This window comes from Amycolatopsis sp. NPDC049252, from assembly GCF_043197175.1.
GTDB lineage: Bacteria > Actinomycetota > Actinomycetes > Mycobacteriales > Pseudonocardiaceae > Amycolatopsis.
Genome location: NZ_JBICSQ010000001.1, coordinates 447,781 through 544,057, shown reverse-complemented (window position 1 = coordinate 544,057; position 96,277 = coordinate 447,781). Strand labels below are relative to the sequence as shown.

Genomic DNA, 96,277 nt, shown 5'->3' with positions numbered 1-96,277 from the left:
GTGCAGCCCCAGCCCGTCCCACGTTGCCGTCATGTCGTTCCCATTCCCGGGCCAGGTCGGCGAACCCCTCGGCCGCCGACTCCAGCGCCGCCACACACCACCACGGCAACCCGCGCGACTGCGCCAGCTCGTGCCACGCCCGCGACACCCGCCGAGCAGCGTTCGCCGTGTTCGTCGCACTCACCGGCGACAGCACCGCACGGCCGTGCGCCCACGCAGCCATGTAGTCCCGATACGCCTGCTCCCACGCCTCGACCCGCTCGCGGAAGCCCATGCCTGTCACGCCGCCTTCGGCGTCTCACCGGCCCCGCCGGACTGAGACGGCTTCGTGTTGCTAGTGGCCTGCTTGAAGCCGGTCGCGCGGAACACGTAGGACTGGCTTGAACTCGCCCTGTCCCGCCACGCGCGGTTCGGCCGTCAGGCCGTCCAGCTCGATCGGCCGCATCCCGGGCAGCGCCTCCGAGGTGGTCGACACCGGCTGCACGTCGGCGAGAAGGGTGATCTCGAAGGAGGCCCGCTTCGCGCGGGTCTCGGCTGGGTCGGTGACCATCACCTTCCACTGCCGCTTGCCCGTGATCTCGTCGACCCGCTGCCGCACCGGGCGATTCGCGGCCCGGTCCTCACGCGACTGGTACTCATTATCGGGCGACACCTCGCCCACCATCACTAGGCCCCGCGGAAACGCGTCGTCGAAGTCGATGCTGAACCGGTGTCCCTTGTCGATAGCCATGCTGAATCCCTTGTGCCGTCTGCTAGTTGGTAGCTTCCGGCGGCTCTCCGCCTCGTGCCGTTGCGGCGTCCAGTGCCGCACTCACCTTGTCCAGCTCCCGCCGCAGTACGGCGATGGCGTCCGAGTCCACGAGCAGGACCACTGGGAACGCCTTGCCGAACCGGATTTCCGCGCGGTTTGCGTATGTCAGCGCTCGGGCACGAATCGGCAGATCAGCCGTGACGTGGATCTGAACCGTGTCGCGCATGCCACGCCGCGCCTACGCCGCACGTCGGCAAGGGACCGCCTGCTTGTCCGAGCCAGCCGGCCGAACGGCGGTTTCAGTAGTCACGCCTACCTCCTCGGTGTCCTGGCACCGGGCCTGCCCCGGCAACCTGACACCCAATCTCCGCCAAAACGCGGGACGTGATCACCACGTGGCGGGACATCTCGGGACGTCCCTGGTACCGTCAAAGACGTCCCTACACGTCCCGAGGGGTGCCGATGCCGAACGAACGCCTGCGTGACGCGCTGCTGCGCAATGGCCTGACGTTGGAGCAGGTCGCGAAGGCGGTCGGCGTCGATCAGAAGACCGTCGAGCGCTGGATCACCAAGAACCGGACGCCCTACCCCAAGCACCGACACAAGATCGCCGCCATGGCGCGCGAGTCTGAGACCTACCTGTGGCCGGACTCGGTAGCTCCGGAGCGCAAGGCCGAGACGGCAGCCGCCGAGCTGGTGCAGGTCTTCCCGCACCGCAACGCCGTCCCTGTCGAGCTGTGGGATCGGCTGATCAAGGAGGCGTCGGAGACCGTCGAGATCCTGGTACACGCGGCGTTGTTCCTGGTGGAACGCCCGCGGTTCATCAAGGACCTAACAGCCAAGGCAGCGGCCGGCGCTCGAATCCGCCTCGTGTTCGGAGACCCCGAGGGTGACAGCGTCGCCCTGCGCGGCGAGGAGGAGCAGCTGGGCGATGGGACGCTCGCGGCACGCATCCGCAACGCGCTGGCGTCCTACCGACCGCTGGTTGGAGTCGACGGCGTCGAGATGCGGTTCCACAACACGACGCTCTACAACTCGATCTTCCGGTTCGACGACGAGATGATCATCAACACGCACGTGTACGGGTTCCAGGGAGCCCACGCCCCCTCGCTCCACCTGCGGAGACTCTCCGCCGGGGACCTCTTCGAGACGTACTCGGAGAGCTTCGAGTCAGTCTGGAACCTCGCTAAGCCGGCCACCTTCTAGGAGGCAGCATGACCCGAGTCGACTACTACAACGACCCGAACGCCCCGAAGGCCAACAGCATCGCAGTAGCGGTGTCGGCGTTCATCCAGGACGTCGAAGGTCGGATCCTGATGATCAGGCGTACGGATAACGACCTGTACTCCATCCCAGGCGGCCAGTTGGAACTCGGTGAGACCTTGACTCAGGCCGCAGTCCGAGAGGTCCACGAGGAGACTGGCATCAAATGCGAGGTCACCGGGATAGTCGGCCTATATTCAGACCCCAAACACGTCATAGCCTACGACGACGGCGAAGTGCGGCAGGAATTTTCCATATGCTTCCGCGCCCGACCGACCGGAGGCGAAGTTACGACTAGCAGCGAAAGCAAAGAAGTGATCTGGACTTCGAAATCTGCTCTAAGTGAGATCCAAGTCCATCCATCGATCAGGCTGCGAATCCAGCAAGCTCTCTTAAGCGATCAATCCATTTACTACACTTAACTACAGTGATTTCCGCTCAAGCCCGAAACCTTGAATCGCTGCATTATGCAGTGTAATAGTCCCGTTAAGTTCAATTTTAGACCTCGGATTGTGGTATATGAAGTTATGGACAGACTGACGCCCTCTGACTGAAACAAGATTACCAACCACGCCCAACCTATGCAGAGAGTTCATCAACTCAATAAGATCCAGCTCTCGGTAACGTAAATCCTCGTAAAGAAACTTCTTCAGCGCACTAAGTTTAAAGCTACTGCCAGGAAGCACGCTAAGGGCGTCCATAATTATATTCGACACCCTTCGGCCAAATACTGGAATAATGCCAGAGCGAATTTCTTCTATGAAATACGATTGAGCATAGTCCTTCGCGCCGTCGATAACAGCATTCATTCCAGGCAAGCCATTGGTTGGGCTATGCTTCGCTATGTACGTCAGCAATTGAAGAAAGTCGCGCGGCAAAAACCGCGTATGCTGTAGCAGATAGTCGCGAATCTCCCAGCGATTGCCGCCGATCCTGATCTCGGCCGGAAGGTAATCCTGCACTATGTCACCAATGGGCCTCGAATGTACGGCCGCCTTTCTCTCGGCAAGATCGAAAAGTTCAGTATCTTCTGGTCTCCTGCTTTCAGGAAACCAATTAATCGTCTCAGCGCTCCCTCCGAGAATCTTATTCGAATCAGCGTAGCCGATTCTATAGAATAAATCGTCGCGACAAAGGAGAGCCAATCGCACGGGAGTATTGTTCTCACGAAATAGCCTTGAAAGCTTGTCGCAGGCTTTAACAAGCGCGGTCAGAACCTGCCACTTTGTCTCTTCATCTTCGCCGACCGAGAGAGTGTCGAGGCCGTCAATTAGGATGAAATGAAGAGCATCAACGTCGACTTTAGCGATAGCAGACTTCAGGCTATCGACAGCCTGATAAAAGGCGCCATCGCCGGCAGCAAAATCGCCTTCGACTCCAAATTCGGCCCACGGAGGCTTCGCCTTCACGCTAGCACTCTTCAATCTAAACAAGAGTCCTTTGGGTTCCGGATCTGGAATCAGTTGCGCTCTGCGCAAGATCTTCACGAGCTTGTGAATATCATCGTTGGAAGCTTGATTAAAGCCCTCGTCCTCCTCAAGGGATGCCAAGATCTGCACGCATAGCAAATAGGTCCATACGGCAGGAAGTCGCGAACCGCGAGTGGCGCCACCTACGTTAATCTGGTCAAGATCAACGAAAGGAAAGTCTTCCAACTCTAGCTTGCGCGCATACCAATCATCTCGCTCGGCCGCCAGAAGTCTTATTCTCTCGCTAATTGCAGATTTACCGGCACCTTTCGGGCCAAGAATTAGCCATTTGTCTCCCCGTTCGACCTGATCGACAGCATGGTGTTGATCATAAAACCCATCAATCAGAAAACTTGGGTCGTCGGCATACTCCTGCTCAGACGAGATGAAACCGAATTGCAGCGAGGAGAAGCTGGGCTTGCCGGAACCTCCGGAAGACCTTCGCGAAGCCACCAGATCACCCTCCTCAGAGTCAGATGCATCATCATACTGCCGAATTTGGCTCTATGAGATCAAGGCGTGCCGCCGGCGGCGGCACGCTGGTCACCTTGCGTTGGAGGGCTCCGGCCCCGTGCGACACGGACGGCCTGCCGCTCCGCTCCGGCCACCGGTCGCGGGCCGAGCCCGCCAAGCGCAGCCGGGCACAGCGCGCCGCCGAGAGGTCTACCTCAGCTCCAAGGGGCCAGCTCGGGCAGATGGCCGGCTACTCGACGTCCGTCACCAGCCCTACTGACCCGAGCGCCGGATCGTCCAACGGCCGCCGCACCGCGTCAAGGCTGGGAAGCGTGCCTTGACCCGGCGCGACGGCCGCTGAGGATGGCTGCTTATCGGGACGATGGGGGAGGAGTGGTCGCGGCCCGCTCAGGCCGTCTCCAGGCCGTCTGACGACGGGCACCGGCGAGAAGTGCGGAGAACTCGCGAGACCTGAAACCGCAGGTAGAAGGCGGTTTAGGTCGCTAAAGATCCACCCGTCCAGGAGTGCCCGCTAGAACTGGTAGTACAAGAAGGGGCTGAATGTTCCTGTTGCGATCAGGATCGCCGCGTAGATCAGGCCTACCGTCATCACGCCGATGCGCAGGGCCGTTGCCGGGCGGCTTCGGGAGGACTCCAGCAGCGGGCCCGTCACCGGGTGGGCCGGCAGCAGGAACACCGCCAGGCCGGCCAGCAGGATGACCAGGCGCTGGTTGGTGAACGCCTCCTCGACGCTGGTGCCCAGGCCGTCGAAGTCCGGGATCAGCATGTGGCCGATCATCGACAGGGCGTGGGGGATGTCCGCCGAGCGGAAGAACACCCAGCCGAACACCACCAGCAGCATCGTCAGGGCGCGCCTCATGAGCCTGCGGCGGGGGTCGGCCGGGTCCAGGTCCAGGGCGAAACGGCGTTCGATCACCAGGAGGGCTCCGTGGTAGCAGCCCCACACCAGGAACGTCCACTGCGCGCCGTGCCAGAAGCCGGTCAGGACGAACACGATGCACAGGTTGCGGTACGTCTTGCCCGCTCCGTGCCGGTTGCCGCCCAGGGGGATGTAGACGTAGTCGCGGAACCAGCGGGAGAGGCTCATGTGCCAGCGGCGCCAAAACTCCGTGATCGTCACCGACGAGTACGGCCGGGCGAAGTTCTCCGGCAGCCGGAAGCCCAGCATGCGGCCCAGGCCGATCGCCATGTCCGAATAGCCCGAGAAGTCGAAGAACAGCTGCAATGTGTAGCCGATCGCGCCGAGCCACGCCGTCGCGAACGTCATCTGGTCCGGCGGGACCTTGAAGCACGCGTCGACCAGCGGGCTCAGGGAGTCCGCGATGATCGTCTTCTTGCACAGGCCGAGCGCGAAGCGCGGGAAGCCGGCCGCGATGTCGTCGAGGCGGTGTGAGCGCAGTTGGGGCAGCTGGTCGGCGATCTCGCGGTAGCGCACGATCGGGCCGGCGACCAGTTGCGGGAACATCGCGATGTACGCGGCGAACGACACCGGGTTCCGCAGCGCTTTCCGTTCGCCGCGGTAGATGTCGACCACGTACGAAATGTGGTGGAACGTGTAGAACGAGATGCCGATCGGCACGACCAGGCTCGCGACGGGCAGGTTCCCGCCGAACCAGTGCGAGACGGCGGCGATCTGCTGCGTCGCGAACCCGGCGTACTTCCAGATCACCAGGACGGTGACGTCCAGCGCGACCACGCCGATGAGGATCCGGCGCCGCCGGACGCCCTGGAGGTCCCACGGGCTCGGCTCCAGCAGCGGGCCCGTGAAGAAGTTGACCACCATGCAGCCGAGCAGCAGGAACACGAACGGGCCGGCGCCGATCGTGTAGAACAGCAGGCTGCCGACGGCGATGATGCCGTTTCGCCAGGTCCGTGGGCACACCAGCACGGCGATGAGCACCGCCGGCATGAAATACCACAGGAACAGTGGCGAAACGAATGACATCGGTGGTCGGGTCCCCTCGGTTTATCCGATGGTGACCTTAACCCGAGTGGGTGGTTCGTTGTCGTGAAGGTGGGGCTCAGACCCGCCCGGCGAGACGACGACGCCGCGCCACCTCGGCCAGCAGCACACCGGCCGCCACCGAAGCGTTCAACGACTCCACACCCGCCGCCATCGGGATCGACACCGTCGCGTCGCACGTCTCGCGGACGAGACGGGACAGGCCGCGGCCCTCCGAACCCAGGACGATGACCAGCGGGTCCGCCGCCAGCGCCAGCTCGTCGATGTCGACCGAGCCGTCCGCGTCCAGGCCGACCAGCATCAAACCGTCGTTCGCCCACGACTTCAGCTGGCGGGTCAGGTTGGTCGCGACCGCGATCGGCAGCTTCGCCGCCGTGCCCGCGCTCGTGCGCCACGCCACCGCCGTCATGCCCGCGCTGCGCCGCTCCGGCAGCAGCACGCCGTGCGCGCCGAACGCGGCCGCCGAGCGGATCACCGCGCCGAGGTTGCGCGGGTCGGTGACGCCGTCGAGCGCGACGAACAGGGGGACCTCGCCCGAGTTGCGGGCCGCCGCCATCAGGTCGTCCGGGTGGGCGTACTCGAACGGCGGGACCTGCAGGCCGAGGCCCTGGTGCACGGCCCGGTTCGTCTTGCGGTCCAGCTCCTCGCGCGGGATCTCCAGGATCGAGATGCCCTTGTCGCCGGCCAGCCGGACGGCGTCGTTCACGCGGTCGTCGATCTCGATGTTCAGCGCGACGTACAGCGCGGTCGCCGGGACGCCGGCGCGCAGCGCCTCGACCACCGGGTTGCGCCCGGCGATCAGCTCCGGCTTGTCGGCCTTCTTCTGCCGCGCCTGGTCGCGCTTGGTCTGGGCGTTGTTCTGGCGGTACGCCTTGTGCCCGGGACGGTCCTCCGCCTTCGGGGTCGGGCCCTTGCCTTCGAGGGCCTTGCGGCGCTGACCGCCCGAGCCGACGACGGCACCCTTCTTGGTGCCCGTCTTGCGGATGGCGCCTTGACGCCGGGAGTTGCCTGCCATGCTGAAAAGTCCTTGCGGTTATGGAGAACGGCTCAGTCGGACTTGACTGTCCACTGTGGACCGTTAGGGGTGTCCTCCACCACGATCCCGGCCTGCTGGAGGCGGTCACGGGCGGCGTCCGCGCGGGCGAAGTCCTTCTCGGCCCGGGCCTGCTGGCGCTCGGCCAGCAGCCCTTCGACGAGTTCGGCCAGCGCCTGTTTGGTGGGCGTTTCGGAACCGCCCGCCTCGGACCAGCGCGCGGACAGCGGGTCGAGGCCGAGCACGTCGGTCATCGCGCGGACGGCCGCGGCGAATTCGAGTGCCTTGGAGGTGTCGCCCGCGTCGAGGGCGGCGTTACCGTCCCGCACCGTGGTGTGGACCACGGCGAACGCCTGCGGGGTGGCCAGGTCGTCGTCGAGCGCGGCGGCGAACTCCGCCGGGATCGTGCCCAGCGTCACCTCGCCCGACTGCGCGGCCCGGCGCAGGAACGTCTCGATCCGCCGGTAGCCCTGCGCGGCCTCGGAGACCGCGGCGTCGGAGTACTCGATGGTGGACCGGTAGTGCGGCTGCATCAGGTAGTAGCGCAGCTCGGCCGCCCGGTAGCGCTCCAGCATCGCGGGGATCGTCACGGTGTTGCCCAGCGACTTCGACATCTTGTCGCCGGACATGGTCACCCAGGCGTTGTGCAGCCAGTAGCGGGCGAACGGGTCGCCGGCGGCGTTCGACTGCGCGCGCTCGTTCTCGTGGTGCGGGAAGGCGAGGTCGATCCCGCCGCCGTGGATGTCGAACTCCGCGCCGAGGTAGGCCGTGGCCATCGCCGAGCACTCGAGGTGCCAGCCCGGCCGGCCGTCGCCCCACGGCGTCGGCCACGACGGCTCGCCCGGCTTGGCGCTCTTCCAGAGCGTGAAGTCGCGCGGGTCCCGCTTGCCGCGGGTCGGCGCCTCACCGTCCTGGACGTCGTCGAGGACCTGGCCGGACAGCTTGCCGTAGTCGTCGAACGACTTCACCGAGAAGTAGACGTCACCGTCCGCGGCGTAGGCGTGGCCCCGGTCGATCAGCCGCTGCATCAGCTCGACCATCTGGGTGACGTGCCCGGTCGCGCGCGGGTTGATCGACGGCGGCAGGCAGCCGAGCTGCTCGTAGGCCTGCTCGAAGGCGCGCTCGTGCGTCGCCGCCCACTCCCACCAGGGCCGGTCCGCTTCGGCGGCCTTGGTCAGGATCTTGTCGTCGATGTCCGTGACGTTGCGGACCAGGAGCACGTCCAGTCCATTGTGGACGAGCCAGCGGCGCAGGACGTCGTAGTTCACGGCGCCGCGGATGTGCCCGATGTGGGGGACGCCCTGCACGGTGGCCCCACACACGTAGATCGACGCCGTTCCGCTACGGACGGGGTGGAACTCCCGCACGCTCCGGGTCGCCGTGTCGAAAAGGTGAAGGGTCACCCTCAAAGGGTACGGGGTCGGGCGTGAGCGATCTCGCAGCCCCTTCAGGCGACGCCGTGGGTGCGCAGTGCCGTGAGCAGGGCGTCCGGCCGATCGGCTGTGGGCAGCGGGTCGACCAGCGCGAACTCGCAGCCGAGCGCGCGGGCCCCGCCGTCGGCCTCCTCGCTGTCGCCGACCATCAGCGTCTCGGTGGCCGGCACGCCGAGGGCCTGCACCGCCCGGCGGAAGATCTCCAGCTCCGGCTTGATCGCCCCGACCTCGAAGGACAGGACGAACTCGTCGACGTAGGCGTCCCAGCCGCGGGCCGTGAACGCGGGCCGGATGTCGAAGGCGATGTTGCTGAGGACGCCGACCTTGAGCCCCCGCTCGGAAGCGGCCTTCAGCGCGGCCTCGGTGTCCGGGTAGGGCGTCCACTGGCTGGGATCGATGAGCCGGTCGTAGAGCGCGACGGCCTGCTCGGGCCGCGGGACACCGGACTTCTTGAGGACCTCCAGGCACACCTTCCGGTGCAGCTGCGGGTCGCGGTCGCGGTGGTTCCAGGCGTGCACGTGCTCGGCGTCCAGCTCGACGACCTGGCCGACCGGGGCCGTCATCCGGCGCATCAGCTCGGCCTGCGCCTCGATGTCGAGCGGCGTGCCGTCGTGGTCGGTCAGTTCGGTGAGCCAGGACTCGTCCTGCTCGAGCCGGAAGAGCGTGCCGGAGTAGTCGAACAACACCGCCCTGATCGTCATGTCGGTCAGCCTAACGGGAGCTTCAGGCCGAATGCCCTGTGATGTGTTCGGGAACAACGCGCACGAGCACGCGCACGACGTCGGCCGGCTCGGCCGGGAAGTCCTCGCCGGTGTACTTGCGGGCCAGCTCGTCGTTCAGCTCGGGGCCGCCCTCGGCGGTGACCTCGGCGCGCCCGCGGATCTCGACGTAGTTCTCCGGATCGGCCAGGTCGAAGACGGAGAGCGAGACGCGGGGATCGCGCCGGATGTTGCGTTCCTTGCGACGCCCCTGGACGGTCACGAAGACCACGGTGTCGCCGTCGCGGCGGGCCCAGACGACCGAGCTCTGCGGCGAGCCGTCGGCGTTGGTGGTGGCGACGACCGGGTAGTTCTTCCCGTCGAGGAGCGCCTTGGTCGCGTCGTTGAATGTCACACCCATGGTCTGGACCCTATTGGACGTTGCCCGCGATCTTCTCGACGCGCAGCCGGACGATCACCCGCTTCCGGGGGACCGGCCCCGCTTCCAGCGTATCGGGACCCTCCGACGAAAAGCGGGAAACGTCACAGGTGGGGCCGGGTTGTCCACATCTCGGCCCGGCTGTGGACAACCCGGTCGGCGAGGCTAGTCCGCCGCCAGCAGCAGCGCCGTCGCGAAGGCCGCGATGCCCTCGCCTCGGCCCGTCAGGCCCAGGCCGTCGGATGTCGTGCCCGAGACGCTCACCGGGCCGCCGACGGCCTCCGACAGCACCTTCTGCGCCTCCTCGCGCCGCTTCCCGACGCGGGGTGCGTTGCCGACGATCTGGACCGTCGCGTTCGCGACCCGCCAGCCCTCGGCTTCGACCAGGCCGCGGACCTCCGCGAGCATGTCGGCGCCGTGCGCGCCGTCCATCCGGGGGTCGCCGGTGCCGAACACCGCGCCGAGGTCGCCCAGGCCGGCCGCGGACAGCAGCGCGTCGCAGAGGGCGTGCGCGGCGACGTCACCGTCGGAGTGGCCGGCGCAGCCGTCGACGCCCGGCCAGCTCAGCCCGGCGATCCAGCACTCACGGCCCGCCTCGATCGGGTGGACGTCCACCCCGTTGCCGATCCTCACAGCGTCTCCTCCGTGCTCGGTGCCGCCGCGATCGCCTCGGCGAGGGAAAGTTCGAAGCCGGTCGTGACGCGCATCGCGTCCGGGTGCCCCGGCACGGTCGCCGCGCCCGCGTGGACCGGCGCCGAGAGGTCCGCCGCGCGGAACGCCTCGAGCGTGAAGCCGATCGGGGTCTGGGTGGTGCGCAGCCGGGTGCGGTCCTCCGTGCCGACGATCAGCTCGGCCGCGTCGGTCACCTTCACCGTGTCGGCCATCGGGAGCACCGGGACGACGATCGGGGTCGCGTCACCGACCGCGTCGATCACGTCACGCACCGTTTGCGCAGGAATGAAGGCCCGCAAGGCGTCGTGGAGGAGTAGAACGGAACCACGGGGAAGTTCGGGCTCGACGGCGGCGAAGGCCTGCCGGAGCGTGCCGGGCACGACCCGGCACGAGAGATCCTCGAGGACCTGTGAATAGACTTGCGCACACCGCTGGGGGGCCGCCACGAGAACCAGATCGATCTCCGGTACTGCGAGCAGCCCCCGCACGGTGTGCGTGAGTAGCGGTTCACCACGGACCGGCGTGAGAGCGAGCTCTCCGTCGGAGGCATGGTGTGCGACGGTCACGATCACGACGACGTTCATCGGTTCGCGATCGTAGAGGCACCTGCTCGCCCGTCGAGCAGGATGCCCGGGGTTCAAACCGTCGCGGTTTCCAGAACTTCGTCGAGGAGGACTTCAGCCTTGTCCTCGTCGGTGCCCTCCGCGAGCGCGAGCTCGCTGACCAGAATTTGCCGAGCCTTCGCCAGCATGCGCTTTTCGCCGGCTGAAAGTCCTCGGTCCTTCTCTCGCCGCCAGAGGTCGCGCACCACTTCGGCCACCTTGTTCACATCGCCGGAGGCGAGCTTCTCGAGGTTGGCCTTGTACCGACGAGACCAGTTCGTGGGCTCTTCGGTGTGCGGAGCACGCAGTACGTCGAAAACCTTGTCCAGTCCTTCTTGCCCGACGACGTCTCGCACGCCTACGATCTCGGCGTTGTCAGCGGGCACGCGAACCGTGAGATCCCCTTGCGCGACTTTGAGGACGAGGTACTTCTTTTCCTCGCCCTTGATCACGCGGGTCTCGATGGCTTCGATGAGTGCGGCACCGTGGTGCGGGTAGACGACGGTCTCTCCGACCTTGAAAACCATGTGTCCTCTGCCCCTTTCGCTGACCCCATCCTATCACGTGCCGCCGGTGCCCACCTAGCGGGCCGGACTCGTCCTCGCAGGTCAGCGGCCTGAGCGGGGGTTGACAAACGTCGGACCCCCGTGCTCACGCAGGTGGCCGGGACGGGTGTCAACGGGCACAACGAATTCCTTTGTGGACGGTTGATCTTGAGCGCAACGCGGACCGGTTCCGCGCGGGAGATCGCTCCCGGCTAGTCTTCGCGGGGACGAGGCCGTGAAAAGGGAAGGACTGCGACGTGAGGCTGCAGAATCGTCGCGTGCTCGGCGCGGGCGTGCTGGCGCTCGGTGCCGCGCTCGCGCTCGCCGGGTGCGGGGCAGGCCAGATCACCCAGACCGACACGCAGCAGCCCGCCGTCAACGGCACGCACGCCCAGGTCAAGACCATCGCCCTGCGCGACGTCGCGGTGCAGTACCCGCCGACCGGCGCGGGCTACCCGGCCGGTGCGACCCCGGCGCTGAACCTGACGATCGTCAACCAGGGCATGCAGGACGACACGCTCGTGTCCGTGACGACCGAGGACGGCAGCCAGGCGACCATCGGCGGCTCCAAGGACGTCGTCGCCGGGCACTCCCTGGTGATCGGCCCGGACGACGCGGTCGAGTCCACCAACGAGGTGCAGCCCACGTCTTCGGGCGCGCCGACCTCCTCCTCGGGAGCTCCGGCGACCGGCACCAGCTCCACCGGCACCAGCACCAGCTCCACGGGCGCCACCGGGACCAGCTCGACCGGCACGGCGACCTCTTCTTCGGAGACCCCGTCGGCCGGCGTGACGCCGACCGCGGCCCCCGCGACCGTCGGCAAGGGCACGGTGACCCTCCCCGCGCTGAAGCAGCCCCTCTGGCCCGGTCAGGTCGTCAAGGTCACATTCGTCTTCAAGAACGCCGGACCGGTCGTCGTCGACGTGCCGGTGGCGGCGCCGGCGCACGTCAAGGACTAGGTCCCCGATTTTGTCGGTGGGCGCCGATAGCCTCACGGGGTGAAGAAAGGCGTCACCTACCGCTGCGCGAGCTGCGGGTACGAAGCGGCCAAGTGGCTGGGCCGGTGTCCGGAGTGCCAGGAATGGGGCTCCTTCGCCGAGCGCGGAGCCCTCAAACCGGCGATCCAGCGCGTCGCGGCCGGCGCGCCGAGCGCGCCGGCCCGCCCGATCGGCGAAGTCGACGTCGAGGCGGCCCGGGCCCGCCAGACCGGCGTCTCGGAGCTGGACCGTGTGCTGGGCGGCGGCCTGGTGCCGGGCGCGGTCGTCCTGCTCGCGGGTGAACCCGGCGTCGGCAAGTCGACCCTGCTGCTCGAGGTCGCCTACCAGTGGGCGAAGACCGTCGACCGGTCCCTGTACGTCACGGGCGAAGAGTCCGCGGGCCAGGTCCGGTTGCGTGCGGAGCGAACCGGCAACATCCACGACCGGATGTACCTCGCCGCCGAGAGCGACCTCGCGGCCATCCTCGGGCACGTCGACGACGTGAAGCCGGGTGTCCTGATCGTCGACTCGGTCCAGACCATGGCCTCCCCGAACGTCGAAGGCTCACCCGGCGGCGTGACGCAGGTCCGCGCGGTGACGTCCGGGCTCGTCGCGCTGGCCAAGGAACGCGGGCTGCCGGTGGTGCTCGTGGGGCACGTCACGAAGGACGGTTCGGTGGCCGGCCCGCGCGTGCTGGAGCACCTGGTGGACGTCGTGCTGCAGTTCGAGGGCGACAAGCACTCGACGCTGCGCATGGTCCGCGGCATCAAGAACCGGTTCGGCGCGGCCGACGAGATCGGCTGCTTCGAGCTGGTGGAAGAGGGCATCGTCGGGGTGCCCGACCCGTCGGGGCTGTTCATCAGCCAGACGGCGGAGCCGGTCCCCGGCACGGCGATCACGGTCGCGATGGAGGGCAAGAGGCCGCTGCTGGGCGAGGTGCAGGCCCTGGTGTCGGCGACGTCGGCGCCGCAGCCGCGGCGCGCGGTCAGCGGCCTCGACTCGGCCCGGGTGGCGATGGTGCTGGCGGTGCTGGAGAAGCGCGGTGGCTTGAAGCTCGGCGACAAGGACGTCTACGTCGCCACGGTCGGCGGCATGAAGATCACCGAACCGGGCATCGACCTGGCCCTGGTCCTGGCGCTGACGTCGTCGTTCGGTGACGTCGCGCTGTCACCCCGGCTGGTGTCGGTGGGCGAGGTCGGGCTGGCGGGCGAGATCCGCCGGGTGCCGAGCGTCGGCCGGCGGCTCGCGGAGGCGGCCCGGCTGGGGTTCACGCACGCGCTCGTGCCGCCGGACTCGGGCAAGCCGCCGGCGGGGATCCGGGTGCTGGAGGTGGCGAACGTCGCGGACGCGTTGAACGCGGCCAGCCACGCCCGCTGAGGAGGCGGCCGAAGCCGCCCCCTCGGCGTTACGACGAGCTGCGTGTGATCGAGAAGAAGTACAACGTCGGCGGTTCCATCGGCCGCTGCCGGCCCGGTGACGGGCTCAGCGGTCGCGATGTGGCCACCGGCGCGTTCAGCGGGGTCGTCGTCGTGGTCGACGCGGGAGCGCGCGGCGGCAGCGTCTGGGTTGTGCCACCCACCACCGAAGTCGGGGTGGGGCCACCTTCCGGGAACTGGAGCAGCGACGGCGGGTAGGACGTCGTTGCGACGGTCAGGAAGGTCGTGGGGTCGACGTAGAGCGTGTCGTGCGACCCGGTCGCCAGGAACGCGAGCGCCTGCCGTCCGTCCGGAGCCCGGACCTTGTCCGGCAGCGCGGTGATGCCGTCGAGCTTCGAAAGGGCCGTGCACAGGGCGGCGCGGACGTCCTTCGCGGGGAGACCGGGGGTCAGCGCGCTCGCCACCTGCATGAGCTGTTCGCCTGGGATGCGCCCGGTTCCGACGAGGAGCTTGCGCAGGGCGACTTCGTCGGGCGTCAGCGCCTGCAGGAACTTCGCCTCCGGTTCCGGCCACGGCATGGGGTGCGGCCCAGCCTGGAAGCTGGGGAACGCGCCACCGGGGCCGTACTCGTCGTCGGTGGGGCCGTCCGGCGGTGCGATCTTGGTGCGGTCGATGTCGGCGACGTACCCGACGACCCGGCCGGTCACGGTCGCCCGCCGGTGCCACCGCCCGGCCGGATCGGCCGGGACCCACAGCTCGACCTGCTGCTGGACGTAGGCGAGGTCGTCGTGCGAGCCGTAGAACGGCAGCCAGTACTCCCGTCGCGAGTAGCGGTACTCGCCAGGGGCCAGCGTCCGATCGAGGTCGGGCGGCGTCGCGGCCGGGTGGACGGGTGCCGGGGCGCTCGGGCTCAGCAGGTCCGCGGTGACCACGACCCCGCCGGCCAGCGTGACGACGGCGGCGGCCACGGCGATCCACCGCCACGAACCGGATCGCCGGGGCTTCGGCGCTTCCTCGGGCTCGGCGCCGGCCGCCGCGAGCAGGGACGAGCGGGCGAACGCCAAGCCGTCGTCGTCGCCGACGTCGCGGTGCAGCTCGGTGAGCGCCGCGTCCAGCTCGGCGTCGGACCAGATCTGCCGGACGTTGTCGTCGGTCATGGGTCTACGCCTCCTTCGCGGTGGGGGTGGTCACGGGCGCGGCCGTTCTCAGCCAGCGCCGGATCCGGTGCAGCCGGGAGCGGACGGTGCCCGGCGGGATGCCCAGCGCCTCCGCGACCTCGGCCGGTTCGAGCCCGGCCCACGAGACCAGGAGCAGGGTGTCTCGGTCGGCCGGGCTGAGCTTCGCCAGCGCGCCGGCCAGCTGGGCCGCGCGGGTCTGGGCGTCGACGCGCTCGGCGACGCGGCCGTCGTGCCCGGCGTGGCTGAGCTCGCCGGTGTGCGCCAGCCGCGCGCTCGCCTGCAGGCCGCGCAGCTCCGAGCGCACGTGGTGGCGCAGCAGGTTGGTCGCGATGCCGTAGAGCCACGCCCGGGCCGTACCCAGGTCACGCCGGTAGCTCTCCCGGCGTCGCAGCGCCACCAGGAACGTCTCGGCCACGAGGTCGTTCGCCGCCTCGGCACCCGCCCGCCGCGCGAGGTAACGGCGCAGCGGCGCGGCGTGCGCGTCGAAGAGCTGGGCGAACACCGGCGCCGGGTCGGCGCCGCCCAGGTCCGGACGGTCGTGCCCCCAGACGTCGGCACCTTCTCGGATCACCTGCATGCCCCCTGTTGCCCGCAGGCCCCGTCCGCGTTCACGGCGAACCTACCTTCGTCGTGATCCGGTCGGGGGACACCTGCGGCAAGGGCCGGCTTCGGTGATCAGGGCTGGGCGATGCCTTGCCGCGCAACGGTTTCCGGAACAGCGAGTGCCGATGATCACCAGATCGGGTGGTCGCTGAACTTTCGCAGGGTCTGCATCGACGGCCTTACGTAGAACATGCCCGCCAGGAAACCCGTGGTGGCGAAGGCGAGTGTCACGGCCGTCGTGAGCAGGTCGGGGGCGCGGGAGTCCGGGGCGTCGTGCCACACGCGGAACACCATCGGCACCGCGCACGCGCCGGCGATCAGGATCAGGGTCAGCACGTACGTGAAGACGAACGCGTTGCGCGCGGACTGGGCGCTCGCGATCACGAGGTAGTCGCCGCGGAGGCAGCGGCGGCACGTCAGCACGAGCACCGCCATCGCCAGCACAGCCAGCGGGGGCAGGATCGTCGCGGCCTTGCCCAGCAGCGCGTCCGGGAAGGCGTGGCCGTGGACGATGCCCTGCAGGAAGGTCGTCAGCCCGAACAGCAGGACCACGCCGGCGATCATCGAGCAGCCGACGACCACCGAACCCCAGCGCACCCGCTCGGCGAAGCGGGGTGGCAGCGGCACGAACTCGACCTGTCCGAACGTCCCCTGCACCGCTTCACCTCCGAACGCCGTCAAGGCCACCTTACGGGCGTGAAGCGCCGGTAAGGTGGCCTTGACGGCAGTTCGGACCGAAAGGGCTAACTGGCCGCCAGCAAGTTGGCGCACCGGATGAGCCCGATGTGCGAATACGCCTGCGGATGATTACCGAGCGACCGCTCGGCGATCGGGTCGTACTGCTCCGGCAGCAGGCCCGTCGGGCCGGCTGCCGCGACGATCTGGTCGAACAGCTCCTGCGCCTCGGTGCGCCGCCCGGTGAGCAGGTACGCCTCGATCAGCCACGCCGCGCAGATGTGGAACCCGCCCTCGCCGCCGGGGAGGCCGTCGTCGCGGCGGTAACGGTACACAGTGGACCCACTGCGCAGCTCCGCCTCGATCGCGGTCACCGTCTGCTGGAAGCGCTCGTCGGCCGGGTCGATCAGGCCGGTGAGCCCGACGAACAGCGACGCCGCGTCCAGGTCCGTGCCGTCGTAGGCCGTGGTGAACGCCTGGACCTCGTCGTTCCAGCCGTGCTCCAGGACGTCCGCGGCGATCGCGTCGCGCAGGGACGGCCACTGGCTCGGCACGTCACGGCCGTACTGGGCGCCGAGCTTGACCGCGCGGTCGATCGTCACCCAGCACATGACCCGCGAGTAGACCCGGTGGCGCGGCACGTGCCGCTCCTCCCAGATCCCGTGGTCCGGCTCGTTCCAGCGCCGCGTGACGGCTTCCGCCATCGCGCGCACCATCTGCCAGTCCTCGTCGCGCAGGTCACCGCGCGCCGCGGCGAGCGTGCCGACCAGCTCGACGACCGGGCCGAAGACGTCCAGCTGCACCTGGTGGTTCGCCAGGTTGCCGACGCGCACCGGCCGCGAACCCGCGTACCCGGGCAGCGACTCGATGACGGCTTCGGCGCCGATGACGCTGCCCGAAAGCGTGTACAGCGGGTGGAGCCGCTCCGGGCCGGCCAGCGTCGCGAGCACGCCGTGGAGCCACTTGAGGTAGCCCTCGGCCTCCTCGATCGAGCCCAGGTGCACGAGCTCCCGCACGGTCATCGCGGCGTCGCGGATCCAGCAGTAGCGGTAGTCCCAGTTGCGGACGCCGCCGATCTCCTCCGGCAGCGACGACGTCGCCGCGGCCAGCACCCCACCGGTGTCGGTGTTGACCAGCCCGCGCAGCGTCAGCGCCGAGCGCAGGACCAGGTCGGTCTGCACCTTCGGGAGCTGCAGCTTCGACGTCCACTCGCTCCAGTAGCGGCCCGCGCGGTCCCGTCGTTCCACTTCGGACAGTTCGTGCGCGCCGAGGTCCGTGGTGCCGCAGCGCAGTTCCAGCACCACCGGCTGGTCGGGCTTCGGCTGCACCAGCGCGGTGGCCGTGTCGTTCAGGCCGTCCGAGGTGACGTCCCACTCGACGCCCGGCGAGTAGAGCACGAACGGCTCCGACGTGCCGAGCACCTTCAGGCCGCCCTCGGTGATCTCCAGCTTGACCGGCACACCGCCGAACTCGGGACGCGGCGCGAACTTGACGGCGGCGACCGCCTCGCCCGAGATGACGCGGACCAGGTCCGTCCGGTGCGGCGCGCTTTCCGGCTCGAGGTAGTCGGTGACGAGCAGGCGCGACCAGCGCGTCTCGACGGTCATCGTGTTCGGCAGGTAGCGCTGGCCGAGCGGGAGGCCGTTGCGGTGCGGCTTGATGGAGAAGTGGCCGGCCCCCTCGCCGCCGAGCAGGTCGGCGAACACCGCGGGCGCGTCCGGGCCCGGGTGGCACAGCCAGGTCAGCTTCGCGTCCGGCGTGAGGAGCGCGACCGAGCGCTCGTTGGCCAGCATCGACAGCCGCTCGATCGGGGGCGCGGACTCGCCGTAGAGCCAGTTGCGCCGCTCTTCCAGCAGGAAGCCGAGCACCAGCGCGACGTCCACGGTGTCCGGCACGCGGAACCCGGCGAGCGTCTCGCCGTCGCCGACCTTGATGCCCAGGTCAGGACCGGAGAGCCGGGCGAACGCCTTCTCGTCGGTGACGTCGTCGCCGAGGAAGATCGCCGCGGTGGCGCCCACCTGGTGGCGGAGGATGTCGAGCGCCCGGCCCTTGTCCGTCTGGACGACCGCGAGCTCCACCACCTCCTTGCCGTCGGTGGTCGACACCCCCTCCCAGCGGGACGGTCCGTTGTGGACGGCCGAGAGCACGCGGCGGCCGGCCTCGTGCTCGGCGCGGCGCACGTGCACCGCGATGCTGGCCGGCTTGACCTCGAGCGACACCCCCGGCACGTCCAGCACCAGCTGTTCGAGCTCGGCCTCGAGCCGGCGGTGCAGCTCACGGGCCTTCTCGTCCAGCGCGTGGATGAAGCCGATGTCGAACTCCGACCCGTGGCTGCCGACGAGGTTCACCTCGGACGGCAGCCGCGACAGCGTGGCGAGGTCGCGCAGGGCCCGGCCCGAGATGACCGCGGTGGTCGTCTCGTGCAGACCGGCGAGCGATCTGAGGGCGCCCACGGACTCCGGCAGCGGCCGGGCCTCGTCGGGGTTGAGGGTGATGGGAGCCAGCGTGCCGTCGTAGTCGCAGGCGACCAGCAGTCGCGGAGTACGGGCGATCTGCACGATCGCGCGCCGTAGCTCGGCGGGCAGGGCCTCGGCAGTCAACACTCCTCCTCAGGAGCTCGTGCTTGGTCGTGTGGTCAATCGACCGCTTCGGCACCCAACGCCTGGAGAAACGAGCGCGCCCAACGGTCGACATCGTGAGTGAGAACCTGGCGACGCATGGCGCGCATCCGGCGACGGCCCTCAGCCGGGTCGAGCGTAATGGCAGCCACCAGAGCGTCCTTCACCCCGTCCAAGTCGTGGGGGTTCACGAGGAATGCGCTAGAGAGCTCGGAGGCCGCGCCGGCGAACTCGCTGAGCACCAGGGCACCGCCCAGGTCGTGCCGGGTGGCGACGTACTCCTTGCAGACGAGGTTCATCCCGTCACGCAACGGCGTCACGACCATGACGTCCGCGGCGGAGAAGAAGGCGGCCAGCTCAGTGCGATCGACCGATTGGTGCAGGTAGTGCACGACCGGGTGACCGACGCGGGAGAACTCGCCGTTGATCCGCCCGACCATCTGCTCGATCTCGCCGCGCATCCGCTGGTAGTGCTCGACGCGCTCGCGGCTCGGGGTGGCCAGCTGCACGAACGTGACGTCGTCCGGCTGGAGCCGACCCTCGTGCAGCAGCTCGTGCAGCGCCTGCAGCCGCAGGTCGATGCCCTTGGTGTAGTCGAGCCGGTCGACCCCGAGCAGCACGGTCTTCGGGTTGCCGAGGTCGCGCCGCAGCTGCGCGGCCCGCTCCTGGACGCCCTTCGTGCGGGACAGCTGGTCGAGCCCGGCGGCGTCGATGGAGATCGGGAAGGCGCCGACCCGCACGGTCCGGTCGCCGACTTGCATGGTGCCCGGCCGCGACCGGACGCCGACCGCGCCGCGCGTCGACTCGAGGCCGATCAGCTGGCGGCACAGCCAGAGGAAGTTCTGCGCCCCGCCGGGGCGGTGGAAGCCGACGAGGTCCGCGCCGGTGAGGCCGCGGATGATCGCGGCGCGCCACGGCATCTGCATGAACAGCTCGACCGGCGGGAACGGGATGTGGAGGAAGAAGCCGATGCGCAGGTCCGGTCGCAGCTCGCGCAGCATCGCCGGCACCAGCTGCAGCTGGTAGTCCTGAATCCAGACCGTGGCGCCCGGGGCGGCGACCTCGGCGCTGGCCTGCGCGAACCGCTGGTTGACCTGCACGTAGCTGTTCCACCACGCCCGGTCGAACACCGGGCGCTCGACGACGTCGTGGTAGAGCGGCCAGAGCGTCGCGTTGGAGAAGCCCTCGTAGTAGTCGCGGACCTCGTCGGCGCTGAGCGAGACGGGGTGCAGCACGAGGCCGTCGTCGTCGAACTCCTCGACGTCGACGTCCGGTATGCCCGGCCAGCCGACCCAGGCGCCCTTCCGGGACCGGAGGAACGGCTCGAGCGCCGACACCAGCCCGCCGGGGCTGGCCGTCCAGCGGCGCTGGCCGTCGGTCGTGCGCTCGAGGTCGACCGGTAGCCGGTTCGCCACCACGACGAAATCGGCCTGGTTCGAGTTCTCCTTCGTCGGCGTCTCAGTCACGTGCTCGCTCCTCGCGTCCCGGGTCGCGGCCCCAGAGTGAAACCCTATCGCGTGAGCGATGAACAGCCGGTGACCGTCGGGTTACTCCAAGCGCCGATCGGCCGGTTCGAGCGGACCGGCCATGCGTGGTCCGGCGAACCGGCGTTCGAGCCTGCCCAGGCCGGTGCGGACCGGCTGGGCGAGCCATTCGCCGAGTACCACGCCCGCTGCCAGCGCAAGCCCGATCGCGACGGCCGTCATAAGCGTCGAGATGTTGCCGCTCGGCTCGACCCCCATTTGGTATAGACCACGATAGGTGGACAGGCCCGGGAGCAGGGGAGTGATCCCGGACACGGCGACGACGAGTGGAGTAACGCCCAGTCGCCGCGCGAGCACGCCACCGCAGAAGCCGACCAGCGTCGCGGCGACCGCGGACGAGCTGACGCCGTCGAGCTCGGCCACCGTCAGCCCGCCGTAGACCAGGGCGCCGATCGCGCCGGCGGCCATCGCGACCAGCATGGCGCGCATCTTCGAGTAGGACGCGAGCGCGAAGCAGGCCGAGGCACCAGCGCCGCCGATGACGACCAGCGGCAGGTCCTGCGGCGTCGAGCCGCTGACCTCCGGCAACGGGGTGAGCGGCAGCTTCATCAGCACGGCGATCCGCAGCGCGAGCACGACCCCGGAGATCAGGCCGGCCGACATCAGCACCGTCTCCATGGTGCGGCCGGCCGCGGTGACGTTGTAGCCGGTGATGGCGTCCTGCACCGCCGAGACGGTGGAGAGCCCGGACAGCAGCACGGTGACGGCGGCCGCGACGACGAGCGTCGGCCGGTCGGTGGTGAGCAGGCCGCTGCTCACGATGGCCATCGCGGACAGCGTCGCGACCAAGCCGCCGATCACCTGCTGGAAGAAGAACGGCAGCGAGTACCGGTTGACGAACCGGCCGATCCGGTCGATCACCCCGCTGATCACGAACGCGACGAGCGCGATGTCGGGGCCGCCGCCGAGCAGGATGGTGATGAACGCGGCGACCCCGCCCCAGGCGAGCGTCGCGACCCAGCGCGGGTACGGGTGCGGCGCCGACGTGATCCGCTCCAGCTCGGTCTGCGCCTGCTCGGCGCCGAGGTGCCCGCGGACGATCCGGCGGATGAGCTTCTCGGTCTCGGTCAGCCGCGTGTAGTCGAGGCTGCGGCTGCGCACGACGCGCAGCGCGGTCACCGGCGCGAGGTCGGTGCCGCGGTGGCAGGTCACGGTGATCGACGTGAAGATGACGTCGACCTCGCAGTGCGGCAGCCCGAGGGCGGCGGTGATGGCGATGATCGTCGCGCTGACGTCCGAGGCGCCGGCGCCGCTGGCCATCTGGACCTCGCCGATGCGCAGGCTCAGGTCGAGGACGAAGTTGACGGTGGCGTCGTCGGGCAGCTGCGGCCCCATCGCCTCCTCGGCGTCGACCGCCGGGAACTCACCGGTGGGCGCCTCGAGGACGTGCCACGGACGGCGGCGCAGCACGTTCGGGCGGTGGGTGCGTGGCCGTTGCGCGGGAGGTTCGAGCAGCGGCCATCTGGTCGCCATGCCCCCGTTGGTGCGCTCGTTGATCTTCATGATCCATCCACCTCCTCGCTCGTTCCCGAGGACCATCGACGCCCGTGCCCCGACCGTTGCACGGATCATGGAGTGGCGTCCACCACGTTCTGATCATCTTGGCCTGACCAGCCGATTTCAGCAGGATCGGGCGTGTTCGGCCGGGTGTCCGGGACGGCACCGTCACCAGGGGCCCGTGGCCCGTCGCGCGGGCCGATACACTGTGGGCGGCGCTTGCGCGCCAGGCCGCTATAGCTCAGCTGGTAGAGCATCTGTCTTGTAAACAGAAGGTCAGGGGTTCGAGCCCCCTTGGCGGCTCCGGGAAGTGCTCCCGGCCTGCGGATGAGAGCACCGGCCGCGCCTTGCGCGCGGCAGCACGGGTGCCCGCCTCGGCGGCCGCCGAGGCGGCGACTTCCTTCCTTTTCGCCGAAATCGTTTGACATCACCTTCCGGGACGCCGGTTTTATATCGCCGAGGCGACATTCACCCGCAAGATCAGTCGTGTGCTTCGACGTTCTCCGGTGCCGTCCGGATCCTTGTTTCCTGCCGTCGACCTGGGGATCGCCGCGGCACCGGGTGGACCTTGCGTCCGCTTCCCGTTCAGCTGGTGGCTCTGTCCGTGTCATCCGGTGTTAAAAGACCACTGATTGACTTCAACGGCTCCCCACCTTTTCTCCCGACGAGGACAAATTGACCCAGTCAGTGCCTCCCGACGGCGATCCGTTGGCCGCGTTCAGCGCCGAGCTCGAAGGAATCCAGGCCAAGGCGGCGGCCGCCCAGGAACGGCTCCGGGCCGCCACCGCGACCGTGCAGTCAGCGGACGGGGCGGTCTCGGTGACCGTCGGCCCGAGCGGGGTGTTGCAGGAACTGCGGTTCGGCCCCCGCGCGTACGACCGTCCACCGCAAGCGCTTTCCGGCGCGGTGATGCAGCTGATCGGCCGCGCGCAGCAGAAGGTCTCGGCCGAGGTCGCCGACGCGTTCAGCGGCATGGTCGGCGAGAGCTCGGCCGCCCGTGAGCTGCTGGACGAGTTCCTGCCCGCGCCGCCCGAACCGGACGAGGGCCCGCCCCCGGGCAACGGCGGCAAGTTCATGCCGGAGGCGGACGACCGCCCGCCGGTCCCGCCGCCGCCCCCGCACCGGCCGCCACCGCAGCAAGGTCCGCCGCCGCGCCGACGTCCCCGGCCCGCGCCGGACGAGGACGACGGCGAGAGCAACCCCTGGTAGTACGGAGGAGATCCAGTGGTTTCCGGAGCAGGTTTCTCGGTCGACCCGGCCGAGCTGCAGAAGTTCAGCCAGTTCCTGTCGGGCACCACCCAGCCCGCGGTGCAGGACGCCGCGAACCGGATGCAGGCCGCCAACGGGTTCGACAACGCCGCGTTCGGCATCCTGCTCGCGCAGGTGCTGGCCGTGCCCTCGCGGATCACGATGGGGGTGATCACCGGGGAGATCACCAAGCTCGTCGGTGACATCGGCAAGTCCGCCGACGACGTGAAGAAGGCCGCCGACGTGTATTCGACCCACGACGCGAACACGGCGAAGGGCTTGAGCACCTTCGAAACGGAGCTGGGCAAGTGACCGTTCCCATCACGGCGTCGAACTCCACGACCGGGGCCGGCGTCTTCGACAGCTGGAAGCAGGTCGGCGACTCGATCGGCAAGGTCCAGACCGAGCACGGCGGTGACCTCGCGGCCGTCAGCGTCGAGCTGGGCATCAACGTCATCAGCGCCGCGCTCGACACGGTCGCGTTCGTCATGGACCCGCTGGCGAAGCTGATCGCGGCGGGCCTGGGCTGGCTGATCGAGCACGTCTCGTTCCTGAAGTGGCCGCTGGACCAGGTCGCGGGCAACCCCGCGGAGGTCACGAAGGTCGCCAACGAGCTGCACAAGATCGGCGAGTCGCTGCGCCACGCCGGCACCGAGCTGGACGACACCCTCAAGGCGACCATCACGCGGTGGGAGGGCAAGGGCTACGACAGCTTCCTGAAGTCGATCAACGACCGGAAGGGCTGGATCGACGCGAACGCCAAGGCGTCCGACGTCGCCGGCTACATGGTCGAGACCACCGGAGCGCTGATCGGCGCGGTCCGCTCGCTGCTGCGCGACATCATCACGACGATCCTCGGCGACATCATCTCCACGATGCTGATCGCGCTGGCGCTGGCCATCCCCACCTTCGGCGCGTCGATCGCGGTCGGGGTGACCAAGTGCGTCGCGACCGTCTCGGTGCAGGTCGCGGCGATGATGGCGAAGCTCGCCAAGGTCGTCGCCTACGCCGGGCGCACGCTGGCCCGGCTCACCGGCCTGTCGAAGCTGGTCAAGGGGAAGCCGGGCGCCTCGAACGCGGGCCACGAGCTGAGCAACCTGCCGCCGAACGGTGGCGGCGTGCCGAACTTCTCGCGGCCGCTGCCGAAGCCGCCGGGCACCGCGGTCACCCACGACGGCCCGCCGACCACCGGCGGCGCGACGCCCAGCACCCGGCCCCCGGGTGACGGCACGACCCCCAACTTCTCGCGGCCGCTGCCCCCGCCGGGCACCGCCGTCACCCACGACGGCCCGCCCGGAGGCGGCGCCACGCCGAGCACCCGGCCCCCGGGTGACGGCACCACGCCGAACTTCTCGCGCCCGCTACCTCCGCCCGCGGCGCCGCCGAAGCCGACGCCGCCGAAGTCGCACCTGAGCGACCACGACGTCTCGACGATCAAGAAGCACGAGGACTGGCTGAAGACGAAGTTCGGGGACAGCTACAAGAAGATGAAGTTCGTCGACGACTGGCTGAAGGCCAAGGCACCGGACTACTACCCGATGCTGAAGGCGCTCTCGGACGCCAAGAGCTCGAAGAACTTCGTGGGCTGGGCGGGCAAGGACATCGTCCAGGTCGACCGCGGCCTGACCGACATCCAGATGCAGGCGGAGGCCGCCTGGGCCGAGGAAGACAAGAAGGAGCAGCAACAGCACTAGAACCGCGAAAGGCCGGGGTGCTCGACATCCCGGCCTTTCGCGGTCAGCGGGTCCGGGCGGGTTGATGGCTTAAGCTCCCGTATGGCCACGACCCACATCCTCGAGACGCCCGAGGCGGACATCGCCTACGACGTGCACGGGCCCGCTCCCGCCGACAGCGGCCGCGCGCCGCTGCTCATGGTCGGGCAGCCCATGGAAGCCGGCGGCTTCACCACCCTCGCCTCGTACTTTCCCGAGCGGCCCGTGATCACCTACGACCCTCGCGGGCTCGGCCGCAGCGTCCGGAAGGACGGCGACGTCACCAACGTGCCCGCCGTCCAGGCCCGGGACCTGCACGCGCTCGTCCAGGCGCTCGGCGCCGGGCCCGTCGACGTCTTCGGCAGCAGCGGGGGCGCCGTCGCCGGGCTGGCGTTGGTCACCGCGTACCCGGAGGACGTGACCACGCTCGTCGCGCACGAGCCGCCGCTCATCCCGGTGCTGCCCGACGCCGCCGCGGCCGAACGAGCTCGCAACGCCGTGACCGAGGCCTACCAGGCCAAGGGATTCGGCGCCGGGATGGCGGCGTTCATGCTGCTGTCGTCGTGGCAGGGCGAGTACACCGACGACTACTTCGCGCAGCCCGCGCCCGACCCCGCCCAGTTCGGCATGCCCGCCGAGGACGACGGCCAGCGCGACGACCCGCTGCTGTCCGACCGGTCGTGGGCGGTTTCCAGCTACGAACTCGACGTCGAGGCCCTGCGGAAGGCGCCGACGCGGGTCGTGATCGCGGTCGCCGAGGAGTCGGGCCAGTCCTTCACCGGCCGCACGACCCTGGCGGCGGCTGAGCTGCTCGGCCAGGAGGCGGTCGTGTTCCCGAGCCACCACGGCGGCTTCCTGAGCGGCGAGTTCGGCTACGCGGGCCAGCCCGAAGCCTTCGCCGCGCGGCTGCACGAGGTGCTCGGCTAGTTCCGCGCGTCTGAAGGGCGTGGCCGCGAGGGCTCGATGGCGGATTTGGGACGCCGAGTGGCCAGAATCCTCCATCGAGCAACCCCCCAGGCGGAGCCGAACCCGCGCGGGGCGGGGCAGGCTCAGCCTCGAGAGGGAGGCCGGACGCGGGGCGCGCGCCGAAGATCGGGCGCATGACAACCACGATGCAGACTTCGGGCTGGTGGCGTTCTCCTACCCGGCGGGGCACGTCCTGCTGGCCGTTTGGGCGCCCCTGTCGGTGGCCGGTCACGTGGGGCTATTGGCGGCGGCGGGGCCGTTGACCGGCTGCGGGGCGCCGGCCGTGCCATCATTCGGGCATGGCCACCCTTCGCGAAGCCCGCGAGCCGGAGCTCAACAGCGGGATTCTGCCCGGGAACGTGCGTGCCGACGACTGGGTCATGCTCGTGCTGGCCGCCGGTTCGGTCGGCTTGCTGGGGTTCATGATCCTGAGCCCGCCCGCGCGGGACGCCGGGCTGGTGATCTTCTACGTCGACTGCGGGATCTGCGCGATCTTCCTCGGCGAGTTCCTGTGGCGGTGGCGGAAACGCAGGTGGGCCAAGAAGTTCCTCGTGCGCAACTGGTACGAGCTGTTCGCCATGGTCCCGTTCGCGCACCCGGTCGCGGCCGGGCACAAGTTCATCGCCGTTGTGCTGCTGCTCATCCGGGTGGGGCGGGCCGCGGACCGGGCCGTCGGGGAGCAGTTCACTTATCGGCTTGTCGACAAATTGTCGGAACCGATCGTGAAGGCCATCAAGAAGCCGGTGACCATCGCCGTGCTCGACGAGGTCGTCAAGGTGCTCGAGACCGGCAACTACCCGGAGAACCTCGCCAAGTCGCTCGGGGCCAACAAGGACGAGCTGCGCACGATCATCGCCGAGAAGATCGCCGCCGACCCGCAGCTCGGCAAGCTCAAGCGGCTGCCGTTCCACGACGAGATCGTGCGGACGGTCGTCGACACGTCCTTCCGCGTCCTCCTCGAAGTGCTGCTCGACCCGCGGATCGACGACTTCTTCTCCACCGTCGTCCGCGACAACCGCGAGCAGATCCGCCAGGCCGTCCAGCTGGGACTCAACGAGATCGACGCCGAAGACGAGCAGCACGCGCTGCCCACCCGGACCCAGCGCGAAGCGGCGCACGAATACGACACGCTGCACCGCAAGCGTTGAGCACGACCAAGACATGGCGAAGGCCGCCTCGCCGGGGTCGGGTCCGGTGAGGCGGCCTTCGTTGTTTCACCCGGTTACGGGTAGCTCACCACGTTGACCGGCACGGTGCCCGTGGGCGTGACACCGCCCGTGTCGTTGATGACGTGGGTGATCGTGCCGCGGTAGTTGAGCGACACCGTCAGCAGGCTGTGGAACCGGACGCCGCTGTTGTTCGGCACCTCGAACGCGTGGTAACTGGACACCGCCGGGTTCGTGTCGAAGAAGCAGTAGCTCCCGAGACCCCAGGCCTCATGGGACGTCACGTTCGCCCCGACCTTGTAGGCCGCGTACCCGGCGACACCCGATGGTGCGTTCCACGACGCCTGGTTCGGCACGTCGTAGGGCATCTCGTTCTGGAAGAAGATCGTCTTCCCGCCCTGGCCGTTCCAGATCACCTGGTACTTCTGGTAGTGCTCGACGAACAGGCCGGTCGCCAGCACGTTCGCGCCGTTCACCACCAGGCCCGTGTCGGCCGTGTTCGTGGTCCAGCCGACCGTGCCCGCGTTGCCGTGGTCGGCCCGCCAGGCCCAGATGTGGTCGATGATCGTGTTGGCGCTGTTGACGATCAGGCTGTTGGTCGCCTTGCCGGCGATCGCGCCGCCGATCCGGAAGAACACGTCCTGGACCGTCGTCGGGTTCGCCGCGTGGGACGCCGACGAGCCGGACTGACCGACCGTCAGCAGCGCCTGCGAGTTCGTCGTGCCGGCGTCGAACAGCAGGCCCTTGAGCCGCACGCCGTCCACATCGGACACCTGCATCGCGTTGACGCCGTTGTCCGGCACCAGTGTCGGGTAGCCGATGCCGAGGATCGTCGTGTTCGCCTTGGTCACGTTGAGCGTCTGGTTGAGGTGGTAGACGCCCGGCGTGAAGAACAGGTTGCAGCCCGCGGCGAGCGCGTTGTTGATCGACGAGGCCGTGTCACCGGCTTTGACGACGTAGAACTGGCTCATCGGCGCCGACGTGCCCGGGGTGCTGCCGTTCGCCCAGCTCGGGCCGGACGCGTTGGTGCGCAGCGAAGGCAGGAACACGCGGTACTTGCCGGTGCCGTCGACGTACAGGTACGGCACGTCGCGGGAGACCGGGGTGGTCGCCAGCGTCGTCTCCGGCGGGTTCGGGAACGTGGTCGCCGGCGCGCCGCTGGTGCCGGAGAAGACCATGTTCCAGACGCCGCCGTTCCAGCTGCCGAGCTGCGAGTCGCGGGTGTACCACTGCTGCTGCGAGATCGACGCGGCCTGGCCGGCCACCTTCGTGTCGGCGATGTAGCCGCCACTCGCGTAGCCGTAGCTCGCCGGGTACAGCTGCAGCCCGCCGCGGACGTCCATCCGGCGGAACGGCGCGGCCTGCGCGACCGCCCAGCGCTCCTGGCCACCGGACGGGTTGACCGCCATGTTCTCCGCCGAGCGCCAGAAGTTCTGCAGTGCGACGCCGTTGTCGGAGGCGTTGAACGCGTCCACCGTGACGTCACCGTTGATCAGGACGTCGCCCGGGTTCTGCCCGAGGCCGGCCACCGAGGTGTAGAAGCCGACGTTGTCGTGCACTCCTGTGTACGTGCCGGGCTTGAACAGGTGGGCGACGCGCCGGTCCGCGAACTGCGCGGTGAGCGTGTCCTTCTGGTTGTTGAAGTCGGTGTCCAGCTGCGCCTGGATCGTCGCCGCGGACATGCTCGGGTCGAAGATCCGCACGTTGGAACCGAAGTTCGGGGTGTCCGACTGCGTCGGGCAGCCCGCCTGGGTGCCGATCGTGTAGGTCGCGCTCGACACCGCGGACGTCGTCGAACCGGACTTGAGTGCGATCGCGTTGACCGTCTGCGACGCCGGGACGCTGATCGGCGCGGTGTACTGGGGCGACGACGCGGTCGGCGTCGAACCGTCCACTGTGTACCGGATGGTCGCGCCCGAGGTGGCGCTGCTGATCGTCACCGTCTGCGCGCTCGAGTAGGTCCCGCCGGGTGGGCTGAACGTCGGCGCCGCGACGGTCGTCGTGCCGCCGCCACCCACGGTGTAGGTGAAGTGCGGGGTGTCGTACTGCGGCCCGCTCTTCTCGTAGGTGAACCAGTAGTCGAGCGTGTTGCCGGTACTCAGGCCGTTGACGGTGGAGTGCCACGTGCCGGAGGCGTTGGTCATCCGGACGTTCTGCTGTCCGACGCCCGGCACGCCGGTGTAGTGGACGTCCACGTAGACGGCCGGGGTGGTCGGGGTGAAGTTGAGCTGCAGCTGCGTCGAACTGAGCTGCGTCACGCTCTGTGTGTAGTCGTCCGCGGCCAGCGCGGACGGGGCGTTCAGGCCCGCGCCGAGCAGCAGGGCCGCCGCGGTGAGGGCGACGGCGCCGCGCCGGCGCCGTCGAAGCTTGCCAAAGGTCCGGTTCACGCCGTGACACCTCCGCCGTTGGGGATCCACGAGCATTTGTTGCGAGTCACAACAAAGTAGCTCTCGCTCAGCGGGGCCATGGTCACGAATCGGTAACAGTTGTCTGGACCAATCATCCGCAAGGGTGAGGCGTTCTGTGATTGATGACCCGATTTGCCCGGCGGTGGGCGAATGGCTGAACCGAGAAACCCACTTCGGTCGGGTGACCGCGATCGTGTGACGTGCGACCATCGCGTGCCACACCGTGGTCCCCTACCGAGGAGTAGGAATGACTGTTTCGCGTGGCAGAACCCTCGTCCGGGCCCTTGTGGCCTTCGCTCTCGTCGCGGCCCCGGTGGCCGCCGCCGTCCCCGCCGGCGCCACACCGCTGCAGAGCGGCGGCGTGATCAACTTCGGCTGCGCCACGTCGGGGACGCCCGGGAAAATGCACTGCCTCGGCAAGGCCATCCGGTCGCCGAAGGGGTCCGGCCCGCTGGTGACGTCGACTCCGGTCGGTTACGGCCCGGCCGAGATCCAGGCCGCGTACAACCTCGGCGGCCTGCACTCCGGCGGCCGCACCGTGGCCGTCGTCGACGCCATGGACGCGCCGACCGCGGAGGCCGACCTGGCGAAGTTCCGGGCCGCGCGCGGGCTTTCGCCGTGCACGACGGCCAACGGCTGCTTCAAGAAGGTCAACCAGAACGGTGCCGCGAGCCCGTTGCCGGCGGGCGACTACGGCTGGGCCGAGGAGATCAGCCTCGATCTCGACGCGGTGTCGGCGACCTGCCCCGACTGCCACATCCTGTTGGTGGAAGCCAGTTCCCCGGACACCGACCCGCTGATGACGGCGGTCGACACGGCCGCGGCGACGCCGGGTGTGGTGGCCATTTCCAACAGCTACGGCGGCCCCGAGGACTCGACGATCCTCGCCGCGGACGCGCACCTGAACCACCCGGGCATCGCGGTGACGGCGTCGTCGGGTGACTCCGGCTACGGCGTGAGCTGGCCGGCGTCCTCGCCGTACGTCACGGCGGTCGGCGGCACGACGCTGAAGAAGTCGACGAGCACTCCGCGCGGCTGGACGGAAACGACGTGGAACGGCAGCGGCAGCGGGTGTTCGACGCTGGAGGCCAAGCCGTCGTGGCAGCACGACACGGGCTGCGCCAAGCGGACCGTCGCCGACGTCTCCGCGGTCGCCGACCCGGCCACCGGGCTGGGCGTCTACGACACGTACAACAGTTGCGGCAGCTCGTCGTTCTGCGATCTGCTGCTGGCCCTGGGCCTGGCCCAGGGGGCCGACGGCTGGGTCCAGGTCGGCGGCACGAGCCTGTCGTCGCCGGTGATCGCGAGCGTGTACGCGCTGGCGGGCAACGCGGTGACGTCCGGGTCGTACCCGTACGCCCACACCGGCAGCCTGAACGACGTGACCTCCGGGTCGAACGGCAGCTGCGGCGGGACCTACCTCTGCACGGCGGGCCCCGGGTACGACGGCCCGACCGGGCTGGGCACGCCGAACGGCACCGGCGGGTTCTGACTCGTTTCCCGCCACCCGGCGGCGTACTCGTGCGGAGTCCGCTGTGGACGATCTCGTGTGGACCGTCCACAGCGGACTCTTCGGCGAACTCCGCGGCGACCGGGGGCACCGAGCTCTCCGGGCGGGCGCGCGGGCAGTCCGGGATGGCCCGATCCTCCACGGACGGGTGACGTTCGCGCAGTGCATTTTCGCGTCACCCCGGCCGGGGTGAGGATGACTGCATGCTGGACACCGACGTGCTGTCGACGACCCGGCCGCGGGCGCTCGGCATCGACACACCGCTGGGCGCCGTGCGGTTCGCCGTGCGCGTCGGCGGGTGGGACGTGCCGGCGCGGCCGGAGCTGACCTGGGGCCTGGACTCCGGGGCGTGGCTGTGCCGGTGGCGGCACCGGTCCGTGCGGCTCGACGTGCTGTCCGGGCCGAGCGCGCCGCACCTGCCCGACGGCTGTCCGGTGGTCACCCGGCAGGCCACCGTCTTCCGCGTGCTGGCGCGGGAACCGCTGAGCGAGTTCGTCGTCCAGGTCGGGCTGAGCGGGCCGGACGAGGTCAGCGCGAGCGGTGCCACCGTCACGGCCGAGACCGCCGAAGCCGTGGTGACCGTCGGCGGCCCGGACGTCGAGGCGCTGCGCGCGTGCGCGCGAGCCGGGCAGCACGTGCCGCCGTACTGGTCCGGCGCCCTTGCCGACGACGCCGTCGGCCTCGACGGCGAGCGGCTCACCTGGCAGCTGCCCGCGATCGAGCGGGGCGACTACGCCGACCTGTGGGTGGCGGCCGCGTGGAGCGAGCCGAGCGAGCACCCGGGCACGGTGCTCGCCGTGGACGTCGACCCGGCGCGGGTGCTGCGGGAGCTCACGCACTGAGCTGTCGCGTCCGGGCTGTCACATCTCGCTCGCGGGATCCGTCAACGTGGGGACAGCACCTAGACGGAGGACGAGACCGTGACCGACGCCGACTGGCTGGCGCACCGCTTCGAGACACACCGCGACCACCTGCGGGCCGTCGCCTACCGGATGCTCGGTTCGCTGAGCGAAGCCGACGACGCCGTGCAGGAGTCGTGGCTGCGGCTCGGCCGGAGCGACACCTCCGACGTCGAGAACCTGGCCGGCTGGCTCACCACGGTCGTCGGACGTGTCTGCCTCGACATGCTGCGCTCGCGCAAGGCCCGGCGTGAGGAGTTCGTGCCGGACCCGATCATCAGCCGGGAAGACGACGGTCCCGAAGAGTCGGCGCTGCTGGCCGATTCCGTCGGCCTCGCGCTGCTGGTCGTGCTCGACACGCTCACGCCGGGCGAGCGGCTGGCGTTCGTGCTGCGCGACATGTTCGCGATGCCGTTCGACGAGATCGCGCCGATCGTCGGCCGCTCCGAGGCCGCGACCCGCCAGCTCGCGAGCCGCGCGCGCCGGCGTGTCCAGGGCGCGCCGGTCGCCCCCGACCCGGACGTGGCCCGGCAGCGCGAAGTCGTCGACGCGTTCCTGGCCGCCGCGCGCGGCGGTGACTTCGAAGCGCTGGTCACGGTTCTCGACCCGGACGTCGTCCTGCGCGCGGACCGCGGCGCGGCCCAGGGCGGCCCGATCGAGGTCACCGGCGCGGCGGCGGTGGCCAACGAGGCCCTGACGTTCTCCCGCCTCGGCGCGGGCGGCGGTACGGTCCGGCGCGCCCTGGTCAACGGCGCGGCCGGCGTGGTCTCGACCCGGGACGGGCGCCCGTTCTCGGTGCTCGGCTTCACGGTGTCGGGCGGCCGGATCGTGGAGATCGACATCCTGGCCGACCCGGCCCGCCTCGACCGGCTGGATCTGGCCGTGCTGGATTGATGTCCGCGACCACATGGAGTTGACTCACTACTGAGGGCAACCGTTGCTAGAATCGGCGCAAGGGGAGGAGTCGACATGGGGAAGCACGAGAAGAAGGACAGCGGGGACTCGGACGTCCAGAGCGGCACCGAGAGCTCCGACGGCGGCCGGCACCGGAAGTAGCGCTCACGGCTCGACGATCGAGCCGTGCTCGTCGGTGACGAGGGCGATCCGGTCGAGGGCGTCGATGTGCAGGTAGCGGCGCGTTCCGTCGGCGTACTGCCGGACCGCGTCCGCCACCACGATCACGCGCTCGCCGTCCTCGAGCGAGTACAGGTCGTCCGGTGACAGCACCTCGTGGACGCCGGTGCCGTTGCTCACCAGGGTGCGGACCCGGCGTCCCGAGTGGTCGTAGCCGTACAGCTCGTTGACGCCGTCGTCGCCGTGGATGCCGCGCAACCGGCCGAACACGTCCCGGATCTCGATGCCCGGCAGCGGTTTCGGGAGCTGGGCGACCGGCGGCGGCTCGATCTCGCGCAGCCAGCCGCCGGGGCCGGTGACCACGTGCCGCCGTCCCGGTGCGAAGGCCTCGGTGACGCCGTTCGCGTAGTGCACCGCGGTGCGGCGGCCGCGCACGTCGTACTGCACGGAGTCGACGAAGCCCGGCACGCTCACCAGCCTGCTCACCTCGTCGTACTGGTACCGCACGGTCAGCCGGCCGTCCCCGGCGTCGGGATAGGTCACCTCCGAGAGCCGCCCGTCGGCGCGGCGGACGATGTCGAGCCGGTACTCGACGGCCACGTGCGCGGGGCGCCACCGCTTCGAGATCGGGTGGCCGAGCGCGTCGTACCCGAGCAGCGTGACGCCCGATTCGTCGGTGACGCGCACCAGCCGCCCGCAGCTGTGCGGGCCCGCTTCGAGCGGCACCGGGAGCCCGCCGTCGTGGTAGGTGAACGTGGTGACCGGCGCGCTGGCGGGGTCGTCGACCAGCACCGCGGCCACCCGGCCCGCCAGGTCGTGGATGCGGAACACCGCGCGCCCGCCCTCGCTGCGGGACTCCACCGCGTTCCCGGCCGCGTCCCGGACGTGCGCCACGCCGTCCGCGCCGCGCAGCACACGGCCGAGCAGGTCGCACGTCACCTCGCCGGTTTCGGTGTCCGCGGCGCCGGCGTCGAACGTCCGGACCGTGCCGTCGGGCGCGGTCACCCGCAGCGGGCGGCCCAGCGCGTCGTACCGGTACTCCGCCGCCGGAGCGCGCCGGCCGCCGATCCGGAACGCCCGCGACGTCCGGCAGACCAGGCCCCGCGCGCAGTACTCGTGGTGCTCGTCGACGACGTCGCCGAGCAGTTCGGTGTGCCGCCGCTGCAGCAGCCGGCCGGCGCCGTCGCGCACCTCCACCGTCGTCAGCACCTCCGTCTCGCCGGACACCGCGCGCTGCTCGGTGGTGACCCGCACCGGCCCGTGGTGGTCGTAGCGGTGGCGCAGTGTCGGCAGGTCCGCCGTGTCACCCGGCCGCACGACGGTTTCCGGGCGGCCCAGCGGATCGTGGGTCACGGTGGTCACCGCGCCCGCCGGGTCGGTCACCTCGCAGACCCGCGCCGTCCGGACGTCGTACCGCGTCGAGGTGACGTTCCCGACCGGATCGGTGGCCACCTCGGGGAAACAGCGGTCGTCGGAGTAGCGCACCTCGCAGGTGTCACCGCGCGAGCCGGTGGTCGTGGTGCGCAGCCCGGTGACGTTGTCCACCCGCCGGTGGAACGTCGTGACCCACCAGCCCGCTTCGCCCTCGCGGCGGTGGTAGCCGTGGCGGACCAGGTCCGGCGGGAGCGGGCCGTAGACGTCGGCGACGAGCGCGTCGGTCAGCACCAGCTCCTCCCGCGCGGTCAGCAGGCCCTGCGAGCCCGCGCTCCCGTCCGGGCACTCGTCGTAGCGGAACAGCTTGTCCGACAACACCTTCCCGGCGCCGTCCAGCTCACGGACCCGCGCGGGCAGCGCGGCGAACCGGTGGTCGGGGTCGGTCGCGTACGTCGTGCGCGTCTCACGCACCGAGGTCTCGTGGCCCGGCCGCTCGGTCGTCTCCACCACCCGGACCGGGTTCCCGGCGGCGTCCAGGTCCGACTCCGTCGTGGTGACCGAGACCGGTTTCTCCTGGCGCTCGAACACCGTCGTCACCGATTTTGTCCACTGTGGACGCTTTTCGTGCTCGATCCGGCGGTACGGGCGGACGGCGTCCGGCGAGTCGTCGAGGCCGAAGGTCTCCTCCCGCCGCAGGAAACCGTCGTCGCCGAACCAGCGCACGGTCCGCAGGGTGGGCGCGTGCTCGTCGCCGAGCTCGTCCTGCACGACCCGGCCGAACCCCGTGAAGGCGTCACCGAAGCACCGCTCGTGGTACTCGAACTCGGTCGTGCCGGCGTGCCCGGTCGCCGACTCCCGGAGCACGACCCGGCGGACCACCGGGACCATCTCGACGGTGGTGTACTCGATCGCGGTGCGCAGGCCGATGCCGTTGTCGATCTCGCTCAGCCGCCCGGCGCCCGGCGCGAAGGAGTAGTACGGCACCGGCTCGTCTTCGGCGTCGAGCAGCAGCACGCCGGAGCCGACGCTCGCGCGGGCCCGCGCCGGGAGCTGAACCCGTGGCGCGGCCGGCGTTTCCGAACGGGCGTAGGCGAGACGCAGCACCGGCGCGGACGCCTCGGCACCGCGCGCGTCGAACCCGGTCAGCGCGACCGACGTCAGCACGGACGCGCCGTCGTCGACGTCGTAGCCGAGGGTCCACCGGCGAACCAGCGGGCGCGCGGCGGCCGGCACCCGCAGCTCGATCCGGGAGCAGCGCAGCGCCGTCGTCACGCGCCCCAGGTGCAGGACGTCGGGCCGCGGCTCGTAGGCGAAGTCCACCTCGTAGGGCCCGTAGGAGATCCGCGCGAGGTAGGCCTGCCCGCTGTGGTGCGCCCAGCCGAACGCCGCGGTGTTGCCGAGGGCGTCCTCGGTCCGTTCGAGGTGCCAGGCGTGGCTGCCGGACCGGCCGCCGTCGGAGGTGCCGAGGAAGTGCCGGGTGCCCGAACGCGCGGTGAGCACGAAGCCCTCGCCCCGGCGGGCCAGCCGGCCGGTGGTCCGGCTCCGCGCCCGGCCGTCGTCCAGCCGGACGTTCGGCAGCGGCACCGCGAACCCCGCGCCGAACGGCCCGTTCGGCGCGCCGGTGACGTAGCGCAGGGCCAGCGACGGCGCGATCCCGCCGGGACCGGGCGGCAGGTCGAGCGGAACCGCGAAACTCCCGCCGCCGGTGGCGGGTTCCGGCGTGAAGGACCCGCCCAGCCCGCGGATCCGCGCGGGCCGGCCCGCCTCCTGGACGCTCGGCCGGAGCAGAGTCATGGCGTTCTCCCCGAATGCCTGGCGGCGCAGGTGCGCCACCGGTTACTTCCGGGGTCCAAGTGGGTGAGTGGACGACGCCAGATACGTCTTCACCCGTTTGCCGTCGGAGTTATGCATTCGTGATGTCCGTGCCGTATCCCGGGTGCGGCTGCCCGGTCTTTCCCGAGTAACCAGTCGTGATCAATGGCGGGGGCAAGCGAGAGGGTGGACCCGATGGTGGTCAGGTTCGTGAGGGACGAGGGCTCCGGCACGGCGAAGGAGGACGTCGGCACGCTCAACGAGCTCCCGGCGCCGCCGAGGCAGCTGCTCGACCGGCACGGCGCGCGGGTGCTCGACCCGGCGACGTCGACCGCGGTGCCGGGCCGGCCGGCGCCGCGCACGACCGTGTACCGGCCCGGGGTGTTCCTCATGCCGAACCGCTACCTGCGCGACCGGGAGGCCCTGGCCTCGATCAACCGCGTGCTCGCCCGCATCGGCATCTACGCCGAGCCGGCCGACCGCGGCGGCGCCAAGGAAACGGCGGCCAGTGCCCGGCAGCTCGAAGACCTGCCGGCGCGGGCGCTGCTGAAGGTGCGTGAGGACTCCGACCCGGTGGTCGTCGACTGCTGGAAGGCCGTCCAGCTGCTGCGGGGTGCGTCGTCGGGCGACAAGCCGGAGGTCGACCCCGAGATGGTCTCGAAGATCTCCGTCGAGCACCTGCTGTTCACCACGCCGGTGTTCGGCGGGGTGCCGTGGGAGACCAGCGGGCTCGGCGGCACCCCCTGGGAGACCAGCGGGTTCGGCGCGGGCAGCTCGTACGGGCGCACCCGCGGTGCCAACCGGATCCCGGTCACGCTCTCGGCGGCCCCGCCCTACCGCAGCACCGAGCCCGCGCACCGGCGTCCGGTCATCGCGGTGCTCGACACCGGCATCGGCCCGCACCCGTGGTTCGGGCTGGCCGACCGCAGCGGCCCACCGCCCGCCGACGCCGGGCTCCGCGTCGCGCCGGACATCCAGGCGGCGATCCTGCAGGCGGAGATCGACTCGGGCACGACCGTGCCGACGCAGCTGATCGGTGACTACTGGGACGCGCCGACCACCGGCCAGCCGCTGATCGGCGACGTCGACACCGACACCGGGCACGGCCTGTTCATCGCCGGCATCATCCGGCAGGCCTGCCCCGAAGCCGACACGCTCGCGATCCGCGTCGTGCACAGCGACGGCGTCGCCTACGAAGGTGACGTGCTGCTCGCGCTGCACCTGCTGGCCGACCGCGTCCGCGACGCGCAGGCGAACAACCGGCCCGAGGACATGGTCGACATCGTCTCGCTTTCCCTGGGCTACTACGAGGAAAACCCGGTCGACGTCGCCTTCACCGGCCAGTTCGCCGCGGCCATCGCCGACCTGATCGGCCTCGGCGTGCTCGTCGTGGCGGCCGCGGGCAACGACGCCACCACCCGCCGCTTCTACCCGGCGGCCTTCGCCGACCAGCCGCTCGGCCCGCAGTGCGGCCCGCAGGTGATCAGCGTCGGCGCGCTCAACCCCGACCGCACCGCCAGTAAGGCGCTGTTCTCCAACGAGGGCCCGTGGGTCCGCTGCTGGGCGACCGGCGCGGGGGTCGTCAGCACCTACCCGGACGACGTCCGCGGCACCGCGTCCGCCGACCACGAAGTGCCGGAGCAGGACCGGAACTCGTTCGACCCGGACGACTACAGCGCCGGCTTCGCGGTGTGGGACGGCACGTCGTTCGCCGCGCCGCTCGCCGCCGCGGAGATCGGGAAGGCACTGCTCAAGACGGCCGCCGACGACCTGGCGACGGTCGAGCGCGACACCGTCGTCAAGCGGGCTTGGACCGCGCTGGGCGCACTGTGAACGTGGCCAAGACGGACCACGGACGGGTAGCCGTCCTGTTCGGCGCCGCGCGGGACGGGGACCGCGCGGCGCTGGACGAACTCGTCACCCTGCTCACGCCGCTGCTCTGGCAGGTGGCGCGGGACCAGGGGCTGGACGTCGACCAGGCGTCGGACGTCGTGCAGACGGCGTGGCTGCGGCTGCTCGGCTCGTTCGCGGAGATCCGCTCGCCGGTGGCGCTCACCGGCTGGCTGATCACCGTCACCAAGAGGGAAGCCTGGCGGACCGGGGAAAAACGCCAGATCGAACGGCCGCTCGCGGAGCTTCCGGAGCGGCTCGCCGAAGCGTCACCGGCACCCGAGGAGGGGGTGCTGCGCGACGACCAGCGCGCGCGGTTGTGGCGCGCGGTCGACAACCTGCCCGAACGCTGCCGCAGCCTGCTGCGGATCGTCGCGTTCGTGCACCGGCCGGACTACGCCGAAGTGGGCGCCCGGCTGGGAATGCCGAGGGGGAGTATCGGCCCGACCAGGGGACGTTGCCTCGCGCGCCTGCGCGAGCAATTACTCGCCAACGGCGAAGGAGATTGGCTGTGACCACCGTCGAACCAGCAGGCGCCAACGAGCCCTTGGACGAGCTCGATCTCCGGCTGCTGGCCGGGGTGCGCGAACTGTGGGAGGACGCCGACCCGATGCCCCCCACGCTGCTGGACCAGATCCGGTTCGCGATCCAGCTGGAGGACGTCGACCTGGAGGTGATGCGGATCCGGGAACAGGAGGGGCTCGTCGTCGCTCGCAGCGCCGCCGAGCAGGGAAGGCTCATCACCTTCGACAGCGAAAGCCTGACCATCATGGTGAACGTGAGCCCCGAACGGGCGGGCACGATCCGCCTGGACGGCTGGCTCACCCCACCGGCCGAGCACCCGATCGAGGTCCGCACCTGCGACGGCCCGCTGACGACGACCTCCGACGCCGAAGGCCGCTTCGCGGTCAGCGGCGTGCCGCACGGCATGGTGCAGGTCCTGGTCCGCACGCTCGGTCGTTCGAGGACGGTGAGCACGCCGGCCATCGAGTTGTGAGCCGCCTTTCGGCCGTTCCGGGCATTCCGTTCGCCTGGTTGGTTTTTCGCGGTGGCCCGGCGATTCGGGAACGGCGGACACGGTTTCCGGAGCGGCCCGGACAAGGCATCGGGGTGGTGTGCGGCGGGGGTACGATCCGAGCGGCCGGGTGCGCTCGAAGGACGGTGAGCACGTCGGCCATCGAGTGGTGACCCGCTCTTCTCGGCCGAGGGGAACGGTTCCCGGCCGAAAGGGCTGCCTGTGCGCGCCGAGGTCACCTCGCCGAGGGTCGAGGACCGGGTGCGCGACCTGCACAAGCGTGCGGTCGCGGCGACCAACGACGGCCAGCCGGTGGTCGGCGGGCGCCTGATCCGCGCCGCCGCGCGGCTGCTCGGGCTGCCCGCGAAGACGGCGCCGCCGGACTGGCCGGGGTGGACGGACCTCGCGACGCGTGTTCTCGGCACGTACGCGGCCGTCGAAACCGCGCTGGGCAACAGCACGCGCGGACTCGCCCTGCTCGACGAAGCCGACGTCCTCGTGTCGGACGCCGGGCGCGGGATCCTGCGCCAGCAACGGGGTCTGGTGTTCATCCTGATCGGCCGGATGGACGAGGCCCTCGACTGTTTCGACGAAGCGATCCCGCAGTTGCGGCAGGCGGGCGAGTTCGTCGTGCTGGCGCGGACGTTGCTCAACCGCGCGATGCTGCACCAGTACGCCGGGCGCGTCCGGCTCGCGCTCGCCGACCTCGACCAGTGCGAGCAGATCGGCGCCGGGCAGGCCTCGGAAGAGGGCCTGGCCAGGATCTTCGCGAAGGCGGCGCACGGCCGCGGCCAGGCGCGCGTGCTGACCGGCGACATCCCCGGCGCGCTGCGCGACTTCGACGCGGCGAGCGGGTTCTACGCCCAGCAGAGCGTCGGGATGCTGCCGGTGCTGGCCGTCGACAAGGCGCGGGCGCTGCTCGCCGCCGGGCTGCCCAACGAGGCCGCGGCCGAACTCGACGCGGCGCTCGAGCAGTTCCCCCGGCTGCGGATGAACCAGGAACACGCCGAGGCCGAGCTGACCCGCGCGCTGGCCGCGCTCGCGAGCGGTGAAACGTCGACCGCGCGCGGCTGGGCGGTGCGCGCGGAGCGTCGATTTCGTCGAAGGGGCAACGAAACCTGGGCGGCGGTGGCGCAGCTGACGGTGCTGCGCGCGGACTTCGCGGCCGGGCGCCGGATCGCCCGCGTCGCCGCCGACGCGACGTCGCTGGCCGATCGGCTGACCGCACTGGGGCTGCGCAACGACGCCGAGATCGCCGCGCTGCTGGGCGCCCGGGCCCGGATCGTGCTGGGCGACCTCGACGGCGCCCGGGCCGGCATCGCCGCGCGCGACCGGCGCACCGCGCCGCTGGAGAACCGCCTCTTCCGGCGGCTGGCGCTGGCCGAGCTGGGCGCCGCGGGCGGCCACCGGCGCGTGACGTTCGCGAACGCGCGGGCCGGGCTGACCCAGCTGCAGCGCCACCGCAGCCGCTTCGGCAGCGTCGACCTGAAGACCGGGACGACGTCGCTGGGCAAGGAGCTCGCCGACGCGGGCCTCGCCGCCGCGCTCGCCCAGCGCTCGCCGGGGGTGGTGTTCCGGTGGCTCGACCGCTCGCGGGCGCAGGCGTTCCGGTTCCGGCCGGTGCGCCCGCCCGCGCACCCGGAGACCGTCGACGCCGTCGCCGAGCTGCGGTACCTCTCGATGCAGATCCGCGCGGGCGAGCTGTCCGGGAAACCGGACGCGCAGGCCGCGAAGCGGTGCGCCGCGCTGGAACGCGAGATCCGCGCACGGGGCTGGCAGGCCGAGGGCACCGACGAGGACCACCCGGAGGCGGAGCTCGGCGAAGTCGGGGACGAGCTCGCGGCGACCGGCAGCGCGATGGTGTGCTTCCTCGCCGACCACGGTGCGCTGTGCGCGCAGGTGATCGCGGACCACCGGGTCGCGCTGATCGAGCTGGGCCCGGCCTCGGCGGTCGCGGAGCCGGTCGCGCGGCTGCACAGCGACCTCGACGCGTTGTGCGGCAGGCAGTTGCCGCCGCAGCTGGACCAGGTCATCCGCCGGTCGGTGCGCACCCAGGTCACCGCGCTCGACGCGATCCTCCTCGAGCCACTGGCCGCGCGCCTGGGCGACCTCGACGTCGTCGTGGTGCCGACCGGCGCGCTGTCCGCGATCCCGTGGGGGCTGCTGCCGACGTTGCGCGGCCGCCCGGTGACGGTGACACCGTCGTCGTCGGCCTGGCTCGACGCGGGTCGCCGGCCGCGCCGCGCGTGCGGGGCGCCGCTGCTGGTCGCGGGCTCGGACCTGACCCACGCCGAGGCCGAGGTCGCGCGGCTGGCGTCGCTCTACCCGGAGGCCCAGGTGCTGACCGGCTCGGACGCGACGGTCGCGGCGACGCTCAAGGCGTTCGACGGCTGCCGCCTCGCGCACTTCGCCGCGCACGGGCACCACGAGCAGGAGAACGTGCTGTTCTCCCGCCTCAACCTGGCCGACGGGCCGCTGATGGCCTACGACGTCCAGCAGCTGGCGACGGCCCCGGAGCAGGTGGTGCTGTCGTCGTGCGACGTCGGCCAGACGGTGGTCCGGGCGGGCGACGAGGTCCTCGGCTTCACCGCGGCGCTGCTCTACGGCGGGAGCCGCACGGTGGTCTCGAGCGTGGCCCGCGTCGACGACCGGACGGCGGGTGGCGTGATGCTGGCCTACCACCGGGCCCTGTCGTCGGGGACGCCCCCGGCCCGCGCACTGGCGGACGCGGCCCAGGCCGAGCCGCTGATGCCGTTCGTGTGCTTCGGCCGCAGCTGAGCGCTCTTTTGTTCTTTTCGACGTCTCACCCCGTCCGGGGTTGCTTCCGGGTGATCGACCCCATCGCGGCGCATCCTCGGTGATCACTTGGGCATCTTCCTCATGAGTCCGAAAGTTGTTGACGGAACGAGGGAGAGCACCATGAAGCGCACTGTTACCGCGATCGCCGTCGGTGGCCTGGTGGCCGGGGGTCTGTTCCTGGCGGCCGGCGCCGCGAACGCCATGCCGAGCGACACCCCGTGCGGGGCGTCCGACGTGCACGTGACCGTCGCGCCGGACCCGTCGAACGCGGCCGGGCACGAGGCCTACGTCCTCACCTACACCGCGGCCTCGCCGACCACGAACTGCAAGCTCCAGGGCACGCCGACCGCGTTGAGCTTCATCGCCGACGGGCAGCGGCTGCCGATCGCCACCACCGTGGACGGCGCCGAGCAGCTCCCGGTGAACTTGCGTGCCGGCCACCCGGCCGTGTCGCGGATCGTGCAGCGCTCGGCCGAGGCGCCGTCGCCGGTCGCGCCGACGACCGTCACGTTCGACCTGCCGACCGGCCCGTACGGCCAGCCGGTGAGCGTCGACTGGCCCGCCGGCGCGCCGGTCAAGGGCGCCTCCGTGCAGGTCACGCCGGTCAGCAGCTGAACCTTCACGTCGGCACCGGGAGGAATGTCATGAAGCGAATCTTGACGGGGATCGGGGCCGTGGCGGGGATGGCCGCGTTGACGGCCTGTGGCGCGGCGGGGGCCGCGACGCAGCCGTCGTCCGGGACGGCCGGGGGAGCCGGGGCCGCAGGGCCGGCGGCGGCCGCGTCTGCCGCGACGCCGCGCTGCACCACCGCGGACCTGGCCGTCTCGCTGGGCAAGCCGGCCGAGAAGACGAACGCGCCGGGCCAGTTCGACGTGCCGCTGACCTACCGCAACACCTCGGACCACACGTGCGGCCTGTACGGCGTCCCGGGCGTTGACCTGGCCGGCCCGGACGACGCGACGTTCGGCCCGGTCTACCACCTGCCGCGCGAGAACAACGGCGTGAAGTACAACGAGGTCCCGGCGGGCACCACGGCGTCGGCGACGATCACGGTCCTGACGCCGTCCGAGGGGGGCGCGTCCTGGACGCCGACGTCGCTCAAGACGATTCCGCCGGGCCAGACCCAGGCGCTGACGGCGGACTGGCCGGCCGGCCTCCCGGTCCTGCGCCAGGACGCGGCGACCCACCCGGGCACCTACGTCAACGGCATCCTGGCCGACCCGGCCTGAGGCTGGGCCGTACGGCCTACCCATCACTCGATAGGGTGATGCACGAGAGCGCGCGTCATTCCTGACGCGAGGTTCCCTCTCTCAGATCGCGGCGGTAACCGGCCGGCACGCCCCCCGACTGGCCGGTTACCGCTGCGGTGTTTCCTACTCACGGTGGACCGCAGCTCCACCGGACCCGCCGGGTGTGCCGGATTCGCCGGATGCCCTGGTCGTGGCGCCTAGTTCAGCACCCGGAACGTCAGGTGCGTCGCGTTCGGTGTCTGCGTCACCGCCGTGCGCTCCAGCCGGACGTGCTCGCCGACCGGGCCGTCGAACGGCCGGACACCGGCACCGAAGAGCAGCGGGACCACGTGCAGGCGCAGTTCGTCGACGAGCCCGGCCGCCAGGAACTGCCGCATGGTCGTGCCGCCGCCCATGACCAGCACGTTCTCCTCGCCCGCCGCGGCTTTCGCCTGCCGCAGCGCGGATTCCGGGCCGTCGGTGACGAACGTGAACGTCGTCGGGCCCTTCACCACCGGTTCCGACGGCCGGTGCGTGACCACGAAACACGGCTTCTTGAAGGTGCCGTCCTCGCCCCAGGGATCTACGCCGACGTCGAACATCGACCGGCCCAGCACGAACGCACCGGTGCCGTCGAACAGCTTCGCGGCGGTGGCACTGTCTTCGTCGGTGCCGCCGAACAGCCACTCGTGCAGCAGGTCGCCGTCCCTGCCGAGCCGGTGCTCGGTACTGGTGTCCGGACCGGCCACGACCCCGTCCGCCGACATGCTGATCTCCGCGATGACCCGTCCCATGGCCGGACACGATGCCACGGCGGGATCAGTTCGTCGACCAGCCGTCGCCCCACTCGGCGTCCCGGGCGGCGCGGTAGCGCGGGCCCTGTTTCTTCGAGACGGCGACGCCGCCCTGCAGGCCGTCGGTGGCCGTGCAGAGGTCGAGCGCGACCCAGCCCTTGTGCTTCTTCGGGTGCCGGACGATCCGCGCGTCCGGCCGCCGCGGCGGGAACCGCCCGGCGACGACGTAGGCGAACTTCTCGTCCTCGAACCCGAGCGTGGCCGCCTTCAGCCGGCGGTGCAGGGGCGAGCGCGGGAGCCGCGCGGCGAAGTGGCACCAGTCCGCGCCGGCCACGATCGGGCACTCGGCGTCGTGCGGGCAGGGTGCGACGACGTGCAGGCCGAGGTTGATCAGCTGGGTGCGCGCGGCCCGGATCCGTTCGAAGCCGGCGGGCGTGCCCGGTTCGATCAGCGCGACGGCCCCGGCCTTCGCGGCGAGCCACCGCACGACGTCTCCGCGGCTCGCGACGGGCAGTTCGCCGAGCACGTACGACAGCGTCACGAGGTCGGCTTCGGGCGCGGGACCCGCCGGGTCGACGAGCCCGCGGCGCCACTCGGCGTCCCGGACGACGGGCAGCCGGGCGCCGGCCGCGAGCCGCTTCCCGAGCCCGATCGCCCCGGCGACCTGCTCGACGACGGTGCACCGGCTGAGCGACGGCCAGACGCCGGCGGCGGCCCAGACCGCGGCGCCGGTGCCCCCGCCGACGTCGACCTGCGTACGCGGCTCGAAGCCCGGAGCGCGCGAAGCGGCTTCGGCGAGCACAGCGTGTACGGCGGCGTAGGTCGCGGGCATGCGGTAGCCCGCGTACGCCGCGACGTCGACGTCGGAGGTGAGGATCGGCGAATCGGCCGAGTCACCCTGGCGGTAGCGCGTGCTGAGCCGGTCGACGGACTGCGTGAGCCGGTGCAGGGGGTGCCTGGCCAGCTCGTCGTCGAGCGCGGAGGAGAGGTCGTCGGGGAGTACCGCCACGACCGGTGATTCTCCCCTGTCCGGTTTGCCGACCCGGAGCCGCCCTGAGCTGCTAGTTTTCCGGCGCGAAAGTATTTTGGCGGACGTTGTCGATCCGGGGCGGGGCCGTTCGACGCGTGGGCAACAGCGAACAGAGGGAGTACGCGATGCGGTTCATGGTGATCGTCAAGACGACCGGCGCTACCGAGGGCAAGGCGCCCAGCGCCGAGCTGCTGGCCGAGATGGCCCAGTTCAACGAAGAGATGGTCAAGGCGGGCATCCTGCTGGCCGGCGAGGGCCTCACGCCGAGCTCGGAAGGCGCCCGGGTCGTCTTCGACGGCAAGGAGGCCCCGAAGGTCGTCGACGGTCCGTTCACCGAGTCGAAGGAGCTCGTCGGCGGGTTCTGGATCCTCCAGTGCCGCGACCGCGACGAGGTCATCGAGTGGATCAAGCGGATGCCGAACCCCCACGGCGAGCAGGGCGAGGTCGAGATCCGGCGCGTCTCGGAGGCGTCCGACTTCGAGAACATGACCCCCGAGGTCGCCGAGATCGAGGCGCAGCTGCGGGCGAAGACCGCCGGGGAGGCGTGAGCCGTGCGGTTCCTGGTGATGGTCAAGGGTGACCACCCGGGTTCGCCCGCCGGGCCGAGCGCCGCCCACCTCGAGGAGATGGCGAAGTTCAACGAGCGGCTCCTGGCCGAGGACCGGATCGTGCTGGTCGAGGGACTCACCAGCAGCGCCGACGGCGTGCGGGTGCTGTTCGACGGTGACGCGGAGCCGAAGCTCATCGACGGGCCCTTCGCGGAGTCCAAGGAGCTGGTCGCCGGGTTCTGGGTGCTCAACGGCGAATCGCTCGAGGACGTCGTCGAGCTGATGAAGCAGGCACCGAACCCGGAGGAACAGGGTGGCGTGCTGGAGATCCGCCCGATCGCCGGGTAGTGGGTTGCACCGCGCCTGATCACCCTGTCTGATGGCCGGGTGACGGTAGCGGACACCCGGAGCACGGTAGAAGCGGTTTGGCGGATCGAGTCGCCGCGGCTCATCGCGGGCCTGGCCCGGATGGCCCGCGGCGACGTGGGGCTCGCGGAGGAGCTGGCGCAGGACGCGCTCGTCGCGGCCCTGGAGCAGTGGCCGGAGTCCGGGGTGCCGCGCAACCCCGGCGCGTGGCTGATGACCATCGCGAAGCGGCGGGCCGTCGACCAGTTCCGCCGCAACGAGCGGTACGCGGAGAAGCTCGAAGAGGTCGGCCGCGGCCAGCAGGTCGGCGAGGGTGTGCTGCCGGACTTCGACGCGGCGCTCGACGACCACATCGAGGACGACCTGCTGCGGCTGGTGTTCGTCGCGTGCCACCCGGTGCTGAACACCCAGGCGCGGGTCGCGCTGACGCTGCGGATGCTCGGCGGCCTGACGACCGACGAGATCGCGCGCGCCTTCCTCGTCCGCGAGTCGACGATCGCGCAGCGCATCGTCCGGGCGAAGAAGGCATTGGCGGCGGCGAAGGTCCCGTTCGAGGTGCCGGAAGGCGACGAGCGGATCGCCCGGCTGTCGTCCGTGCTCGAGGTCATCTACCTCGTGTTCAACGAGGGTTACTCGGCCACCCGCGGTGACGACTGGATGCGCCCGGCCCTGTGCGAAGAGGCGATGCGGCTCGGCCGCGTGCTCGCCGGGCTGATGCCGGGCGAGTCCGAGATCCACGGCCTGGTCGCGTTGATGGAGCTGCAGGCGTCCCGGTCGAAGGCCCGCATCGGCCCGAAGGGCGAGCCGGTGCTGCTGCTGGACCAGGACCGCGCCCGCTGGGACCGGCTGCTGATCCAGCACGGTCTGGCGGCCCTGACGCTGTCCGAGCAGATCGCGGAGGGCGCGTACGGCCCGTACTCGGCCCAGGCGGCGATCGCGGCCTGCCACGCCCGGGCGCGCACGGCTTCGGAGACGGACTGGAAGAGGATCGCGGCGCTCTACGAAGGGCTGGGCAAGCTCCAGCCGTCCCCGGTGATCGAGCTGAACCACGGGGTCGCGGTGGCCATGGCGTACGGCCCGGAGGCGGGTTTGGCGATCGTCGACGCGGTTGCCGACGAGGCGGCCTTGAAGGACTACCACCTGCTGCCGAGCGTCCGCGGCGACCTGCTGCAGAAGCTGGGCCGGCTGGAGGAGGCGGAGCAGGAGTTCCGCCGGGCGGCGGAGATGACGGAGAACGCCCGGGAGCGCGCGTTGCTCCTGGACCGCGCGACGGCGGTGGGCCGCTAGCGCCGTGCCGGCCTCGCTGCTGCCGGGTTTCCGGGACGTCCGCAGCGCCCTGGTCGCGGGCTACATGTGGTTCTGCGCCGGTCGGCTGCTGATCGGCCACTATGCGCCGCCACCGGGTGACTTGCTGGGAAAACCGGCGCTGGAGCTGCTCGACCTGTTCGGCACCGGCGGCCGGCCGGCCGCGATCAGCGTGCTGTGCCTGCTGATCGGCGAGGTGTCGGGGGGCGTTCTTCGGCTGAGCGTGGCCCAGGTGCGACGGCTCGACTTCGCGAACCACGTTCCGCGACGCCATCCTGCTGCCCTTGCCGGTGCTGGCCGTGGCGGTGTGCGTCAACCTGGCCGGGCCGGTGTGGCTCGAGACGCTCGAGCTGGTGGTGACCGTGCTGGTCGACGGCTTTCGGTTCAGCCAGGCGCGCAAAGCAGTTCCGCGATGCGCACAGCCTGATCGGGCACAGCGTCGCGGACGGCACGATCAGCTCGGCCGCCATGGGCGATCGCGGCTAGCGGCCTCGCCACGAAAGGGGTGACAACGTCAAAGCCGCTTCGGCGATCTTCCGCGCCGTCTCCGTCGTGAGGCCCTTCCTCGCCGACTCGATCCATTCGTCGACGCGCCGCACCCCGACGTCCCGGTATTCCAGCGCCTGCAGCAGCATCTCCAGCTTGTCCGCGTCCTTGGCGCACAACGCTTCCGCCGACGAACGGGTCTCGTACTCGTCCACCGCCGAACGGACCAGCGAGCGAGACGCCGGCGGCAACCCGGCCGTCTGGTCCGCGGTGATCTCCCGCGGTGCCGGTTTCCGCAGATAAGGCGCGGCCGAGTGGGGCAGGTCGCCCGTCCGGGTCTCCTGCGTGTCGTGCCACAGCGCCAGGAACGCCGCCCGTTCCGGGGACGCGCCTTCCTCCGCCGCCAGCAGCGCGGCCAGCTGGGCCGTCCGCAGGCTGTGCTCGCCGACCGACTCCGGGTCGCGGACGCCCGCCTGCCACCACCCCGACCGCCGGATGCGTTTCAGCACCCCGAGTTCGTAACCGAAGGCGGCCAAGGCGTCAGCACTCATGCCGCCCAGCCTAGGGCGACGGGATCATCGCCGTCAGGATCGTCGCCTGCAGGAGGGATATCACGCCCACCACCGCGGTCAGCGCGAACGACCAGAGGAACGTCTGCCGCAGCAGGGAGCCCTCCTTGCCCGTCTGGCCGATCGCCGTCGCGCCGATCGAGAGGTTCTGCGGGGAGATCATCTTGCCCATCACGCCGCCGGAGGTGTTCGTCGCGCCGGCCAGGATCGGGTCGATGTGCAGCTGCTGGGCCGAAATCACCTGCATCGGGCCGAACAGGCTGTTCGTCGACGCGTCCGAGCCGGTCAGGAACACCCCCAGCCAGCCGATGTACGCCGAGAACAGCGGGAACACCGCGCCGGTCGTGGCCAGGGCGAGGCCGAGGGTCTGCGTCGCGCCCGAGTAGTTCATGACGAACGCGATCGCCAGGATCATGAAGATCGTCGCGAGCGCCCAGCGCATCTGGTGCAGCGTCTTCCGGTAGGTCGCGAGCAGCAGGCCCGGCCGCCCGCCCATCGCGAACCCGGCGATCACCGCCGCGACCAGCGCGACCGTGCCGGGTGAGAACAGGAAGTCCACGGTGAACGTCGCCGCGTACGGCGCGTTCTTCGCGGTGATCGGCGGGTGCTGGATCACGTGGTTGTGCAGCCCCGGCCAGGCGAAGATCCAGTCGGCCCGGTGCAGCAGCTTCGTCAGGTCCAGCCACCCCGGCAGGTTCTTGAAGATCGTCCCGATCCGGGACAGGAAGATCGCCGCGATCAGGATGATGTACGGCATCCACGCGTACAGCGCGCCCCGCTCGGCCTTGGCGGCGCCCAAGCTCGAAGCCGCGGGAACCGGCGTCTCGCCCTCGAAGCGCCACACCGAAGCGGGCTGCCAGAAGCGGGTCAGGATCCACAGCGCGGCCATCGCGGTGAGCGCGGCGAGGACGTCGACCAGGCTGGCGCTGATGTAGTTCGACGCGACGAACTGCATGGCCGCGAACGCGAGTCCCGCGGTCAGCACGGCCGGCCACACCTCGACCATCCGCTTGAAACCGGCCAGCACGACGACCAGGAACGCCGGGATGATCAATGCCAGCACGGGAACCTGACGCCCGACCATCGCCGAGAACGCGTCCGTCGCCTGCTCCGGTTTCACGTGCATGATCGGCGCGGTCAGCCGGCCCAGCACGATCAGCGGGTTGCCGAGGCCGCCGAACGCCACCGGCGCGGTGTTCGCCAGCAGCGCCAGCACGACGGCCTTCACCGGCGGGAAGCCGAGCGCGGCCAGCATCGCCGCGGTGATCGCGATCGGCGACCCGCCGCCCGCGACCCCCTCCAGGAGCGCGCCGAAGCCGAACGCGATCAGCAGCGCCTGTAGCCGCCGGTCCTCGCTGAACCCGGCGAGCACCCGTTTGATGGCGTCGAACCGGCCGGTCGCGACCGTGACGTTGTGGAAGTACACCGCGTGGAACGCGATCCAGGCCACCGACCAGACGCCGAACACCACACCCATCGCCGCCGAATCGAACGCCAGTCCGGCCGGCATCCCGTAGAGCAGCAGGGCGACGCCCAGCGCGGTGATCAGGGCGAGCGCCGCCGAAAGGTGCGCCGACCGGCGGATCACCCCGAGCGCCACCAGCAGCACGATGATCGGGAGGGCCGCGAGCAGCGCGGACACCCACAGCCCGCCCGCCGGCTGGTAGTCCTGGACCCAGGTCACGTCAGCTCCTTTGCCCTCGCACGTAACCGAGCCTCAGTGACAGGGCGGCGGCGGTCCCGGCCACGGAGGCACCCAGTTCGTCGAGCCGGCGCAGCACCCGCGGTGCCGGACCGGCGATGCTGATGGCGGCGATCGGCCGTCCCGAGTGGTCGCGGACGGCGGCGGCGACACAGCCGACGTCCGGCTCGTTCTCGACCTCGTCGACGGCCCAGCCGCGACGGCTGGTCTTCGCGAGCTCGTCGAGCAGCCGGTACGGGTCGATGATCGTCTTGAGCGTCAGGGAATCCAGCTTCATCCGGCGGACGCGCTCGGCGCGGTCGGGTTCCGGCAGCGCGGCGAGCCAGGCCTTGCCCAGCGACGTCGCGTGCTGCGGGCGCCGCGTGCCGAGGCGGCAGGCGAGGGTGACGGCGCTGGCGCTGCGTTCGGTGGCGACGTAGACCATGGTGTCGTTGTCCGGCACGGCGAGGTAGGTCGTCTCGCCGGAGCGTTCCGCGAGCGAGGCGAGGTACCGCGGCGCGCACCGGTGCAGGTCGGTGGCGGCCATCGCGCGGGCGCCCAGTTCGACCAGCCGCGTCCCGAGCCGCACCCGGCCGGTGACCTGATCGGCTTCGAGGTATTCGAGGTTCTTCAGGGTCCCGACGATGCGGTAGGCGGCACTGCGGGAAAGCCCCAGTTGCCGCGCGATCGCGTTGGTGGAAATCTCCTGGTGCCGCCCGACGTGCTCCAGCACCGCGAGCCCGCGCTCGAGAGTTCCGCTCTGTTCCAGCCCGCGCTCCGGTCCCACGTTGTCCTCCGTTGGACGTTCCGTTCCCGTTCAGCGGCACGTATTTCCGCTGGGCGGGTTTGGACGGTAACACCTCCGATGTATGCGCGGAAGATCTTGGAATAACTCGCAATACTGCGGATTGTTAGGTCTGCTAATTGGTACAACCTCCGATGGTTAGGTTTCCTACCTAAGGCGGTTGTGGCCGCGGTCACGTCACGCTAGGCAGTGGCCCGCATTCATATCCGTGAACATTCGGCCGGACGAGTGGGTAATTCGAAGTGACCATTGGTCACGCACTCAGGAAACTCACAGCGCCTACCGGGCACCGTCTGGCCCATGACCGTCCGAAGCCCGTTGCGCACCCGCGCGTCCGTGGCCGCCGGGCGGCTGACCGCGTGGCTGTCCCGCAGCTCGGGGCTCGGCCGCGGCGGCATGATCGGCGGCCGCGTCACCCTGGCGCTCGACCCGCGGGCGCTGCGGCAGCTCGGCCGGGAGCGCACCGTCGTGCTCGTCACCGGCACCAACGGCAAGACGACGACGTCGCTCATGCTCACCCGCGCGCTCGAAGCGCTGGCCGAGGTCGCCTCGAACAGCGACGGCGCGAACATGCCCGACGGCGTCCTCGCCGCGCTCACCGCCCGCCCGGACGCCCCGTACGCCGTCCTCGAGGTCGACGAGACCTACGTTCCCCAGGTCGCGGACCAGGTCCGGCCCGCCGTGCTGGTGCTGCTCAACCTCAGCCGCGACCAGCTCGACCGGGTCGGCGAGGTGCGCGCGATGGAGCGCGACCTGCGTGCCGCGATCGCCAGGCTGCCCGAGACGCTCGTCGTCGCCAACTGCGACGACGTCCTCGTGACGTCGGCCGCGAGTGCCGCTGCCCGGCCGGTCTGGGTGAGCACCGGCCGCCGCTGGACCGGCGACGCGACGGCGTGCCCGCGCTGCGAAGGCCGGATCGCCGAGCGGGACCGGCACTGGAGCTGCGCCTGCGGCCTGGCCCGGCCGGAACCCGGCTGGACCCTCGAAGGTGACCTCGTCCGCACGCCCGGCGGCCGGCAGATCGACCTCGACCTGCGGCTGCCCGGGGACGCGAACCGCGGGAACGCCGCCCTCGCGCTGGCCGCGGCGCACCGGCTCGGCGTACCGCCGCACGCCGCCGCGGCCCGGCTTCGGACGATCACCGACATCGGCGGCCGCTACCGCACCGTCCGCCGGTCGCGCCATTCCGTGCGGCTGATGCTGGCCAAGAACCCCGCCGGCTGGGTGGAAACGCTGCGGGTGCTGGATGAGGACACCCCGGTGGTCGTCGCGGTGAACGCGCAGGAGGCCGACGGCCGAGACCTGTCCTGGCTCTGGGACGTCCACTTCGAACGGCTGCGCGGCCGCCAGGTCGTCGTCACCGGCGAGCGCTGCGCCGATCTGGCCGTCCGGCTCTGTTACGCCGAGGTCGCGCACTGGGCCGAGCCGGACCCGGTTGCCGCGATCGACACGCTGCCGCCCGGCGCCGTCGAGCTGGTCGCCAACTACACCGCGTTCCGCGACCTGGTCGGCAGGCTGCCCGGTGGCTGACTCGACCGTCCACATCGGACTTCTGCTGCCCGAGGTCCTCGGCACCTACGGCGACTCCGGCAACGCGCAGGTGCTGTGCAAACGGCTGCAGTGGCGGGGGTTCGACGCCGAGGTCGTGCCGGTCGGGCTCGGCGAGCCGGTGCCGTCCACTTTGGACCTCTACCTGCTGGGCGGCGGTGAGGACGGCGCGCAGGTGCTGGCCGCCGCGCACCTGCGGAAGCACCCCGGCCTGCGCGGCGCGGTCGCGCGCGGCGCCGTGGTGTTCGGCGTCTGCGCCGGCCTGCAGGTGCTCGGCACTCGCTTCCGCGGCCTCGACGGCGTCGACCACGACGGCCTCGGCCTGCTCGACGTCACCACCGAGCCCGGCGAGCGGCGGGCGGTCGCCGAGCTGGTCGCGACGTCGTCCCCGCTGCTGGGGAACACACCGCTGACCGGCTTCGAAAACCACCTCGGCGTGAGCAAGCTGGGCGCCGACAGCGTGCCGCTCGGCCAGGTCGTGCGCGGCACCGGCAACGGCGACGGCACCGAGGGCGCGGTGACCGACCGGGTGATCGGCACGTACCTGCACGGCCCGGCGCTCGCCCGCAACCCGGCGCTGGCGGATCTGCTCCTGGCCTGGACGGCAGGGCACCCGTTGCCGGAGCTGCCCGTGCCCGAGGTCGACCGGCTGCGGGTGGAGCGGCTCACCACCACGCGCCGTCGCCGTTCGTCGTGACCCGTGTGCCCCTCCGCCACGCCGCTGTTGACCGCCCGCCAGCGCCCCGATGTGGCGTTCGGTGCAGCCAACGCAACCAACGCCACATCGGGGCGTTCGGGGCCGGAGCGAGTGGTTACGCTGCGTTGGTGAGGATGGCCAAGGTGATCGCCGCGACCGGTGTCCGGATGCGCACCACCGCGGTGGCGGTGTTCGCGCTCGCGCTGGCCATCGCGGCCGCGCTCGCCATCGTCGTCGTGCTGCTCGAAGAGTCGCTCGACCGCAGCGTCACCGAGAGTGCCCGCAGCACCGGCCGCCAGGTCGCGATCCAGCTCGTCCGGGAAGGCGCGCGGGACCTGAGCGCGTCCGACGTCGCGAGCACCGGCGACACCGAAGCCGTGACGCAGGTGCTGAACGCCCAGGGCCGGCCGATCGCGAGCGACCCGGCGATCGTCGGGCACCCGCCGCTGACGACCGAACGGCCGACCGTCGGGCACGAGAGCATCGAGACCCTCCCGCTCGGCCTCAACGGCGACGGCGACGACTACCGCGTCGTGTCGCAGGAGGTGAACGGGCCGGGCGGGCCGTTCACGGTGATCTCCGCGCGCTCGCTGGAGCCGGTGACCGAAGCGTCGACGCGGCTGACGCTGCTGCTCGGGCTGATCGCCGTGCCGCTGCTGGCCATCTCCGGTCTCGCCGTCTACCGCGCGGTGGGCTCCGCGCTGCGGCCGGTCGAGCGGATGCGCCGGACCGTCGCGGAGATCTCGACGCGCGACCTCGCCGCCCGCGTCCCGCTGCCGCCGGGCGGGGACGAGGTGCACCGCCTGGCCGTGACGCTCAACGAGATGCTCGGCAGGCTCGCGTCCGCGCAGGCGGCGCAACGCCGGTTCGTCGCGGACGCCAGCCACGAGCTGCGGTCGCCGCTCTCGACGATCAGCACCGCGCTCGACGTCTCCGGGCGGCACCCGGAGAGCACCGAGGAGCTGGTGCCGGTGATCGCCCGCGAGACCGCGCGGCTGCGGGAGCTGGTCGACGACCTGCTCATGCTGGCCCGCACCGACGACGCCACCGACCGGCCGTCGCGCACCGAGGTCGACCTGGACGACATCGTCCGCGCGGAAGCCGAACGCGTGCGCGGCGAATGCGCGCTCGACGTCGAGGTCCGGGCGGGGCCGGCGAAGGTCTACGGCAGCGAGGCCCAGCTGCGGCGCGCCGTGCGCAACCTCGTCGACAACGCGCGCGGCCACGCGCGGGACCGGATCCGCGTCGCCAGCTCGGTGCACGGTGACCTCGCGGTCGTCGAGGTCAGCGACGACGGGCCCGGCGTCGACGAGGCCGACCGGGACCGGATCTTCGAACGGTTCGTCCGGCTGGACGCGTCCCGTCAGCGTGGACACGGTGGTACCGGCCTGGGTCTGCCGATCGTGGCCGGCATCGCGGCCCGCCACGGCGGCCGGGCGCACTACGCCGCGTCCGGCGAGCCGGGCGCGCGCTTCGTGATCGAGCTGCCCGTCATCGCCGTCCCGGCGGAAGAGGAGGACTGACGTGCGCCTGCTGATCGTCGAGGACGAGCGCGAGTTCGCGGAGACGCTCCGGCGCGGGCTGGTGGCCGAGGGCTTCACCGTCGACGTCGCGCACACCGGCCGGGACGGCCTGTGGTCGGCGACCGAGCACGAGTACGACGTCGTCGTGCTCGACATCATGCTGCCCGAGCTCTCCGGCTACGAGGTCCTCAAACGGCTGCGGGCGGCGGAGAACTGGACGCCGGTGCTGATGCTGACGGCGAAGGACGGCGAGTACGACGAGGCCGACGCGTTCGACCTCGGCGCCGACGACTACCTCTCGAAGCCGTTCTCGTTCGTCGTGCTCATCGCCCGGCTGCGCGCCCTGCTCCGGCGCGGCGCCCCGGCCCGCCCGGCCGTGCTGGAGGCGGGCGACCTGCGGCTCGACCCGTCGGCCCGGACCGTCCACAGGGGACAGCAGCGGATCGAGCTGACCGCGCGCGAGTTCGGGCTGCTGGAGTTCCTGCTGCGCCGGGCGGGCACGGCGCTGACGAAGAACGAGATCCTCGGCCACGTCTGGGATGCGCACTACGACGGCGACGAGAACGTCGTCGAGGTCTACATCGGCTACCTCCGCCGCAAGATCGACGTCCCGTTCGGCACCCACACGATCGAGACGGTCCGCGGCGTCGGCTATCGGCTGGCCGGTGGAAATTAGCGGGAATCACCGCTTCGGCGCAATTCCCGCGCAATTGCGCCGCACGGGTGTGCGCGCACTCGGCTGTCCGGCGCTCCACGTTGCCGCGGAACGGCCAACCGGTTCCGTCGAACCGGTGAAAAACCACGGTGTGAACGGCGTTGGGGTCGCGGCGCCGACGTTGCTACGGTGACGTCCGGCCGGCGAAGGAGCCGATTTCCCGCAGTTTCGCCGCGGTAGCGAAAGCAATTGTCGGACGAGAACGGAGAACCGTGGCGCTGCAGTTGTTCGGTGTGGTCCGGGCCGGTCATCCGAGGGTTCCGCGAGCGGTGCGGTGGGAGGACATCGCGATGGTCGTCGGCGAGGCACCCGCCGATCCGGCGGACCCGGCCGCGCACCTGGCCGTGGTGTCGTCGCTCGTCGAGGGCGGGCCGGTGCTGCCCGCGCCGTTCGGCGCGGTCGCGGAGGACGAAGAAGCCGTCCGCCGTGAGGTGCTCGCGCCTTCCGCCGACGAGTACCGCGCCGATCTCGCACGCCTCGACGGCCTCGCCGAGGTGCACGTCTGCCTGCGGTTCGGCGAGGCCGGTTCGTCGATCGGCCTGCTCGCGGAGGTGGCGGAGCGGGCCCGCGACTCGGTGTCGCTGCCGGCCGGCGAGCACGCCGACGAGCGCTGGGCGTTCCTGGTCGGCCTCGGCGACCTGCTCGTCGTCCGGGAGGCGGTCGCCGGGCACGGTGCCGACTGGCTCGGGCCGCTGCCCGCGTACAGCTTCGTCGACCGGCGGTGAGCGACGGCGGAACAGCTGCTGAACACTCCTTTCGCCGCTGGTCACCAAAGCCCTTCGTCGGTGATCCTGACGCCGTGGCCATGAGCGGGACCCTCACCGCGAGCGCCTCCTCGGTGGAGGCCGGTGAGCAGATCACCCTGACCTACTCGACGTCTTCGGCGAACCCGAAGAACTGGGTGGGTCTCTACGCGGCTCCGGTGGACCGGAACCACCTCGGCTCGGCGGAGCTCTGGGCGTACACCCCGGCGGCGAGCGGTACGACTGCCTTCGCCACCGGCGGCCTCGGCGCCGGGGACTTCGTCGCGTTCTTCCTCGCGGAAGACGGTTACGCGTGGCTTGCCGACCCGGTGGAGTTCACCGTCCGGCGGACCCCGCTGCCCGCCTACCGCAGCGCGTTCGGGCGCGGGGGTTCCGGGCCGGGGCAGTTCGCCGGCCCGGCCGGGATCGCCGTCGACCAGCGCGGGCAGCTGTGGGTGGCCGACACCGGCAACGACCGCGTCCAGGCGTTCACCCGGGACGGCAAGCTCGTGCGCGTGCTCGCCGGGCGGCTCAAGGCACCGGAGGCCGTCGCGGTCGACGCGGCGGGCAACGTCTACGTCGCCGACACCGGCAACCACCGCGTCGCGCAGTACTCGTGGTGGGGCGGATTCGTCCGGGAGTTCGGCGCAGGCAAGCTCGACAACCCACGCGGGATCGCCCTCGATTCGGCCGGCCGCCTGCTCGTCGCCGACCCCGGGCACCAGCGCGTCGCCCGGTTCGACACCCGCACCGGCGCGGCGCTCACGGACATCACCGAAAAGGTCAGCTCGCCGCAGGGCATCACCGGTGACGGCGCGGGCGGCGCGTGGATCGTCCACAACGGACGCGACGTCGCCGTCGTGCGGTACAACGCCGACGGAAAGGCGATCGGATCCATCGGATTCGGGCCGGGCACCCCGGCGGACGTCGCGGTGACGGCGTCCGGCGACGCCTACGTGACGGTGCCGGCCCACGGCCAGGTCACGCGGTTCGGCGCCACCGGCTCGTGCCGCGTGGAGTTCGGCGTGGACGCGCTCGGCGCCCCGCTCGGCGTGGCCGTCGACGCGGCCGGCGGGATCTGGATCGCGGACGCCGGCCACCACCGGGTGGTCGGGTTCGGCGTCGCCGCCTAGTTCTTGGAGATCGCGGCCGTCGCGCGGACCACCGCCGTGCAGCGGTTCTGGACGAACTCCAGCCCGCCTTCCTCGGCGATGCGGCGCGCTTCGGCGGACGTGATGCCCTGCTGCAGCCACAGCGCCTTGGCGCCGATCTCGACGGCTTCGCGCGCGATGCCCGGTGCCTCGGGCGACGGCCGGAAGACGTCGACCAGGTCGACCGGCTCCGGGATGTCCTTCAGCGACCGGTAGACCTTCTCGCCGAGCAGCTCGGTGGCGCTCGGGTGGACCGGGATGATCCGGAAGCCGTGCGCCTGCAGCACCGCCGGGACGCCGTGCGCGGCCTTGGCCGGGTCACGGCTCAGGCCGACGACCGCGATGGTCTTCGCGTTCGCCAGGATCTCTTCAGCGTTCATACCGGTGGAACGCGCTCCCCGCGTCAAAGCTTCCAGAGCCGCAGGCCGCGGACGCGGTAGACGGGCCACAGCACGTGCCACGGCTTCCGATGGGCGAACGTCGTGGCGCAGGTCAGGATGTTGCGGGCGGACGTCGTCGACACCTCGTGCCGGTCCGGCCACGCGTCCCCCTTGGCCCCGACGGCGATGCGGAACACCGTGAGCAGGCCACGGCCCTGGAGGTCGTACTTGGCGCCGGTGTCACCGGAATCCGGGGCCAGCTCGAGGATCTCGGCCCCGAAGGCGCGCGCGATGCCGGACGCTTCGACGGGCACCGCGCCGACACTGCGCGTGATCGCCTTGCCGTGCAGGCGCCGCGCGTACCGGGCGAGCAGCAGCCGTTCCCACAGCGGCAGGACCCGGCGGTGCGCCAGCAGCGCGGCGCACTCCTCGTGCCCGATGGTGAAGATGCTCGCGAGGTCGTCGTAGCTGCCGTTCGGCTCGGGCTCGTTCAGGTGCAGCCGCACCTCGAACCGGGTGCGCGCGGTGAGCTCGTCGAGGTGCTCACGGCGATCGAGCCGCGCCTTCGCGCGGGAAAGCGACCAATCGGCCATCGGCCCTCCAGACGTCGCGGTCAGGTTAGATCGCCCGCGACGCCCGGACCACGCTTTCAGCCGATCTTCTCGCCGTACATCTCGCCCAGCGGGTCGGAGATCAGCTCGACGCGGGCGCCGTCCGGGTCGGACAGGTAGATGGACGTCTTGCTCTCGAGCAGGTACTGCACACCGGCCTCGTCGAGCTTGTCCTTGATGACGCTCCACCGTTCGGGCGTGACGGACAGCGCCAGGTGGTGCAGGCCACCGAGGACTTCCGCGTACGGGCCGAGGTCCAGGCCGGGCAGGTCGAAGAACGCCACGGCGTTGCCGTTGCCGACGTCGAAGAAGAAGTGGCTGGAGCCGGGGTAGTCGCGGTTCTCGATCAGCTCGGTGAGCGGGAAGCCGAGGATGTCCTGGTAGAACCCGATCGTCCGCTCGACGTCGCTGGAGATCAGCGCGGTGTGGTGGATGCCGCGGCCGTTCGTTGCGGGCCGTTCGGCGGCCGGGCGCAGGTGGCGCTCGCGCAGCTCGTCACGGATCTCGGCGAGCTTGGTGACCTCGGCCTGGGTCGGTGCCATGTCCCTCACGTCCCTTCCTGGTGGTGTCAGCGACGGTACGCCCAATTTATCTCGCGCGCAAGAGATTGTCCCGCGAGAGTTCCGCTGGGTGGAACATCCGGGCTTGTGCCCGCCGGAGCGCACGGGCAGAGTTCCCCGGTGTGGACGCCAGCAGAGTGCAGGAGGCCGCCGCCGTTCTGGCCGGGGCCTACGCGACGCGCGAGCCGATCGAGCCGCTGATCAAGACCTTCCCGGAGGCGACCGTCGAGGACGCCTACCGGATCCAACAGGAGCAGGTGCGGCACTGGACCGACGCCGGTGACGCCGTCCGCGGGCACAAGGTCGGCCTGGCCTCGGCGGCGATGCAGCGGCAGATGGGCGTCGACCAGCCCGACTACGGTCACCTCACCGGCAGCATGTTCCACCTCGAGCACCAGCCGATCCCGACGTCGGCGTTCCTGCAGCCGCGGATCGAGCCGGAGATCGCGTTCGTGCTCGGGTCGGCGTTGCGCGGCCCCGGCGTCACCGTCGCGGACGCGGTGCGCGCGGTGGATTTTGTGCTGCCGTCGCTGGAGATCGTCGACTCGCGGATCCAGGACTGGAAGATCACGCTGTTCGACACGATCGCCGACAACGCGTCGTCCGGCGGCGTGGTGCTGGGCAGCAGCCCGACGGCGTTGGGTTCGGTGGACCTGCGGCTGGCCGGCTGTGTGCTCTACCAAAACGGCGCCGTCGCGGCGACGGGCGCGGGCGGTGCGGTGCTCGGGTCGCCGTTGAACTCGCTGGTGTGGCTGGCGAACACGGTGGGGCCGCTGGGGGTCACGCTGGAACCCGGGCACGTCGTGCTGCCGGGCTCGATGACCCGCGCGATCCCGGTGTCGCCGGGTGACACGGTCGTCGCCACCATCGCCGGCATCGGCAGCGTCACCGCTGTGTTCGCCCCTTCGGAGGAGTCATGAACGTCCGCGAAGCGGCGGCTGCCCTGCTGGCCACGGAATCCGAGCGCGCGCCGCTCTCGGAGGACTGGCCGGACCTCGACGTCGACACGGCGTACGCGATCCAGGACGAAGCCCTGCGCCAGCGCCGGGCCCGCGGCGAGACGCTGATCGGCGTGAAGCTGGGCCTGACGTCCCGGGCGAAGCAGCAGCGGATGGGCATCGACTCGCCGCTGCTGGCTTGGCTGACCGACGCGATGGTGCTGCCCGCGGGCGTCCCGGTGCCGTCGTCTTCTCTGCTCCACCCGCGCGCGGAGCCGGAGCTGGTCTTCGTGCTGGGCCGTCGGCTGTCCGGCCCCGGCGTCACCGCGGCGACGGCGCTGGCCGCCGTCGACCGGGTCTACGGCGGGATGGAGATCATCGACAGCCGCTTCACGGACTACCGCTTCACCCTCCCGGACGCGGTGGCGGACAACGGCTCGTCGTCTCATTTCAGCCTGGGCCCGGTCGGCCTCCCACCTGCTGCCCTGGACCTCACCCTGGAAGCGGCCCTCCTGGAGGTCGACGGCCAGATCGTCGACACCGCGACCGGCGCGGCCGTCCAAGGCCACCCGGCGGAGGCCCTGGCCCTGGCGGCGAACACCCTGGCCGCCCGCGGCCTGGCCCTGGAGCCGGGCTGGCTGGTCCTGACGGGCGGCATGACCGACGCGGTCCCGCTCCGCCCCGGCTCCCGAGTAGCAGCCCACTTCTCCCACCTGGGCTCGGTAACCCTCTCGGCCTGACCCGCTCACGCGTACCCACCCGGACGACACGCGTACCCGCACGGACGACACGCGTACCCGCACGGACGACACGCGTACCCGCACGGACGACACGCGTACCTGAGCGGACGACACGCGTACCTGCATGGACGACACGGCGGCACCGGCTGGCAGCCGGCGTGTCGTCCGGCCAGGTACGCGTGTCGTCCGGCTGAGTACGCGTGTCGTCCGTGCGGGTACGGGTCAGGTGGTGACTTTGGCGCGGTCGGCGACTCGGGTGATGCCTGCGACCACCCGGGGCCAGACCGGGCGGGGGAGGTCGTGGCCCATGCCGGGGACGACGTCGAGGTCCGCGCCCGGGATCGCGCGGGCTGTGGCGCGGCCGCCGGAGACGTGGACCAGCGGGTCCTGCGCGCCGTGCACCACCAGCGCCGGCACTCGCACCCTGCGCAGCCTCGGCGAGCGGTCGCGGTCGGCCATGATCGCCGCGAGCTGGCGGACCGTGCCGCCCGGGTGGACGCCGCGGTCGAACGTCCGCTCGGCCCGCTCGCGCATCCGGGGCTCGTCGAACGGGTAACCCGGTGACCCGATCACGCGGAACGTCCGGACCGCCAGCTCGACGTACTCGGCGCGGTCACGCGGCCGGGCCGCGAGCAGCATCGACATCGCCTTCGGGCTCGGGCGGCCGACCAGCCTGCTGCCGGTGGTCGACATGATCGACGTCAGCGAAAGCACCCGCGACGGGTACCGGATCGCCAGTGTCTGCGCGATCATCCCGCCCATCGACGCGCCGGCGACGTGCGCCGCCGGGATGCCCAGCGCGTCCAGCAGCCCGGCGGCGTCGGCAGCCATGTCGGCCAGCGAGTACGGCGCGCTGCGCAGCAGGTACGCCTGCGCGAGGTTGGCCTGGCCGCGCATCCGGCTCGACCGCCCGGCGTCCCGGTTGTCGAACCGGATCACGTAGAACCCTTGTGCGGCAAGGGATTCGCAGAACTCCTCGTCCCACCAGATCATCGGCGCCCCGAGGCCCATCACGAGCAGCAGCGGCCGGCCGCCGGCGTCACCGAACGTCTCGTGGCACAGCGTGATGCCGTTGACCTCCGTGACGTGCTCCGCCATCAGGCCTCCCGGGTGTGCTCGGCGGCGAGCTTGGTGAGCTCGGCCAGCGCGTCGTGCAGGTGGTCGATCAGGTCCCAGACGTCCGGGATCAGCTCGCGGCAGGCGACGAGCCCGAAGTCGAGCTTGCCGTCGTAGGACATCACGGTGATGTTCAGCCCGCCACTCGCGTCGGTGATCGCGGACACCGGGTAGTTCGCGAGCAGCCGCGCGCCGGCCAGGTAGAGCGGCACCTGCGCGCCCGGGACGTTCGACACGACGAGGTTGACGACCGGCGTGGTGGCGCCGAGGTACTTCATGGTCGCGCGGGCGGCGAGCCCGCCGAGCGCGGCCGGGAGCATGCCGCTGAAGTCGACCAGCCACGACGCCGGCAGCGGCTGGTAACGCTGTTTCGCGGCGACCATCGCGCTGGTGACCTCGGCCAGCCGCGCGGCGGGGTCGGCGAGGTGCGTCGGCAGCGGCGCCAGCATGACCGACACCTGGTTCCCGGCGTCCTTCGCCTGCTCGGGCGTCCGCACCGACAGCGGAACCAGCGTCACGAGCGGCTGGTCGGGCAGCGCGTCGTGGTCGACGAGCCACCGGCGCATGACGGTCGCGCACAGCGCCATGACGACGTCGTTCACCGTGACGCCGAAGGTGTTCTTGACCCGCTTGACCTCGTCGAGCGGCAGCGAGCCGTAGGCGAACCGGCGGTGCGCGCTGATCGGCCCGTTGAACGGGGTGTCCGGCGCGACCAGCCGCGGCCGGTCGGCTTCGTGGCGTCCGGAACCCTGCCGGGTGACGCGGTTGAGCACGCTGCCGGCCTTCGCGAGGAGCCCGACGCCGGGGTAACGGGCGAGCCCGGGCACCTCGTCGATGTGCTGGAGCAGCTTCGGCACCTGCAGCGCGGCCTTGACCGGGTGCAGCGCGAGCCGTTTCGCGCCGTTGAGCGCGAGTTCGACGGGTGACGGGATCTCGTCTTTTTGCGGCTCCTTGGGCGGCTTCACCTGGCGTGGTTCGGCGGTGACGTCCATGAGCACGCCGATCAGCTCGGCCCCGGAGACGCCGTCGATGGCGCTGTGGTGCACCTTCGTGTAGACCGCGACGTTGCCGTCGCGCAGGCCCTGCACCAGGTAGGCCTCCCACAGCGGACGCCGCCGGTCGAGCGGCCGCGCGGTCAGCCGCGAGATCTGCTCGGCGAGCTGGCGTTCGTCGCCGGGAGCGGGCAGCGCGATCTCGCGGACGTGGTACTCGAGGTCGAACTCGGGATCGTCGATCCAGTACGGGTGGTCCAGCCCGAGCGGCACCGGCAGCAGCCGCCACCGCAGGGGCTTGGCCAGGTGCAGCCGCGAGCCGATGAGCTCCCGCAGGTCGTCGACGGTCACGGTCCCGTTCGGCGCGGTGGCCGGATCGAGGATCGACAGGCCACCGACGTGCCCGGTGGTCGTGGTCGACTCGGCGTTGAGGAACTGCACGTCCAGAGCGGTGAGCTGGCGCATAAGGCCTCCTCGGGGAGCTCGGCAGGCCAGTCTGCCCGGCGGGGTGGCGGGCGTAAATCCGCTAGGAGGGTGCGGGCTGCCGCTGCTCTTCGCCCGAGCCGTTGCGGTACGCGCGGGCCTGGATCTCGTACAGCTCGTGGTAGACCCCGCCCGCGCGGATCAGCTGTTCGTGGGTGCCCTCCTCGATGAGCCTGCCCTTCTCCAGGACCAGGATGCGGTCCGCGGACTTGATGTTGGCCAGCCGGTGGGTGACCAGGACGGTCGTGCGCCTGCCGCGGGTCGAGGTGCTCGCGTGCTGGAGGCCCGCGAACACCCTGGCCTCCGCCCGGGCGTCGAGGGCCGCCGTCGGTTCGTCGGCCACCAGGACCGACGCGTCGCGGTAGATGCCGCGGGCGATGCCCATGCGCTGCCACTGTCCGCCGGACAGGTCGTGGCCCTCGTCGAACTTCTTCGACAGCACGGTGTTCTCCTGCCGGGGCAGGGACTCGATCACCTCGTCGGCGCCCGAGTAGCCCACCGCTTCGCGCCACGCCAGGCGTTCCGGGTCGGGCCGGCCGAGGCGGCCGACCGTGATGTTGTTCGCCGCCGTCATCGGCCATTCCGCCGGTTCCTGCGCGATCACCGCGATGTTCGTGTGCACCGACTCCGGGTCGGCCCGCGCGAGGTCGACGTCGTCCCAGTGCACCGTGCCTTCGTCCGGTGGGTAGAGCCCGGTCAGCAGCTTGCCGAGGGTGGTCTTGCCCGAGCCGTTCTCGCCGACGAGCGCGATCACCTCGCCGCGCCGGATCGTCAGGGAGATGTCCCGCAGCGCCGGGTTCTTCTGGCCCGGGTAGGTGAACGTGACGCCCTCGAGCCGGATCTCGGCCGGGTCGGCGGGTGCCGTCACCGCGGTGGGCGGCGGCCGCAGCCTCGCCGACTCCACCAGCAGCTGGTTGTAGAAGCCGATGTAGAACGAGTCCTCGTAAAGCGAGTTGACCGCGCGCATAGTGTTGGACAGCGACGACGAGGCCGTACGCATGGCCAGCACCGCGGTGCCGGCCAGCGCCAGCTCCATCCCGCCGGTGTAGAGCAGCCAGCCGAGCACCAGGTAGGCGACGGCGGTGCCGAAACCGGCCGCGGCGCGCCCGGTGGTCCGCACCAGGTTGCTGCGGTGCGCGAGCCGGACTTCCTCGCGCGTGAGGCTGCGTGAGATGCGCCGGTACTCGCCGAGCAGCGGCTCCTGGAGCGTGAGCGCGTGGCGTTCGAGGGCCATCGACCGCCAGGTGGCGACCTCCTCGACGATCGACTTGCGGATGTTGCGCCCGACCGTGTCGAGGAAGTGCCGGTAGTTCAGCTTGGCGACGCGTGCCGCCGACCAGCCGTCGGCCGCCGCCGCGAGCAGCAGGACCGGCGCCAGCCACGGGTTGAGCAGCCCGGCCGTGAGCATCGCCGCGGCGAGCGAGATCGCCGACGACGTCAGGTCCGCCACCCGGCGCAGGCTGGTCTCGATGGCCCGGACGCCGAACCGCGCGCCCTGGCGGGCCAGCTCCCGGAAGTCCGCGTCCTCGAACGCGATCAGCCCGACGCGCACGACCGCCGCCGTCACCGCGTCGTCCGCCGCCGCGGTGACCCGCGGCCGCAACGCGCCTTCGACGGCCGCAACGGCGGCGTCGAGCAACGCGCGCGCCGCGTACGAACCGGTGACGACGGCGATGGCGGGCAGCGACTGCAGGACCCGCTCCGGGGTCGGCCCCTGTTCGAGCAGCGCGGTGAAGACGTTCGCGGTGGCGAGCAGCCCGAACGCGGTGACACAGCCGGACACGACGTGCACCAGCCCGGCCAGCAGGGTCAGCCGCGGCGACGTCCGCCACGCCAGCCGCAGCACGACGGCGATCGCGGCGGGCAGCGCGCGCACGGCCCTCCCGAATCCGGCGTCGGCCACCCGTTCGTCGACCCGCGCCCATTCGGGCATCTTCATGTTCTCGACCCCGATCAGCGGGGGCGAGTCCGTGTCCTGGGTGGTTCCGGCGGATCTGCGCACGCGTTCAGGTGTACTCCGGGGGTACGACAATTTTCGCGGGCCGGTGGGGCACGGGACGGTATCGGCGTTAGGCCGTTCGAGTGAAAGTAATCGTTTTCCCTGGGCCTCCGGCGGCTTCGCGGACACACTCGCTGCATAACCCGAAAGCGCAAGGCCGAATAAGTAATAATTGTTGTTTAATTGACCCGCGGCCTTGCGGATGTGGTGGCAGAGACCGGAAACAGGTGACGTCCTCGTGTCAGGGGGGAGGGGCGTCGCCTGTTTCCACTACCCGTTCTTTCGGTGGTACCGGGCGCGCAGGAATGGGCTGAATTCGTCGTCGTCGCCCAGCTTCACGTCGATTTCGTGAGTCAGGGTGTCGCCGTCCGGGGTGAGCCGGTGCCGGGCCACCCCGCGGGCGGTCTTCTTGGCCAGGACGAGCGTCGCGCCGTCCCAGTCGCCGCGGGCGGGGGATTCGGGTGGGAAGCCGTAGCTGTCGAAGCCGTACCAGAGCGTTTCGCCGGTCTGTGGGTCGGCGGTGAAGATGTTGTGCCCCAGGAACTCCGTGCCGTCTTCGCGGCGCTGGCGGTACTGCTGGATCAGCGCGAAACCGTTGAGCGCCAGGCGGTATTCGCAGTCGGCGTGCGCGGTCGAGGCCGGCGCCCACGGCGACGCGGCGAGTTCTTCGGTGCCGGCCCAGTCGCCGGCGAAGGCCTGCAGGGCGTCGTGCGCGGGGCCGAGGGTGGGCATGTCCATGGTCGTCTCCAATTCGACAGGTGCCTGTCGATATGCGAGGCTAGCACGCATGCGGTCCGCCAGAGCTGAGACGTTCACCCGGGTGATCGACGCGGTCTTCGCCTGCAACGGCGGCTTCCTCGCCGCGGGCGACGCGCTGACGGCACCGGTCGGCCTGACGGCGGCGCAGTGGCAGGTGCTGGGCTTTCTGGAGGACGGAGCCGCAACGGCCGCGGAGGTCGCGCGGCGCCGGGGACTGCGTCGGCAGAGCGTGCAGGAGACGGTGAACCGCTTGCTGCGCAACGGAATGCTCGAACGGCTGCCGAACCCCGCCGATGCTCGGGCGCCGTTGTTGTCGCTGACGGCGCAGGCTCGGGAGGCGATGGGCGAGCTGGGGGCGGCGCAGGTGGCGTGGGCGGAGGAGCTGGCGGCGGAGGTGCCGGAGGGGGATTTGGAGGTGACGTTGCGGACCTTGCAGCGGTTGCGGGGGTTGGTGGCGCCGCCGCGAGCTTGAGGGTTGTCGGGTGGTGGTGGGGGTGTGGCTCGGTCGGCTGGGCGGGTAGCGCGGTGGCTGCGGTGAGGGCTGCCGAGGTGGCTGAGGTGGCGGGCGTCGCGGCGTGGCGTGCGATGGTGGCGGAGGTGCTGGAGGGGGATTTGGAGGTGACGTTGCGGGCCTTGCGGCGGTTGCGGGGGTTGGTGGCGCCGCTGCGGTTGTGAGGGGTTGGTCGGGCTGCGCGGGGGGTGTGGCTCGGGTGGGGAGTGCGACGGCGCGGTGGCTGGGGCGTGGCGGGTGTCGCGGCGCGGTGTGAGATGGCGTGCGGCCGGGGGCGCTGAGGGGTCGGCCGGGCGAGCCGCGCTTGGTCGGGCTGTGTCGGCGCCGTCTTGGGCCGGTTCTGTTGTTGGCGCGGGGGCAGCGTCCAGTGTGGCGTTGGTGCGCTCGATGCACCGAACGCCACATTGGGTGCGTTGGACGCACCCAACGCCACATTGGGGCGTAAGAGGCCGGGCGAGGGGGCTAGTCCGGTTTGATGCCCAGCAAGGTCAGGAACGTGCGGAAGCCTGCTGACATGTCGACTTGCTCCGGGTCCAGTAGCCACTGCAGTTGCAGGCCGTCCAGGACGGCGATGGCCAAGGGCGCCAGTTGTTCCGGTGTGGAGCCCGGCGGTAGCTCGTCGCGGTGGCGTTCGAGCATCTCCGTCATTCCCGCGCGTACCCGGGCGTAGCGGTCGTGGAAGTAGGACCTTGCCGGGTGGTCGTCCGTCACGCTGTCGGCCGCCAGGACCGTGTACGTCTGGACTATGCCCTTGCGGGTTGCGTTGTAGTCGACCAGGTCCGCCAGCTGGTTGACCGTCATCGCCGACGAATCGCGGCCGAAGTGCAGCAGGTCCCACTCGTCTCGGGTTTCCAGGACCGCCGTGAGCAGGTCTTCCTTTGTCGGGAAGTAGTGCATCAGGCCCTGCTGGGTCAGGCCCACCCGGTCGGCCACCGCTGCCAGGGACGTGCCCCGGTAGCCGCGCTCGGCTATCACGTCGAAGGCGGCACGGACGATGCTCGTGCGGCGGTCGGCGCCCCTGGCCCGGGTCATGATCCCGAGCCTACGGGACAAGCCGTCACGGAAGGGTAACGTTCACTACTTCGCGCCAGGTAGGCTGACGGCAGGACCTCCGGAAGGGGCAGCATGAGCTTCGACGTCGACGCGCTGCTGGACAAGCTCGACCTGGACGCCAAGGTGCGCCTGCTCGCCGGTCAGGACGTCTGGACCCTGCCCGCCCGGCCGGAGATCGGGCTCTCCTCCCTCGTGCTCTCCGACGGCCCGGTCGGCGTGCGCGGGGTGCGGTGGAGCCCGGACGACCCGTCCGTCACCCTGCCCAGCCCGACGGCGCTCGCCGCCGCCTGGGATCCGCGCCTGGCCGTGCGGGCCGGGCGGCTGCTCGCGCAGGAGGCCCGCCGCAAGGGGGTGCACGTGCTCCTCGCGCCCACGGTCAACCTCCAGCGCTCACCGCTCGGCGGCCGCCACTTCGAGTGCTACTCCGAAGATCCCCTCCTCACCGGGATGATCGGCGCCGGCTATGTGACCGGCGTGCAGGACGGCGGAGTCGGGGTCACGGTCAAGCACTTCGTCGCCAACGACTTCGAGACCGAACGCTTCACCGCCGACGTCCACCTCGGTGAACGCGCGCTGCGCGAGCTCTACCTCGCACCGTTCGAACTCATCGTCCGGCGGGCGAAGCCGTGGGGGATCATGGCCGCCTACAACAGCGTCAACGGCACCACGATGACCCAGCACGCCGAACTGCTCAACGGCGTGCTGCGCGACGAGTGGGGCTTCGACGGCTTCGTCGTCTCCGACTGGCTGGCCGCGCGCGACACCGTCGCCTCGGCGAACGGCGGGCTCGACGTCGCGATGCCCGGCCCGCGCACGGTGTTCGGCGACCAGCTCGCGGAAGCCGTGCGTGGCGGCGAGGTCGACCCGGACGTCGTCGACGACATGGTCCGCCGCGTGCTCCTCCTGGCTCACCGGACCGGCGCGCTCGAGGGCGGAACACCCCCCGAGAAATCCACTATGGACGGTGACGCGGTCGCGCGCGAGATCGCGCACCGGTCTTTCGTGTTGCTCAGCAACCAGATCGGCCTGCTCCCGCTCGAGCAGCCGCCCAGCATCGCCCTGATCGGCGCGCTCGCCGCGGACCCCAAGATCCTCGGTGGTGGCAGCGCCACCGTGTTCCCCGACCACGTCGTCTCCCCTCTCGACGGCCTCCGCAAGGCCCTTCCCGCGGGCACCGAACTCACTTACGCCATCGGTGCCGATCCGCGAACGACGCTACCGCCGGCCACCGACAATTTCCGGCTCCGAGCCACCGCGAAAGCCGCGGATGGCACCCGATTGGCTGAATTTCCGTTGCGAGAGGCGAGAATCGACTGGATCGGCGAGCTGCCGGCCGGCCTCGACGTGGCCACGCTCGCGAGCGTCGAGATCGAGGGCACGTTCCTCCCGGAGACCACCGGCACGCACACCTTCGGCCTCACCGGCCCCGGCGACCTCCGCCTCGTCGTCGCCGGGCAGACCCTCTTCGACGGCGTCAACCTGCCCGAAGGCGGTGACGTCTTCACCTCGATCATGCAGGTCATCGAGCAGCGGCGGGACGTCGAGCTCACCGCGGGCGAGCCGGTCGACGTCAGCCTGACCTATTGGATCCCGTCGGAGATGGCGGAGTTCGCGCGCGGCACCTTCGCCTGGGTGACCTTCGCGCTCGGGCACCGCGGCCCGGTGCCCGACCCGGACGCCGCGCTCGACGAAGCCGTTGCGCTGGCCGGGAAATCCGAGGTCGCCGTGGTCGTGGTCGGCACCACCGCCGAGGTCGAGAGCGAGGGTTTCGACCGGACTTCCCTGGCGTTGCCCGGACGTCAGGACGAACTCGTCCGGCGGGTCGCGGAGGCCAACCCGAACACCGTGGTCGTGGTCAACGCCGGCTCGCCGGTCGAGCTGCCGTGGCGGGACGACGTCGCCGCGGTGCTGCTCACCTGGTTCCCCGGCCAGGCCGGCGGCGACGCGCTCGCCGACGTCCTCTTCGGACACGAAGAGCCGGGCGGCCGTCTCCCGACGACCTGGCCGGCGAAGCTCGAAGACGCGCCCGTCACCCGCGTGACCCCCGAGGAAGGCGTGCTGCCGTACGACGAAGGCGTCTACATCGGCTACAGCGCCTGGGCCCGCACCGACCGGCGGCCCGCCTACTGGTTCGGTCACGGCCACGGCTACACGACCTGGGTGTACGACGAGCTCGACGTCTTCCCCGACGACGAAGGCGGTGCGAAGGTGCGAGTCCGCGTGCGCAACACGGGCAAGCGCAGGGGCCGCGAAGTCGTCCAGCTCTACCTGGTCCCGACCGAACGCGGTGACCGCCCGCACCGCTGGCTGGCCGGGTTCGCGAGCGTCGAGGCGGGCCCGGGTGAGGTGGTGGACGCCGAGGTCACCATCGCGCCGCGCTCGGTTTCGGTCTGGCGGGACGGCTGGCGGCACATCGCCGGCGAGTACGTCCTCGAGGCTTCGCACTCCTACGCCGAGCCGCGGCTGAGCACGCGGACCGTGCTCCAGAAAATCCGTTGACGCGCCGGGCGGGCGGCCCGTAGCTTCACCCGCGCACCCTTGACCGGCGAAAGGAGGTGGGTCCGATGATCACGCAACCGATCACGCGCTCCCACCTCGCCTCGAGGGTGCCCATTTCGTAAGCCGGGAGCGCGTGCTTTCCCGGAAGGACTTCCATGACCGATCTGGTCGTGCGCCCGCTCGAAGCGGGCGAAGAATCACTGTTCACCTCCCTGCCCGACCGCGGTCTCGTGGGCCGCTCGCTGCTCGGCAAGGACTACCGCGAAGCCGACTACCAGCCGGGTCGGACGTGGGTCGCCCTGCGCGACGACGTCGTCGTGGCGCGGGCCGCCTGGTGGTCGGGGCCGGACGACGAAGAGCCGATCGCGCTCGACTGGTTCGACTTCACCGACTTCGACGCCGCCGTGCACCTGCTGACCCGGGCGCCGTTCCGGGTGGAGTACTCGCTGACCACGCCGCCCGCGTGGCAGGACGACCCGGACGTCGCGCACGAGGTGAACGTCCGCGTCGAAGCGGCCGAGAAGGCGGGCTACCGCAAGCTCGTCGAGCGCTACCGGTACAGCTGGACGGCGGAGAACGGCCTGCCGGAGCGGCCGGGACGCCTCGAGTTCCGGCCGGAGCCGGACGACGACGTCGTCCTGGGCGTCTTCCGCAGGGTCAACGCCGACAGCCTCGACGCGCACGTCCGGCGGACGGTGGCCGAGCACGGTGTCGAAGCGGCTGCGCAGGAGGACCTCGACATCATGCGGTGGATGCCCGCACCGCGTGAATGGTGGCGGCTCGCGTACACGCGCGAAGGCGCCTTGGCCGGCCTCGCGTTGCCGAGCCGCAACTACCACGACCCGGTGATCGGCTACATCGCCGTGGTGCCGGAGCAGCGGGGGCACAGCTACGCGTACGACCTGCTGGTCGAGGCCACGCACGACCTCGTCGCGTACGGCGCCGACCGGATCGTCGCGGCCACCGACGTGCCGAACGTGCCGATGGCGAAGGCCTTCGCGAAGGCGGGTTACCCGGTGACGCAGCACCGGATCGATCTGGTCTGAACGGCGCGGCGGCCGTGTCTTGCCCGGCACGGCCGCCGCGCGGTACCGTCGCTAGAGCGATCTATCTAGTCGACTGGGGGACCGTGATGGACGTTCTGCAGGACAAGGGGCTGGCACCGCTCCGCGTGATCCTCGGCTTTTCGCTGCTCAGCACCACGCTGCACTACGCGCACAACACGATCCGGGTCGCGGACTACCCGCAGCTGCCCGGCGTCCCCGCGGTGGTGGCGGGGGTCGTCGTCGCGTTCGGCTGGGTGCTCTTCACGGCGTTCGGTTTCTTCGGCTACCGCGCGTACACCCAGGGGTGCTATCCGCGGGCGCTGGCGTTCCTGGTGGTCTACTCGCTGGCCGGGATGATCACCCTGGGTCACTTCCTGACCGGGGTGCCGCAGATCCCCGGGTTCTGGTTCGCGACGATCTTCACCGACGCCGCGGCCGGAATCGCACTCTGGGTGTTCCTCATCTGGGCGTGGACCACGCTCAACCGGGTGATAGTGCGAGATCAAGTTTCTACACAACGTTGACGTTCGCAGATTTCGTGTAGACAATCGGTCGGTGACCACCACCACACCGGTGACCTTCGACCGCCGTCCGGACGAGTACCGCCACTGGCGGCTCAGCTTCGATGGGGAGGTGGCCTGGCTCGAGCTGGACGTCGACGAGCAGGGCGGGCTGGTCCCGGGCTACGAGCTCAAGCTCAACTCCTACGACCTGGGTGTCGACATCGAGCTGTACGACGCCACCCAGCGGCTGCGGTTCGAGCACCCCGAGGTCCGCGTGGTCGTCGTGACCAGCGCGAAGGACAAGGTCTTCTGCGCCGGCGCGAACATCCGGATGCTGGCCGCGTCCGAGCACACCTGGAAGGTGAACTTCTGCAAGTTCACCAACGAGACCCGCAACGGCATGGAGGACGCGACCGAGCACTCCGGCCAGACCTACGTCGCCGCGGTCAACGGCACCTGCGCCGGCGGTGGTTACGAGATTGCCCTGGCCTGCGAAAAGATCCTGCTGATCGACGACAACTCCTCGACCGTCGCGCTGCCGGAGGTGCCGCTGCTGGGTGTGCTGCCCGGCACCGGCGGGCTGACCCGGGTGGTCGACAAGCGGCGCGTCCGGCGCGACCTCGCCGACGTCTTCGCGACGCGCTCCGACGGCGTGAAGGGGAAGACGGCCGTCGACTGGCGCCTGGTCGACGAGCTGGTCCCGCGTCAGGGGTTCCGCGAGACCGTGGCGCAGCGGGCCCGGGAGATCGCGCAGGAATCCGGCCGCACGGGTGAGGGTGGCGTCGAGCTGACCCCGCTCGAACACCGGTACGTCGATGTCGAAGTCGAAAAGGACCAGGCCACCATCACGATCAAGGGGCCCGAGAACGATCCCGGTGACCTGCACGAAGAGGGCGCGGGTGGCTGGTTCCTCGCGATGACCCGCGAGCTGGACGACGCCATCCTGCGGCTGCGCACCAACGAGGTCGAAGCCGGCACGTGGATCCTGCGGACCCAGGGCGACCCGGAGAAGGTGCTCGCGCACGAGCAGGCCGTCCTCGGCGGGAAGGACTGGCTGGCCAACGAGATCACGCACTACTTCAAGCGCACGCTCAAGCGCCTCGACGTCACCAGCCGCAGCCTGATCGCGCTCATCGAGCCCGGCAGCTGCTTCGCCGGCGCCCTGCTGGAGATCGCGCTGGCCGCGGACCGGCAGTACCTGCGCGACGGGCCGCCGATCGACGACGAAGATTCTGACGAGCGCGCGACGATCCGGCTGTCCGAAGCCAACTTCGGCGCGTTCCCGATGGGCAACGGCCTGACCCGCCTGCAGACGCGCTTCTACGGCGACGACGACCACCTCGCGTGGCTCGCGCGCGAAAAGAACCACGAGCTCAGCGCCGCGGAAGCCGTCGAGCTCGGCCTGGTCACCGACGCGCCGGACGACCTCGACTGGGAGGACGAGATCCGGATCGCGCTCGAAGGCCGCGCGTCGCTCAGCCCGGACGCGCTCACCGGCATGGAGGCCAACCACCGGTTCGTCGGCCCGGAGACCATCGAGACCAAGATCTTCGGCCGCTTGGCGGCTTGGCAGAACTGGATTTTCACCCGCCCGAACGCATCCGGTCCGGAAGGCGCGCTGCGCCGATACGGTACTGGTCAGAAGGCCGTCTTCGACAGGAAGCGGGTCTAGCGCCCATGCCCGAGAAAATCGACTACGACGCCAAGATCCCCAACAACGTCAGCCTCGCCGATGATCGGCGGCTGCAGCGCGCGCTGGAGGGCTGGCAGCCGAAGTTCATGCACTGGTGGGGCGAGATGGGCCCGACGCTCGAGACCCAGGGCGTCTACCTGCGGACCGCGATCAGCGTGGGCCGCGAGGGCTGGGCGCACTTCGACCACGTGAACGTGCCGGACTACCGCTGGGGCATCTTCCTGGCCGAGCGCGACCCCGACCGGCGGATCTCCTTCGGCGAGCACAAGGGCGAGCCCGTGTGGCAGCAGGTGCCCGGCGAGTACCGCGCCGACCTGCAGCGGCTGATCGTCATCCAGGGCGACACCGAACCGGCGTCCGTCGAGCAGCAGAAGCTCCTCGGGCTCACCGCGCCGAGCCTCTACGACCTGCGGAACCTGTTCCAGGTCAACGTCGAAGAGGGCCGCCACCTGTGGGCGATGGTTTACCTGTTGCACGCGTACTTCGGCCGCGAAGGCCGTGACGAGGCCGAAGGGCTGTTGCTGCGCAACTCCGGCAGCCCGGACGCGCCGCGCATCCTCGGCGCGTTCAACGAGGAGACGGCCGACTGGCTGGCCTTCTACATGTTCACCTACTTCACCGACCGCGACGGGAAGTACCAGCTCGGCACGCTCAAGGAGAGCTCCTTCGACCCGCTCTCGCGCACCTGCGAGTTCATGCTGAAGGAGGAGGCGCACCACATGTTCGTCGGCACCACCGGCGTCGACCGCGTGGTCATGCGCAGCGCCGAGCTGATCCGCGAGCACGACACGCGCGACATCGGGCCGCACGGCGGCATCCCGCTGGAGCTGATCCAGCGCTACATCAACTTCCACTACACCGTTTCGCTCGACCTGTTCGGCAGCGAGACGTCGACGAACGCGGCGAACTACTACACCGCCGGGCTCAAGGGCCGCTGGCAGGAGACCCGCCGCAAGGACGACCACAAGCTCACCGAGGACGCCCGCACGCTGGACAAACCGGCCGGCGACGGCACGTGGACGTCCGAGGAGCTGCAGGCGATCCTGCTGCTGAACCTCGACCTGCGCAGGGAGTACACGGCGGACTGCGAGACCGGTGTCAAGCGCTGGAACAAGATCCTCACCGAGGCCGGCATCGACTTCACGTTCCGGTTGCCGCACCCTGGTTTCAACCGGGAAGTGGGCATAAACTCCGGCCACCACGTCACTCCCGACGGGACGATCGTCGACGAGGCGACGTGGCTGGCCGGCAAGAACAAGTGGCTGCCCACGACCGAGGACCTCGCGTTCGTCCGCTCGCTCATGCACCCGGTGTACGAGCGGGGGAAGATCGCGAGCTGGGTGGCGCCGCCGCGGCAGGGCATCAACGGGAAGCCCTTCGACTACGAGTACGTGTACCTCACGTAGGAGGCCTGGGTGGCGACAGGGTTCAACGCGGCCGAGTACCTGCTCTCGGCCGGGCAGCCGGACACGACGGCGGTCGTGTCGCCCCGGCGCTCGCTCACTTACGCCGAGCTGGCGGCGGAGTCCCGCCGGGTCGCGGCCGGGCTCACCGAGCTGGGGGTGCGTCCCGAAGAGCGGGTCATGTTCTGCATGGTCGACGACGTCGAGCTGCTCACCGGCATCCTCGGCGCGATGCTCGCGGGCGCGGTGGCGGTGCCGGTCTCGACCATGGTCACCGGCCTGGAGCTGGGCAAGATGCTCGCCGACTCGCGGGCGCGGCTGCTGTGCGTCTCGGGTGAGTTCGCCGAGCAGGCCGTGACCGCGGTCAGCCTCGCCCCCGAGGTCACCGACGTCCTGCTCGACCGCGCCGAAGCGAGCGGGTTCGGCGTCCGGACGCACAAGTGGTCCGAGCTGGGCGGGACGTTCCGAAGTGGACAGACGTGGGCGGACTCGCCCGCGTTGTGGCTGTACACGTCGGGGACGACGGGCCAGCCGAAGGGCGCGATGCACCGGCACGCGAGCATCCGCGCGGTCTGCGAGACCTACGGCCGTGACGTGCTGGGCACCGTCGCGACCGACCGGTTCCTGTCCGTGCCGAAGCTCTTCTTCGCCTACGGACTGGGAAACTCGGCCTTCTTCCCGCTCGCCGCGGGCGGGACGACGCTGCTGGAACCGTCCCGGCCGACCCCGGCGTTGTTCGCCCGACGGGCCCGCGAAGAAGCGCCGACGTTGTTCTTCGCTGTGCCGACGTTCTACGCGGCGCTGCTCGCCAGCGACGTCCCGGACGACTCGTTCGCCTCGGTCCGGTACGCCGTTTCGGCCGGCGAGCCGCTGCCCGCGTCCCTGTTCGAGCGGTTCCGCACGCGCTTCGGCCTGGAGATCCTCGACGGCATCGGGTCCACCGAGGCGCTGCACATCTTCCTGTCGAACAAGCCCGGCGCGGTGCGGCCGGGCAGCACCGGCGTCCCCGTGCCGGGGTACGCCGTGCAGATCCGTGACGAGGCCGGCGCGGTGATCGACGCTGTCGGCAAGCCCGGTGAGCTGTTCGTGTCCGGGCCCTCGACGGCGACCGGCTATTGGGCCCGCTACGACGCGACGAAGCTCGTGTTCCAGGGTGAGTGGCTGCGCACCGGCGACAGTTACGTGCTCAACGAGGACGGTACGTACAGCTGTCTCGGCCGCTTCGGGGACATGCTCAAGGCGGGCGGGATCTGGGTGTCACCGTCCGAAGTGGAGGAACGGCTGCGGATGCACCCGGCGGTGGCCGAGGTCGCGGTGGTCGCCGCGCCGGACGCCGACGGCCTCGACAAGCCCGTGGCGTGCGTGGTGGCCGCCCCCGGCGTTACGGTGGACGCGGAAGAGCTGATCGAGTTCTGCCGCGAAGGCCTCGCGGCGTTCAAGCGTCCCCGAGGGGTGGTCGAGCTGGCCGAGCTGCCGAAGACGGCGACCGGGAAGATCCGCCGCAACGTGATCCGCGAGCAGGTCCGCGACGTGCTGCGGGTGGTGCCGAGCCCGTGATCGACGGGCACTTCGTGGTCGACGCGCACGTGCACACCCCACGCCTGCCGACGCTCAAGCCCGCGTGGCTGCAGTGGGCGCACGACTTCGCCGGGACGTACCCGTGGCGTTCGGTGTACTCCGACGAAGGCGCCGTGATCCCCGCGGCGATGGACGACCTGATGGAGTCCGAGGGCGTCGACCGGGTCCTGCTGTTCTGCGAGTACAGCCCGCGGGCCACCGGGATCCAGCCCATCGAGGACAACCTGCCGCTGGTGGAGTACAACCCTGCGCGGTTCCGGCTGGTGGCGAACGTCAACCCGTACCTGCACCACCCGGCGGCGGCCGAGGTTTCCCGCCAACTGGATCTGGGCGCGGTGGCGTTGAAGATCCACCCGGTGCACGGCGCGTTCTCCCCGGCGGACAAGGAGCTGTACCCGGTTTACCAGCTGTGCCTCGAGCGCGGGGTGCCGGTGATCCTCCATTCGGGAACGTCGAGTTTTCCCGGCTCCCGCACCAGTTTCGGGAATCCCGAGCTGCTGTCCGACGTGGTCGAGGACTTCCCGGCGCTGCAGTTCGTGTTCGCCCACGGCGGCCGCGGCTGGTGGTACGACGTGGCGGCGTTCCTCGCGCTGGCCCGCGACAACGTCTGGCTCGACCTGGCGGGCCTGCCGCCGAAGAAGCTGCCGGAGTACTACCAGCGCTTCGACCTGGCCCGGCTGGCCGGCAAGTTCGTGTTCGGCACGGACTGGCCGGGGGTGCCGTCGGTGGCGAAGAACGTCCGGTCGCTGGCGGGGCTCGGGTGGCCCTCGGAGGTGTTGACCGGCGTGTTGTCGGGCAACGCGATCAAGCTGATGCCCTCATTCGCTTGATTGAGGCATTTCGCTGTTCGTTTTCCGACGAGACTCGGGCACTGATCCACTCGGCACACGAACACTGCGCCCAGACGAGATCGGCGCTCGCGTCCCAGTCGACTGTGATCGTGGGGGGCTTCTTGGGTTCCGAAAATGAGGCGATGTCAGGCAGTCTCACTCAGCAACGCCAGCGTCCTCAAAAGTGGCGCGGGCGTGTCAAAAACACGTGTCCTGTCAACAACCGCGTGAAAGCATCTTTGGTGCTGAGGTCGTTGCTCAGGCTCAGTCGGACGAGCGTGTTCCCCCAGGTCGAGAGGATTGGCTTCCCTCGCTTGACCACGGGGAGTGCCGGTGCGGCCACTTCGGCCCCGACCTGGGCCGCACCGGCGTCCCCATGGCCCCCAGACGTCAGCCCAGTACCTGGTGCATGCAGAGCACGTTGCCTTCGGTGTCGGTGAACCACGCCGCCCGCTCCGCGCCCAGGTCGGCGATGTGGCCGACCGTCTTCAGGCCCTCGACGTCGAAGTCCTGGAACCGGACACCGCGGCTTTCCAGGGCTGCCACCTCGGCGGGCAGGTCGGTGACCTCGAAGCTCAGCGCCGTGCTTTCGCTCTGCGCGCCGTCCGGCATCGGCCGCAGTCCGATCACGCCCGCGCCCGCCGCGAAGTAGCGGGTGCCGTCCTCGCTCGCGCCCGTCGGCTTCAGGCCGAGGGCGTCGGCGTAGAAGCGGCCGGCGCGGTCGCTGTCGGTCACCGGGAGCATCGTCGTGATGGTCGAATCGGTCAGCATCGGCTCATCGTGCGCCCGCCGGAGGGGCCCTGACCAGCACGTCTTTTTCAACGTGCGGAAAGGGGCCTCCCGCGCGGAGGGGACGCGCGGGAAGCCCCTGGCTCACTCGACGGGCAGCAGCCCGCGTTCGGCGAAGACGCCCTTGACGGTGAGCATCGCGTTGAACACGCGCGGGTTGCCCGCGAAGGCGAGCAGGTGGATCACGGTCTCGACGATCTCCGACGGCTTGAGGCCGACGTCGAGCGCCGCGTGGGTGTGGAACCGCAGCTGCCGCTCGGTGTCACCCAGCGTGACCAGGGCGGCGATGGTGACCAGCTGCCGCTGCGGCAGGTCGAGCCCGGGACGGGTGTAGAGGTCGCCGAAAGCGAACTCGCCGACGAGGGTCGCCAGGTCGGGCGCGACGTCGGCGAGCGGGCCGGTGATGTTGGCGATGTCGCCGCCCATCTCGGCGAGCCGCGCCGCGCCGCGCTCGAACCGCGCCGACCGCTCCATCAGGCCGGGACCTTCGCGCTGTGCGTCTCGATGAAGGTGATCATCCGGCTCCAGGCGTCGTCGCACGCCTCCTGCCACTCGTCGTAGGTCGCGTCGAAGAAGGAGTGCGGGGCGCCCTCGTAGACGTGCATGTCGTACGTCTTGCCGGCCGCGTCCAGGTTCTTGGCGAAGGTCTCGAACTCCTCCGGCGTCGTCGCGACGTCGGCGCCGGCGAGCAGCAGCAGGAGCGGCGCGGAGATGTCGTCGACGACGTCGTTGACCAGCTTCGGCAGGCCGTAGAACCCGATCACGCCGGTGACGCCGAGGTCACTCGCGGACAGCCGCCAGGACTGGCCGCCGCCGAAGCAGAAGCCGACCGTGAAGACCGGTCCGGTGTTGAACCGCGTGAGGTGCTCGGCGGCGGCCTTGACGTCGGCGGCGACCTCGTCCGGCTGCACCGAGGGCAGGTACTGCTTCCACTCGAACTCGTCGTCACGCACCCCGACACCCGCGGTGCGGCCGTAATAGTCGATGGCCGCGGTGGTGAACCCCGCCTGGGCGAAGCGGTTCGCCAGCGCCTGGTAGTAGGGGTGGGTGCCACGGATGTCCGGCAGGATGACGATGTTGACGCCGTTGGGCTCGGCCGGGATCGCGTGGAACGCGGAGAACACCGTGCCGTCCGCGGAGGTGAGCTCGAGCGCACCGTCCTGGGCGACCTCGCCGGGGTTCGCCAGAGCGGGCGGGCGGCTGTCCGTGCTGTGACACATCTTGTGTCCACCTTTCGGGTTCCGGTTGGCTGCTGAAGCAGTCTGGGGGCGCGCGAAACCCCCGGCCAGATCCCGGTCCGACCCCCGGACGGGCGGTACTGGTACTGGCAGGACCACGCTGACCGGCGGGTTCGTGCGGCACACTGGCCGTATGAGCGAGCAGAACGAGCTGGGCCGGTTCCTCAAGTCGCGACGGGCCCGGATCGATCCCGGCCAGTCCGGCATCGAGGCCAACGCCCGCCGTCGCGTCGCCGGGTTGCGCCGGGAGGAGGTCGCCTCGCTCGCCGGGATCAGCGTCGAGTACTACGTCCGGCTCGAGCAGGGGCGGGCGTCCCGGCCGTCGGAGGCGGTGCTCGACGCGATCGGCCGCGCGCTGCAGCTGGACGCCGACGAGCGCCGCTACCTCGACGGACTGGCCCGCCCCCGGCCGTCGATGCGCTCGCCGCGGCCCGAGCGGGTCCGCACCGAGCTGACGCAGCTGCTCGGCATGATGGACCGCGTGCCGGCGATGGTCATCAACCACCGGATGGACGTGCTGGCCTGGAACCGCCTGGCCGCCCAGCTGTTCTTCGACTTCGAGTCCGTGACACCGCGCGAGCGGAACCTGGCGCGTTTCGGTTTCCTCGACGCGGACAGCAAAGAGCGGTTCATCGACTGGCAGGACGTCGCGCGCGCGACGGTCGGGACCCTGCGCCTGGCGACCAGTCACCACGACGACGACGAAGTGCTCGCGACGCTGCTCGGCGAGCTGATGATGAAGAGCGAGCAGTTCCGGACGTTGTGGGCCGGGCGGGACGTCAAGCAGCGGACGCACGGCAGCAAGCGGTTCCGGCACCCCGTGGTCGGCGAGCTGACCCTGCGGTTCGAGAACTTCGACCTGCCGGGCGAGACCGGGCAGCGGCTGGTGGCGTTCAGCCCGGAGCCGGCCAGCCCGGCGGCGTCGGCGCTGGAGCTGCTGGCGATGTGGACCGGGCCGTCCCCGGAACGCGCGGAGCCGGTGAAGTCCGAAGAAGCCTGAGCCGCAACGGAAAGGGCCCCCGTCGCGTGCCGGGGGCCCTTCTCGTGCGGTCAGTCGCGCCAGGCGAGCTCGGCGCGGTGGCTGTCCTCGAACATGTGGTACCGGACGATCAGTCCGTTGTGGACGCGGACGTGCAGGGCGAACGAGCTCCGGAACACCTTGTCCGTGCGGTGGATCCGGTGCGCGAACGCGCCCAGCACCACGCCGTCCTCACCGTCGACGAGGATCTTCGCGACGTCGAACTGCTCCGTGGTGACGTCTTCGAGCGAGATCCGCAGGAACTCGTCGACCGCGGCCAAGGTGGACCGGCTGCCCGCCCAGGGCACGACGTCCTCGGCACCGGCCACGGCGAAGTCGACGTCCGGGGCGAACAGCTCCAGCAGGCCGGGCCGGTCGCCGCCGCCGAACCGGGTGAAGAACTCGCCGATCGTCGCGGCGGTGTCGCGGACGGTGGTGGGGGTGGACACAGGGGATCTCCTTAGCGGGTCGGGACGATGCTCGTGAGGTGGGTGCGGACGGCCGCCGGGTCGACGGCGGCCACGTAGTGGTCGGGTCGCACGAGGGCGAGCGTGAACCCCTTGGGGTGCCACAGCTTCTCGCCCGCGGACGACGCGGGTGTGAAGTCCTCGGTCAGCGTGCCGTCGGCGTGCACCACGCGCAGCGTGAGCAGCTCGCGGTGCTCGGCCAGCAGGGCGCGGGACGTCGCCTGCGTGATCGGGTCCGTCCCGTGCGCCAGCAGGGTGTAGCGGTCGGTCGGGACGAGCGCGCGCAGTGGTGCCGTGGTGTTCTCGAAGCGCACCGGGTCGTTCGGCAGCAGGTGTCCACTGAGGACCTTCGACTTCCGGGTGCGCTTCTCGACCGGGCCGGCCACCGCGGTCCCGGCCGGGTAGTGGTTGGTCAGCCCGGCCAGCCACGGCGAGTAGTACCGGTCGAACAGCCCGAACCGGCCGGCGAGCCCGGCCGCGACGTCACGGCTCGTGGTCTGCCAGCGCTTCTTGAACATCCACGCCTTGGTCTGCGCCTGCGCCTGCTTGACGACCGCGGAGGCGACGGACGCCCGCTCCTTGCCGTAGCTGTCGAACAGCCGCGGGGAGGCGAGCCCGCGGTGCACCATGGCGAGCTTCCAGGCCAGGTTGTGCGCGTCGGTGACGCCGGTGTTGAGGCCCTGCCCGCCGGCCGGGCTGTGCACGTGCGCCGAGTCCCCGGCCAGGAACACCCGGCCCACCTGGAACTTCTCCGCGTGCCGGGCGTGGATGCTGAACGTCGTCAGCCAGTCGATGTCGTACAGCCGCAGGCCGCCGGGGCCCCGGTTGTCGAGGTACTCCTGCAGCACGGCCGGGGTCAGGTCCTCCGGGCGCATGCCGGGCGGGCCGGCGGTGAACACCCGGAAGCGTCCGTTGTAGAGCGGGATGAGCACCATGACCCCACGCGAGGAGCAGTAGTAGTGCACCGCGTCGCGCTGCAGGTCACCCTCGATCGAGCTGTCCGCCAGGATGAACAGGTTTTCGTAGGTGCTGCCCTGGAAGTCGACGCCGACGAGCTTGCGGACGGTGCTGGTCGCGCCGTCCGTGCCCAGCACGTAGGAGAAGCGGGCCGGCTCCTCGCGGCCGTCCGGCCCGGTGAGGGTGACCTCGACGCCGTCGGCGTCCTGGCGCAGGCCGGTGAGCGCGGTCTCCCACTCGGTGCTGCCGCCCGCGTCGGCGAGTGCCTTGCGCAGCAAAGCTTCGACGTCCGGCTGGGTGATCACCGACGGCTTGGTCTCGGCGCCGAAGGCGATCCGGCAGATCTGCTTGCTCTCGGAGTAGTAGCGGAACGAGTCGACGGGCAGCCCGTAGGTCTCGATGTGCTCACCGCCGCCGAGCAGGCGGAACACCTCCAGGGTGCGCGGCCACACCATCAGGGCCTTGGTGAGCGGGCTGGGTTCGCTCGCCTTGTCGATGAGCCGCACCGGCACGTCGCGCCGGGCGAGCTCGGCCGCGGCGGTGAGCCCGACCGGGCCCCCGCCGACGATCAGGACCGGCAGTTTCTCTGCCATGGTTCACTCCTCGTGAGTCAGGAAGTGGCGGGTGCCAGTTCATCCACAGTGGACGTACGCTCGCGCAGCATCCAGGCGATGGCCGGCGCGCCGAGCGCGCAGACCGCGGCCAGCAGCCACAGCACGGTGTGGAACGCGGACGTGTAGGAGCCGGACACGAACTCGGTGAACGCCGCCTGCTGCCCGGCGGGCACCGTCGTGGCGAGATCGGCGATCCCGCCCTGGGCGGCCTTGTCGGCCACGGCGGCCGCGTCACCCGCGGCCGGGTACGCGCCGATGCCGCCGGCCAGGCCGCTCTGGGTCAGGCTCACCAGCAGCGAGCCCATCCCGGCGATGGCGACGGCTTCACCGGTCAGCCGCATGGTGTTGAACATCCCCGCGGCCATCCCGGCCCGTGACGCGTCCACGGTGCTGATGGCCGCGCCGTCCAGCAGGCCGAACGAGATCCCGACGCCGGTGCCGATCACCAGCAGCGGGCCGAGCAGCGTGCCGGCACCCGACGTCCGGTCGATCGTGGTGAGCCACGCGGCCCCGGCGGCGACGAGCAGCAGGCTGACGCCGAGCAGCACGCGCGGTGGCACGGTCTTGCTCACGGTGCCGGCCACCACCGGGAACACCAGGACGGGCACGGTGAGCAGCAGCATGGTGAGCCCGGCCTGTTGCGCGCTCATCCCGTTGACCCCGATGAAGAACGACGGCAGGAACACCAGCAGGCAGACGAACCCGAACGCGAGCAGCACGGGCATCAGGCAGACGGCCACGAACTTCGGCTGCCGGAACAGGCCGAGGTCGAACATCGGCCGTGCCTGGCGGTGTTCGACGACCACGAACGCGACCAGCAGCACGGCGAACGCGGCGTAGAGCACCAGCACCGCGGGCGCGGCCCAGCCCAGCTGCGGTCCTTCGACCAGGGCAAGGGTCAGCGCGAACAGGCTGCCGCTGAACGTCGTGGTGCCGAGCCAGTCGACCCCCGAGGCGTCCGGGTTCCGCGACTCGGCGAGCTTCGGCAGCGTGAGGAGCACGGCCGCGGCGATCAGGGCGTGCGCGAAGAACACCGCGCGCCAGCCCCAGAGGTCGACCAGGATGCCGGACGTCGACGGGCCGAGCGCCAGGCCGAGGCCGAACGACGAGCCGAGCCAGCCGAACGCCTTCATCCGGGCGGGACCCTCGAAGGTCTGCGCCAGCATCGCGGACGCGGCGGTGAGCACCATCGCGGCCGCGACCCCCGCGGCGCCGCGCAGGACGTCCACCACGACGATGTCCGACACCGAGCCGGCGGCCGCGGTGCAGGCGAGGAAGCCGACCAGGCCGATGGTGAACATCCGCTTGCGGCCCAGCAGATCGGCGAGCGCGCCGGAGGCGAGCATGACGCTCGCGAAGGTGAGGTTGTAGGCGTTGACGATCCACTGGAGACTGACCAGGGAGACGCCGAGGTCGGTGCTGATCGCGGGCAGCGCGATCGACGTCCCGGTCAGGGACGCCGGTAGCAGTCCACAAGCGACACACACGGCGACGAGCGTGATCGCCGGGCTCGCGCGCCGTGCGGACAACGGGGTTGACACGTCGGAACTCCTTCGCGGGTTGGGCTATTCGGAGACGTGCAGGACGATCTTTCCGGTGGTGCGCCCGGTTTCCCCGAGCTCGTGGGCCTTGGCGACGTCCGCCAGCGGCAGCACGTGGTCGAGGTGGACGCGCAGTTCGCCGCGCTCCACCAGGCGGCTCAGCTCGGCGAGACCGGCGGAGTCCGGCTCCACCAGGAACCCGGTGATGCGGACCCCGCGCGCGGCGGCGGCCGCGGCGAGCTCGGCGGTGACCTGGCCGATGGTGAGGATCAGCAGGCCGCCCGGCCGGAGCGTGCCGAGCAGGCCGAGCGTGTGCTCCCCGCCGAGCAGGTCGAGCACGACGTCCTGGTCGTGCACGGCTTCGCGGACGTCGACGGCGGTGTAGTCGACGGCCTCGTCGACCCCCACCGAAGCGAGGAACTCGTGCTTGGCGGCCCGGGCGGTGCCGGTGACGACGGCGCCGCGCGCGTGGGCGATCTGCGCCGCCAGGTGCCCGACCCCGCCCGCGGCCGCGGTGATCAGCACCCGGTCACCCACGCCGATCCCGGCGACGTCGACCAGGGTCTGCCAGGCGGTCAGGCCGGCCATCGGCAGGCCCGCCGCCTCGGGGAAGCTCAGCGACGCGGGCTTGCGCGCGAACTGCCGGGCGGGCGCGGTGACGTACTCGCCGTAACCGCCGGCCTGCCGCGGGAACCACAGCAGCCCGAACACCTCGTCACCGGGCTGGAACCGGGTGACGCGCGGTCCGGCCTCGACGACGCCGGCGACGTCCCAGCCCTGCACGAACGGGGGCGCGCCGAGCGCACCGCTCGGGAACACCCCGCCGCGGATCTTCCAGTCCACCGGGTTGACCCCGGCGGCGCGCACGCGCACCAGCACCTCGGTCGGGACCGGCGCCGGTCTGTCCACTTCGGACAGCACGAGCACGTCCGGGTCGCCGGCGGCGGTGGTCTGCACGGCCTTCATGGGGTTCCTGCTTTCACGGGTTGCGGGAGGGGGAGCGGTGGCCGGTCGGCCGGCTCGAAGGCGGGGATCCGCCGCCAGCCGAGCCGCGCGGCCCGCTCGGCCAGGTCCGGGTCGTCGCCGACGACGACCGGGCAGCCGGTGAGCTCCAGCACCGCCCGGTCGGAGGCGTCGTCGCCGTAGGAGAAGCAGTCGGCCAGGTCGATCCCGTGCTCGGCGGCGACCGCCGCGGCGGCCACCGCCTTGCGCGGGCCGACCATCGGGTCGGCGACCCGGCCGGTGTAGCGGCCTTCGCCGATCTCCGGCTCGGTGCACACGACGACGTCCGCGCCGGTGAGCCGGGCGATCGGGTCGAGGCACGGCGCGAACGAGCCGGACAGCAGCACGACCAGGTCGCCACCGGCCGCGTGGGCGCGCAGCATGGTGAGCACCCGCGGGTCGAACAGCCCGCCGAGCGCGCGTTCCAGGTCGAACCAGCGCCGGCCGCCGGTGGCCAGGTCGGCCACCGAGCGTCCGGCGAAGACCCCGTAGAACGCCCGGTTGGCCTCGACCCGGGACGCGCCCGCCGCCTTCCGCCGGTCCAGTGCCGTCATGGCGTCCACATAGGACTCCGGCTGACCGCGCACCGCGCAGTCGTAGGCGAGGAACCGGAACAGGCTGGTGACGGTCAGGAGCGTCCCGTCGACGTCGAAGAAGGCCGCTCGCCGGGTCATCGGACCGCGGCGGTCTTCTCGTCCAGATACGCGAGGGCTTCGCGCACGGTCAGGTCGTGGTGCAGGTCGCCCTCGGGGACGACGGCGCCGTACTCGCGCTGCACCCAGAGCGCGACCTCCATCAGGTGCAGGGAGTCGAGACCGATCTCCTCCAGCGTGCGGTCCGGAGCCAGCTCGGTGACGGGCAGCTCGGCCTTGTCGGCGAGCAGCTGGACGAGGCGGGCGTTGACGGTGGTTTCCATTTCGTTCCCCAGTTGTCTAGTTGCGTGGGAGGTCGGGCCACTCGAGCGTCACCGCGCCCCAGCTGGCTCCACCGCCGAACGCGGTGAGCAGGACGCGGTCGCCCGCGGTGATCAGGCCGGCGCTCGCGGCGTCGTCGAGCGCGAGCGGGATGGACGCGGCGGCGGTGTTGCCGTACTTCGCGAGGTTGACGAAGGCCCGCTCTTCGGGCAGGCCGAGCTCGTCGGCGACCGCGCGCAGGATGCGGACGTTCGCCTGGTGCCCCACGAGCCAGTCGACGTCGCCGGGGCCCCAGCCGGTGCGGGCCAGCGCCGACCGCGACGACGACGCCATCCGCCGGACGGCGTTGGTGAACACCGTCTTGCCCTGCATCTTCATGAAGTGGTCGCCCGCGTCGGCGGACGTCTTCCGCCGCGAACCACCGGCCGGGACGATGATCAGGTCGGCCAGCGCGCCGTCGCTGCCGAGGTCGAAGCCGAGCAGCGCGCCGCGCTGCGACTCGTCCCCGGCTTCGAGCACCACCGCGCCGGCCCCGTCGCCGAAGATCGGCGCGGTGGTGCGGTCGTCCGGGTCGATGATCGTGGTGAACGCCTCGGCACCGATCACCAGGACGCGGTCCGCGGTGCCGAGCGCGATCAGCCCGGCCGCCGTGGCCAGCGCGTACAGGAACCCCGAGCAGACCGCGGCGACGTCGTAGGCCGGCACGGTGCCCAGCCCGAGCCGGTCGGCCACGGTCGGCCCGGTGGCCGGGCAGGGGTGGTCCGGGGTCGTGGTGGCCAGCACCAGCGCGTCGACGCTGTCGACCCCGGCGGACTTCAGCGCCCGCCGCCCGGCTTCGGTGGCCAGGTCGCTGGTCGCGGTGCCGGGCTCGACCACCCGGCGCTCGCGGATGCCGGTGCGCGAGGTGATCCACTGGTCGGACGTGTCCATCCGGGCGGCCAGCATCTCGTTGGTGACGACCCGGTCCGGGACGGTGGAGCCGAGACCGGTGAGCACCGCGGCCCGGTTCATCGCGCCCTTCACGAGACGGCCGACACGGCCCAGGCCCGGTCGGACTCGATCGTCATGTCGACCGCCTGGTACTCCTGGCGGGCGCGCTCGATGGCCTCCTCGACCGTCATGACCGGCGCGAAGCCGAACAGGTCGACGATCTTGTTGAGCCGCTCGGGCAGCGTGCCGCCGACGACGTGGCGCGGGATGCCCAGCTCGTCGATCGCGGCCGCGATGCCCTCGTCGGCCAGCCGGCGGAACCGCTCGTTGACCGGCCGGTGGCCGTCCTTGGCCAGCTCCAGCTCGTTGGGCAGGTGCACGAACGCGTCGTAGGTCTCGCGGACGTGGTCCTTGATCGCCGAGCCGAGCTGCGTCATGACCGCGTCGAAGAACTCCATGTCGGGCGTGCGCTCGACCGTCTCGACGTCGGACAGGTGCACCGAGTCGTTCGGGTTGATGCCGACGATCACCCGCACCGCCCCGTACAGCCACTCCTGCAGCGACGAGCCGTCGGAGACGAACCCCTTGGTCAGGTGGCTCTCGTGCACGCAGCGCTCGACGTGCCGGCGCACGATGAGCTGGATCAGCTCGGCGCCGGAGCACTCCTCCAGCGTCTTGCCGGGTACCGCGATCGGGAGCAGCTCGCGCATCGTGCGGGCCCGGGTGCGCGGGATGTCGACGTAGTGCGCCAGCGCGTAGGAGGTGAGGGTCTTGCCGGACGAGTAGGTGCCGGAAATGGCGAGTTTCATGGGATCTCCTGGTTTCAGCTGCCGTGGGGCAGCGCGTGGGTGACGCCGCAGGTGAACGCGACGCCGGCGAACTCGGTGAGGATGTCGGCGGTGCGCCAGACCCCTTCGTTCATCTCGACGAGCCGGGTGTTCGCCAGCCGGGTGTGCAGCGGCAGGCCCGGCCGGAACGTCCGATGTGGACTGGTGCTCGTCAGCGTGGTGGTGCGCATCCAGAGGGTGTTGCTGTCACGGCGGTGCATGCCGTCCAGCTCGTAGAGCAGGATCTGGGCCAGCTGCAGGCCGGTGGCGAAGGCGTCGACCATGGTGGGCGCCGGGGTGTACGCGGCTTCGGCGCCCTGCGTGGTGTTCGCGTCGGTCAGGTCGACGTTCGCGGTCGCGACGAGGTCGCCGAGGTTCAGTTCGAGGTCGTCGATCCGGTGCGCGCCGCGGGTGAAACCCGAGCCGTAGTACCGGTTCTTGGCCGGGCCGAGCAGCGTGTCGAGGCTCGGCAGCAGGTCGTGACCCGGGTGGGCCGTGCCGCCGGGGTGCTCGATCTCGCAGCGCACCCGCATCGCGCCGACCTGGCAGTCCACAACGGACACCGCGGGCAGCGCCGTGCCGGCCCCGGTGCCGGTCAGCCGTCCCGCCAGCGGCAGCTCGGTGAGGTCCTCCTCCGGCGCGCGGCCGGCGCGGATCCGGACCCGGCGGACCCACAGCGTCCGGTGGGCCGCGGGGTCGAGGCGGAACGTCCGCACCACGCACGCCTCGGCGAGCTGGACGCCCAGCAGGATCGCGTCGATCGTGCTCAGGTGCGGGCGCAGGTCCGTGCCGGCGAGCTTCTTGGACCAGTCGGCGGGGTAGGTCAGCCCGACGGTCGTGGTGACGTCGGCGTCGTGCTCGCTCCGCACGTCGGCGACGAGCGGGCCGAAGCGGTAACCGACCCGGCGGTAACCGGCGGAGAAGAAACGCTTGCCGCCCGGGCCCAAATAGTCGTCGACGGCGTGGCGCAGTGAGGTTTCGGGCATGTTTCATCCGATCGAAAGGAGTGTTGCGAAAGAGGAAGAGGCAGCGTGGCCGGATGGGTGAACCGACATCGACGGCGGCTGGATACCAAAAACCTAACCAGCCCGGCGGTGTCCGTGCCAGCGTCGATTTGTACGCATACCGGTATGCGGGTACTGCCACCACCACTGTGATCTGGCCTACAGGAACCGGCGGTCCGTACCGGGAACCGGCTTAGCCTGAAAAACGGCGGAGCGCTCGCCGAATCATTTTCGTGGTCATTTACGGAGGACAGTCATGGACGCCGATTTTTCCGGACGCGCGATTCTCGTCGGCGACCAGGCCGAGCAGTTGATCGCGAAACTCGGCATCGTGATCGGCGAATGCCGCCCCGGCCTGGTCGTCGGCACCATGCCGGTGTCCGGGAACCGCCAGCCGGTCGGGATCATGCACGGTGGCGCGAACGCCGCGTTCGCCGAGACGCTCGGCTCGTTCGCGGCCTGGCAGCACGCCGGCCCGGACGGCCAGGCGGTCGGGCTGGACCTGTCGTGCACGCACCACCGGTGGGTCGCGTCGGGCACGGTGAAAGGTGTGGCGAAGCCGCTGCACGAAGGAAGATCGAGTGCCACCTACGAGATCGTCATCACCGACGACGCCGGCCGCCGCACCTGCACGGCCCGCCTGACCTGCGCCATCAGCCGCCGGGTGCGGCCCGCGTCGCGCTGAGGGTGGTAGTCCCGGTACCGGTACCGGCGGTCCGGGGGAAGAGCGTGGTCTGGCACGCGCCGGGCGGTGGCTGGGACGCTCGGGGGCGAACCCGCCGACGTCCGGAGGTCGCCAGCAGTGGCCACGTCAAGCTCGCCCGCCCGCGCCACGCTGCTTCCCGGCGCGGGGATGCCGAAGCTGATGGTCACGCTGTTCTCGGTGGCCGCCGGGCTCGCGGTGGCCAACATCTACTACGTCCAGCCGCTGCTCACCGCCATCGCGGCGGAGTTCCGCACCGGCAGCGGCGAGACCTCGCTGATCGTCACCGTCACGACCTTCGGCTACGCCGCCGGGCTCGTGTTCGTGGTGCCGCTGGCGGACATCGTGGACCGCCGGAAGCTGATCGTCACGCTGCTGTCGATCGTCGCGGTGATCCAGGCGGTGTCGGCCGCGGCGCCGTCGATCGCCGTGCTGACCGTGGTGTCCGGCCTGGTCGCGGCGAGTGCCGTGGTCGCGCCGATCATGGTCGCGTTCGCCGCGACGCTCGCCGCGCCCGCCGAACGCGGCGGGGTCACCGGGCGGGTGATGAGCGGGGTGCTGGTCGGCGTCCTGCTGGCCCGCACCGGCGGTGGCCTGGTCGCGCAGTGGGCCGGCAGCTGGCGCGCGGTGTACGTCGTCGCCGCCGTGCTGATGGTCGTGCTCGCGCTGCTGCTGCACCGGAAGCTGCCGACGGTCCCGGTCGGCGCCCGGCTCGGCTACGGCGGGCTGCTGCGCTCGGTCGTGGCCATCGTGCGCGAAGAACCGTTGCTGCGCCTGCGGTGCCTCTACGGCTTCCTGAGCTTCGCCGGGTTCAGCGCCTTCTGGGCGACGACGGCGTTCCTGCTGGGCGGCCCGCCCTACCACTACGGCGAGGCCGTGATCGGGTTGTTCGGCCTGCTCGGGGCGGTCGGCGCGTACGCCGCGCGCGTCGCGGGCAAGTTCGTCGACCGCGGCTGGGAGCGGTGGTCGACCGGGGCGCTGCTGCTGGCCGTGCTGCTCGCCTGGGGGCTGATGGCGATCGACGGCGGGGGTGCCCTGATCCCGCTGATGGCCGGGGTCGTCGGGCTGGACCTGGGCGTGCAGGGGGTGCAGGTGGCGAACCTGAGCATCATCTACGCCCTGCGCCCGGAAGCACGCAGCCGGATCACGATGGCCTACACCGGCACCTATTTCCTCGGTGGCGCGGTGGGTTCCGCGGTTTCCGGTGCGGCCTACGCCGCGGGCGGCTGGCTCGCGGTGTGCGCGGCGGGCGCCGTATTCGCGGTGCTCGCGCTCGTGATCTGGGCCATGCACACTTTGTGTCGCGCGCGTTAACTCTTTTTTCGTCACACGGCGGCGGGCCCCCCTTTCGTGCCCCCGATATTCGACAAGAAGATCATCCACCGGTTGTCGGCTGAGGACTATTCTGAATTATCCGATCGCCTGAATGGGGTCGGTCAATTCACGCGCTACTTCCGGTGTGCGCACGGCTACGGGTTGCGCTTTTCCTTGACTTGTGTATTGACCGACTTACTATGGAAGACATGGGTAAAACTGGGGGCTATAGCAGAAATCGAGTGGAACTGGGGCATTTTCTTCGAACCAAAAGATCGAGTCTCGCGCCGGCGGATATCGGCTTGTCCGTTTCGTCTGGTAAGCGGCGGACGCCCGGCCTGCGCCGGGAAGAGGTCGCCGTGGTGGCCGGGATCGGGACGTCCTGGTACGCCTGGCTCGAGCAGGGTCGCGACATCAACGTCTCGGAAAACGTCGCCCGCGCGATCGGCCGGGCGCTGCGCCTGGACAACTCCGAGTTCCGGTACCTGTACCAGCTGCTGGGGATCAGCTTGGGGCAGGACGCCGGTCTCGGCGTGGAACCGCTGGGCCTGGACGCCGGTCGGGTGGTCGACGAATGGCTGCCGAATCCGGCGCTGGTGGTCGACGAACTGTGGAACCTGGTCGACTTCAACGCCTCGGCGCGGATCGTGTTCGGGATCGGGCCGGGTGATCGCAACCTGCTCGAAAGCTTCTTCACCAATGAGCAGGTGAGGTCGCGCTACTCGAACCCCGAGCGCGTCGAACGCGAAGCGGTCGCGCATTTCCGGGCGGCCGCGGCGGGCCGGTACAACGATCCCGGCTTCGGCAGGCTGATCGCGTCGCTCTGCTCGCGGAGTGAGCGGTTCGCGGTGCTGTGGCGCAGTCACGAAGTGCTGGGCTCGTGGAAGAAGCGGAAGGAGATCGACCACCCGGACGTGGGCCGGCTGAGCTTCGACGTGCACGCCTGGCGCGTCGACGGCGTGGACGACATCCGGTTGTTCCTGCACCTGCCCTGCCCGGCGTCCGACACCCGGATGAAGCTGGAAACCCTGCTGCGCAAGCACGAACCGCTCGTGCGAGAGGCGCAGCCGGCGGCCAGCTGAGTGGCTGAGGGGCCTCCGGCCGGGAGGCCCCTCAGCCGCCGTTGAACGCCCGCAGGGTCCGCATCGCCTCGGCGAGCCCGGCCGCGTCGTCGCCCAGCGGGGTCAGGACGATCCGGCGGAGGATGTCCGCGGCGGCCGCGCGGGCCTTGTTCGCCACCTCCAGGCCGTGGTCGGTCAGCGACGCGAACGTCACGCGGCGGTCGTCCGGGCTCGGGACGCGGCAGATCAGGTCGGCCGCCACCAGCCGGTCCGCGACCTTCGTGAAGCCGCCGCTGGAGAGCGCCGCCTCGGTCGCCAGCCGGGTCATCGGCATCCGGTGCTCGGGCGAGCGGACCAGCCGCATCAGGATGTCGAACGACGCGGGCGCGAGGCCGAAGCGCTCGGCGATCTCGCCCATCAGCTTGTCCTGGGTGGCCAGGTAGCCCTCGATGACCAGGCCCCACCAGGTGACGATCTCGTCGTCGTCGGTGTTCGGATCAGGTGTCACGACCGGGAGCCTACCGGAGACTCTGCCCGGAATATATCTTGCGCGCGAGAGGTTGTGGGGTTACCTTGGCCTGAGGAGGCAATCCCATGTCGATCAAGACGTCCGGCCTGCACCACGTCACCGCGATCGGCGGCGACCCGCAGCGCAACGCCGACTTCTACCTCCGGACCCTCGGACTGCGGCTGGTGAAGACCACCGTGAACTTCGACGATCCGGGCACCTACCACCTCTACTACGGCGACAGCTCCGGCAAGCCGGGCTCGCTGATGACGTTCTTCCCGTGGCCCGACGCGCCGAGCGGCCGCCACGGCACCGGCCAGGCGACAACCACGTCGTTCTCCGTGCCGGAGTCGTCGATCGGCTGGTGGAAGCAGCACCTGGACACCCAGAAGATCGAGACCGGCCAGGTCCGCAACGCCGACGACGAGGACACCCTGACCTTCCGCGACCCGGACGGCCTGCAGCTCGCGCTCGTCGCGCACCCGCAGGGCGACCCGCGTGACCCGTGGGACACCGAGCTGGTGCCCGCCGAGCACGCCGTCCGCGGCCTGCACTCGGTGACGCTGTCGGTGAACCAGGAGGACGCGACCGCGGGCATGCTGACCGACGGCCTCGGCCTCAGCTTCGCCACCCAGGAGAGCAACCGCCTGCGCTTCGCCGCCGGTGACGGCGGGCCGGGCGCGCTGGTCGACGTCCTGGTGACGCCGGACGCGCCGCGCGGCCTGGTCGCCGCCGGAACCGTGCACCACGTGGCCTGGCGCGCGCCGGACGAAGAGACGCAGAAGACCTGGCGCGCGGAGCTCGTGGACAAGGGCGTCAACGTGACGTCCATTTTGGACCGTCAGTACTTCCGCTCGATCTACTTCCGCGAGCCGGGCGGCACGCTGCTGGAGGTCGCGACCGACGAGCCCGGGTTCGCCATCGACGAGCCGCTGCTGGAGCTGGGCCGCGCGCTCAAGCTGCCGCCGTGGCTGGAGCCGCGCCGCGAGGAGATCCAGCACATGCTCCCCAAGCTGAACCTCCCCGCCGAGAACAACCCGGAGCTGTCATGACACTGGCGCACAGGTACGTCGAAGGCGCGCCGGACGCACCGGTGCTGCTCCTGCTGCACGGCACCGGCGGCGGCCCGGACGACCTGCTCGGCCTGGCGCGCGAGCTGGCCCCGGACGCCGCGACCCTGGCCCCGGCCGGGCCGGTGTCGGAGCACGGCGCCGCACGCTGGTTCCGGCGGCTCGAGGAAGGCGTCTTCGACCACGAGGACGTCGTCAAGCGGGCGCACGAGCTGGCGGACTTCGTCGTCGAGGCGCGGGAGAAGTACGGCTTCGGCGACCGCCGGCTGGTCGCCGTGGGCTTCTCGAACGGCGCCAACATCGCGGCCGCCGTCGCGCTGCTGCGGCCCGAGGTCGTGCGCGAAGCCGCCCTGTTCGCGGCGATGTCGCCGGTGCCGGACCCGCCGTCCCACGACCTGAGCGCGTCGCGGATCTTCCTGGCCAACGGCGAACACGACCCGATGGCGCCGCTGGCGTCGACCGAGGAGCTGATCCGGCTGATGCGCGAGCGCGGTGCCGACGTCGTCACGCAGCGCCACCCCGGCGGCCATCAGGTCACTGTGGACGGTGTCCACGCGGCCGCGAAGTGGCTTGCGGGGTAGCGATTGTACGGAGCGTATACGGCGTCACCCTAGGATCGGGTGATGACTAACGAGGCACTACAGCGTGCTACCACACTGCTGGACGGGGTCATCCTCGCCGACGGGCACAACGACCTGCCGTGGGAGCTGCGGCAGCACGGTGGCGTGAACCCGGTGGACGCGGTCGGCGCGCTCGACCTGACCGTCCGGCAGCCCGAACTGCACACCGACTTCCCGAAGCTCGCCGAGGGCAAGCTCGGCATGCAGTTCTGGTCGGTGTACGTGCCGTGCCAGTTCGAGGGTGACAGCGCGGTCACCGCCGTGCTGGAGCAGATCGAGATCGTCCACCAGCTGGCCGAGCGCTACCCGGACCGGCTCCGGCTGGTGGACACGGCGGACGAGGCCGAGGCCGCGTTCGCCGACGGCCGGATCGCGTCGCTGCTCGGCGCCGAGGGCGGGCACAGCATCGCCGAATCGCTCGGCGTGCTGCGGGCCCTGCGCCGCCTCGGCGTCCGGTACATGACGCTGACGCACAACTTCAACACCACCTGGGCCGACTCGGGCACCGACGAGCCGGTCCACGGCGGGCTCACCGAGTTCGGCCGGGACGTCGTGCGCGAGATGAACAAGATCGGCATGATGGTCGACCTCTCGCACGTCGCGCCGTCGACCATGCGCGCGGCGATCGAGATCAGCTCGGTGCCGGTGATCTTCAGCCACTCCTCGTGCATCGCGGTCAACGACCACCCCCGCAACATCCCCGACGACGTCCTCGCGCAGCTGCCCGGCAACGGCGGCGTCGCGATGATCACCTTCGTGCCGGCGTTCGTCTCGCCGAAGGTCTCGGCCTGGGACGAGCAGCTCAAGGCCGCCATGACGGAGGCGGGCCAGGACTTCCGGAACCTCGGGCAGCGCGGGAAGTTCGCCGAGAGCTGGGACGGCCCGGTCAAGCCGAAGGCGACGGTGGAGGACGTCGTCGCGCACGTCGAGCACGCACGCGAGGTCGCCGGGGTCGACCACATCGGCCTCGGCGGCGACTACGACGGCGTCGGCACGCTGCCGGAGGGGCTGGAGGACACGTCCAAGTACCCGGTGTTGTTCGCCGCGCTGCTCGACCGTGGGTGGAGTGACGAGGACTGCGCCAAACTGGCCGGGAAGAACACGCTCCGCGTGCTCCGGGACGTCGACGCGTTCGCCCGTTAGGGGGTTTGACGCGGCGCTCCCCGCGTGCTGGGCGGACACTGAGGTCATGACGCACGCGCGCGGGGACGCCACCGGCCCCACCAGCCAGGATCTGCCCGGGACCGAGGTTCCGGAGGGTGCGTTGGAGCCCGCTGAGCAGCGGGCGGGCGACGTGCGCCCGGGCCCGGAGGAAGTGACGCCGGTGCGCCCGGCGCCGGCGCGCGTCGGCACGTCGTCGTCGGCGGGGTCGTCGGCGGGGCGGGGCAAGGCCCGGCCGACGCGGATCAGCGGCACCTGGGTCGCGGTGATCGCCGGCCTGCTCGTGCTGACCGTGCTGCTGGTCTTCATCCTGCAGAACCTCGACCCGGCGACGGTCCACTTCTTCGGCGCCGAAGGCAGCCTCCCGCTGGCCATCGCGATGCTGTTCTCGGCACTGGGCGGCGCGGCACTGGTCGCCCTGATCGGCGGCGCCCGGATCCTGCAGCTGCGGAAGCAGGCTCGCCGCCCCCGCCGCTAACAGCTCAGACGATGATCGACGTCATGCCGAGGACGACCGCGCAAACGTTTTCGTCGCCCGAAGTCTTGACCCGGCCGAGGTCTGGCGCGTTGCGGGTGCAGAGCCGCCAGAACGTGTCCAGGTCCGTCGTCACGGTGGCCAGCGGGGTGCGGGACGGCGGCGCGCCGCGGTCCAGGATCCAGCCGTCGCGCTCGCGGCGAGCGTGCCACTTGCCGCCGCCCTTGCCGGTGACGGTGTAGCCGACCTGCTTGCCGACGCGGGCGTCGACCTCGCGCAGGGTGTGCGGCAGCGCGCGGACGAACGTGTCGGCGATCGGCTCGGCGTACTCGGCCTCGAGCGGCGTGTGCTCGAGGGCTTCGCGGAGCTGGACGTGGTGCACCCAGAACTCCGAATAGTCGCGGGCCGCGTCCAGCCAGCGCGGCGCCGGCCCGTCGCCCGCCCAGCTGACCGGCTCGCCCAGGACGTCGAGGTCGAGCTTCGCCCAGTACTCCGTGGTCTGGCCCATGAACTCGTACATCATCGTGAGCAGGACGTCCGTCGAGAGGCGGCGGCACGCGACGACCCACTCGTCGTTGATCCGGTCGATGAACTGCGGGAACGCCTCGCCGGGGCGCGGGCCGTCCGAGGAGTGGCCGTCGCGGCCGCGGGACAGCCGGCCGACCTTGTCGCCCAGCAGGTGGGCCGCGATGTCCTTGACCGACCAACCCGCGCACATCGTCGGCCGCGTCCAATCCTCCTCGGTCAGCGCGCTGAGCAGCGTCATCAGCGACTGCTCCTCCTTCGAGAAGTACGGGAGGACGTCGATCGGCGGACCCCAAGGATTCATGCCCACATCATGCCGGTCGTCACACGCCCATTCGGCCTACTCACAGGTAGCATCACCGCGTAAGCAGAGGGGAGTCCGCCCGTGAACGCAGAGCGACCGAACGGCCGGGGCACCGGCGACGAGGTGGCCGACCTGGCCCGCCGCGCCGGCCAGCTGGCCGGCTGGGCCGCACGCACCGGGTTCGCGTTCACGCGCCGGCTGCCCGGCGTCGAGACCGCCGAACGCGGGGTGCGGCAGGTGGAGCGGCAGCTGCTGTCCGAGCTGCGCCGCCGCCTCGACGAGGTGGACGACCCGTACCACGCGGCGCTGACCGCGGCGTCCGCGATGAACCGCCCGCAGGTCACGGGCAGCAGGCCGATCGAGGCCACCGTCACCCTGGTGCCCGCGCGCGACAACCACGTCGAGCCGCTGCGCGCCGCGATGGCCGAGCTGCTCAACCACTCCATCGGCTTCGGCCGCGACCGCGCTCGCGAGTACTTCTACGCGATCATCCTGCGCCAGCTGACGCCCGACGAGGCCCGCATCCTGTCGGCGCTGTCCGACGGCTCGCCGTTCCCGGCGATCGACGTCGCCGAGCGCACCGGCCTCGGCGGCGCGGGACGGCTCGTGCTGCGCAACGCTTCGACCGTCGGCAAGGCGGCCGGGGTGTCGCTGCCCGACCAGGTGCC

93 protein-coding genes, 1 tRNA gene and 1 pseudogene (1 of these 95 cut by a window edge) are annotated in these 96,277 nt (G+C 70.8%); 48 read left to right on the top strand and 47 right to left on the bottom strand.

Annotated elements, in window-relative coordinates; genetic code table 11:
• The 3 genes and pseudogenes from ACGFMK_RS02685 to ACGFMK_RS02675 all read right to left on the bottom strand — a co-directional run.
• Window positions 1–274: hypothetical protein (locus ACGFMK_RS02685; RefSeq protein WP_392757503.1), on the bottom strand; the 274-nt coding region annotated here is incomplete at its 3' end.
• 5 nt (window positions 275–279) lie between these two features.
• Window positions 280–730, bottom strand: a pseudogene (locus tag ACGFMK_RS02680) (hypothetical protein).
• A 22-nt stretch (window positions 731–752) separates the two neighbouring features.
• On the bottom strand, window positions 753–977 hold the full coding sequence (locus ACGFMK_RS02675; protein ID WP_392757501.1) for a hypothetical protein: 225 nt from the start codon (window positions 975–977) through the stop codon (window positions 753–755).
• A 236-nt stretch (window positions 978–1,213) separates the two neighbouring features.
• Between ACGFMK_RS02675 and ACGFMK_RS02670 the strand changes: the two genes are divergently transcribed.
• Together ACGFMK_RS02670 and ACGFMK_RS02665 are read left to right on the top strand one after the other, a co-directional pair.
• A complete protein-coding gene (locus tag ACGFMK_RS02670) occupies window positions 1,214–1,957 on the top strand; it encodes a DUF5919 domain-containing protein (RefSeq protein WP_392757498.1) in 744 nt (247 codons plus the stop codon).
• Window positions 1,958–1,965: 8 nt separating this feature from the next.
• The gene (locus ACGFMK_RS02665; RefSeq protein ID WP_392757495.1) at window positions 1,966–2,436 is read left to right on the top strand and encodes an NUDIX hydrolase; all 471 of its coding nucleotides are present in this window, start codon (window positions 1,966–1,968) and stop codon (window positions 2,434–2,436) included.
• Here ACGFMK_RS02665 and ACGFMK_RS02660 read toward each other — a convergent pair whose 3' ends face one another.
• The 9 genes from ACGFMK_RS02660 to ACGFMK_RS02620 form a co-directional block, all read right to left on the bottom strand.
• The gene (locus ACGFMK_RS02660; protein ID WP_392757493.1) at window positions 2,437–3,936 is read right to left on the bottom strand and encodes a P-loop ATPase, Sll1717 family; all 1,500 of its coding nucleotides are present in this window, start codon (window positions 3,934–3,936) and stop codon (window positions 2,437–2,439) included.
• A 532-nt stretch (window positions 3,937–4,468) separates the two neighbouring features.
• Entirely contained in the window at window positions 4,469–5,902 is a 1,434-nt protein-coding gene (locus ACGFMK_RS02655; protein ID WP_392757488.1) for an MBOAT family O-acyltransferase, read from the bottom strand.
• A gap of 76 nt (window positions 5,903–5,978) precedes the next feature.
• Window positions 5,979–6,935, bottom strand: a complete 957-nt coding sequence (gene rlmB, locus ACGFMK_RS02650; RefSeq protein ID WP_392757485.1) for a 23S rRNA (guanosine(2251)-2'-O)-methyltransferase RlmB — start codon at window positions 6,933–6,935, stop codon at window positions 5,979–5,981.
• 32 nt (window positions 6,936–6,967) lie between these two features.
• Window positions 6,968–8,356 (bottom strand): cysteine--tRNA ligase, encoded by a 1,389-nt coding sequence (gene cysS, locus ACGFMK_RS02645; RefSeq protein ID WP_392757441.1) that lies wholly within the window; start codon window positions 8,354–8,356, stop codon window positions 6,968–6,970.
• Window positions 8,357–8,400: 44 nt separating this feature from the next.
• Window positions 8,401–9,087, bottom strand: coding sequence for an HAD family hydrolase (locus tag ACGFMK_RS02640; protein WP_392757414.1), 687 nt, complete (start codon window positions 9,085–9,087; stop codon window positions 8,401–8,403).
• Between the two features lie 22 nt (window positions 9,088–9,109).
• Complete coding sequence (locus ACGFMK_RS02635; RefSeq protein ID WP_392757376.1) at window positions 9,110–9,505, bottom strand: PPOX class F420-dependent oxidoreductase; 396 nt, start codon at window positions 9,503–9,505, stop codon at window positions 9,110–9,112.
• A 183-nt stretch (window positions 9,506–9,688) separates the two neighbouring features.
• The gene (ispF, locus tag ACGFMK_RS02630; protein ID WP_392757336.1) at window positions 9,689–10,156 is read right to left on the bottom strand and encodes a 2-C-methyl-D-erythritol 2,4-cyclodiphosphate synthase; all 468 of its coding nucleotides are present in this window, start codon (window positions 10,154–10,156) and stop codon (window positions 9,689–9,691) included.
• Window positions 10,153–10,779 (bottom strand): 2-C-methyl-D-erythritol 4-phosphate cytidylyltransferase, encoded by a 627-nt coding sequence (locus ACGFMK_RS02625; RefSeq protein ID WP_392757333.1) that lies wholly within the window; start codon window positions 10,777–10,779, stop codon window positions 10,153–10,155. The genes ispF and ACGFMK_RS02625 overlap by 4 nt, the downstream gene beginning before the upstream one ends.
• Before the next feature lie 53 nt (window positions 10,780–10,832).
• A complete protein-coding gene (locus ACGFMK_RS02620; protein ID WP_004559016.1) occupies window positions 10,833–11,324 on the bottom strand; it encodes a CarD family transcriptional regulator in 492 nt (163 codons plus the stop codon).
• Between the two features lie 275 nt (window positions 11,325–11,599).
• Here ACGFMK_RS02620 and ACGFMK_RS02615 point away from each other — a divergent pair, with 275 nt between their 5' ends.
• The gene (locus ACGFMK_RS02615; protein WP_392757329.1) at window positions 11,600–12,301 is read left to right on the top strand and encodes a hypothetical protein; all 702 of its coding nucleotides are present in this window, start codon (window positions 11,600–11,602) and stop codon (window positions 12,299–12,301) included.
• Between the two features lie 39 nt (window positions 12,302–12,340).
• Window positions 12,341–13,696: a DNA repair protein RadA gene (gene radA, locus ACGFMK_RS02610; protein ID WP_392757327.1), complete on the top strand. Its 1,356-nt coding sequence runs from the start codon at window positions 12,341–12,343 to the stop codon at window positions 13,694–13,696.
• 28 nt (window positions 13,697–13,724) lie between these two features.
• On the opposite strand, the gene ACGFMK_RS02605 is transcribed toward radA, so the two are convergent.
• The 6 genes from ACGFMK_RS02605 to ACGFMK_RS02580 all read right to left on the bottom strand — a co-directional run bounded on the left by ACGFMK_RS02605 (window position 13,725) and on the right by ACGFMK_RS02580 (window position 21,816).
• The gene (locus tag ACGFMK_RS02605) at window positions 13,725–14,852 is read right to left on the bottom strand and encodes a hypothetical protein (protein WP_392757323.1); all 1,128 of its coding nucleotides are present in this window, start codon (window positions 14,850–14,852) and stop codon (window positions 13,725–13,727) included.
• Between the two features lie 4 nt (window positions 14,853–14,856).
• Window positions 14,857–15,450: an RNA polymerase sigma factor gene (locus ACGFMK_RS02600; RefSeq protein WP_392757321.1), complete on the bottom strand. Its 594-nt coding sequence runs from the start codon at window positions 15,448–15,450 to the stop codon at window positions 14,857–14,859.
• A 155-nt stretch (window positions 15,451–15,605) separates the two neighbouring features.
• A complete protein-coding gene (locus ACGFMK_RS02595; protein ID WP_392757318.1) occupies window positions 15,606–16,133 on the bottom strand; it encodes a hypothetical protein in 528 nt (175 codons plus the stop codon).
• Between the two features lie 86 nt (window positions 16,134–16,219).
• On the bottom strand, window positions 16,220–18,754 hold the full coding sequence (gene otsB / locus ACGFMK_RS02590) for a trehalose-phosphatase (protein WP_392757316.1): 2,535 nt from the start codon (window positions 18,752–18,754) through the stop codon (window positions 16,220–16,222).
• Between the two features lie 32 nt (window positions 18,755–18,786).
• Window positions 18,787–20,235 (bottom strand): trehalose-6-phosphate synthase, encoded by a 1,449-nt coding sequence (locus ACGFMK_RS02585; protein ID WP_392757313.1) that lies wholly within the window; start codon window positions 20,233–20,235, stop codon window positions 18,787–18,789.
• An 81-nt stretch (window positions 20,236–20,316) separates the two neighbouring features.
• Complete coding sequence (locus ACGFMK_RS02580; protein ID WP_392757310.1) at window positions 20,317–21,816, bottom strand: threonine/serine exporter ThrE family protein; 1,500 nt, start codon at window positions 21,814–21,816, stop codon at window positions 20,317–20,319.
• A gap of 224 nt (window positions 21,817–22,040) precedes the next feature.
• Here ACGFMK_RS02580 and ACGFMK_RS02575 point away from each other — a divergent pair.
• The 6 genes from ACGFMK_RS02575 (at window position 22,041) to ACGFMK_RS02550 (ending at window position 26,884) form a co-directional block, all read left to right on the top strand.
• Window positions 22,041–22,113, top strand: a tRNA-Thr gene (locus tag ACGFMK_RS02575).
• Between the two features lie 372 nt (window positions 22,114–22,485).
• Complete coding sequence (locus tag ACGFMK_RS02570) at window positions 22,486–23,019, top strand: YbaB/EbfC family nucleoid-associated protein (protein WP_392757308.1); 534 nt, start codon at window positions 22,486–22,488, stop codon at window positions 23,017–23,019.
• A gap of 15 nt (window positions 23,020–23,034) precedes the next feature.
• On the top strand, window positions 23,035–23,370 hold the full coding sequence (locus tag ACGFMK_RS02565; protein ID WP_392757306.1) for a hypothetical protein: 336 nt from the start codon (window positions 23,035–23,037) through the stop codon (window positions 23,368–23,370).
• Entirely contained in the window at window positions 23,367–24,752 is a 1,386-nt protein-coding gene (locus tag ACGFMK_RS02560) for a hypothetical protein (RefSeq protein ID WP_392757303.1), read from the top strand. Before ACGFMK_RS02565 ends, ACGFMK_RS02560 begins: the two co-directional genes overlap by 4 nt.
• 81 nt (window positions 24,753–24,833) lie before the next feature.
• Window positions 24,834–25,697 carry an alpha/beta fold hydrolase gene (locus tag ACGFMK_RS02555; protein ID WP_392757301.1) on the top strand — a complete coding sequence of 288 codons (864 nt, stop codon included), beginning with the start codon at window positions 24,834–24,836 and terminating at the stop codon, window positions 25,695–25,697.
• A gap of 338 nt (window positions 25,698–26,035) precedes the next feature.
• Window positions 26,036–26,884 (top strand): ion transporter, encoded by an 849-nt coding sequence (locus ACGFMK_RS02550; RefSeq protein ID WP_392757297.1) that lies wholly within the window; start codon window positions 26,036–26,038, stop codon window positions 26,882–26,884.
• Between the two features lie 74 nt (window positions 26,885–26,958).
• Here ACGFMK_RS02550 and ACGFMK_RS02545 read toward each other — a convergent pair whose 3' ends face one another.
• A complete protein-coding gene (locus ACGFMK_RS02545) occupies window positions 26,959–29,289 on the bottom strand; it encodes a chitobiase/beta-hexosaminidase C-terminal domain-containing protein (RefSeq protein WP_392757294.1) in 2,331 nt (776 codons plus the stop codon).
• 268 nt (window positions 29,290–29,557) lie between these two features.
• On the opposite strand from ACGFMK_RS02545, the gene ACGFMK_RS02540 reads away from it, so the two are divergent.
• The 3 genes from ACGFMK_RS02540 (at window position 29,558) to ACGFMK_RS02530 (ending at window position 32,613) form a co-directional block, all read left to right on the top strand.
• Window positions 29,558–30,802: a peptidase S8 gene (locus ACGFMK_RS02540; RefSeq protein WP_392757291.1), complete on the top strand. Its 1,245-nt coding sequence runs from the start codon at window positions 29,558–29,560 to the stop codon at window positions 30,800–30,802.
• A gap of 221 nt (window positions 30,803–31,023) precedes the next feature.
• A complete protein-coding gene (locus tag ACGFMK_RS02535; RefSeq protein WP_392757289.1) occupies window positions 31,024–31,662 on the top strand; it encodes a hypothetical protein in 639 nt (212 codons plus the stop codon).
• 78 nt (window positions 31,663–31,740) lie between these two features.
• A complete protein-coding gene (locus tag ACGFMK_RS02530) occupies window positions 31,741–32,613 on the top strand; it encodes a sigma-70 family RNA polymerase sigma factor (RefSeq protein WP_392757287.1) in 873 nt (290 codons plus the stop codon).
• Window positions 32,614–32,778: 165 nt separating this feature from the next.
• On the opposite strand, the gene ACGFMK_RS02525 is transcribed toward ACGFMK_RS02530, so the two are convergent.
• Window positions 32,779–35,961, bottom strand: a complete 3,183-nt coding sequence (locus tag ACGFMK_RS02525) for a SpvB/TcaC N-terminal domain-containing protein (RefSeq protein WP_392757283.1) — start codon at window positions 35,959–35,961, stop codon at window positions 32,779–32,781.
• Between the two features lie 213 nt (window positions 35,962–36,174).
• Between ACGFMK_RS02525 and ACGFMK_RS02520 the strand changes: the two genes are divergently transcribed.
• The 6 genes from ACGFMK_RS02520 to ACGFMK_RS02495 all read left to right on the top strand — a co-directional run bounded on the left by ACGFMK_RS02520 (window position 36,175) and on the right by ACGFMK_RS02495 (window position 42,912).
• A complete protein-coding gene (locus ACGFMK_RS02520) occupies window positions 36,175–37,812 on the top strand; it encodes a S8 family serine peptidase (protein WP_392757278.1) in 1,638 nt (545 codons plus the stop codon).
• Window positions 37,809–38,384, top strand: coding sequence for an RNA polymerase sigma factor (locus ACGFMK_RS02515; RefSeq protein WP_392757276.1), 576 nt, complete (start codon window positions 37,809–37,811; stop codon window positions 38,382–38,384). Before ACGFMK_RS02520 ends, ACGFMK_RS02515 begins: the two co-directional genes overlap by 4 nt.
• Window positions 38,381–38,866 carry a hypothetical protein gene (locus tag ACGFMK_RS02510; protein ID WP_392757273.1) on the top strand — a complete coding sequence of 162 codons (486 nt, stop codon included), beginning with the start codon at window positions 38,381–38,383 and terminating at the stop codon, window positions 38,864–38,866. Before ACGFMK_RS02515 ends, ACGFMK_RS02510 begins: the two co-directional genes overlap by 4 nt.
• Before the next feature lie 240 nt (window positions 38,867–39,106).
• Window positions 39,107–41,662 (top strand): CHAT domain-containing protein, encoded by a 2,556-nt coding sequence (locus tag ACGFMK_RS02505; protein ID WP_392757271.1) that lies wholly within the window; start codon window positions 39,107–39,109, stop codon window positions 41,660–41,662.
• A 141-nt stretch (window positions 41,663–41,803) separates the two neighbouring features.
• Window positions 41,804–42,298: a DUF4232 domain-containing protein gene (locus ACGFMK_RS02500; RefSeq protein ID WP_392757268.1), complete on the top strand. Its 495-nt coding sequence runs from the start codon at window positions 41,804–41,806 to the stop codon at window positions 42,296–42,298.
• Between the two features lie 29 nt (window positions 42,299–42,327).
• A complete protein-coding gene (locus tag ACGFMK_RS02495) occupies window positions 42,328–42,912 on the top strand; it encodes a DUF4232 domain-containing protein (RefSeq protein WP_392757265.1) in 585 nt (194 codons plus the stop codon).
• A gap of 218 nt (window positions 42,913–43,130) precedes the next feature.
• Here the strand turns inward: ACGFMK_RS02495 and ACGFMK_RS02490 are convergent, their stop codons facing one another.
• Entirely contained in the window at window positions 43,131–43,706 is a 576-nt protein-coding gene (locus ACGFMK_RS02490) for a dihydrofolate reductase family protein (RefSeq protein ID WP_392757262.1), read from the bottom strand.
• 25 nt (window positions 43,707–43,731) lie between these two features.
• On the bottom strand, window positions 43,732–44,715 hold the full coding sequence (locus ACGFMK_RS02485) for a small ribosomal subunit Rsm22 family protein (RefSeq protein WP_392757260.1): 984 nt from the start codon (window positions 44,713–44,715) through the stop codon (window positions 43,732–43,734).
• Between the two features lie 146 nt (window positions 44,716–44,861).
• On the opposite strand from ACGFMK_RS02485, the gene ACGFMK_RS02480 reads away from it, so the two are divergent.
• The 4 genes from ACGFMK_RS02480 to ACGFMK_RS02465 are packed head-to-tail and all read left to right on the top strand — an operon-like array spanning window position 44,862 to window position 47,382.
• Window positions 44,862–45,284: a YciI family protein gene (locus tag ACGFMK_RS02480; RefSeq protein ID WP_392757257.1), complete on the top strand. Its 423-nt coding sequence runs from the start codon at window positions 44,862–44,864 to the stop codon at window positions 45,282–45,284.
• Window positions 45,285–45,287: 3 nt separating this feature from the next.
• The gene (locus tag ACGFMK_RS02475; RefSeq protein WP_392757255.1) at window positions 45,288–45,632 is read left to right on the top strand and encodes a YciI family protein; all 345 of its coding nucleotides are present in this window, start codon (window positions 45,288–45,290) and stop codon (window positions 45,630–45,632) included.
• Between the two features lie 39 nt (window positions 45,633–45,671).
• The gene (locus tag ACGFMK_RS02470) at window positions 45,672–46,937 is read left to right on the top strand and encodes an RNA polymerase sigma factor (RefSeq protein ID WP_392757253.1); all 1,266 of its coding nucleotides are present in this window, start codon (window positions 45,672–45,674) and stop codon (window positions 46,935–46,937) included.
• 4 nt (window positions 46,938–46,941) lie between these two features.
• Window positions 46,942–47,382 carry a hypothetical protein gene (locus tag ACGFMK_RS02465; RefSeq protein WP_392757250.1) on the top strand — a complete coding sequence of 147 codons (441 nt, stop codon included), beginning with the start codon at window positions 46,942–46,944 and terminating at the stop codon, window positions 47,380–47,382.
• Window positions 47,383–47,437: 55 nt separating this feature from the next.
• Here the strand turns inward: ACGFMK_RS02465 and ACGFMK_RS02460 are convergent, their stop codons facing one another.
• From ACGFMK_RS02460 to ACGFMK_RS02450, 3 genes are read right to left on the bottom strand one after another with little or no spacing between them, the layout of a single operon-like run.
• Window positions 47,438–47,992, bottom strand: coding sequence for an HD family hydrolase (locus ACGFMK_RS02460; protein WP_392757247.1), 555 nt, complete (start codon window positions 47,990–47,992; stop codon window positions 47,438–47,440).
• 10 nt (window positions 47,993–48,002) lie between these two features.
• A complete protein-coding gene (locus ACGFMK_RS02455) occupies window positions 48,003–49,694 on the bottom strand; it encodes an L-lactate permease (protein WP_392757245.1) in 1,692 nt (563 codons plus the stop codon).
• A 1-nt stretch (window position 49,695) separates the two neighbouring features.
• On the bottom strand, window positions 49,696–50,478 hold the full coding sequence (locus tag ACGFMK_RS02450; RefSeq protein WP_323324361.1) for an IclR family transcriptional regulator: 783 nt from the start codon (window positions 50,476–50,478) through the stop codon (window positions 49,696–49,698).
• A 318-nt stretch (window positions 50,479–50,796) separates the two neighbouring features.
• Between ACGFMK_RS02450 and ACGFMK_RS02445 the strand changes: the two genes are divergently transcribed.
• The 6 genes from ACGFMK_RS02445 (at window position 50,797) to ACGFMK_RS02420 (ending at window position 56,855) form a co-directional block, all read left to right on the top strand.
• The gene (locus ACGFMK_RS02445) at window positions 50,797–52,026 is read left to right on the top strand and encodes a MurT ligase domain-containing protein (protein WP_392757242.1); all 1,230 of its coding nucleotides are present in this window, start codon (window positions 50,797–50,799) and stop codon (window positions 52,024–52,026) included.
• A complete protein-coding gene (locus ACGFMK_RS02440) occupies window positions 52,019–52,741 on the top strand; it encodes a type 1 glutamine amidotransferase (RefSeq protein ID WP_392757239.1) in 723 nt (240 codons plus the stop codon). The genes ACGFMK_RS02445 and ACGFMK_RS02440 overlap by 8 nt, the downstream gene beginning before the upstream one ends.
• Window positions 52,742–52,875: 134 nt before the next feature.
• On the top strand, window positions 52,876–54,264 hold the full coding sequence (locus tag ACGFMK_RS02435) for a sensor histidine kinase (protein ID WP_392757580.1): 1,389 nt from the start codon (window positions 52,876–52,878) through the stop codon (window positions 54,262–54,264).
• A gap of 1 nt (window position 54,265) precedes the next feature.
• Window positions 54,266–54,940 carry a response regulator transcription factor gene (locus ACGFMK_RS02430; RefSeq protein ID WP_392757236.1) on the top strand — a complete coding sequence of 225 codons (675 nt, stop codon included), beginning with the start codon at window positions 54,266–54,268 and terminating at the stop codon, window positions 54,938–54,940.
• Between the two features lie 251 nt (window positions 54,941–55,191).
• Entirely contained in the window at window positions 55,192–55,704 is a 513-nt protein-coding gene (locus ACGFMK_RS02425) for a GvpL/GvpF family gas vesicle protein (RefSeq protein ID WP_392757232.1), read from the top strand.
• Between the two features lie 80 nt (window positions 55,705–55,784).
• Window positions 55,785–56,855: an NHL repeat-containing protein gene (locus tag ACGFMK_RS02420; RefSeq protein WP_392757230.1), complete on the top strand. Its 1,071-nt coding sequence runs from the start codon at window positions 55,785–55,787 to the stop codon at window positions 56,853–56,855.
• Here the strand turns inward: ACGFMK_RS02420 and ACGFMK_RS02415 are convergent.
• The 3 genes from ACGFMK_RS02415 to ACGFMK_RS02405 are packed head-to-tail and all read right to left on the bottom strand — an operon-like array spanning window position 56,852 to window position 58,406.
• Window positions 56,852–57,253 carry a CoA-binding protein gene (locus tag ACGFMK_RS02415; protein ID WP_323324354.1) on the bottom strand — a complete coding sequence of 134 codons (402 nt, stop codon included), beginning with the start codon at window positions 57,251–57,253 and terminating at the stop codon, window positions 56,852–56,854. The genes ACGFMK_RS02420 and ACGFMK_RS02415 overlap by 4 nt on opposite strands.
• 23 nt (window positions 57,254–57,276) lie before the next feature.
• On the bottom strand, window positions 57,277–57,846 hold the full coding sequence (locus ACGFMK_RS02410; RefSeq protein ID WP_392757227.1) for a hypothetical protein: 570 nt from the start codon (window positions 57,844–57,846) through the stop codon (window positions 57,277–57,279).
• 56 nt (window positions 57,847–57,902) lie between these two features.
• A complete protein-coding gene (locus ACGFMK_RS02405) occupies window positions 57,903–58,406 on the bottom strand; it encodes a VOC family protein (protein ID WP_392757224.1) in 504 nt (167 codons plus the stop codon).
• 140 nt (window positions 58,407–58,546) lie between these two features.
• Between ACGFMK_RS02405 and ACGFMK_RS02400 the strand changes: the two genes are divergently transcribed.
• Complete coding sequence (locus ACGFMK_RS02400; protein WP_392757221.1) at window positions 58,547–59,344, top strand: 2-keto-4-pentenoate hydratase; 798 nt, start codon at window positions 58,547–58,549, stop codon at window positions 59,342–59,344.
• Complete coding sequence (locus ACGFMK_RS02395; RefSeq protein ID WP_392757218.1) at window positions 59,341–60,102, top strand: 2-keto-4-pentenoate hydratase; 762 nt, start codon at window positions 59,341–59,343, stop codon at window positions 60,100–60,102. Before ACGFMK_RS02400 ends, ACGFMK_RS02395 begins: the two co-directional genes overlap by 4 nt.
• Before the next feature lie 222 nt (window positions 60,103–60,324).
• Here ACGFMK_RS02395 and ACGFMK_RS02390 read toward each other — a convergent pair whose 3' ends face one another.
• The 4 genes from ACGFMK_RS02390 to ACGFMK_RS02375 form a co-directional block, all read right to left on the bottom strand.
• Window positions 60,325–61,200 carry an alpha/beta fold hydrolase gene (locus tag ACGFMK_RS02390; RefSeq protein WP_392757214.1) on the bottom strand — a complete coding sequence of 292 codons (876 nt, stop codon included), beginning with the start codon at window positions 61,198–61,200 and terminating at the stop codon, window positions 60,325–60,327.
• On the bottom strand, window positions 61,200–62,675 hold the full coding sequence (locus tag ACGFMK_RS02385) for a wax ester/triacylglycerol synthase family O-acyltransferase (protein ID WP_392757211.1): 1,476 nt from the start codon (window positions 62,673–62,675) through the stop codon (window positions 61,200–61,202). The genes ACGFMK_RS02390 and ACGFMK_RS02385 overlap by 1 nt, the downstream gene beginning before the upstream one ends.
• 61 nt (window positions 62,676–62,736) lie before the next feature.
• Window positions 62,737–64,632 carry an ABC transporter ATP-binding protein gene (locus ACGFMK_RS02380; protein ID WP_392757577.1) on the bottom strand — a complete coding sequence of 632 codons (1,896 nt, stop codon included), beginning with the start codon at window positions 64,630–64,632 and terminating at the stop codon, window positions 62,737–62,739.
• Window positions 64,633–64,962: 330 nt separating this feature from the next.
• A complete protein-coding gene (locus ACGFMK_RS02375) occupies window positions 64,963–65,430 on the bottom strand; it encodes a DUF1579 family protein (RefSeq protein WP_392757206.1) in 468 nt (155 codons plus the stop codon).
• Window positions 65,431–65,479: 49 nt separating this feature from the next.
• Here ACGFMK_RS02375 and ACGFMK_RS02370 point away from each other — a divergent pair, with 49 nt between their 5' ends.
• Window positions 65,480–65,923 carry a MarR family winged helix-turn-helix transcriptional regulator gene (locus ACGFMK_RS02370; protein ID WP_392757203.1) on the top strand — a complete coding sequence of 148 codons (444 nt, stop codon included), beginning with the start codon at window positions 65,480–65,482 and terminating at the stop codon, window positions 65,921–65,923.
• A 501-nt stretch (window positions 65,924–66,424) separates the two neighbouring features.
• On the opposite strand, the gene ACGFMK_RS02365 is transcribed toward ACGFMK_RS02370, so the two are convergent.
• On the bottom strand, window positions 66,425–66,994 hold the full coding sequence (locus tag ACGFMK_RS02365; RefSeq protein WP_328612778.1) for a TetR/AcrR family transcriptional regulator: 570 nt from the start codon (window positions 66,992–66,994) through the stop codon (window positions 66,425–66,427).
• A gap of 93 nt (window positions 66,995–67,087) precedes the next feature.
• On the opposite strand from ACGFMK_RS02365, the gene ACGFMK_RS02360 reads away from it, so the two are divergent.
• The 7 genes from ACGFMK_RS02360 to ACGFMK_RS02330 all read left to right on the top strand — a co-directional run bounded on the left by ACGFMK_RS02360 (window position 67,088) and on the right by ACGFMK_RS02330 (window position 76,567).
• Window positions 67,088–69,514 carry a glycoside hydrolase family 3 C-terminal domain-containing protein gene (locus ACGFMK_RS02360; protein WP_392757200.1) on the top strand — a complete coding sequence of 809 codons (2,427 nt, stop codon included), beginning with the start codon at window positions 67,088–67,090 and terminating at the stop codon, window positions 69,512–69,514.
• Window positions 69,515–69,669: 155 nt separating this feature from the next.
• On the top strand, window positions 69,670–70,560 hold the full coding sequence (locus ACGFMK_RS02355; RefSeq protein WP_392757196.1) for a GNAT family N-acetyltransferase: 891 nt from the start codon (window positions 69,670–69,672) through the stop codon (window positions 70,558–70,560).
• 86 nt (window positions 70,561–70,646) lie between these two features.
• Window positions 70,647–71,084: a hypothetical protein gene (locus ACGFMK_RS02350; RefSeq protein ID WP_392757189.1), complete on the top strand. Its 438-nt coding sequence runs from the start codon at window positions 70,647–70,649 to the stop codon at window positions 71,082–71,084.
• Window positions 71,085–71,115: 31 nt separating this feature from the next.
• Complete coding sequence (gene boxC / locus ACGFMK_RS02345) at window positions 71,116–72,735, top strand: 2,3-epoxybenzoyl-CoA dihydrolase (RefSeq protein ID WP_392757187.1); 1,620 nt, start codon at window positions 71,116–71,118, stop codon at window positions 72,733–72,735.
• 5 nt (window positions 72,736–72,740) lie between these two features.
• Window positions 72,741–74,162, top strand: coding sequence for a benzoyl-CoA 2,3-epoxidase subunit BoxB (boxB, locus tag ACGFMK_RS02340; protein ID WP_392757184.1), 1,422 nt, complete (start codon window positions 72,741–72,743; stop codon window positions 74,160–74,162).
• A 9-nt stretch (window positions 74,163–74,171) separates the two neighbouring features.
• Window positions 74,172–75,716: a benzoate-CoA ligase family protein gene (locus ACGFMK_RS02335; protein WP_392757180.1), complete on the top strand. Its 1,545-nt coding sequence runs from the start codon at window positions 74,172–74,174 to the stop codon at window positions 75,714–75,716.
• Complete coding sequence (locus ACGFMK_RS02330) at window positions 75,713–76,567, top strand: amidohydrolase family protein (RefSeq protein WP_392757174.1); 855 nt, start codon at window positions 75,713–75,715, stop codon at window positions 76,565–76,567. The genes ACGFMK_RS02335 and ACGFMK_RS02330 overlap by 4 nt, the downstream gene beginning before the upstream one ends.
• A 390-nt stretch (window positions 76,568–76,957) precedes the next feature.
• On the opposite strand, the gene ACGFMK_RS02325 is transcribed toward ACGFMK_RS02330, so the two are convergent.
• From ACGFMK_RS02325 to ACGFMK_RS02315, 3 genes are all read right to left on the bottom strand, one after another.
• Window positions 76,958–77,338 (bottom strand): VOC family protein, encoded by a 381-nt coding sequence (locus tag ACGFMK_RS02325; protein ID WP_392757171.1) that lies wholly within the window; start codon window positions 77,336–77,338, stop codon window positions 76,958–76,960.
• Between the two features lie 102 nt (window positions 77,339–77,440).
• Window positions 77,441–77,830, bottom strand: coding sequence for a carboxymuconolactone decarboxylase family protein (locus ACGFMK_RS02320; RefSeq protein ID WP_392757166.1), 390 nt, complete (start codon window positions 77,828–77,830; stop codon window positions 77,441–77,443).
• Entirely contained in the window at window positions 77,830–78,576 is a 747-nt protein-coding gene (locus ACGFMK_RS02315; RefSeq protein ID WP_392757162.1) for a dienelactone hydrolase family protein, read from the bottom strand. The genes ACGFMK_RS02320 and ACGFMK_RS02315 overlap by 1 nt, the downstream gene beginning before the upstream one ends.
• Window positions 78,577–78,727: 151 nt before the next feature.
• Between ACGFMK_RS02315 and ACGFMK_RS02310 the strand changes: the two genes are divergently transcribed.
• Window positions 78,728–79,594, top strand: coding sequence for a helix-turn-helix transcriptional regulator (locus tag ACGFMK_RS02310; RefSeq protein ID WP_323324333.1), 867 nt, complete (start codon window positions 78,728–78,730; stop codon window positions 79,592–79,594).
• Between the two features lie 50 nt (window positions 79,595–79,644).
• On the opposite strand, the gene ACGFMK_RS02305 is transcribed toward ACGFMK_RS02310, so the two are convergent.
• The 9 genes from ACGFMK_RS02305 to ACGFMK_RS02265 are packed head-to-tail and all read right to left on the bottom strand — an operon-like array spanning window position 79,645 to window position 87,850.
• Window positions 79,645–80,061, bottom strand: a complete 417-nt coding sequence (locus ACGFMK_RS02305) for a nuclear transport factor 2 family protein (protein ID WP_392757155.1) — start codon at window positions 80,059–80,061, stop codon at window positions 79,645–79,647.
• Window positions 80,062–80,072: 11 nt separating this feature from the next.
• The gene (locus tag ACGFMK_RS02300) at window positions 80,073–81,629 is read right to left on the bottom strand and encodes an FAD-dependent monooxygenase (RefSeq protein WP_392757151.1); all 1,557 of its coding nucleotides are present in this window, start codon (window positions 81,627–81,629) and stop codon (window positions 80,073–80,075) included.
• Window positions 81,630–81,646: 17 nt separating this feature from the next.
• The gene (locus ACGFMK_RS02295; protein ID WP_392757148.1) at window positions 81,647–83,191 is read right to left on the bottom strand and encodes an MFS transporter; all 1,545 of its coding nucleotides are present in this window, start codon (window positions 83,189–83,191) and stop codon (window positions 81,647–81,649) included.
• 24 nt (window positions 83,192–83,215) lie between these two features.
• Complete coding sequence (locus tag ACGFMK_RS02290; RefSeq protein ID WP_392757144.1) at window positions 83,216–84,157, bottom strand: NADP-dependent oxidoreductase; 942 nt, start codon at window positions 84,155–84,157, stop codon at window positions 83,216–83,218.
• A complete protein-coding gene (locus tag ACGFMK_RS02285; RefSeq protein WP_392757141.1) occupies window positions 84,154–84,867 on the bottom strand; it encodes an HAD family hydrolase in 714 nt (237 codons plus the stop codon). The genes ACGFMK_RS02290 and ACGFMK_RS02285 overlap by 4 nt, the downstream gene beginning before the upstream one ends.
• Entirely contained in the window at window positions 84,864–85,109 is a 246-nt protein-coding gene (locus tag ACGFMK_RS02280; RefSeq protein ID WP_323324327.1) for an acyl carrier protein, read from the bottom strand. The genes ACGFMK_RS02285 and ACGFMK_RS02280 overlap by 4 nt, the downstream gene beginning before the upstream one ends.
• 16 nt (window positions 85,110–85,125) lie before the next feature.
• Window positions 85,126–86,118, bottom strand: coding sequence for a beta-ketoacyl-ACP synthase III (locus ACGFMK_RS02275; RefSeq protein WP_392757139.1), 993 nt, complete (start codon window positions 86,116–86,118; stop codon window positions 85,126–85,128).
• An 8-nt stretch (window positions 86,119–86,126) separates the two neighbouring features.
• Window positions 86,127–86,846 (bottom strand): AAA family ATPase, encoded by a 720-nt coding sequence (locus ACGFMK_RS02270; RefSeq protein WP_392757137.1) that lies wholly within the window; start codon window positions 86,844–86,846, stop codon window positions 86,127–86,129.
• 14 nt (window positions 86,847–86,860) lie between these two features.
• Window positions 86,861–87,850: an AvrD family protein gene (locus ACGFMK_RS02265; protein WP_392757133.1), complete on the bottom strand. Its 990-nt coding sequence runs from the start codon at window positions 87,848–87,850 to the stop codon at window positions 86,861–86,863.
• 274 nt (window positions 87,851–88,124) lie between these two features.
• Here ACGFMK_RS02265 and ACGFMK_RS02260 point away from each other — a divergent pair, with 274 nt between their 5' ends.
• From ACGFMK_RS02260 to ACGFMK_RS02250, 3 genes are all read left to right on the top strand, one after another.
• A complete protein-coding gene (locus tag ACGFMK_RS02260) occupies window positions 88,125–88,553 on the top strand; it encodes a hotdog fold thioesterase (protein ID WP_392757130.1) in 429 nt (142 codons plus the stop codon).
• A 117-nt stretch (window positions 88,554–88,670) separates the two neighbouring features.
• A complete protein-coding gene (locus tag ACGFMK_RS02255) occupies window positions 88,671–89,885 on the top strand; it encodes an MFS transporter (RefSeq protein WP_392757127.1) in 1,215 nt (404 codons plus the stop codon).
• 200 nt (window positions 89,886–90,085) lie between these two features.
• Window positions 90,086–90,967 (top strand): helix-turn-helix transcriptional regulator, encoded by an 882-nt coding sequence (locus ACGFMK_RS02250; protein ID WP_392757122.1) that lies wholly within the window; start codon window positions 90,086–90,088, stop codon window positions 90,965–90,967.
• Between the two features lie 31 nt (window positions 90,968–90,998).
• Here the strand turns inward: ACGFMK_RS02250 and ACGFMK_RS02245 are convergent, their stop codons facing one another.
• Window positions 90,999–91,454: a MarR family winged helix-turn-helix transcriptional regulator gene (locus tag ACGFMK_RS02245; protein WP_392757119.1), complete on the bottom strand. Its 456-nt coding sequence runs from the start codon at window positions 91,452–91,454 to the stop codon at window positions 90,999–91,001.
• An 86-nt stretch (window positions 91,455–91,540) separates the two neighbouring features.
• On the opposite strand from ACGFMK_RS02245, the gene ACGFMK_RS02240 reads away from it, so the two are divergent.
• From ACGFMK_RS02240 to ACGFMK_RS02225, 4 genes are read left to right on the top strand one after another with little or no spacing between them, the layout of a single operon-like run.
• Window positions 91,541–92,506, top strand: coding sequence for a ring-cleaving dioxygenase (locus tag ACGFMK_RS02240; protein WP_392757116.1), 966 nt, complete (start codon window positions 91,541–91,543; stop codon window positions 92,504–92,506).
• Window positions 92,503–93,105, top strand: coding sequence for an alpha/beta hydrolase (locus ACGFMK_RS02235; RefSeq protein WP_392757113.1), 603 nt, complete (start codon window positions 92,503–92,505; stop codon window positions 93,103–93,105). The genes ACGFMK_RS02240 and ACGFMK_RS02235 overlap by 4 nt, the downstream gene beginning before the upstream one ends.
• A gap of 42 nt (window positions 93,106–93,147) precedes the next feature.
• Window positions 93,148–94,287 (top strand): dipeptidase, encoded by a 1,140-nt coding sequence (locus ACGFMK_RS02230; protein WP_392757111.1) that lies wholly within the window; start codon window positions 93,148–93,150, stop codon window positions 94,285–94,287.
• Window positions 94,288–94,333: 46 nt separating this feature from the next.
• Window positions 94,334–94,783, top strand: coding sequence for a lipopolysaccharide assembly LapA domain-containing protein (locus ACGFMK_RS02225; RefSeq protein WP_392757109.1), 450 nt, complete (start codon window positions 94,334–94,336; stop codon window positions 94,781–94,783).
• A gap of 4 nt (window positions 94,784–94,787) precedes the next feature.
• Here ACGFMK_RS02225 and ACGFMK_RS02220 read toward each other — a convergent pair whose 3' ends face one another.
• Complete coding sequence (locus tag ACGFMK_RS02220) at window positions 94,788–95,609, bottom strand: maleylpyruvate isomerase family mycothiol-dependent enzyme (RefSeq protein ID WP_392757107.1); 822 nt, start codon at window positions 95,607–95,609, stop codon at window positions 94,788–94,790.
• Window positions 95,610–95,690: 81 nt separating this feature from the next.
• Here ACGFMK_RS02220 and ACGFMK_RS02215 point away from each other — a divergent pair, with 81 nt between their 5' ends.
• Window positions 95,691–96,277 carry the 5' portion of an Abi-alpha family protein gene (locus ACGFMK_RS02215; RefSeq protein ID WP_392757103.1) on the top strand. 211 nt of this gene lie beyond the right edge of the window, so 587 of the gene's 798 nt are visible here — the first part of the coding sequence; its start codon is at window positions 95,691–95,693; its stop codon lies off the right edge, out of view.

What these genes read in the sequence shown, in the direction of transcription:
- ACGFMK_RS02675 (WP_392757501.1), bottom strand. Translation starts at nt 977, where the DNA reads ATGCGCGACACGGTTCAGATCCACGTCACGGCTGATCTGCCGATTCGT.
- ACGFMK_RS02670 (WP_392757498.1), top strand. Translation starts at nt 1,214, where the DNA reads ATGCCGAACGAACGCCTGCGTGACGCGCTGCTGCGCAATGGCCTGACG.
- ACGFMK_RS02665 (WP_392757495.1), top strand. Translation starts at nt 1,966, where the DNA reads ATGACCCGAGTCGACTACTACAACGACCCGAACGCCCCGAAGGCCAAC.
- ACGFMK_RS02655 (WP_392757488.1), bottom strand. Translation starts at nt 5,902, where the DNA reads ATGTCATTCGTTTCGCCACTGTTCCTGTGGTATTTCATGCCGGCGGTG.
- rlmB (WP_392757485.1), bottom strand. Translation starts at nt 6,935, where the DNA reads ATGGCAGGCAACTCCCGGCGTCAAGGCGCCATCCGCAAGACGGGCACC.
- ACGFMK_RS02640 (WP_392757414.1), bottom strand. Translation starts at nt 9,087, where the DNA reads ATGACGATCAGGGCGGTGTTGTTCGACTACTCCGGCACGCTCTTCCGG.
- ACGFMK_RS02635 (WP_392757376.1), bottom strand. Translation starts at nt 9,505, where the DNA reads ATGGGTGTGACATTCAACGACGCGACCAAGGCGCTCCTCGACGGGAAG.
- ACGFMK_RS02625 (WP_392757333.1), bottom strand. Translation starts at nt 10,779, where the DNA reads ATGAACGTCGTCGTGATCGTGACCGTCGCACACCATGCCTCCGACGGA.
- ACGFMK_RS02620 (WP_004559016.1), bottom strand. Translation starts at nt 11,324, where the DNA reads ATGGTTTTCAAGGTCGGAGAGACCGTCGTCTACCCGCACCACGGTGCC.
- ACGFMK_RS02605 (WP_392757323.1), bottom strand. Translation starts at nt 14,852, where the DNA reads ATGACCGACGACAACGTCCGGCAGATCTGGTCCGACGCCGAGCTGGAC.
- ACGFMK_RS02600 (WP_392757321.1), bottom strand. Translation starts at nt 15,450, where the DNA reads ATGCAGGTGATCCGAGAAGGTGCCGACGTCTGGGGGCACGACCGTCCG.
- ACGFMK_RS02580 (WP_392757310.1), bottom strand. Translation starts at nt 21,816, where the DNA reads ATGAAGATCAACGAGCGCACCAACGGGGGCATGGCGACCAGATGGCCG.
- ACGFMK_RS02555 (WP_392757301.1), top strand. Translation starts at nt 24,834, where the DNA reads ATGGCCACGACCCACATCCTCGAGACGCCCGAGGCGGACATCGCCTAC.
- ACGFMK_RS02550 (WP_392757297.1), top strand. Translation starts at nt 26,036, where the DNA reads ATGGCCACCCTTCGCGAAGCCCGCGAGCCGGAGCTCAACAGCGGGATT.
- ACGFMK_RS02540 (WP_392757291.1), top strand. Translation starts at nt 29,558, where the DNA reads ATGACTGTTTCGCGTGGCAGAACCCTCGTCCGGGCCCTTGTGGCCTTC.
- ACGFMK_RS02535 (WP_392757289.1), top strand. Translation starts at nt 31,024, where the DNA reads ATGCTGGACACCGACGTGCTGTCGACGACCCGGCCGCGGGCGCTCGGC.
- ACGFMK_RS02525 (WP_392757283.1), bottom strand. Translation starts at nt 35,961, where the DNA reads ATGACTCTGCTCCGGCCGAGCGTCCAGGAGGCGGGCCGGCCCGCGCGG.
- ACGFMK_RS02520 (WP_392757278.1), top strand. Translation starts at nt 36,175, where the DNA reads ATGGTGGTCAGGTTCGTGAGGGACGAGGGCTCCGGCACGGCGAAGGAG.
- ACGFMK_RS02500 (WP_392757268.1), top strand. Translation starts at nt 41,804, where the DNA reads ATGAAGCGCACTGTTACCGCGATCGCCGTCGGTGGCCTGGTGGCCGGG.
- ACGFMK_RS02495 (WP_392757265.1), top strand. Translation starts at nt 42,328, where the DNA reads ATGAAGCGAATCTTGACGGGGATCGGGGCCGTGGCGGGGATGGCCGCG.
- ACGFMK_RS02490 (WP_392757262.1), bottom strand. Translation starts at nt 43,706, where the DNA reads ATGGGACGGGTCATCGCGGAGATCAGCATGTCGGCGGACGGGGTCGTG.
- ACGFMK_RS02480 (WP_392757257.1), top strand. Translation starts at nt 44,862, where the DNA reads ATGCGGTTCATGGTGATCGTCAAGACGACCGGCGCTACCGAGGGCAAG.
- ACGFMK_RS02460 (WP_392757247.1), bottom strand. Translation starts at nt 47,992, where the DNA reads ATGAGTGCTGACGCCTTGGCCGCCTTCGGTTACGAACTCGGGGTGCTG.
- ACGFMK_RS02445 (WP_392757242.1), top strand. Translation starts at nt 50,797, where the DNA reads ATGACCGTCCGAAGCCCGTTGCGCACCCGCGCGTCCGTGGCCGCCGGG.
- ACGFMK_RS02435 (WP_392757580.1), top strand. Translation starts at nt 52,876, where the DNA reads ATGGCCAAGGTGATCGCCGCGACCGGTGTCCGGATGCGCACCACCGCG.
- ACGFMK_RS02420 (WP_392757230.1), top strand. Translation starts at nt 55,785, where the DNA reads ATGAGCGGGACCCTCACCGCGAGCGCCTCCTCGGTGGAGGCCGGTGAG.
- ACGFMK_RS02415 (WP_323324354.1), bottom strand. Translation starts at nt 57,253, where the DNA reads ATGAACGCTGAAGAGATCCTGGCGAACGCGAAGACCATCGCGGTCGTC.
- ACGFMK_RS02410 (WP_392757227.1), bottom strand. Translation starts at nt 57,846, where the DNA reads ATGGCCGATTGGTCGCTTTCCCGCGCGAAGGCGCGGCTCGATCGCCGT.
- ACGFMK_RS02405 (WP_392757224.1), bottom strand. Translation starts at nt 58,406, where the DNA reads ATGGCACCGACCCAGGCCGAGGTCACCAAGCTCGCCGAGATCCGTGAC.
- ACGFMK_RS02395 (WP_392757218.1), top strand. Translation starts at nt 59,341, where the DNA reads ATGAACGTCCGCGAAGCGGCGGCTGCCCTGCTGGCCACGGAATCCGAG.
- ACGFMK_RS02390 (WP_392757214.1), bottom strand. Translation starts at nt 61,200, where the DNA reads ATGGCGGAGCACGTCACGGAGGTCAACGGCATCACGCTGTGCCACGAG.
- ACGFMK_RS02385 (WP_392757211.1), bottom strand. Translation starts at nt 62,675, where the DNA reads ATGCGCCAGCTCACCGCTCTGGACGTGCAGTTCCTCAACGCCGAGTCG.
- ACGFMK_RS02380 (WP_392757577.1), bottom strand. Translation starts at nt 64,632, where the DNA reads ATGAAGATGCCCGAATGGGCGCGGGTCGACGAACGGGTGGCCGACGCC.
- ACGFMK_RS02375 (WP_392757206.1), bottom strand. Translation starts at nt 65,430, where the DNA reads ATGGACATGCCCACCCTCGGCCCCGCGCACGACGCCCTGCAGGCCTTC.
- ACGFMK_RS02370 (WP_392757203.1), top strand. Translation starts at nt 65,480, where the DNA reads ATGCGGTCCGCCAGAGCTGAGACGTTCACCCGGGTGATCGACGCGGTC.
- ACGFMK_RS02365 (WP_328612778.1), bottom strand. Translation starts at nt 66,994, where the DNA reads ATGACCCGGGCCAGGGGCGCCGACCGCCGCACGAGCATCGTCCGTGCC.
- ACGFMK_RS02360 (WP_392757200.1), top strand. Translation starts at nt 67,088, where the DNA reads ATGAGCTTCGACGTCGACGCGCTGCTGGACAAGCTCGACCTGGACGCC.
- ACGFMK_RS02355 (WP_392757196.1), top strand. Translation starts at nt 69,670, where the DNA reads ATGACCGATCTGGTCGTGCGCCCGCTCGAAGCGGGCGAAGAATCACTG.
- ACGFMK_RS02350 (WP_392757189.1), top strand. Translation starts at nt 70,647, where the DNA reads ATGGACGTTCTGCAGGACAAGGGGCTGGCACCGCTCCGCGTGATCCTC.
- boxB (WP_392757184.1), top strand. Translation starts at nt 72,741, where the DNA reads ATGCCCGAGAAAATCGACTACGACGCCAAGATCCCCAACAACGTCAGC.
- ACGFMK_RS02325 (WP_392757171.1), bottom strand. Translation starts at nt 77,338, where the DNA reads ATGCTGACCGATTCGACCATCACGACGATGCTCCCGGTGACCGACAGC.
- ACGFMK_RS02320 (WP_392757166.1), bottom strand. Translation starts at nt 77,830, where the DNA reads ATGGAGCGGTCGGCGCGGTTCGAGCGCGGCGCGGCGCGGCTCGCCGAG.
- ACGFMK_RS02315 (WP_392757162.1), bottom strand. Translation starts at nt 78,576, where the DNA reads ATGTGTCACAGCACGGACAGCCGCCCGCCCGCTCTGGCGAACCCCGGC.
- ACGFMK_RS02310 (WP_323324333.1), top strand. Translation starts at nt 78,728, where the DNA reads ATGAGCGAGCAGAACGAGCTGGGCCGGTTCCTCAAGTCGCGACGGGCC.
- ACGFMK_RS02300 (WP_392757151.1), bottom strand. Translation starts at nt 81,629, where the DNA reads ATGGCAGAGAAACTGCCGGTCCTGATCGTCGGCGGGGGCCCGGTCGGG.
- ACGFMK_RS02290 (WP_392757144.1), bottom strand. Translation starts at nt 84,157, where the DNA reads ATGAAGGCCGTGCAGACCACCGCCGCCGGCGACCCGGACGTGCTCGTG.
- ACGFMK_RS02285 (WP_392757141.1), bottom strand. Translation starts at nt 84,867, where the DNA reads ATGACCCGGCGAGCGGCCTTCTTCGACGTCGACGGGACGCTCCTGACC.
- ACGFMK_RS02280 (WP_323324327.1), bottom strand. Translation starts at nt 85,109, where the DNA reads ATGGAAACCACCGTCAACGCCCGCCTCGTCCAGCTGCTCGCCGACAAG.
- ACGFMK_RS02275 (WP_392757139.1), bottom strand. Translation starts at nt 86,118, where the DNA reads ATGAACCGGGCCGCGGTGCTCACCGGTCTCGGCTCCACCGTCCCGGAC.
- ACGFMK_RS02270 (WP_392757137.1), bottom strand. Translation starts at nt 86,846, where the DNA reads ATGAAACTCGCCATTTCCGGCACCTACTCGTCCGGCAAGACCCTCACC.
- ACGFMK_RS02265 (WP_392757133.1), bottom strand. Translation starts at nt 87,850, where the DNA reads ATGCCCGAAACCTCACTGCGCCACGCCGTCGACGACTATTTGGGCCCG.
- ACGFMK_RS02260 (WP_392757130.1), top strand. Translation starts at nt 88,125, where the DNA reads ATGGACGCCGATTTTTCCGGACGCGCGATTCTCGTCGGCGACCAGGCC.
- ACGFMK_RS02250 (WP_392757122.1), top strand. Translation starts at nt 90,086, where the DNA reads ATGGAAGACATGGGTAAAACTGGGGGCTATAGCAGAAATCGAGTGGAA.
- ACGFMK_RS02240 (WP_392757116.1), top strand. Translation starts at nt 91,541, where the DNA reads ATGTCGATCAAGACGTCCGGCCTGCACCACGTCACCGCGATCGGCGGC.
- ACGFMK_RS02235 (WP_392757113.1), top strand. Translation starts at nt 92,503, where the DNA reads ATGACACTGGCGCACAGGTACGTCGAAGGCGCGCCGGACGCACCGGTG.
- ACGFMK_RS02230 (WP_392757111.1), top strand. Translation starts at nt 93,148, where the DNA reads ATGACTAACGAGGCACTACAGCGTGCTACCACACTGCTGGACGGGGTC.
- ACGFMK_RS02225 (WP_392757109.1), top strand. Translation starts at nt 94,334, where the DNA reads ATGACGCACGCGCGCGGGGACGCCACCGGCCCCACCAGCCAGGATCTG.
- ACGFMK_RS02220 (WP_392757107.1), bottom strand. Translation starts at nt 95,609, where the DNA reads ATGAATCCTTGGGGTCCGCCGATCGACGTCCTCCCGTACTTCTCGAAG.